Raw genomic sequence first — 115,343 nt, forward strand, 5'->3', positions numbered from 1 at the left:
TCTTCTTCTCAAATTCGTCGTTTCGGATTGAGAAATGGGGACAAAGTAGCTGGCAAGGCGCGTCCGCCAAAGGAATCAGAACGTTACTATGGACTCATGCATGTTGAAAGTGTCAATGGGAAAGATCCTGAAGAAGCGAAAGAGCGGCCACATTTTCCAGCGCTAACACCGTTGTATCCTGAAAAACAATTAACGTTAGAAACAACGGCTGGCAGATTATCAACACGAATGATTGATGTATTTGCCCCAATTGGTTTTGGGCAACGTGGTTTAATTGTAGCGCCGCCAAAAGCGGGAAAAACAAGTGTTTTAAAGGAAATTGCTAATGGGATTACAGAAAATCATCCTGATGTGGAATTGATTCTGTTGTTAATTGACGAGCGCCCTGAAGAAGTGACTGATTTAGAGCGAAGCGTTAAAGGCGATGTGGTTTCTTCAACTTTTGATCAACAACCACAAAATCATACGCGAGTTGCTGAATTGGTTCTGGATCGAGCAATGCGCTTAGTTGAAGACAAACGGGACGTAGTTATTTTAATGGACAGCATCACTCGTTTAGCAAGGGCCTATAATTTAGTGGTCCCGCCTAGTGGTCGAACCTTAAGTGGCGGAATAGATCCAGCTGCGTTTTTCAAACCTAAACGATTTTTTGGTGCTGCCAGAAATATCGAAGAAGGGGGCAGTCTGACTATTTTAGCCACGGCATTGGTGGATACAGGTAGCCGAATGGATGATGTCATCTATGAAGAATTCAAAGGTACAGGCAACATGGAGCTCCATTTATCTCGTGAATTAGCAGAACGCCGTATTTTCCCAGCAATTGATATTAAAAAATCAAGTACGCGAAAAGAAGAGTTGCTAATGACACCAGAACAACTAGAAGAAACGTGGAAATTGAGAAATAATATGTCAGGAGACTCGCTGGAATATACGGATCAATTCATAAAAATGTTGAAACGGACCCAAAATAATCAACAATTATTTGAAGTTTTCCATGATGTTTCGTTTGGCAAACAAATTAAAAGAAATCCAAAAAGATAATTGCATACCAACTGAAAACATGGTAAGATAGCATTGTTGTATACCGACAAAATAACTCTGATACAGCAAATGGATCAGGGCAAAGGAGCGAAAAAACGTATGAAACAAGATATCCATCCAAATTACCAACCAGTAGTATTCATGGATTCAACAACAGGTTTCAAATTCCTTTCAGGTTCAACTAAAGGATCTTCAGAAACTGTTGAATGGGAAGATGGCAACACTTATCCATTATTACGTGTTGAGGTTACTTCAGACTCACACCCATTCTACACTGGTCGTCAAAAATTCACACAAGCCGACGGACGTGTGGACCGTTTCAACAAAAAATACGGTCTCAAAGACGAAAACGCAAATCCAGACGCATAGTCTTTCAAAACATTGTTATGACAAGGTTTATAGAGGTTTTCCACTGTGGTGGGAAACCTCTTTTTTTGTTGGATAGGCAGTTTTAAATTCAGAGAAATTATTTAAATATTATTTTATTTAACTGAAAGTATAGCTAGTCCGTATACCGTATAATTTAAATTATTTGGATAGTATACATATTGTAAAGTGCAATTGTCTTTTTAGAATCTTTAAGGTATAATTTGTTTTAATGAGTTTATATGTAAGCTTTTTCTTTTTAAAGACTTTGATCATATCTTTTTTATAAGAAAACTATTGTTTGTGAAAGGATATAAAAGTGCTAAAACAATTGTACTTAACAGTATTAAGATGGAGACCGTACAAGCATAAAAAAGTAAAAATTGTGTACATAATGAGTTTCCCAAGAAATGATGGACATTTAATTGAACAATTAGAACAACACTATCACGGAATGATAATAGTACTTTATACAAAAAATTGTCAATCATACGCAGCATCCTTAAATCAAAAAGGCATAAAGACGATACTTTTTGATAAGAAAACTTTGTTGATTACAACGGCGATTTCATACTTGAAGTCAGCGCCGTTAATTTTTGTAGATAATTATTTTCCAGAATTGGCAATTTTAAAAAAAAAGCAAGTAGTTATCCAATTATGGCATGCTAATGGGGCTTTAAAACAGTTTGGCTGGGGTGCTTATCACACGAAACATAGAAGTAGCAAGGATCAAATCAGGTTTCAAAAAGTTTACGATAAAATGAATTATTTTATCGTTAATTCACTAAAAATGGAAGCAATTTTTAGAAACAATTATCGTCTCGAGAATGCTCAATTTTGTCATTTTGGTTCGCCGCGTCTTGCTTATCTTGAAAAATTAGAGGTAGGAGAAACAAATCAGAATAATAAAGTTTTATATGCACCAACTTACCGAGAGGGAATGAATGAAATGATGCTTGTGATAAATCAAGCAATAAAGGCTTTTTCTGCTATGCCAAATTTTCATTTTTATATGAAATTACATCCATCCATCCAGTTAGATGCCATTGAACTACCGAGAAATGTTTCTATTTGGGAAAAGCATATTTTTGAAAGCTTTAGTGAAATAGGCTACTTGATTACTGATTATTCGAGTGTGGTCTTTGAATACATGCATGTTAAAGAGCAACCGAACATTTTATTTTTTTGTCCAGATTTAGAAAAATACGCATTAAATCCTGGAATTGAGCCTGATTTTTTTGAATATTTACCAGGACCGTTAGTTGAAAATGAAAAACAGTTGATTGTGGCATTGTCAAATTTTTCAATAAATAGTTATAAAGATAATATTACTAGAATTAACGAAGAATGGAATCAATATCAGTCAAAAGAGACCATTAATAAAATAGTAGAGTTGGTAGAGAGAATCTTGGGGGGATTTTGTGAAAAGTAAGGTACGCACTGAATATATTGGGGGATTACCAGTTGACGTATTAACACATCAAGAAATTATGGATGACTTAGAAAGTTATCTCAAAGCTAAAGAGAAAATGATTGTAACTAGCGTTAATCCGCAGATTTCATTGTTAGCATTTGAACATCCAGAAGTTAAGTTATATTTGAAAAGAGCAACTCATCGGATTGCAGATGGGATAGGTGTGGTCAAGGCATCGAAGCTAATGGGTGGGTCTATTCGTGAAAGAGTTACAGGAATTGATGTCATGGATAATTTTTTAGAGTATGCAAATCAACATAAGGAACGAATCTTCTTGTATGGTGCAAAGCAAGAAGTAGTTGAAGCAGCAGCTAAAAATATTCAACGACAATATCCAGGGATTGTTATTAGCGGTATTTTACATGGCTATACAAAGAAAAAACAGCAAGAAATTGTGGAACAAATTAACAAAGCTGAACCAAGGTTTGTCTTTGTAGCATTAGGTTCACCGAAACAAGAGATTTTTTTGGAACAAACAATTGATCACCTGACAGCTAATGTATTTTTAGACGTAGGCGGTACTTTTGACGTATTAGCTGGATCAGTAAAAAGAGCGCCAGAATTTTATATAAATCACAATTTGGAATGGTTATATCGTTGTTTGACAATGAAGAGATACGATCGGTTAATGCAAATTCCTAAATATATTTATTTGACTATTAAGTATCGGAACAACAAGTCTAGGGGGCAGTAAATGATTATTTTGTTTATTTGGGAAAATGACTTAGACACAACTTTTTATATCGTGAAAATAGAGAAAGATGAGAAGTTCATTTTACGAGTACCACCTATTCACAAACTAAGTAAATTTGTTCAAAATAATCAATGGAATAGTTTGATAGAAGAATTAAGAAAATTGTCTTCATATGAAGTAACTGAGTACATAATTATAAAAAAAGCAATGCTTTTTTCGTATCTTTTTGAAGACGATAAAGAAATTGTTATTTCAAATCAAAGTGAGCGGCATCTAATAGATCAAAATGGCAAAGAATGGTTTTTACCAAAAGGAAAAGTTGCTGTAAATCAAGAGGTGCTTTCAGAATATCTTCGTTTTAGTCATTCAGATGCTGAACGTTCATTTGAGCATCAGGAACACATTTTTCGTTTAACGAAAATTAAATTATTAAAAGATAAAAATCCGTTAAAATTGCAAAAGCAGTTAAAGCAATTAAAAAAAGCTACAACAACGTCTTTCTCTATAAAATCTCTGAGTAAGTTATTACTAATTTATACTGCTACAGAAAATAAAAAATTTGATCGAAAAACCATCAAAGTCAATCAAGAGTAGCCTTTTTTCTATTCATAAAAATTGATAATTAACGAAGAAATATCAAAGTACAAATGGAGGTTTTTATGAAAAAAATACTTACTTACGGCACATTTGACCTCCTACACTATGGTCATATTAATTTGTTGAAAAAAGCGAAACAACAAGGGGACTACCTGATTGTTGGACTTTCAACAGATGCTTTTAATTTAGAAAAAAAGAAACAAAGTTATTTTTCATATGAAAAACGTAAACAATTATTAGAGGCAATTCGTTATGTTGATTTAGTTATTCCTGAAACTAGTTGGAAACAAAAAGTTTCCGATATTGCTGAATTTAAAATTGATACTTTAGTCATGGGCGATGATTGGCAAGGGGCTTTTGATTTTCTAGAAGTTGAAACAACCGCAAAGGTTCTTTATTTGCCACGAACGCCAGAAGTATCAACCACACAGATAAAAAAAGAATTATATTATAGTGAATAATAAAAAGTCTCCTTGGTATTTTTCAAGGAGACTTTTTTCAAGATTATCCTTCCCAAAAGTCAAAGATTGATCAGCATTGTTTCGCTGATTTGTTAGACTAGTAGGTACATTCAGCTTTATAAAGGAGATCTTGAAGAAATGAGTAGAAAAAAAGTCGGTGTTTTCTGTCTATTTCTGTTTTTCACATTTTTTATTATTGTTCCAAAAGTAGAAGCTACAGAAGAAATGAAGACTAAATTTACAGTAACGCCTGTTTTACCAGAAAATCAAGTGTCAGGAACATCTAGTTATTATGATTTAATTCTGGCACCAAAGCAATCTTCCACTATTGTCTTAGACATAAAAAATAAGACAGACGAAAAATTGTCCATCGTATTGACTCTAGCAAATGCATCAACAAATGATAATGGTTTGATTGTGTACAATGATTTTGATAAACCACTTGATTCATCGTTAAAGGTTCCGCTGACAGACTTGGTTACTTTAGAAAATGAGGAAGTGAGTGTGCCGCCTCATCAAACAGTATCAGCAAAGATGAAGGTGAAGGGACTTGATCAGCCTATCAAAGGAGTTGTTTTGGGCGGGGTTTATGCGCATCTCAAAGATGAAAAAACAGAGGAAGAGAACCAAACAACGGGATTAACCAGTCGCTACGGGTTTAATGTTGCGATTGCCATGAGGAGTGCTGCGAATGTTCCTTTAACAGAGGTGAACCAACTGAAATTAGCGAAAGTAACACCTACAATTGCTTTAGGAGCCAAATCGCTAAAGGCGGTCATTCAAAATCCATATGCTGCTATTTTTCCAGAAGTTCGTTTAGAAGGTCAAGTGATAAAAAAAGGATCCTCTAAAAAAATTGCACAACGGACACTAAAAAATGTTCGCTTTGCCCCAAATAGTTCCATGAATTTTCATCTTGATTTGGGTAAACAACCGCTAGATGCTGGGACTTATATATTTACAGGACGTGCTATTTTACAACAAGATGAACAACAGTCTTGGCCTTTTCAACAAGAATTTACGATTAACACTCGTGAAGCAAAAAAATTGAATCAAGAAGCTACGGTCAAATGGGTCCTACCCACATGGTGGTTACCGACTTTCTACACGTTGTTAGTAATCACAATTGGGGCAATTTATAGTGTCATTTGGCGCAATAATTATCAAAAAACAAGCGAAAAGGAGAGTGAGAATAATGGCTAGTTGGTTTTGGTTGTCTGGCGGTTTAGCGGTCATTTGTTTTATGTTTTTCCTCTTTTCTTTGGTGACTAGTATGAGTTTTATTCAGCATGCAAAAGAGCCCAGAAGTATTCTAAAAGAAACGCTTTTAAGTTGGTTAATGCTTTTACTTAGTGGTGGCTGGATTGCAATCGGACTATTGTTATATTTTTCGCTAAAGAATCAATAAACAAAAACGAGCATTCATTGTTAGATAACCGTGAATGCTCGTTTTTTTGTTTTAGGAAAATGCTCTTTAGCAACTTGCCAGATTTCATTGGGCAACCTGACTGAAATTGTTAAATTGTTCTGTCGAAACGACAAAAAAGTGGTAAACTAAACGTGTATGTTAGTTATTTAATCAAAAGTAATGTATCCGCTTACTTATAAAATGGAAACGAAGGAGCATATTGCAATGACAGAAAAACTTTTAGGAAGTATCGAAGCCGGTGGCACAAAATTTGTATGTGGCGTTGGGACAGATGATTTGACCATCGTAGAACGTGTCAGTTTTCCCACAACAACCCCAGAAGAAACAATGAAAAAAGTAATAGAATTTTTCCAACAATATCCTTTAAAAGCGATTGGGATTGGTTCATTTGGTCCGATTGATATTCACGTTGATTCTCCTACGTATGGTTATATCACTTCTACACCAAAATTAGCTTGGCGTAACTTTGACTTGTTAGGAACTATGAAACAACATTTTGATGTGCCAATGGCTTGGACAACGGATGTGAATGCTGCGGCATATGGTGAGTATGTTGCTGGAAATGGGCAACATACATCTAGTTGTGTATATTATACAATTGGAACTGGTGTTGGCGCTGGAGCGATTCAAAACGGTGAGTTTATTGAAGGCTTTAGCCACCCAGAAATGGGGCATGCGTTAGTTCGTCGTCATCCTGAAGATACGTATGCAGGAAATTGTCCTTATCATGGAGATTGTTTAGAAGGGATTGCAGCAGGACCAGCAGTTGAAGGTCGTTCTGGTAAAAAAGGACATTTATTGGAAGAGGATCATAAAACTTGGGAATTAGAAGCTTATTATTTAGCGCAAGCGGCGTACAATACGACTTTATTATTAGCGCCAGAAGTGATCATTTTAGGTGGCGGCGTCATGAAACAACGTCATTTGATGCCGAAAGTTCGTGAAAAATTTGCTGAATTAGTCAATGGATATGTGGAAACACCGCCTTTAGAAAAATACTTGGTGACGCCTCTTTTAGAAGATAATCCAGGAACAATCGGTTGCTTTGCCTTGGCAAAAAAAGCTTTAATGGCTCAAAAATAACCATTTATTCGTAGTTCATGCATTATATTTGAAGGAAATGGCTAAGAATGATACTCTTATTATGTAATTAATTATTTAGGAGGGATTAGCATGGCAGATTTAAAAGGACGTTTTGACGATGCAAAAGATAAAGTAGAAGGTACTGCAAAAGAAGCGCAAGGCAAAGTTACGGATGATAAAGGCAAAGAACTTGAAGGAAAAGCTCAATCAACCTTTGCTGACGTAAAAGACAAAGCACGTGATGCCGGCGACGACCTTAAAGAAGGCGCTGAAAAATTAACTGATAAAGTTAAAGAAGGCTTTGAAGACTTAAAAGACAAATTTAGTAAAGATAAATAAAAATTAACAAAAGAGCGTGGGCTTACGTTGAAATAACGTAAGCCCACGCTCTTTTGTTTAGACATCAAATCCTTGTTTTTGCAAGAAAATTTTTACTTCTGGGCGACGATTATAAGAAAAATAGGACAAAGATTTCTGTGACCAATCCGCTGTTTGGGCGTTACTTGAGCGGCTGGCATAATAATCTTTTAATAATTCATCATATGTGTGCATATCTGTCAATTTGTCTGATTGGTAGTGATTTTCACTTAAAATATTTTCAAAAGGCATCCGTGGTTTTACACCATTTAACGTTTCTGGTACACCGATTGTTAATCCGAAAAGTGGTACAGTTAATTCAGGCAAAGATAAGCGTTTGGCTACTGTGTCTAAGTCATTTCGAATGCCGCCAATATAACAAATCCCTAAATCCATAGATTCAGCCGCAATGGCCATGTTTTGCGCAGCAATCGTTGTATCAACGGCAGCTACTAATAATGATTCTGGTGTCTTTAAGGGTTCCAATGATTGCCCCTCTTTTGACAAAATCGTTGCATGACGATACAAATCAGCAACAAAAACATAGAACACACCAGTGTTAACGACATAGTCTTCACAATTCGCTAAACGTCCCAATTCTCTGCGTAGCTCAGGATCTTTGATTTCTATAATTGTATAAGCTTGTAAAAAATTGGAGCTTGATCCTGCTTGAGCTGCAGTAATTAACTGTTGTTTCTGCTTGTCCGTTAACGCTTGCTTTTTAAAATGACGAACGGAACGGTGACTTAGTAATTGTTCGATTGTTTGATTCATAAAAAACCTCCGTTTAAATTAAGAAAGAGAACAGAAAAACCCACAGCTTAATAGTGGGTTTCTCTGTCGTTAATTGCTAAAGATTACAGAATACGTTCAAATGGATCTAAACTAATTCCTTGGTCTAAGACGATTTTTGCGTATTCTTTCGCTGCAAATAAAGAATGATCTTTGTAGTTTCCGCACTCTTTTGCAGAGACTGCTGGAACAACTTCTGTATTGATTACTTTGTTTAAAACGTTGACTAATGCATCACGGATTTCTTGTGGTGAATGTTGATCCCACATAATCATATAAAAACCAGTGCGGCAACCCATTGGCGAAATGTCAATGATTCCTTTTAATTCATCACGCATGTTAACTGCTAATAAATGTTCCAACGTGTGTAATGCGCCTGTTGGTAGGGCATCTTTGTTTGGTTGTAAGAAACGTAAGTCATATTTTTCGACTAACGCATCACCATTTTGTTCTGTGCCAGCAAGGCGAACATATGGTGCTTTTACTGTGTTGTGATCTAATTCAAAACTTTCTACGCGTGCCATGAAATTTCGCTCCCTTTATAATTAAATTCGTTTTAACTATAACAAATTTAAGTCAAAAGTCAATGGATAGTCCTTTGATGGGTAATAGTTTTAAAATATCATGGGAAAATAAAAAAATCATTTTTTTGACTATGTAGGTTTTTTCAATACTATGGTAAAATAGGACAAGTAGCTTTTACAAGAAGGTAAGAGGGGAGTATGAAAATATGGGAAAAGAATATCATGTTGCCGTGGTAGGAGCAACAGGTGCTGTCGGGACAAGAATGATTGAATTGTTAGCAGAAACAAGTTTGCCAATTGCCAGTGTGAGGTTATTGGCGTCTAAGCGTTCTGCTGGACAAGAGATTCAGTTTAAAGGGCAACCTCTTATCGTGGAAGAATTAGTCCCGGAATCATTTGAAGGAATCGATTTAGCATTATTTAGTGCTGGTGGGAGTATTTCCGAAAAGTTTGCACCAGAAGCAGTTAAGCGCGGAGCTGTCGTTGTTGACAACACTAGCCATTTTAGAATGGCAAAAGATGTTCCTTTAGTTGTTCCGGAAGTGAACCCGGAAGCCTTGAAAAATCATCAGGGAATCATCGCAAATCCCAATTGTTCTACGATTCAAATGATGGTGGCCTTAGAACCAATTCGGCAAGCGTTTGGCTTAGAACGAATCATCGTTTCAACGTATCAAGCTGTGAGTGGCGCAGGTATCCGTGCAATTAATGAGCTAAAAGAACAAGCCGAAGATTTTTTAGAGGGAAAACCTGTCAGCGAATGGTCAGCTGAAATTTTACCAGCTGGCAGTGACGAAAAACATTATCCAATTGCTTTTAATGCGTTGCCTCAAATTGATGTTTTTTCAGAAGCAGGGTATACCTACGAAGAATGGAAAATGATGAATGAAACAAAAAAAATCATGGGAGACAACAAGCTAAAAGTCGTTGCCACCTGTGTCCGTATTCCGGTAATTTCAGGACATTCTGAATCTGTTTATATAGAAGTGAAACAAGCAGATGCATCGGTCTCAGCCATCCAAGAATTAATGGCGCAAGCTCCAGGTGTAATTTTGCAAGATGAGCCAAGTGAACAACTATATCCACAAGCGCTAAATAGCGTCAACCAGAAAGAAACATTTGTCGGCCGTATTCGTCAAGACGTTGACGTGAAGAACGGTTTCCATTTATGGATTGTGTCAGACAACCTATTAAAAGGAGCTGCTTGGAACTCGGTCCAAATTGCTGAAACGCTACACGAAATGAATTTGCTTCGTGTACCTGAAAACGACTAGAAGGTTTGTATTGTATACTCGGGAGGGAATAGGATGGATTTAACGAATGCAACAATTATTACGGCAATGGTTACGCCGTTTCAAGAATCGGGAGAAATAGATTTTGATAAACTACCGCAATTGGTAGACTATTTATTGGCCAATCATACAGAAGGCGTTATTTTAGCAGGAACAACTGGTGAATCACCCACGTTAACTCATGAAGAAGAATTACAATTATTCCAGCGAATTATTGAACTGATCGATGGACGTATTCCGATTATTTGTGGTGTAGGTACGAATGATACACGTGACTCAGTCGCTTTTGTGAAAGAGTTAGCGACAATCGCTGGTATCGATGCTGTTTTGGCGGTTGTTCCTTATTATAATAAACCAAATCAAGAAGGTATGTATCAACATTTTAAAACCATCGCAGAAGCAAGTGAACTGCCAATTATTTTGTACAATGTTCCTGGTAGAACGGCTGCATGTCTAGAAGTGGAAACTACTTTGCGCTTAGCACAATTGGAAAAAATTGTGGCAATTAAAGAATGTGCAGGGTTAGATGCAATTACTGAGTTGATTGAAAGAGCGCCAAAAGACTTTCTAGTGTATACTGGAGAAGACGGGTTGGCTTTTGCCACCAAGGCACTTGGCGGACAAGGGGTTATTTCGGTAGCCAGTCATGTCTTCGGTTCGTCAATGTATGAGATGTATCAAGCGCTGGAGCAGGGAAACTTGCCGGAAGCGGCTAAAATTCAACGACAGTTATTACCAAAAATGAACGCATTGTTTTCAGTGCCTTCGCCGGCACCCGTGAAAGCGGCCTTAAATCATTTAGGTATTCCTGTTGGAAATTTACGTTTACCTCTAGTTGCTTGTACACCAGAAGAAGAGCAAAGAATTATTCGCACGTTAGAGATTTAAAGAACGTGTAATCATAGAGAGGTGAAAAGAGTGAGTACAATAAAAATCGTTCCATTAGGCGGCGTTCGTGAAAATGGAAAAAATATGTACGTTGCTGAAGTGGAAGATGAAATTTTTGTACTGGATTGTGGATTACAATATCCAGAGAACGAACTTTTAGGAATTGACGTCGTCATTCCGGATTTTACGTATTTAGAAGAAAATAGTGAACGAATTGCAGGGGTCTTTTTAACACATGGCCATGCTGATGCAATTGGGGCCTTACCGTATTTGCTTTCAAAAATTCAAGTGCCTGTTTTTGGGACAGAATTAACGATTGAACTAGCAAAACTAAGTGTCAACAGTCATGCGGAAACGAAGAAATTTAAAGATTTCCATGTGATTGACCCGCATACAGAAATTGATTTTGGTCAAGCAACGGTGAGCTTCTTTAAAACAACGCACACCATTCCAGATTCGATTGGCGTTAGCATCAAAACAAAAGAAGGCAACATTGTTTATACTGGTGATTTTAAATTTGATCAAAGTGCGATTGAGATGTATCAAACCGATTATGGCCGCTTGGCTGAAATTGGGAAAGAAGGCGTCTTGGCGCTACTTAGTGATTCATCAAATGCTGAAAACCCAGCCCAAGTTGCATCGGAAGCCCAAATCGCTGATGAAGTGTTCGACACGATTCGCTATTGGGAAGGACGAATCATCGTGGCATGTGTGGCAAGTAATTTGCAACGGGTCCAACAAGTATTGAATGCAGCGGATCGTTCTGGTCGTAAAGTCGTTTTGACAGGCCAAGATTTTGAACGGATTATTCGGACGGCGATGAAATTGGAAAAATTACAATTGCCAAGTGAAGATCTATTAGTGAAACCAAAAGAAATGAAAAAATATGCACCCGAACAGTTATTAATTTTAGAAACAGGCCGGATGGGAGAACCTATTAAGTCACTTCAAAAAATGGCTAATAATACACATGGTGTCGTTCGAATTGAAGAAGGCGATTTAGTTTATATTACGACAACGCCGACAACGGCCATGGAAACAACGGTTGCCAAAACAGAGGATATTGTCTATCGGGCCGGTGCTACGGTGAAGCAAATTTCCGACAATTTACGTGTGTCTGGTCACGCTAATCCGAATGACTTGCAATTGATGCTGAACTTAATGAAACCAAAATATTTCATTCCTGTCCAAGGTGAATACCGCCAGTTAGCTGCGCATGCGGACTTAGCACACGAAATTGGCATGCCTTATAAAGATATCTTTATTACAGGTCGTGGGGACATTCTAGAGTATACAAAAGGTAGAATGTCGGTAGCTGGCAGCACAACGGCCGAAAATATTATGATTGACGGGATTGGTGTCGGCGATATTGGTAATATCGTTTTACGGGATCGTCGTATTCTTTCCGAAGATGGTATTTTTGTGGCTGTTGTGACAATTAATCGTCGAGAAAAACGAATTGTTTCACCAGCTAAAATTACTTCTAGAGGTTTTGTTTACGTTAAAACAAGTAAAGACCTAATGAAAGAAAGTAGCAATATTGTTACAGAAATTGTTGAAAAGCATTTAGAAAGTGACGATTTCGAATGGAGCAAACTGAAACAAGAAATCCGCGAAAACTTAAGCCGTTATTTATTTGAACAAACCAAACGTCGTCCTGTGATCTTACCAGTTATCATGGAAGCGACGCAACGCAAGCGTCCCAAAAATAACGCATAGTTCGTCCTGATAAAAGCAGGTGATTTTAGGAGAAATTCTTCTAAAGTCATCTGTTCTTTTTTGTAACTTTCTTCTATAAATATGGTACTATTAATCAGAGCGCTGAATAAAGGAGGCGATTTTAGTGGAAGAGATTGTGTTGTTCCATACCAATGATCTTCATTCTCACTTTGAAAATTGGCCCAAAATACGGCGTCTGGTTAAAGCCAAACGTTCGCTGTACCAAAAAGAGGGCAAAACAGTCGTAACCATTGATTTAGGTGACTTTTCAGATCGGTGTCATCCTTTGACCGAAGCAACAGATGGTCGAGCAAATGTAGCTATAATGAATACATTAGCGTATGACCTGGTTACAATTGGAAATAATGAAGGAATCGGCAATTCAAAGAAACAATTAGAGCATTTATATGATCAGGCAACATTTGAAGTGGTCTTAGCTAATTTAGAAGAACCAAAAACCCAAACGTTACCAGATTTTTGTCAAGCATATAAAATTATGACAACTAAAGAAGGCACAAAGTTAGGGTTTATTGGCTTAACCGCACCATTTCCTTTAACGTATAATCCCAATGGCTGGACAATCAAACAAGTGGAAGCAGTCCTTCCTCAACTGATTACAGAAGTTGCGCCTCAATGTGATGTTCTCATTTTGCTTAGTCACTTGGGGATAGATACTGATTTTATGATTGCGGCGAATTATCCTGAAATTCAAGTGATTTTAGGTTCCCATACACATCATTTATTTAAAGATGGTGAAAAAATTAATCATGTGCAACTAGCAGCTGCTGGCAAATATGGACAGTATATTGGTGAAGTGCATCTGTTTGTGGATGCCGACACGAAGCAAGTCACAAGTTATGCGAAAACCATTGAAACAGCAAGTTTAGAAGAGCAAGCAACGGATGCCAAGGAAATTGCGGGTTACTTAACGGAAGGTCATCGACTATTGCAAGCGCAGCAAATTGCACAAATCCCTGAAACCTTGTCAACGGACTTACGGCAACCGCATGCCTTTATAACTGTTGCCTTGAAGGCGTTAAAAGAAGCGGGGCAGACCGAAGCGGCTGTGTTGAACAACGGGTTATTTTTAGCAGATTTACCAGAAGGAATAATCAATGCAGACCAATTACATGAGGCCTTGCCTCATCCAATGCATTTAATCAAGGTTACCTTGAAAGGGTCAGACATGAGCCGTTTGATTCGTGAAATGGAAAAAAGTCGTCAATTTCTGCGGAAATTTCCGATTCGCGGGATGGGCTTCCGCGGGAAAATTTTTGGCGAATTATGTTATGATGGGATTCGTTTTGAGCGAAATAGCCAGACCGTTTTTTGGCAAGGGAAACCTATTCAGCCAGAGCAGAAGTATACGCTGACAACAGTGGATCACTTTCAATTTGTTCCGTTTTTCCCAACGATTGAGTTAGTTGGAGAAGTCGAATTTTTATTTCCAGACGTTTTAAGAACTGTCGTGGCGAACTATCTGCATGCCCACTATCCAATCAAATAAAAACAAGGTATAATAAAAACTAGGTGGTGAAAAAATGACAGACAAAAAGACAACCGAAAAAAAAGAAACAGAAACTGCTGCAACCTTTACAGAAGAACTAACAGCAGTTCTTGAAGAAATAAAAGAAGAACCTGTAAAAGAAAAGAAAAAAGGGGAAATTGTCACCATTGTGAATGAAACAGATATTCAAATTGGTGAAAGAGAGTACCGAATTGTTAAAAATCATCGTGATGCCTTTGATCCTGAACGCTTAGGTGAACGGTTTAGTGAAGTATTAGCTCGTTATGATTATATCGTAGGAGACTGGGGCTATGAACAGTTACGCTTGCGTGGCTTTTTTGATACTTCTAATCGTCGGGCAGCGCCGGATCAACGCATTGATACACTAGAAGACTATTTGTATGAATATTGTAATTTTGGCTGTGCCTATTTTGTAATTGAACGAACAGGGGAACGTAAAGAAAAAACAACGCATCGTCGTCGTCGCCATAAAAAAAATAATCGTTCTAACGCGTTTGTCGAGGAAAAGAGTGCGCCCGCTAATAAAAATAGCAAGCCAGTGATTCGTACGAGAAAAGAAGAAAATAAAAAAACGACTACACCCAAACAGCCTAGTCCCAAAAAATCTGGCAAAGGCTTTACGATTCGTCAACGTGAGGAGTAAACAGAGTGAAAAAAGACTATCAAGGATATTTAATTGATTTAGATGGAACGATTTATTTAGGAAAAGAACCAATTCCAGCCGGAAAACGTTTTGTCGAGCGGTTACAGGAAAAAGATTTGCCTTTTTTATTTGTAACGAATAATACCACTAAATCTCCTGAAACAGTGGCACAACGTTTAGCAAATGAATTTGATATTCATGTCCCAGCATCCCTTGTTTATACAGCGACTTTAGCGACGATTGATTACATGAAAGAAGCCAATCGGGGCAAGAAAGTCTTTGTCATCGGCGAGGCTGGTTTAATTGACTTAATTTTAGAAGCAGGTTTTGAATGGGATGAAACAAATCCTGATTATGTTGTCGTGGGACTTGATACAGAATTATCTTACGAAAAAGTGGTTTTAGCTACCTTAGCCATTCAAAAAGGGGCGTTGTTTATTGGGACCAATCCAGATAAGAACATTCCGACAGAAAGAGGCTTATTACCTGGTGCAGGTTCAGTTGTGACGTTTGTGGAGACAGCTACTCAAACAAAACCAGTTTATATTGGCAAACCAAAAGCGATTATCATGGAACGAGCCATTGCGCATTTAGGCGTGGAAAAAGAGCAAGTGATTATGGTTGGAGATAATTATGAAACCGATATTCAATCAGGGATTCAAAATGGTATTGATAGCTTGTTAGTTACATCAGGTTTTACCCCTAAGTCAGCTGTTCCAACTTTGCCAACGCCACCAACCTATGTTGTTGATTCCTTAGATGAATGGACTTTTTGAGTATGATGAGGTCGAAATTGCGTTTAAGGGAAACACTTGGACTCATTTGTTTGTTTTTAACGATTGTGGCTTTAAGTATCGCGATCACGATTAATTTTCGTCCATTGTATCTTTTTGATATCCAACACTTAAATATTTTAAAAGACGTAGAGGTTGATCGTGTGACCTTGATTAAAAATTACGATCATTTAATGATGTACTTAAACAATCCTTTTGAAAAAACATTAGTATTTCCTGACTTTCCAATGTCTGATAGCGCGGCTTTTCATTTTTATGAAGTGAAAAAATTATTTTTATTGTGCTATGGCGTATTACTAGTTACGTTGTTGCCTAGTGTCCTTTATTTAAAATATTTGGTGAAAAATCAGCGTTTATGGACATTGATACGGCCATTTCAGTGGGGAATGTTTTTGCCTGTGCTTTTTGGCTTTTTCATGCTGATTGGCTTTGATCAATTTTTTATTGCGTTTCATGGATTATTTTTTAACAACGATGCTTGGTTATTTAATCCGCTGACTGATCCGATTATCAATGCCTTACCTGAAGCCTACTTTATGCATTGTTTTATCTTGTTTTTTATTTTATTAGAAGGCCTGTTTTTGATAGGTATTTTAATCGGAAAACGTTCTTTAAAAAAATAAAGAGAGAAAAGTGAACAATTCCAAAATTGCTCGCTTTTCTTTTTTATTCAATCTAGTTTTAAAAACTAGATTGAATAATTGTCAAAAGTATGATATTCTTTTTTAGAAATGGTTAGGAGGGTTTTTATGGACGAGATAGAAAAATCACTACAAAATTGGGGCCAACAATTGGAAAACGTTCATTTGCCAAGATGGCATGAGTTACCAGATATTGAATTATATATGGATCAAGTGATTACTCTGATAGAAAAATACTTATCCCCATTGATTACACTGGAAAAACATACTTTGTTAACGTCCTCAATGGTTAATAATTATGTCAAACACGGGTTAATCCCGGCCCCAGTGAAAAAGCGCTACAATCAAAAGCATTTAGCGTTTTTAATTGCGATTACGTTGTTGAAACAAGTGTTAACATTGCCAGAAATTAAGCAAGGCATTTTATTCCAAGGAGCTACGGTTGGTATTCGTGAAGCGTACAATTTATTTTGTCAAGAACAGGAACGAGCGATTTATGTGATTGCTGCTCAAGCGCAAGAAAAAGAAGTTCAGGCCAAATCACAAGAACCTATGGGGATTGAATATTTGGCTGTAAAAGCAGCGACAATGTCTTTTGCTACTAAAATGTTTAGTGAAAAAGTGATTGAATTGGAACAAGAATACTTAAAAGAAATGGATGAGATGACACATGAATAAAGAAAAAATCGCACTACTAGTTGATTCTGGGACAGATGTTCCAGAGGCATTAGTCAAACAATACGGCATGTATGTCTTGCCCTTACAGATTATTTATCCTGAAAAAACCTATACAGATAAGGTAGATATTACACCAGAAGAAGTGTATCAACGTTTAGAGAAAGAAATCCCTAGTACTTCATTACCTGATGGTGCAACAATCCAAGCTATTTTTGACAAAATTAAAGAAGCGGGTTACGAAAAAGTCTTAGCGGTGACCATTTCTAGTGGTTTAAGTGGAACGTATAATGTAGTTCGCTTGCTTGGAGAACAAACCGAAGGACTAGATGTATTTGTTTTAGATACAAAGAACATTGGTATCGGGGCTGGCATTCAGGCGATACGAGCAGCAGAATTAATTGAAACAGGATTAGGATGGCAAGAATTACAACAAAAATTAACAGAAGAAGTAGCCAACGCAAAAGTATTTTTTAATGTAGCCACTTTAGAATATCTACAAAAAGGTGGACGAATTGGTTTAGTCACTTCTATTTTAGGGAATGCGCTAAAATTAAACCCCATTATTTCTTGTAATGAAGAAGGCATTTACTATACGGTGGCTAAGTCTCGCGGCCGTAAAAAAAGTCTTGATAAAACGTTTGAGTTGGTGACGAACTTTATAGGTGAGGCACCCCGTTTCCGTTTGGCAGTCGCTCACGGTGCGGCAGAGGAAGAAGCAAAAGCAATGATGGAACGCTTGAAAGCAGCTTTTCCACAAGCAGAAGAAATTTACTTTGGAACAATTAGTCCGGCATTAGTTGTTCATACAGGACCAGGACTTTTAGGTGTTGGCATACAGTTATTAAATGATTAATTAAATGAAAAATCCCCTCAAATTTTTTTGAGGGGATTTTTCATTTAAGATTTCTCTTTTTCATAGAAATATCATTTAGCTGGAAAAACAACGAAAATTATATTGAAAATTTCACGAATGTGTTACAATTCATCTACAAAGGGGGAATTTTTTGTGAAAAAAGCAATAGCAGAATGTTTAGGAACATTTATTCTTGTCTTTTTTGGGACAGGAACAGCCGTTCTAGGAAATGGTATGGAAGGGATTGGAACAACGGGGATTGCCTTAGCATTTGGGTTAACAATCGTTGCTGCTGCCTATAGTATTGGCACAATTTCAGGTGCACATCTAAACCCAGCTGTTTCTATAGGAATGTGGCTTAATAAACGAATGACAACAATGGAACTAATCTACTATGTAGTGGGACAAATTGTTGGTGGCTTGATTGCCTCATTTGCTTTATTAAGCATTCTAAAAGGTGCTGGTAAAAGTATTGAGAACTTAGGTCAAAATGGCGTAGGGGAATTAAGTGTTGCTGGTGCATTGACAGTCGAAATTATTTTAACATTTATTTTTGTTTTAGTTGTCATGACAGTTACAAGTGCTAAGAAAGGCAATGCTTCATTAGCAGGAATCGTAATTGGGTTAACACTAACAATGATTCACTTAGTCGGCATTCCTTTGACAGGAACTTCTGTCAACCCAGCTCGTAGCATCGCGCCAGCCGTTTTTGCGGGTGGTTCAGCGTTATCTGAGTTGTGGATTTTTATCGTTGCGCCATTAATTGGTGGATTATTAGCCGCTCTTGTAGCAAAATTCGTCTTAGATACGGAAGAATAGATTAGCGAAAGAAGAATCTTTGATAACAAGCGTCAATTGTTGTCAGAGATTCTTTTTTTGTTATACTAGGAGAACCTAAAGGCGCATTTTTAACCAAAGATGAAAACATCATCAAAATAAGGTATAATAGGAAAGTATCAAATAAGATTAGAAGGAAAAAGAGGTGTCTCTTTGTGAAGAAAATTTTAGTAGTTGATGACGAGAAGCCAATTTCAGAGATCGTTAAATATAATTTGGTTAAAGAAGGATATGAAGTATTTACTGCTTATGATGGAGAAGAAGCACTTGAAAAAGTGGAAGAAGTGGAACCAGACTTAATTATTTTAGACTTAATGCTCCCTAAAATGGATGGCTTAGAAGTCGCGCGAGAAGTGCGCAAAACACATGATATGCCAATCATTATGGTGACTGCCAAAGATTCTGAAATTGATAAGGTTTTAGGATTGGAATTAGGAGCCGATGACTATGTAACGAAACCATTTTCAAATCGTGAATTAGTTGCTCGTGTAAAAGCCAATTTACGGCGAGGTGCAACCAATGCGAAAGAAGCCGAGGTGACAACACAATCTGAATTAACGATTGGTGATTTAACCATTCATCCTGATGCATACATGGTCTCAAAACGGGGTGAAAAAATTGAATTAACCCACCGTGAATTTGAGTTACTTTATTACTTAGCAAAACATATCGGACAAGTGATGACTCGTGAACATTTATTACAAACCGTTTGGGGTTATGATTATTTTGGGGATGTGCGGACAGTGGACGTAACCGTACGTCGTTTAAGAGAAAAAATTGAAGATAGTCCAAGTCATCCAACGTATTTAGTTACTCGTCGTGGGGTTGGTTATTATCTAAGAAATCCTGAACAGGAGTAATCAGGTATGAAGAAAAAAGTTCACTTTTTTCAATCTGTTAATTTTAAGATTGCTTTATCATTTATTCTGCTGTTACTGATTGCGATTCAAATCATTGGTGGCTATTTCATTCGTGAATTGGAAGCCACTACAATTTCCGATTTTAAAAAAAATATGGATTCCCAAGTTGTCCAATTGTCAAACACGTTAAGTACGCAGATGAGCAACAAAGATCTCGAACGTAGTGACGTTGATGCAAATTTAAAAAAAGCGTTATCTGATTTTTCAAATGCAGATATTTCTGAAGCGAGAATTGTCGATGATAAAGGGATTATTCGGGCAACCAATGATTTAAATCAACAAAATATTATTGGGAAAAAGAATGATTATCGTGATTTAAATGACTTTACGAGTAAAAAATATCAAGCTTTAGATAATGATAAACGCGTGTATGTGAATGTCCAGCCGATTCAATCGCCTACTGGAGAAACAGTGATTGGCGTCCTTTATGTGAAAAGTAATTTAGAAAATAAATACCAAGAAATTACCAACACAGCAAGTATCTTTTTCACTGCTTCTATTATTGCCGCAGCAATCTCGATTATTGTGACTTTACTGATTGCACGATCAATCACGAAGCCGATTGGTGAAATGCGCGAGCAAGCCATTCGAATCGCTCGTGGTGATTACGCTGGAAAAGTAGAAGTCCATGGAAAAGATGAATTAGGCCAATTAGCAGAAACATTTAATCAATTATCAGAACGGATTGAAGAAGCACAAGAAACAATGGAAGCAGAAAGAAATCGTTTAGATAGTGTCTTAACGCATATGACAGATGGTGTCATTGCGACGGATCGCCGCGGAAAGGTGATTACGATTAATGAAATGGCCCTTTCATTATTAAATGTAAAAAATGAAAATGTGATTGGGACCTCGTTATTAGAGTTGTTAGATATTGAAGAAGATTACACATTGCGGAAGCTGTTAGAAGAGCCAGATGAACTGCTGATTGATCGCTCAACGTCTGATCGTGAAGAAGACCAAATGATTATCCGGGTAGACTTTACAATGATTCGTCGGGAATCAGGATTTATTACTGGCTTAGTTTGCGTACTTCATGACGTCACAGAACAGGAAAAAAACGAACGGGAAAGACGGGAATTTGTTTCCAATGTTTCTCATGAGTTGCGAACGCCTTTAACAAGTATGCGTAGTTATATAGAGGCTTTGAGTGAAGGAGCTTGGGAAAACCCTGAGATTGCGCCGAATTTCTTAAAAGTCACGTTAGAAGAAACCGACCGGATGATTCGTATGATTAATGATTTGTTAAATTTATCTCGGATGGACTCTGGGAATACACATCTTCAATTAGAGTATGTGAATTTTAACGAATTGATTAATTTTGTCTTGGATCGCTTTGATATGATGATTGAAAATGAGCAAAAAAATTACAAAATTTGCCGTGAATTTACTAAACGCGATTTATGGGTAGAATTAGATACAGACAAAGTAATTCAGGTTTTAGACAACATTTTGAACAATGCGATTAAGTATTCGCCAGATGGCGGCGTCATTACCTGCCGACTAGTTGAAACACATAATAATGTCGTCTTTAGTATCTCGGACCAAGGTTTGGGCATCCCTAAAAAAGATCTCGGGAAAGTCTTCGAGCGTTTTTATCGTGTGGATAAAGCACGTGCGCGAGCACAAGGTGGGACTGGTTTAGGTTTAGCAATTTCTAAAGAAGTAATTCGGGCCCATAACGGGAGTATTTGGGTGGAAAGTACAGAAGGTGAAGGATCGACTTTCTATATTTCACTACCATATGAACCTTATGAAGAGGATTGGTGGGAATGATGAAATTATCAGAATGGATTACAAGAATTGGCTTGATTTTGATGGTCATTTTAAGTATATATTTTTCAGTCAATATCTGGCTGAATTCTGCCAAAAAAATACCAGAAATGAAGTCGGGAAGCCAAGTCACAACAGCTGTCAATGAAAAAGCCATTGGCGATGTCTATTTACCTTTGCAATTGATTCGAATAACTGATGGAAAAGCGATGCAAAGTAATCGTGAAACATTAATTAGTAATGTTCAAAATGATATTAAAATGGCTACGTTTGGTAAATTGACACAAGTTGTGACAAAAAATGCAGAGCAACTTAAGCGCTACAACCAAATGGAACAAGGCATTGAACTTCTTTATCAAGGTCCCTTTTTAATCTCGGACTATGCTTCGATTTATAATCTATCCATTAATTTTACTAACTTTAATGAGTTGACGGACCAGTATTTTACGAAAATTCAATTGGATTTTAACGAAAATAAGATACGTTTTTTAGATTATGATCAAGCCAACGTCTATGAAGCGCCCATGACTGTCAATAAGGCGCGCTTAATGGGAATTATCAATAAAGAGGGATTACAATATCAAGACGTTTCCGAAAATACGCTAACCAAACAAGGGCAATGTTATTTAACCAATGATATGAAGTTGAAAAAGTACAGTTATATCTTAGCTTCGCAACCAGTTACTCGTTTTAGGAATGCTTTTTTCAATGAAACGGAAGATATCCAAACCAATGAAGACAGTCAAGACTTAACCTACACGAGTAAAGAAGAACGATTGTTTGCAGAAGAAAAACTGGGAAAAATTGATTTTAAAGGGACCTTGCCAGAAGAGAATAAACGGGACTCAATCTATAATCAAAGCTTTTCTTATGTAAAACGTTTAGGAACCAATATGGGGAATTTGCGTTACTTTGATCGAACGAAAGATAGTGTCAATTATCGGACTTTTGTGGAAGGTTTCCCAGTGTTCAGTAATGATTTAAAAGGCCAAGTGGATATTCGCATCACGAACAACGATGGTGCTGCACCAAGCGTAACCATTAACACAAGTGTGAATACGATCCAAGTGCCGATTCCTTCAGAAGAAGAAGTGACGCTGGAAAGCACGGAAAAATTGATTAAGCGTTTAGAAACGGCTGGTGCTAAAAAGGAAAAAATTCAATCGGCTGTTATCGGTTATACGTGGCAGACAATTGAAGAAGTCAAACAAGTCGTTGATTTAAGTCCGGAATGGTATGTCCTTTATAACAACAATTGGTACACTGCAACGGACTTGGTAAAACAATTACCAAGCTTGGAGGTGGGCTAATGGATTTTAAACGAATTGAGTGGATTTTCTTCTTAGCATTTTTAGGATTAAATATCTTTTTATTTGGAATTTATCGGGAAGGTCAACAAGAGGAGAGCAACGTCTCTTCTTCCAGCCAAACAGAATCGATTGAAAGTCGGTTGGAAAAAGATAACATCTCGTATAAAGGGACACTTTCTTCAGAACGATTGGAAGGTTATTATTTAAGTGGCGAACAAACCAATTTTTCTGCTGCTTTAAAAATCCAACGTGAAAAGAATAAAAATTTTTTGAGAAATGGGCTGCAAATTGCGGATAATACTTTAACGAGTGTACCTAGTAAAAACTATTTTATTGATCCTAAGAAAATTGATAAAGATTTAAGTACCTTTTTAAATGAAAAAAATGCTTTATTATTCGGAGACGAATATCAATACTTACCAGAATTTTCTCATTTAAAAGAGCCGACGGCAGAAATTGTGGCTGCACAATCGTATAAAGGAATTCCTTTTAGAGACGACACGGCAAAATTAAGTATTTTAGCAGATACGTCAGGTGAATTATGGAAAATTAGTAAATATTCGCAAACGCACATTGAAAATATTGAAGAGTTACGAGACAAAACGGATTTATATTCCAATCGTGATGCGATAGACACGCTCTATATGAATAACCGGATTCCTAGTAATTCCAAAATAACATTCATTAAATTGGCCTATTCAAGAATTTATAAAATTCGTGAGAAAAATGTATACGTTCCAGTCTGGTTTGTAGGAATTTCTACTGGTGAAGATTCAGTTGAAATTGAACAGGTGAATGCCGTAAGTAATACCATCATCACAAATAATACTGTGCCAAAGGTGGAAAAACATTAAGGTCCGTTGTATAATGAAACACGTTAATGTTGTAATGTAGAAGGGAAGAGTTTTAAATGGATTCAGAGTTTGCTTTTAATATCAGTGTTCTTGCCAGTGGCAGTACAGGCAATTCCCTTTTTATTGAAACCAACCAAAAGAAAGTATTAGTAGATGCGGGTTTAAGTGGCAAAAAAATCACTTCACTGTTAGCAGAAGTCAATCGCAAACCAGAAGATTTAGATGCGATTTTAGTTACACATGAACATCGGGATCACATTCACGGCGTTGGCGTGTTAGCGCGAAAATATAAGTTAGATGTCTATGCCAATGAAAAAACGTGGCAAGCGATGGATCCCATGATTGGCAAAGTCGATGTCGCTCAAAAACATATTTTTGAAATGGGCAAAGTTTTGACCTTGGGAGATATGGACATTGAAAGTTTTGGTGTCTCACATGATGCGATTGCGCCTCAATTTTATCGTTTTCATCGCAATAATCGTTCCTTTGTTGTTCTAACGGATACAGGTTATTGTAGCGATCATATTCGTGGTACGATTGAAAATGCAGATGCTTATTTAGTCGAAAGCAATCATGAAATTGAAATTTTGCGAGCAGGACCTTATCCATGGAGTCTTAAACAACGGATTTTAGGAGATAAAGGCCATTTATCCAATGATGATGGTGCTCTTGTGATGGCGGATGTGTTAGGTGATAAAACAAAACGCATTTATTTAGGTCATCTTAGCAAAGAAAATAATACGAAACTTCATGCGCGAATGGCAATGGAGTCTACTTTGAAGCAAAAGGATTTAGGCGTCGGTGAAGCATTTAAGGTATATGATACAGACCCCGATTCAGCCTCAGAGTTATTTCAAATTTAGAATAATGGTGGTTTATCAGTTTTTGAGCGTGGAGCAAAAATCCAAAGTGATTTTTGTCCCATGCTCATTTTTTGTTCTTTTATCTAGCTGGTTTGACAGAGACATCGGTGATAATACTTTTAAACTCTTAGTTAATTTTTTGACAAATACTTGTGTTTGTCTGGTGTTAGGAGTATAGTTAACTAGATTTTTACTAGTGGGAGGTCTATGATGTTTCAATTTTTACCAAACTCTGTTTTACAGATGAGCACTATTTTTCTTTCGATTATTATCGAAGCATTGCCTTTTGTCATGTTAGGTTGCTTGATTTCAGGCGCTTTACATGTTTTTTTAACACCAGAACGAGTAAAAAAAGTGTTACCTAAAAATAAATTTTTATCAATTTGTGTAGGGAGTTTCCTAGGGTTTTTCTTCCCTTCTTGTGAATGTGGGATTGTACCAATTGTGCATCAATTTGTTAAAAAAGATGTACCAACACATACCGCTTTTGCTTTTATGTTAACGGCACCAATCATTAATCCAATTGTGCTATTCTCAACATACGTAGCCTTTAGTGGCGCAACAAAATTTGTGATTTGGCGAGTTTTAGGTAGTATGATTGTCGCGTGGGTTATCGGCATTTGGTTAGCTTATTTTCGAAAAGAATCAATTTTAACAGAAAAAGAGTTGGCGCAGATTAAAGAAGAGCAGGTTGCTCATACGCATGAACACGTTGATGAAGCTCGTTCATTTTGGAAAAACGGCTGGTCAGCGTTAACCCATAGTATTGATGAATTTTTTGATACGGGTCGTTATTTAATTTTTGGTTCCTTGTTGGCAGCAATCATGCAAACCTATATTCCAACTGGTGCACTTATGCAACTGGGCCATTCAAAGATTTTAGCGATTCTAGTCATGCTAGTCATCGCTGCTACTTTATCACTTTGTTCAGAAGCAGATGCATTTATTGGTTCTTCTCTTTTGAGTTTGTTTGGAACAGGACCAATTGTCGCCTTCCTAGTTTTTGGTCCAATGGTAGATATTAAAAATTTATTGATGATGAAACGTTATTTTAAAATGTCATTCATTGTACAATTTGTTTTGATAGTGGCGCTTGTCGTAACTATTTATGCGGCAGTAGTTTAGAAAGGAGGCCTACAATCGATGATACGATTTATTATTTTAATTGGATATATGGGTTTGATGATGTATCTTCAAATTTCAGGTGAACTGAACCAATATATCAATATTCATTATAATTACTTAGCTGTTTTATCAATGGTTTTAGCTTTTATTATGGCGATTGTCCAATTGATTTTGTGGAACCAAGCAGATCCATCAATGCAAAAAAAACATGAAGACATGCACCATCATGGGGGACATGAACATCATGGCCATCAGCATAATTTGGAAAAACCCAGCCAAAGAGGGCTTGCCTATTTACTACTTTCTTTACCGTTGATTGTTGGCTTATTATTTCCGACAGTTAGTTTAGATACAACAATTGTTGAAGCAAAAGGCTTTAACTTTCCAGTAAGTAAAGAATCAGTAGGGGATCCTGATATGCAAACGCAATATTTGAAACCTGATACAAGTATGTATTTCAATAAGACGGATTATGACAAGCAGATGGCAAAAGCCATGAAACAATATGATGGACAATCTGTGATTTCAATTACGGATGAAAACTATTTGGAAATTATGGAACTAATCTATAATTATCCAAGTCAATTTGCAGGAAAAAGGATTTCTTATAAAGGCTTTGTGTATAATTCAAAACGAGAAGAAAGTGTTGACCAATTTGTTTTCCGTTTTGGGATTATTCATTGTGTCGCTGATTCTGGTGTTTTTGGCTTGTTGGTTCATTTTCCTGAACATACTCAATTTCAAAACAATGATTGGGTAACGATTACCGGAACCGTTGAGTTGTCCTATTATCCACCATTTAAACGACAAATACCAACTGTGCAAGTGGAGAAAGTCAAAGCAGATCAAGCACCAAAAAATCAATATGTCTATCGTTCCTTTTAAAAAAAGTTGGTTGCTTCCTTATCAAATGGAAGCAACCAACTTTTTTGCTGTCTATTTTTTAATTTTGTTGCGCTTACGACGAATAAAACCCAAAGATTCTCTTTTTTCCCGAAAGCTGCGGATATTCTGATTGAAAACCTCAGAAACGACTAAGCCTAACGCAATTGCCCCAGCAATCATTACAGCTTGCACGGTAAAATAGGCACCTTTTTCATAATTACCAATTACGATATTCCGAACAGCTTGATAAGCTAAGCCACCAGGTACCAATGGAACAATACCAGGAATATTAAAAATCGTGACAGGCATTTTCAATATTTTTGAGAATAGGTAGCTTACTGCCGCAACACCGACAGCACCGATGAGGGAACCTAATGCCGCATTTCCACTAAAAACTTCAACGATTACCCAATAAAGCATCCAGCTTACACTACCAGTTAGACCACAAGCCACCAGTGATCGTCGAGGAACATTAATAATAATCGCAAACGCCGCAGAAGCTAAAAAACTAAAGATAAATTGTACCAAAACGATTCCTAGCAAGTAAGTCACTCCTTTTAATAGAAAAGTTGAAAGACAAAAGCAATACCAAAACCAATCATTCCTGAAGTCATTAATGCTTCAGTCCCACGAGAAACACCCGATAAGTAGTGTCCGGCTAGCAAGTCGCGAAGAGCATTGGTAATTTGCACACCAGGCACTAAAGGCATGACACAACCAATGATGATTAAATCTTGTGATTGTCCGAGTCCCAATTTGACTGAAAGAATAGCGGCTGCACCAATAAACAGCGAAGCTAAAAATTCAGATAAAAATTTAATCTTGAGAAACTTTAAACTAAAATAATAAAGACTATAGCCGCAACCACCAATCAGAAAAGTCAAGAACAAATCGGACCAGACACCACCAAAAAGAATCATAATTGTAGCGCTGACAACGGCCGCACTAACAATGCGTGCGCTAATTGGAAAATGTCGGTGTTCACTATCTATCACTTTTAGTTTATTCAGTAATTCCTCTAAAGAAAAATCACCAGCCACATAAGCACGAGACAGCTGATTCACACGAGAGATTTTTTCTAAATCAATGCCACGTTTCATTACTTGAACCATACGAATCGTGGAGGTTCCATCTATGCCAACAAATAACCCGGTTTGTGTCACATAGCTAACCATTCGATAGTTGCCAGAAGCAAGCGCAATTCGGCTCATTGTATCTTCAACACGGTACATTTCTGCATCGCTTTCTATCATAATTTTACCAGCTAACAAACAGGTTTCTAAAAGTAAATCCAAATGAGCAGGAGTCATTGAGCAAGCCTCACTTTATGTATTTTCTTCTAGTGTACTACAAACGAACCAAAAAGAGGAAATAAATAACAGCTGCAATCAAAAATTTACATCGTAAACAGATTGTTAGCGAATTGTAACATTAAAAGGCTGATATTATTTAATCATAGATATTTAAAAGTTTTCAAAAGAAAAACGTCGATTTTTTCGCAAAATGAATTGGAGGGAAAGGTGATATTCTGGCGATTTAGCAGAGCTTTATTCTTGTTTTATAAAGTTGTGTATTTGTTTTTATAATTTTAAAATTATCGATGGCTGTCATTTTTTTACGAAGCCTTTATTAATAAAAGACTAAGAAATAACAAAAAAGAGAGAAGGAGAAGAAATTTTGTTTGTAGTTTCGGTTCTTTTCTAGTAAAATGAAATTGTATAAAAGTAGAAGTGAGGTGTAGTAAAATGGGTTTTACAGACGAAACAGTACGCTTTGATTTTGATGATAATCGAAAAAAAGCAATCAGTGAAACGTTAGAAACCGTATATCGGGCATTAGAAGAAAAGGGATACAATCCTATTAACCAAATAGTAGGGTATTTACTTTCTGGGGACCCGGCTTACATTCCTCGTTATCAAGATGCTCGAAACTTAATTCGTCGTCATGAACGTGATGAAATCATGGAAGAATTAACCAAATATTACTTAGCGAACCACGGAATCGATATCAAATGAGGATCATGGGGCTAGATGTAGGTTCACGGACAGTCGGTGTGGCTGTTAGTGATTTATTAGGTTGGACAGCACAAGGCATCGAAATTATTCGCATCAATGAAGAGGAAGAGAACTTCGGTTTTGAGCGATTAGGTGAATTGGTGAAAGAATACGAAGTCACAAAATTTGTCGTAGGTTTACCGAAAAACATGAATAATTCCATCGGTCCTAGAGCTGAAGCATCCATGGCATATGGTGATAAGATTCAAGAATTATTTCAATTACCTGTTGACTATCAAGATGAACGATTAACAACTGTCCAAGCAGAGCGTTTCTTGGTGGAGCAAGCAGATGCTTCAAGAGCCAAAAGAAAAAAAGTGATTGATAAACTAGCGGCAGTAATGATTCTACAAAATTATTTAGATGCACATAGCCGATAATTATCGAGCTTTGAATACATCAAGGGAGAGAAGAAGAATGACAGAACACAACCACGATCATGATCACGAAGGACATGAACACATTACTTTAGTAGACGAACAAGGAAATGAAACATTATACGAGATCCTACTAACTGTTGACGGTCAAGAAGAATTCGGTAAAAATTATGTTTTATTATATCCAGCAGGAATTCCTGAGGATGAAGATGTTGAATTGCAAGCTTACTCATATGTGGAAAACGCAGAAGGTACAGAAGGCGATTTACAGCAAATTGAAACAGACGCTGAATGGGATATGATTGAAGAAGTTTTCAATACATTCATGGCTGAAGAAGAAGAGTAAAACTGTAACGAGAGAAGCGCTACTTCTCCTATTGAGAAGTAGCTTTCTTAATAATAATTGTTATAATGTACATGTTGTTTCTATCATAAGATACTATCACTATCATTGAGTGTGGTGGATAAAGAAGGACAGCATTGTCTAGTTTTACAAGATGTTGTAAAAACGTAACATCCTTGTAATGACGTTAATTTGGCAACTATCTAGCATAATTTATAATTTGTGTTATACTAAGTGTGAGGTTTTAGAAATACTGTTAATTTTATAATATTAAATAAAAAAATGGCTCCACCTACTGGCATAGGTAGAGCCGTCAGAAATTCAGTTAAACAAACACGTAATTATTGGTGTGGTGCATTGCCACGAACTGAAATTCCAGTTAATAAAGCAAGTAAATCAAACATATATTTCACCTCCTTTATTATGATAGCTTCATTATAACATTATCTGTAAAATGATGGTATGTTTAATACAAAAAAAATAGAAAGATTGGAGTTTTGACTGTGAGAGTAGCGGGAGAAAAAATCAAAACAGCGCGTAAAAAGAAAAAATTATCGCAAGCTGAATTGGCAAAAGGAATTTGTACACAAGCAACAATTAGTAACATTGAAAACAAAAATGTGTGTGACAGTTTAGACATTTTCTCATCTGTATGTCTACGTTTAGACTTACAAGTAGAAGAATGTATCGAAGGTTCTAGTGAGAAAAAACTCGAAAGCTTATTAAATAAAGTAGAAGAATTATGCTTTTACTTTAAGCACGATGAAGCCTATGATTTGTTGAAAGACTATCCAGATGATATCGAAAGTTCAAACAGAATTTTAGAAACAAAATTTTTCTATTATAAAGGAATTACGAGTTTATTAGGTAAGAAAAATAATAGCGAAGCATTGTTCTATTTACATCGTGGTTCTGAAATTAGTCGTGATATTAATATTTATAATATTTTGAGCATGAATGCGATTGGTATTTTATATGAATTAGAAGATGATATTGAAAAAGCAAAAGTTTATTACGATAAATCTTTACAATTGCTAAGCGAATTCAAATTAGATTATCCATTAGAGCAATGCCGTATTTATTATAATACCGCAAAATTCTATTCATTAATTAAAGACTATGCAAAGAGTATTGAATTAAGTGATAAAGGAATCGAAATTAATCGGACGCACAGTTCTATTTACTCTTTAGATTGCTTATTATACGAAAAAGCGTTTAATAAACAAATGCTAGGACTAGATGCTGTTGAAGATTATCGTATTGCGTACTACTTTACACGTTTCTTTGAAAATAAAAAATTACTTGCTTATATTGAAAAAGATATGCAAGAGTTTAACATCAGTTTTAAATAATAGATTAGCGTTTCAGATTTTAAAAAGGAACAACTTAACTCAAGAGGAGTTAGGTTGTTCCTTTTTTCTCTTTTTAATTTGTTTCTTTGACAGCGTTACGGACGCTTTCGGCGACGACTTTTGCGACTCCTTCTTGGAATGGATCGGGAATAATATTGGTCGGCGTGAGTTCGTTATCGGGAATCAATTTTGCAATACCTTTGGCAGCGGCAATTTGCATTTCAATCGTAATCTTTTTCGCCCGAGCATCTAAGGCACCGCGGAAGATACCAGGGAAGGCTAACACATTATTAATTTGATTCGGAAAGTCACTACGACCAGTTCCGACAATATAAGCGCCTGCCGCTAAAGCTTCATCAGGAAAAATTTCAGGAACCGGGTTAGCCATTGCAAAAATAACTGGCTGCTCATTCATCTGTTGAATCCACTGGGGTTTTAAAACACCTGGTGCTGAAACACCAACAAAGACATCAGCGCCTTCAAGAGCAGTAGCTAAATCACCAGTACGATGTTCCCGATTGGTTAGCTTCGCAATTTCTGCGTGGTGTGGTGGCAGAGCTGTATCTGTTTCGCTCAGAATCCCTGCACGGTCAACAATGATAATATGTTTTACACCAGCAGCTAAAAATTTTCTTGTGATCGAAAGACCAGCGGAGCCACCGCCGTTGATTACCACATGAATGTCCTCTATTTTCTTGTTAATTAATTTTAAGCTGTTGTACAAAGCCGCTAGAACAACAATCGCTGTCCCGTGTTGATCATCATGGAAAACGGGAATATCTAGTTCATCGATTAAACGCTGTTCAATTTCAAAACAACGAGGAGCGCTGATATCTTCCAAGTTAATCCCCCCAAAGGTTGGAGCCAAAAATTTCACCGTTTGAATAATTTCTTCAGTATCTTGTGTATCTAAAACAAGGGGAATCGAATCCACACCAGCAAAGCGTTTAAACAACGCAGCTTTTCCTTCCATGACAGGCATCGCTGCTTCAGGACCAATGTTACCTAAACCTAAAACTGCTGAACCATCACTGATAACGGCGACGGTGTTTTTCTTTGTTGTTAATTCGTAAGCGCGTTCTTTTTTTTCATGTATGGCAGAAGAAACAGCCGCAACACCTGGTGTGTAGGCAATTCCTAAATCTGCTTTTGTTTCAATCGGAACTTTAGGGCAGACTTCTAATTTCCCCCCAAATTTTTTTGCTTGCTCAATCGCTAATTCTTTTACATCTTTTGTTGACATATCATTTTCCTCCTAAATAATTCACTTATAGTTAAAAAAGCATTCTAAAAATAGCAGTCATTGTTATTACTGTAATGGCACCGCCTAAACGTGTCGCAACTTGTGCAAACGGCATTAAGTTCATTCGATTGGCTGTACTTAAAATAGCCACATCGCCAGTCCCACCCATACCACTCTGACAAGCGGAGACAATGGCAGCCTCAACGGGATTCATATTCATGAAGCGTGAAACGAAAAATCCTGTAGCAATAACAGTGAAAACGATACTAATTACCACAACAAAATATTGCCAGCTAAGCATTCCTACGACATCTTTTAAAGGAATATATAACATACCTAAGCCGACCATTAACGGGAACGTAAAATTGCCAGAGATAAATTTATAAAGCTGTTTTGATCCGCGTTGGGTTTCTTTCGGTACTACGTTTAAGTATTTTAAAAAGGCTGCGACAACAATCATCAAAACAGGACCAGGAAAGCCTGTTAAGTGTTGTAATAAACCGCCTGTAATAAATAAGGTACACGCAATTAAAACACCAGCACCCATTAATTTTACATCAATTGGTGCTTTGTCTTCTTCTAAAGCATCACTTAAATCATCTGAATTGGTAATTTTAATCAACTGACCTTGTCCAGAAAGTTCAGGGCGTTTTTCTCCTAAACGACTAAGTAAACCTGAACACATGATAGCAAAAAAATTACCAATAATGGTTGCGGGAATTAATTGCCCCACTAATTGTTCACTTGGCAACCCAGTAATGGCACTATAACCAAGGGATAAAGGAAGAATACCTTCACCGATTCCACCAGCTAAAACAGGAGTGACGATATAGAAAAGGCTATGTTTCCAACCGAGACCTAACAGTGTTCCAACAAGGGTCCCAACGCCCATTGCTAAAATCATTCCTAATGCCATCGGGACAATCATGCGCATTAAACCTTGGACTAAAATTTTGCGGTTCATTCCAAGGATACTTCCACAAACTAAACAAGCAATATAGAAATAGAGAAAGTTTGCTTGTTTCATTAAAATATCTGTTGAGTCTAAGACATTTTGGTTGAGTAAATTGAAAAAGACCATAATTGATGGTACTAATAAAGATAAAATTGCGGGACCGCCAAAATGTTTCAAAATAGGAATATTTCCACCAATTGTTCCAAGTAACCAACCCATTGTTAAAATTACGGCAAAACCACCTAACATATTGACTGGTAGTTGTTCTAATAGAGCCGTAACAAGAATAATGCTAGCTGTTACAAGATAAACAGGTAACGTAACCGAACCAATCCTCGTTTTGGTTAATTTGTTGCGCCAATCTGTTTCATTAGCAGCTGTTGCGTGCAATTTCTTTTCCATGCTATTTCCTCCTATAACTTTAATCTATATTCATCGTAATGTAAACGTTTTCTGTAGAGTAGATTATTTAATTAATTTAACTAAAGAAAAGTTTTTTAACCAAATCTTCCTATGCTATACTTTATTTGAAGAGAAAAGAGGGATGGAATGAAGCGTGGCGGGAAATTATGGTGCTTCTTATCAGTGATTTTTATTGCAACATTAATTATTATGATTACTTTCTTTTACGGAGTAACGACGGTCCAAACAATTAAAGAAGTTCGTAAAAACCAAGAGCAAGCACTTTTAGCCGTCGGGGAACAGTTGGCTATTGAACCGAATGTTATTGAAGCCTTAAAGAATGATCACTATTCAGATGAATTGGAAGCGTATACGGTTCGTTTAGGTGAAATCCATCAGTTGGATTTTATCGTGATTATGAATATGCAGGGGATTCGTTTAACACATCCTGATCGCCAAAAAATAGGTAAGCATTTTGAAGGTGGCGATGAAGTGCGAGCATTAAAAGGGGAGGAACATTTGTCTGTTAGTCAAGGGAGTTTAGGAGAATCATTACGAGGTTTTGTCCCAGTCTATGATCAAGGAAAACAAATTGGGGTTGTGGCAATGGGCATTAAAATGACCTCGCTTTCACAATTGATTGAACGAACAAAAAATGATTACACAGTGGGTGTCCTTTTAAGTGTTGGTTTTGGCTTTATATTAGCCATCGTGGTTTCTTATTATTTAAAAAAACAACTTCACGATTTAGAGCCAAGAGAAATTGCTCGTCTATTAGAAGAGCGAAACGCCATGCTTGAGGAAACGAAAGATGCAATCCTTGTGATTGATACCGATCAAAATATTTTATTAGCAAATATTGAAGCAACTAAAATGTATCATAATATAACAAATAGTGAAGAAAATTTACTAGGAAAGAAACTTTCAGCATTGGTTTTATCTCCTGAAAAATTAGTCGTACATTCAAAAACAGAGCAATTCTATCGTCAAAATGGCCAGGATTATTTCGTCTCAATCGCCCCGATTAATGTCCGTAAAAAAACAATTGGGCATGTTATCTTTCTGAAAAATGCGACGGAAACGTTTATTGTCGCAGAACAGCTTGTCAGCACAACGACATATGCTTCGGCATTACAAAGTCAATCACACGAATTTATGAATAAGATGCATGTCATTTATGGTTTAGTCGATTTAGAAGATTATGAGGCGCTAAAACATTATCTAGCCGATTTATTGAAACCAGAAAAGGAATTTGCACAGCGCTTAGCTATTTTGGTTAGGAATCCTATTTTAGCAGGTTTTTTAAGTGGGGAAAGAATCAAGTTTGCAGAAATTAAAACACAATTAGCTATTGAAATTTATCCAGAAATTCCACCAAATAAACGAGATGAAGATACGCAAAATTTGATTGCTATCTACCGTTATATTCATCGTTTCCTGATGGAACAACCGTTACCAGAAGAGATCATTGAAACCATTGATTATCAGCCAGGAAGTTTGACGACGACTTATTCGTTTGCTTATCCAAAAGAACAACTGGAACGCTTTGAACAAGAGTTTTTCACTTCTTATTTGGCAAGATTATTAGAGAATGGGGAAGCGACATTGACTTGGGAAAACCAACAAAACAATTGGCTTGTCCTTCGCATAAATGTTCATTACGAAGGAGCAGAGGAAAATGAACCTATTGATTATTGAAGACGATCCTATGGTTGCATATATACATCAAAAATATCTTGAAAAATTAATTCACCAACCGACTATTTTTACGGCGGCAACAATTGCTGAAGGTCTACAATTAACGAAAGAAAAACAACCAGCACTTGTTTTATTAGATGTTCATTTAAAAGATGGCAATGGCTTGACCTATCTGGCAACAATTAGAGATGAAAAAATTGATACAGAAGTTATCCTGATTACGGCTGCCAACGAGTTGGAAAATGTTAAACGAAGCTTACATTTAGGCGTTTTAGACTATTTAGTTAAACCCTTTTCTTTTGAGCGATTTCAACAAAGTATCGAAAACTATCAGAAAAAAACTGCTCAATTCACGCTGGAAACGAAGGAGCTTTCGCAAACAAAAGTGGACCAATTATTTCATTATTCACAGACAAACGCACGTAAAAATGAACAAGCTCTTCAAAACATGTCCTTAGAAAAAGGACTAACACAAGCAACATTACAATTATTGTTAAAAAAAATAGACGAATTTACCGACTATTTTACGATTCAAGAATTATCAGAAGCGAGTCAGCTTTCACATGTTTCTGTTCGCAAATATGTGTTGTTTCTAGAAAAAAATAACCTTTTAGAAAGTAAAAATAGCTATTTAAAAGTGGGGCGTCCCTATCAATCGTATCGGAGAATTTAGTATTTTTTATTTTTTAGTAAATAAAAAAAGTAATTGAAAAGTGGCGAAATACAGAGGATACTCCTTTTTATTCTCATTTAAAGCACTTAATTGAGAATGGAAAAGAGGATATTATTTGTTATTTTTTGAGAATATATGATATTCTTTATTATGTAAGAAATAATATTATATGGGAGGAACGAGCGATGAAAGTTATTGTTTTAGGATCATCACATGGAGGTTATGAAGCGGTAGAGGAATTACTAAATCTTCATCCTGATGCAGAAATTCAATGGTATGAGAAAGGTGATTTTATCTCATTCTTGTCTTGTGGCATGCAGTTGTACCTAGAAGGAAAAGTGAAAGATGTTAATTCTGTTCGCTATATGACTGGCGAAAAAATGGAGAGCCGTGGTGTAAATGTCTTTTCTAATACTGAAATTACAGCGATTCAACCAAAAGAACATCAAGTGACAGTGAAAGATTTAGTGTCAGGTGAAGAACGTGTTGAAAATTATGATAAATTAATCATCAGTCCCGGAGCTGTCCCATTTGAATTAGATATTCCAGGTAAAGATTTGGATAATATTTACTTGATGCGTGGTCGTCAATGGGCCATTAAATTAAAACAAAAAACAGTAGATCCAGAAGTCAATAATGTGGTTGTGATTGGTAGTGGTTATATTGGGATTGAAGCTGCCGAAGCATTTGCAAAAGCCGGCAAAAAGGTTACTGTTATTGACATTTTAGATCGTCCATTAGGGGTATATCTAGATAAAGAATTTACAGATGTTTTAACAGAAGAGATGGAAGCTAATAATATTACCATTGCAACTGGTGAAACAGTTGAACGTTACGAAGGCGACGGTCGTGTGCAAAAAATCGTTACAGATAAAAATGCGTACGATGCTGATTTGGTCGTTGTAGCGGTTGGTGTCCGTCCAAACACTGCTTGGTTAAAAGGTACCTTGGAATTACATCCGAATGGCCTAATCAAGACGGATGAATACATGCGGACAAGTGAGCCGGATGTATTTGCAGTAGGGGATGCTACGTTAATTAAATACAATCCTGCAGACACAGAAGTAAATATTGCCTTAGCAACGAATGCTCGTAAACAAGGTCGCTTTGCTGTGAAAAACCTAGAGGAACCAGTTAAACCTTTCCCTGGTGTTCAAGGATCTTCTGGCTTGGCCGTCTTTGATTATAAATTTGCTTCAACAGGGATTAACGAAGTCATGGCTCAAAAATTAGGAAAAGAAACAAAAGCGGTGACAGTAGTAGAAGACTACTTGATGGACTTTAATCCAGACAAACAAAAAGCTTGGTTTAAATTAGTGTATGATCCTGAAACAACACAAATTTTAGGCGCTCAATTAATGTCGAAAGCAGATTTAACTGCAAACATTAATGCTATTTCATTAGCGATTCAAGCCAAAATGACGATTGAAGACTTAGCCTATGCGGACTTCTTCTTCCAACCAGCGTTTGACAAACCTTGGAATATTATTAATACAGCGGCTTTAGAAGCGGTGAAACAAGAACGTTAATAGAAGAGAAAATAAAACCCATGAGTATTTATAGTACTCGTGGGTTTTATTTTTATTTTGTATTCAATTGATTTTTCAACTCTTGTTGGACACGAGTTAATTCTTGTTCATCCACACGTTGATAGGAAACACCATCTTGCATAAAACCAGTACCTTGAAGTTGGTCTTGTTTCACTTTACCAAAGGCACTGCGATAATCTAAGGCAATTTTTTTCATGTCATCAAAACTTAAATCTGTCTTCATATTATCAGAAACAGCTGTTAAAATTTCTTGATAGTTGCTTACGCTGTTAAGACTTAAGACTTTTTGGACGATGCCTTCAATCACTTTTCTTTGACGTTCTTGGCGGCCGTAGTCACCATTAGGGTCTTCGTAACGCATTCTTGAATAGGAGAGTGCTTGTTCACCATCCAATGAAATTTTACCAATCGTAAAATCATATCCGTCTTGAGAAAAAGTCAGATTATTGTTCACTTCGATTCCGCCAACCGCGTTGACTAATTCTTTTAAACCAGCCATATTAATTGAAACATAATGATTAATAGGTATGTTTAAATAGTTTTCAACTGTGTCCATTGCTAAAGATGCGCCACCAAAAGCATAGGCGTGATTCAATTTATCTTGTTTTCCTTGACCTGGAATATCAACATAGGTATCGCGAGCAAGACTGACTAAGGTTGTTTGCTTGTCACGAGGATTAACTGTTGCAACAATTGTTGTATCCGAACGACCTTGCTCGACACGCCCATCATCGCCTGTATCAATCCCTAATAATAAAACAGAAAAAGGCTCCTTATTGTTTAAATTGACCTGACTTTTTTTAGATCGTTCTACTGTTTCATAGGTTTTATCCATTGATTTAGAAACATCCCAATAAAGTTTTGCTCCCATTCCAACAACTGCAAGAAATAGAACCAAGATAATTCCAAAGATAATGGCAAAAATTTTCTTCCCTTTTGACATATTTTTCCTCCAATAATTTATCACAGGTTGTGATTTTTTTCTTATAGGTTAATCTTACTAATTTTTAGTGAAGAAGTATATAATAATTGTTGAAAGACTATAAAACTTTAAGGTATTTTGCATTATTTTTGCTTAATCTTTTGAAATATCTCAATTCTATTAAAATATGCGAATTAGTATATTACACGTTTCCAATGTGTTTCATTGTTGATTAATTAGAATTTTAGTGGTATTTTTGTATTTGTAATTAGTACAGATTTTAATTGGAGGTATAACAGTGAGTAAAAAAGGATCAGATATCATAGTAGAAAGTTTAATCAATCACGAAGTGCCCTATATTTTTGGGATTCCCGGTGCAAAAATTGATGGGGTTTTTGATGCATTAGTTGACAAAGGTCCAGAATTAATTTTAGCTCGACATGAACAAAACGCTGCCTTTATGGCACAAGGGATTGGTCGTTTGACGGGAGAGCCTGGCTTAGTTATTGCAACTAGTGGACCTGGTGCCAGCAATTTAGCAACTGGGTTAGTAACTGCGACTGCAGAAGGGGACCCTGTTTTAGCATTGGCTGGACAGGTGAAACGGTCCGATTTGTCAAAATTAACTCACCAAAGCATGAATAATGCTGCATTATTTAGTCCAATAACAAAATTCAGTACAGAAATTCAAGATCCAGAAACATTATCTGAAAATATTGCCAATGCTTACCGTATCGCCAAAACAGCGAAAAAAGGCGCAACATTCTTATCGATCCCACAAGATGTCACAGATAGTCCGGTGACAGGCGAAGCAATTAAGCCTTTGTCGGCTCCGAAACTGGGCCATGCATCAGCAGGAACAATCGCAGCTTTAGCTGAACGAATCAAGCAAGCGAAATTACCTGTTTTACTTTTAGGAATGCGGGCCTCTGCACGAAAAGTTACCGCAGCCATTCGTGAATTGGTTGCTATAACTGGTTTGCCAGTCGTGGAAACGTTCCAAGGAGCAGGCATTATTTCAAAAGAATTAGAAGAACATTTCTTTGGGCGTGTTGGTTTATTTCGAAACCAACCTGGGGACCGTTTGTTAAAAAGAAGTGATTTAGTGATTGCGATTGGTTATGACCCAATTGAATATGAGGCACGTAATTGGAACGCAGAAAAAGATGCGCGCGTTATTGTTATTGATGAAGTTCAAATGGAAATTGATCAATATATGCAACCGGAAGAAGAGCTAATTGGTGATATGTCTAAAAATATTTTGAAATTATCAGAAGCATTTAGTGAACCAATATTAACAGAAGATGCGCAAGATTATTTAGAAACGCTTCAAGAAAAATTAACGATTAAAGAAGTAAAAACAAGTACAATTGAAAATCGATTACATCCATTAGAAATTGTTCAAACGCTTCAAGAAAAAACCACGAATGAAATGACAGTTACTGTTGACGTAGGGAGTCACTACATTTGGATGGCTCGCCACTTTAGAAGTTATGAACCGCGTCATTTATTATTTAGTAACGGCATGCAAACATTAGGTGTCGCTTTGCCTTGGGCAATCTCAGCTGCACTAGTTCGTCCAAATACACAAATTATCTCTGTTTCTGGGGACGGCGGTTTCCTATTTTCGGCGCAAGAATTAGAAACAGCGGTTCGTTTAAAGCAAAATATCGTGCATATTATTTGGAATGATGGTAGTTATGATATGGTTAAATTCCAAGAAGAAATGAAATATAATCGATCCTCTGGCGTAGATTTTGGTCCAGTTGATTTTGTGAAGTATGCTGAAGCTTTTGGAGCCAAAGGGGTTCGAGTTCATTCACAAGCAGAATTTGCCGCAGCTTTAGAAGAAGGAATGCAAACAGAAGGCCCAGTGATTATTGATGTTCCTGTGGATTATTCAGATAATCAAGAATTAGGTAAAACATTGTTACCAGATCAACTTTATTAGGAGATGGAAAAATGAGCGAACAATATGTTTATCAACATGGTACGCTAGGCGGTTTAATGGAAAGTTTGATGGCAGGAACGGCAGAAATTGGTACGTTACTCACGCAAGGTGATTTTGGAATTGGGACATTAGAAGGCTCAAATGGCGAAATTATTTTATTGGACGGTACATTGTATCATGCAAATCAAACTGGCGAAATTACTATTCTAGAAGGCGAAGAATTAACGCCATATGCCGCAGTTACTCGTTTTCAAGAAGATGGCGCATTCCCTGTATCAACGGAAACCGATGAAAATATTAAAGCACAAATTTTAGAAAAAATTAGTCCTAATTTTTTTGCGGCAATTAAAATTAGCGGTCTTTTTGCGAAGATGCATGTCCGTGTGGCACCTAAACAAGAAAAACCGTATCCACCATTTGTAGAAGCAGCACGCAATCAACCTGAATTTACAGCGGAGAATATTCAGGGAACAGTTGTAGGGTTCTTTACACCTAAATTATTTCATGGTGCCTCTGCCGCAGGGTTTCATTTGCACTTTATCAGTGAGGATCACCAATTTGGTGGGCACATTCTTGATTTTGGCATTAAACAAGGGACTGTTTCGTGGATGGAAACAGCAGAATTGCGACAGCATTTTCCAGTTCATGATGCTGATTATCGGAATAAAGAAATTGATATTGCAAAAGCTTTGTCCGCAATTGAAGAAGCGGAATAACTGAATAACAAGGCACATTTCTCCACGCCCATTCAAGTTGACTAACTAGGTCAACTTGAATGGGCTTATTGCTGTTCGTCGCTTTTTGTTGTTATTTTTCAAAAAAAAATAGTATCCTTTTTATAATAAGCAAATAACAATTGGAAAGGATGGCGTAATGGACACACTTTATAGAAGTTGGCAATTGTCTGGTTGGCTCTATCATGATATTTTTGTTATCATTGTAGCAATTATTTTTATAGTAATTAGTGGTATTTTGGTTATTTCCTTAATAAGAAGGCGGAGTACAAGGAGACTGGTTCCCTATGCGTTAATTTTATTGGTTTATCTTGCAGTGGTACATTTTGCTGGTTTAATCTTTTTCGGAATGTTTCGTTCAGTAACGATTGAAGAGAAAAGTGCGACGTTTTATTCTGAAAAAACAAAAGGCTTAACTTCAATCGAGCGAATGATTATTCCAAATGGACGAACGAATGGCATTAGCACCAGTAACTCATTGTTCCAAGTGATTTCTGTTAATAGTCAGACGGGCGAACGAATGTGGAGTAAACGTTTAGGTTGGCGTGATTATTTAATTGGTCAAACAGATCAATATGTGGTTTTGAATAATGCTGATAACGAGGCCATTTACTTACTAGATACAAAAACAGGGAAAAAACAGTTTTCTGAAGCAGATTTAGTGAAGAAATTCCCTGAATTAAAAGACTATTTAAGCTCTGATTTCGTTGATTATCGTTTTATGGATAATCGCTATCTCTATATTTATGGATTAAACAATCGATATTATCAATTAGATTTGAAAAATTGGCAGTTAAAACAAGACCCAACTTTCAAAGAAGTCTTTCAAACACAAGAAGCGCCTAAATGGACGGTAGATTCAAATGAGAGTCAAATTGGTCAAGAGCTGTCATCGGAAGAGCGTACAACAGTGCAAGGAAAACTAGAAGAGCAACTAATAGCACCAGTTTTATTAGGCAAGAAAGATGAAGCAAATTATTATGTTCTGTCATACAAGAAAAGACAAAGTAATCAAGCGATAGTTGGCTTATACAATTGGCAGAAAAAAACATACGAGTGGCAAACACCGTTGCTTTTAACTAAAGAAAATGTACCTATTGAAGCTTTTCAAGTAGAGGATGCGTTATTCATTAAAGTCCCGCGTTATTTATACAAAATTAACCTGAATAATGGTAATCAAGAGTATCAGTTTGATTACCGTTGGGGCCAAGTGATTCGTTAAACGAAAAGTGGTAAAGCATGCTTAGACAAATAGAAGGAGCAAATAGTCCTTATGATATAAAAAAACGCTTAGAAGAGTAGTGATTCCGCTAGTTTTCTAAGCGTTTTTTTATTTTATGCAGGTCCAGAGATTAAATTCCAGATAATCGAACCTGTATATGCGCCAGGAAATAATTGTGAAACAGGGGTTTGGATTGCAAGAGAAATATCGGTCATGCGGCCGCTCCACATTCCTTGTCCTTTTCTATCACCAGCGTTACTCATTAAAGTCGCACCGTTACCGATAATAATTGGGTTGGTCGGGAAGTCGGGTGCAGCAGGATCTTCTGAAAAATCCAGTCCATACATTGTATTTGTCATAAAGAAACGCCTTAACGTTTTGTCATAGCGAGCATAGCTGCCTGTTAATTGAAACGTAATGATGCCTAGTAAAGAATGAGCTTCGTTTCGCATGTGTGGGATTTCAGCAGTGACATGCCAACCAGTTAAGGCTCCGCGAACATCCCCCATCCCGAAGTGTCTCATTGTATGAGTATTGCCTTCAGAAGGTCGTATAGGAACTGCCGTTAAATCACCAGAAATCGCTTGGGTTTCAAAAGTAAATTCTTTCGGAATAAAGAGCAAGTCAAAACTAGTGTTAGGATTTTCTAAATCAGGATCAATGGCATCGTCAACCGATTCATCACCAGGCAGCCCTCCAATTTCTAGTTCAACTGAAACAGGCGTTTTTCCAGAACGGGTGGCAAAAGAAACCGATGGGTCAAAACTAAAGAGACTGAATACTAGCAACAAGGCTACAAGTGATTGATAAGTGAGTAGATTTTTTTGCTTCAAGAAAGTTCCTCCTTTAGGTGCTGATAATATAAGTATACGCAAAAGGAGCTGTTTTTATTTATCAGTAATTTACAGGAAATTCGAAAATATTGAGACAGATGGTTTTTAATATTAGTTGAGAAAGGTGAGTCGACAATTTTTACTTGTTGATTCTGTCTTTTTTGAGCACCATTCGTTATATCAAGCATGCTAAAATATAAAAGAAATCATCAGGTATCACTAATGAAAAGGGAGAGGAGGAGAAAACTTTGAGTAAGTGTTTCGGGTTGTTGGTGATTTTATTTGTATTAACTGGCTGTTCAGGAAGTAGGAATTCGCAACAGGAAGTCGTTATAGAAAAGTCTGCTAATAATGACAAAGCAAGACAATTTGTTGATCAAAAAAATCCGCATTTAGGAACGCAATTAGAAGCAGAATCTTATACTAAACAGGAAGCGATTGAATTTTTACAAAATGGTTTAGGGATACCAACAAATGACTCGGCGTTTCATTATACGTTTAAGCAGTCAAATAAAGGAAGTTATGTTGTTCAAATTAGATCTGAAAAGAATAGTGTCTCAAAAGAGAATGAATTGTTCGGATATTATCAGGTGTATCAAGATGGTATTATAGTGAAAATGATGGAAAAGGATCAAACGTTCCAAGAAAATTAAGTGATAAATAAAAAAGTTGACAAAAAACACAAACAGTCTTGTTTGTGTTTTTTTGTTTAATGTTCGTGTTTTATTTTTTAATAACCTTTTTCGAAAAAATATACGAACGTTCGGGTTTAAAAACGAACAAAAAGATGAAAATGTGTTGAAATATACGTTTTCCTTGCGTATACTGATGAAGTGAAAAAACGAACGAGGAGTGTACGAATGAACAAGAAAGTTCCTTATTTAATTGTGGCACCGGGGCTAGTACTATTATTATTTTTCTTAATGATTCCATTAATTACTAGCATTTTGCCAACCATTTTTACTGATCATGGCTTGACACTAAATCAGTATGTTACTTTTTTTAAAGATGACTATAATGTTTCAATTTTCTGGCGAACGATAAGAGTTTCGTTAATTGTGACGGGTATTTCAATCGTGTTGGGCATTCCAACGGCATACTTTATTGCTGGAGTTTCCAAAAAATGGCGTGGCTTTTTAATGGCTATGACCTTGTTTCCATTATTAACCAATTCAGTTATTCGAAGTTTTGCTTGGATTAACATTTTAGGAAAAAACGGTGTAGTGAATACGTTGTTATTAAAAACAGGCTTAATTGAGCAACCGCTGAATTTATTGTATACAGAATTTGCAATTATTATCGGTTCAGTGTATTTATTTTTACCAACAATGATTATGACCTTAGTTGGGGTTATGGAAAACATTGAAGGAGAAATGCTAGAAGCGGCTGAGACGCTAGGCGCCAATCCAATGACGGCTTTTCGGAAAATTGTTTTACCTTTATCAATTCCAGGCACCATTGTAGGAAGTATATTAGTGTTTACAGGAACTTTAACGGCTTATACGACGCCACAGCTGTTAGGTGGTAACCAAAAAATGATGATGTCGACCTTCTTATATCAAAAGGCTAATACTTTAGGTGATTGGCAATCGGCGAGTGTTCTTGCATTTATTATGATTTTAACGACATTAATTGTGATGAAAGGCCTAGACATGGTCGCTAAGAAAGTAGATCGGAGAGAAGCAAATCATGCGTAAGCAAAAAGGACTATCTGTTATTGCAATTCTAGTTTTTCTGTTTTTATTTTTACCGTTATGTTTGATTGTGGTGACTTCTTTTGGAACAGCCGCAGCGATTCAATTTCCGATTAAAGGATTTACTTTAGATTGGTACGCCAAAGCATTACAATCGGAAACGTTTATGGACAGTTTTAAGTTAAGCTTGTTGATTGGGGTATTAGCGACTGTTTTAGCATTAATAGTAGGGATTCCGGCTTCCTATGCGCTGGCACGTTATTCCGTTCGCGGGCGCAACTTTATTAAAAGCTTTTTCTTATCCCCAACTGTGATTCCAGGAATTGTGGTCGGGTATACGTTATTTCAATATATTGTTATTAAATTAGGTTTGCCTGTCTTTCAAGGATTATTAATGGGGCATTTTTTAATTAGTTTGCCTTATATTACTCGAGTGGTTGGGTCAAGTATGGAACAACTAGATTATTCAATGGAAGAAGTAGCTTGGACATTAGGTTGTACAAGATTGCGAGCTTTTATTCAAATTGTTTTACCCAATGTGTCTTCAGGAATTTTTGCAGCCTTTATGTTAGCATTTGTCAATTCGTTTAACAATGTTCCTGTATCGATGTTTTTATCAGGTCCCGGTGTGACGATGCTGCCTACTTCTTTATTAAGTTATATGGAATACAATTATGATCCAACTGTTTCAGCAATTTCTGTATTGTTGATGCTACTAACAATGGGCTTAATGTTTTTAATTGAAAAAACGTTGGGACTAGCTTCCATTGCCTAAAACATGGAAGAAGCACGAGATAGAAAGAGGAGAAAATTTTGACTTTTGTGGATTTAAAAGATATTCGCGTCAGCTATGACGGAAAACAAGATATTTTAAAAGATTTAAATATTTCAATGGAAAAAGGAGAATTAGTTTCTTTATTAGGACCGAGTGGTTGTGGTAAAACGACTACGCTAAGAGTGATTGCTGGATTAATTAAGCCAAACGACGGACAGTTTTTCGTTGACCAAGAAGAACTAACAAAGGTTCCTGTCCATAAAAGAAACTTCGGGATGGTTTTTCAAAGCTATGCGTTATTTCCCCATTTAACGATTGCAGAAAATGTCGCTTTTGGGCTGAAATTACGCAAAGAAAACAAACAAACCATGGACCAAAAAGTCACGGAAATGCTAAAAGTATGTGGTTTAGAAAGCTTGGGCGACCGTTATCCAAAACAATTATCTGGTGGTCAAAGACAGCGGGTTGCGCTAGCACGTGCTCTGATTATCGAACCTAAACTATTACTACTAGATGAACCGTTGAGTAATTTAGATGCAAAATTGCGAGTGGCAATGCGGATTGAAATCAAACGGATTCAACAACAATTAGGCATTACGACAGTTTTTGTCACACATGACCAAGAAGAATGTTTTTCTATTTCAGATAAAGTGGCCATTATGAATAATGGCGTGATTGAACAATATGATTCACCAGAAACGATTTATCGTTTGCCTCGTACTAAGTTTGTTGCAGAATTTATCGGTTTTGAAAACTTTTTCTCTGTCGAAAAAATGGAAGCCGGTCATTATCGGACACAAACAAATCAAATAGTGAAAACGACTAATCCTGAACCAAATGTTACAACGACGGTGGCAACGATTCGTCCAGAGGACATTGAGATTGTTTCAGAAGCTGCTACTAATACTGTCGCAGGTACTGTCGCTGTCCGAACATTTTTAGGGAAAAGCTATCAATATGAAGTGGAAACAGCGTTAGGTACATTGCTGGTTAATGGAACAAGTGAACAGTTATATGAAACAAACGAAACCATTCACTTGGCTTTTCCAGCTGAGAAATTAGTTATTTTAGAAAAATAAAAACCATTTTGGAGGAAGATTTAAAAATGAAAAAACGCGTAATTTTAGGGACATTAGTCGCTGCAACGTTATTAATGACTGCTTGTGGAAACAGCGAAGCAACTACGAAAAGCGAGAGCAAAGGTGGAAGTAATGCTTTAGTCGTTTCAACTTTCGGATTAAGTGAAGATATTGTCAAAAAAGACATTATCGCTCCATTTGAAAAAGAGAATGAAGCGAAAGTTACCTTAGAAGTAGGCAATAGCGCAGACCGCTTTACGAAATTAAAAAATAATCCCAATGCGGGAATTGATGTCATTGAATTAGCACAAGCAAATGCAGCACAAGGTGGAAAAGATGGGTTATTTGAAAAAATTACAGAAAAAGAAGTACCTAATTTAAGTCAGTTAACGCCGGGAGCAAAAGAGGTTTTTGAAAGTGGTGCTGGCGTACCAATCGCTGTAAACAGTATCGGGATTGTTTACAACAAAGAAAAATTAGGCAAAGAAATTAAAAACTGGGATGACTTATGGTCAGCTGATTTGAAAGGTAAAATTTCTGTTCCAGACGTTGCCACGACGGCAGGTCCTTTAATGTTATACGTTGCTAGTGAACATGCTGGTCAAGATATTACAAAAGATAACGGGAAGGCCGCTTTTGAAGCGATGAAAGAATTAAAACCAAACGTTGTTAAAACGTATTCAAAATCGTCAGACTTAGCTAATATGTTCCAATCTGGTGAAATTGAAGCAGCTGTGGTTGCTGATTTTGCGGTTGATATTATTCAAGGCGCAGCAGAAAACGTGACGTATATCGTTCCAGAAAGCGGCACGTATGCCAACTATAATACAGTCAATATTCCTAAAAAAGCACAAAACAAAGAAACCGCCTTTAAATTTGTTAACGCACGGATTAGTGAAGAATCACAAAAGGCCAAAGCGATTTCGTTAAATGAAGGACCTACAAATCAACAAGTAACGTTAAGCGAAAAAGAAGCGAAAAATAAAACATATGGTGCCATTGCCGAACGTGCCAAAACAGTCGATTTTAATTTTATTAATAGTCAACTAGCGGATTGGATTGATCAATGGAATCGGACGATGAATCAATAGTTTTAGAAAAGAGGGACAAAATGAACGTCGATGTATTACTAAAAAATGTGTGGCTGTATCAAACAGTCACTCAAACATTCGTTCAACGAAATGTTGCGATTAAAAATGATAAATTTTATTACATTTATGAAGAAGAGAACGTCAATTTGCAGCCCCAAAAAACAATTAATGCCGAGAATCAATGGATGATTCCCGGCTTAATTGATGCACACATGCATATTGAAAGTTCCATGACGACACCTACTATTTTTTCCAAAGCAGTAGTGCGTTACGGTGTGACAACGGTGATTGCCGATGCCCATGAAATGGCTAATGTATTTGGCTTAGAAGGCTTAAAAGCTTTTATGGCCGCTGAAACAGAACTAGATATCTTTCACGCAATTCCTTCCTCGGTTCCTTCGACCACTCCCGAATTAGAAACAACTGGTGGGATTATCGGCTTAGCAGAAGTAGCAGAATTACTCAAAGAGCCAAAAGTGATTTGTTTGGGGGAAGCCATGAATTTTAAAGGGATTTCCTATGAGCCAGATTCTTTAATTCGTCAAATTATCGATTTGTGTCAAAAACAACGACCAACCATGCCTTTAGAAGGCCACTGTCCTAAAATCGAAGATCAAGAGTTAGCAGATTTTCTATATAGTGGTATCACTTCAGATCATACCCATCAATTTCCTAAAACGTTAAAAGAAAAAATTGAAGCGGGCGTCTTTATTCAATTTCAAAATAAATCAATCACTCCTGAAAACATTCAGGTGATAGTAGACAATGACTTCTACAATTATGCAAGTATTATCACGGATGACGTGATGGCTGATGATTTGCTAAAAGGTCATCTAAATGAAAATGTCAAAAAAGCCGTTCATGCAGGATTGCCTATCGAAAAAGCCATTTATATGGCAACTTATACGCCGGCCAAACGAATGGGTCTCCATGATCGTGGCGAAATTGCACCTGGTAAAAAAGCTGACTTTTTGTTATTAAATGACTTAGAAAGTTTTGATATTACTACGGTTTATAAATCTGGAAAGGTTGTTTTTGAAAAAGGCGAGCCCTTCCATTATCCAGAAAAAATCGAAGAGTTTCCAGCCGCGTACCAACAAACCATCCAATGTAAAAAGTTAACAGAAGAAGATTTACTTTTAAAGGTGGCTACAACAAAAGAAACAGTTCGTTGTAATGTGATTCAAAAACAAGAAATTGGTACATTTACAGAGCGAATTACAAAAGAAATTCCTGTTGAAAATGGATTGTTGCAATGGCAAAAAGCCAACTGTGCCTTATTAATTGTGATGGAACGTTACGGAAAAAATGGTAATATTTCTTTTTCTTTAATGGATCAACCCCTTTCCGAGAAAGGAGCCATTGCGACAACCTGGGCCCATGATCATCATAATTTAATGGTGATGGGTAATACGATTGAGGATATTCTGTTAGCGCAGAATGAATTATTAGCGATGCAAGGCGGCTATTTGGTTGCTTCGGATCAGCAAGTGATGGCAACTTGTCCTTTACCAATTGGTGGGATTTTATCGCAAGCACCGATTGAACAATTAGGCGCTTCTTTACAAAAAGTTCGACAAGCTATGCAAGCGTTAGGCTATCAAAATATGAATGAAATCATGTCCTTTTCCACACTATCATTGCCTGTCTCGCCAGCCATTAAAGTGACAGATTTTGGGATGATGGATACGAAGTCACAACGTTTCTATCCATTAGTTTATCCAGAGGATGGAGTTCTTTTGCATGAAAACACTCATTAAAAATGTGCATATACTAACAATGGATGAGCAATTTTCAGAAATCAAAGCCGGCTATTTAGTGATTGAAGAAGACACAATTGTGGAATTAGCACCAATGACCACACTTGATGAAAAGCGAATGGCTGCAAATCAAGTAATCGATGGTCAAAATGGAATTTTAATGCCTGGGATGATTAACACCCATACCCATGTAGGCATGATTCCGTTTCGTTCGTTAGGAGACGATGTGCCAGATCGACTCCGGCGTTTTCTTTTTCCATTAGAACAATTCATGACAAAAGAATTAGTAGGATGCAGTAGTGATTATGCAATTGCTGAAATGTTACTGAGTGGTATTACGAGCTTCTGTGATATGTATTATTTTGAAGATGAAATTGCTAAAAGTTGTAAAAAAATGAGTGTTCGTGCTTTGCTCGGAGAGACGATCATTGATATGCCCACTTGTGATAGTCCGGAACCTTCAGGCGGTCTTTTTTACGCGGAAACCTTTATTCGCAACTGGCAAGGACATCCGCTGATTACGCCTATGCTTGCGCCGCATGCACCGAATACCAACTCACCAGAAGTGTTGGCAAAAATTATTGAACTTAGTCGGCGATACCAAGTTCCTGTGACCATGCACGTTGCTGAAATGACTTATGAAATGGCTGAGTTTGAAAAAGCCTATCAAAAAACACCAATTGCTTTCTTAGAAGAACTGGGTTATTTGAGCGAGCCGTTTATTTTAGCGCATTGTATTTTGGCAACAGATGAAGATCTTGCGAGTTTAGCTGCTACTAATGGAAAAGCGCGTGTCGCTCATTGTATCGGTGCGAATACTAAATCAGCCAAAGGCGTAGCGCCGATTAAGCAAATGCTTGATCAAGGGATTATTGTCGGTTTAGGCACGGATGGACCTAGTAGTGGGAATACATTAGATTTATTCACCCAAATGCGTATGGTTGCGAATTTTCATAAGACAGCACACCAAGATCGCTCCTTGTTTCCTGCGAAAGAAATTGTTTATCTGGCAACGATGGGGGGCGCTAAAACGTTAGGCTTGGCGGAGCAAGTCGGCTCATTGGAAGTGGGCAAAAAAGCGGATATAGCATTAATTGAAACGCAATCAGTTAATATGTTTCCGATTTTTGATGCCTATTCAGCATTGGTTTATTCAGCAAATGCTAGCAATGTTGAAGCCGTTTGGGTGAACGGTCAACAGTTAGTTGCCAATAAAGAATTACAACAAGCTAATCTCAAAGAAATCAAGGAAAAATTATATCAGGCCATGAATACGTTTGTGAAAGAAGCTAAAAAGAGAGCTGCTCTCTAAACAGAGCAAGTAGGACGTATCGGATTGATTAAATAACGCTGGATTGACGTTTAGTGATTCAGGTTCTAATAGAGCGCAGACAAACTTTTAATGAAAGAGTTGTCTGTGTTCTTTTTTGTTATAAACATTTTTCTTTTTCTATATATATTTTTAAGGTAAGTTGTATTATAGTAAGTTTGAGAAGATGAGAATGAGAGGAAAAGCAATGAATATACAACGGTTTATAGAAAAACGCAAAGCACGTGGTTTGTCGCAAAGTGAATTAGCTAAAGGGATTTGTACGCAAGTTACGGTTAGTCGCTTTGAAAAGAATGGTCAAGTCCCAACTTTAAAAATATTGATTCAACTATGTAATCGTTTAGAGCTACCTTTGGGGGAACTCTTCCCGCGCGTAGGGATTAAACAACCTGAAATTCTTGAAAAAATGGAAGAAGCAGAATTCTTCTTGATTACCAGCGAACATGACCAATTGCAAACAATTTTAAAAAATATTCCTTTTGATGAAATCAAAGATTCCCAACTGTTATTAGAATATTATTATTTACAAGGCTTTGTCATGATTTTTCAAAATGCTTCGTTGATGGATTGCTTATTTACCTTTGAAAAACTTCTGTTTGAAGAGCAAAAATACACGAGCGATATTTACCGTTTGTTAGCTTTTACTGGAATTGGCATGGCCTATGCCAAAGAAGGCGAAATTGAGAAAGCGGAATTTTATTTCAATAAGGTCTTCAAGGAAATTTATCTCTATACTATTCAATCAATGGAAGATACTTGGCGAGTATTAAATGTTGTCTTTCACTGTGGTGTTTTTTATGCAGAAAAAGGCGATTTAGAAACAAGTGATGCTTTGTTAGAGTATGCGATTTCCATCTGTTCTGATAATCACGTCACATATTATTTGGCAAGAGCAGCTTTCCAACTTGCGAAAAATGCCTTAGCTGAAGAAAAGCCGCAAGAGCAAATTTTAGAACTACTACAAGATGCCCGCGCGTATGCAAAAATCAATAAAAACCGCATCTTGTTGGAAGCAATTCAAACATTGAAAGAAACAATTTTATCTAAGGGGAATTAGTTTATATAGAAAATTATATATTTATTTTCAAAATATAATAAAAAAAGCGTTTTTTAAAAGAGTTCAAGACGCGTTACGACCTTAAATGAAAATTTTAAGGTCGTTATTTTATATAAAAAAATATATAAACGACTTGACTGACATCAAATAAAGGCGTATGATTCATTTGTGAATAAATGTGAAACAAAACACAATCTTTCGTGGAGAGGAAGTCTTGAGGTGCAACAAAGTCAAACTATTTATTTGATGGGCACAGTAATAGATGTATTTGTAGACCATGAAGAACCTGAAAAAATTCTAGAAGAAGTGCACCAACGATTGATCACTTATGAACAACGTTTTAGTGCAAATGATTCCACTTCGGAACTGATGGCTGTCAATCAACAAGCTGGGCAAAAACCAGTCAGCGTTCATCCAGAGTTGTATCAATTAATTACATTAGGGAAAAAACATAGTTGTGATCCAGCTAGTCATTTGAATGTTACCATTGGCCCGTTAGTTCAAACGTGGCGAATTGGTTTTAAAGATGCCCGTGTCCCGTCAGAAAAGGAGATTAAAGCCTGTTTGAAAAAAATTAATCCAGAAAAGATTCACTTAAATCCCTTAAAACAAACGGTTTTTTTGGAAGAAGAAGGAATGAAATTAGATCTGGGGGCTTTAGCAAAAGGCTATATCGCTGATTTACTAATTGCCTATTTGAAAGAAGTCCATGTGACGTCTGCTTTGATTAATCTGGGCGGCAATATTGTGACGTTGGGGCCCTCTATGCATCAAAACAAAAAATGGCGAATTGGTATTCGCAATCCGCAAGAATCCAGAGAAACAATCAGCTTACTTGTCGAAGTGGCTAATCAATCGGTTGTGACGTCGGGCATTTATGAAAGAAGTTTAACCGAAGCTGGGCGAGTCTATCACCATCTGTTGGATCCGACAACCGGTTACCCATTGGAAACTGAAATGGCCAGCATCACAATTATCTCGGATGCTTCAGTGGATGGTGAGATTTGGACAACGCGTTTATTTGGTTATCCAATTCCAGAAGCGCTTGAAATCCTCAATCAACTAGATGGGATTGAAGGAGTCATCATTACACAAGACCAGCAAATTTTATATAGCAGTGGGTTAGCAGATACTCTTCACATTATCCATTCATAGAACCGAAAAAGAAAGGACAGCTCATTATGAAAAAAATTATCGGCTTAGTAGGAACGAACTCAGAGCAATCAACCAATCGTCAACTTTTGCAATTTATGCAACACTATTTTGCGCAGGAGGCTGACATTGAACTAGTTGAAATTGTTGACTTTCCTATGTTTAACAAGCCTGAAGACAAAGTTTTGCCAGAAATAGTTAAAACGGTTGCTGAGAAAATTGAAGCAGCAGATGGCGTCATTATCAGTACGCCTGAATATGACCATGCGGTGCCGGCTTCTTTGATGAATGCCCTAAGTTGGTTATCTTACGGGATTTTTCCGTTTGTTGATAAACCAGTTATGATTACTGGTGCATCCTATGGCACGTTAGGTTCCTCTAGAGCACAAGCGCATCTGCGTCAAATTTTAGATGCTCCTGAATTGAAAGCACGAATTATGCCAAGCTCTGAATTTCTATTAGCGCATTCCTTACAAGCTTTTGATGAAAACAATGCGTTAAAAGATTCAGAACAAATAGATAAACTAGCTGGTTTGTTTGCAGATTTTTGTGTATTTATTGAAATTACAGAACAGCTGAAACATGCGCATGCGCAAAATAAAAAAGAAGCAGAAAATTTCTCATGGGAAACGATTTAACGAAATGGAGTGAATAAAATGAAATTAATTGGGATCGTCGGATCAAACGCTGATTCTTCTTATAATCGGTTACTACTGCAATATATTGGCAAAGAGTTTTATAAAATGTTCGACTTGGAAATTTTAGAAATTAAAGATATTCCAATGTTTAATCAAAGTAAGGATCAAACGAACAGTGTCTTGATTCAGAATATGAATCGCAAAATTTTACAAGCAGACGGCGTAATTATTGCGACGCCCGAACATAACCATACCATTCCTGCCGGTTTGAAAAGTGTGTTAGAATGGTTATCTTTCAAAATTCATCCGCTGGAAAATAAACCAGTAATGATTGTTGGTTGCTCTTATTATGATCAAGGAACCTCGCGTGCGCAATTACATCTCCGTCAAATTCTTGATGCACCTGGTGTCAATGCAATCGTGATGCCTGGAAACGAGTTTTTATTAGGAAAAGCGAAAGAAGCATTTGATGAAAACGGCAACTTAATTGCGGAGGGAACACGTCAATTTTTAGAAAGCACATTACAAAAATTCGTGGAATTCATTGATGTGATTTCAAAATTAGAAGGGGCTAAGCCAAAAGACTTACCTGAAGATTTACATGCAAAAGGAACCATTGAAACAACGATCGAAGAGGTTGATATGGCAGCAGATGATTGGGTAGAACAAGCAGCAGAAGCGGTTCAGGCTGTGGAAGGCGACACATATGTAAAATTAGATCGAGGCATTTTAACCGTAGATCAGCTAAATTATTTCTTAAAATCAATGCCAATGGAATTGACTTACGCAGACAGTAACAATCAATTTTTATATTACAATAAAAAAATGGCTGCTGAAGAAATGTTTGCTAAACGGCAACCAGGACAAGTTGGTAATCCATTAGCGAATTGCCATCCGCCAAAAGCATTGAAAAATGTAGAATGGGTGATTCAACAATTACGGTCAGGAAAAACAGATGCTATTCGCGTTCATGTTCCAATGCACGGACCAGATACCTATGTAGTGCATAACTATCAAGCGATGTATGATGATAATGGAAATTACGCGGGAATTAATGAGTATATTTTAGACTTTAAACCAATTGTTGATTGGTATTTAAAACAAACTGGGCAAGAATTAGTCGGTGGAAAAAACGTCGATGCAGTCAGTGGTGCCTCCAAAAAAGAAGCGCCAGAAACGGCAGATAGTGTCTCAAGTGCATCAGTCCATGAAGAAGAGTCAGCGACCGAAAAGCCAACAGTTGACAGCGTTTCTAGCGCTTCAATTAAAGAGTAAAATAACAGCAAAAAATAGCGGCAACAAGTAGTCATACTGTATTCAGATTAGCAATGCCAAATGAGGACTTTTATTGACAGAAGCTGATACTTAAAAGAGTAAGAACTTTATAGGAAGATAGTATAGAAGACGAACCAAAAGTTTCAATCATTTTTGACGAATAGGCTAGAAAAGAAACAGAAAATTAGTCAAACAAATCAGCTTTTCTTTAAATTTAAAGTAAAAAAATAACAAAAAAAGCCTCCTTGGTGACGCAAGGGGGCTTTTTTTTGTTAAAATAATACTTTTCTATGAAGATTCCTAAATATTGAAAGAATCATTTTTAAATTTGTGGAAAAAATAAGCAAGATTGACACTCACGTCTTGTTAAAAAAATAGATACTTAAGGCGTGATAGTTTGGAGTTGAAAATGTGACTACTTTGTTAGATGAATTATTAGACCAAGAATTCCGAGATAAATTACTTATTTATCAAACTTTTATGAATAGTGAAGGTCCATTATTAAAAGAAGAATTTTATGGATATTTTGATTTATCCACTCAAAAGTTAGAATCGTTGTGCCGTCAAATAAATTATGAATGTACACAGATTTCTTCAAGGAGTCAAATTCTTTTTCCAGCTAAAGGACTGATTAGTGCGCAAAAATTATCGCAAATTGATTATCAAGCCTTAAGAAAATATTATTTTGATCAATCACTAATGGCCAAGTTGCTTCTTGATGTGGGCCTCTATCAAAAGCACACGATTCAAGAATTTTCTCAAATTCATTTTATGAGCAAAAGCAAAATTTATGCCTTCTCGTATAAACTAAATCTGATTTTAGCTAATTGGCATATTAAATTAAAGTCAACAGGCTTGGTTGGAGAAGAGAAAAATATCCGAAGTTTTTGTTTTCAATGCTTGTATTATTTTTATGGAAGTAATCAAGAAAGGCTGCCTAACATTTTGCTGGAAAATAGTCCTGGCATTAAACGATTTATAAACGATTTACAACTGATGTATCAAAGAACGTTTAGTCTTAATCAAAGCGCACAACTATTTATTCTTTTAACGATCCAACGTTTTCGTGTATTTTCTGATCATGTAGTGGACTCTTTTACGGAAGTTCATGTGCCTAGCTGTTTACAGCATGCGTTTGAAAAAATTTATACAAGCGAAACCCCTCTTTTTAAAGAGGATTTTGGCAAAGAGACTTCATATATTTTTCTTTTTTTAAGTTTAAATGAATACATTGATAGTCCGATTGTTTTTCCAGATAAGTTAACCATGTTAGACGAATTTATTGATCATATGAATAGTGTTATTCCTTTCTTTGAAAAGCGAATTACGGTGGAAACAAAAGAAAAATTAAAGTTGATTTGTTATCGCTGGGACCGCCTATACTTTTCGGTGGCTGCATTTATTCCCGCCAAGCAGAGCAGTTTCTTTGAAGAGCGGTTTCCTCAAATTCATCGCGCCTTAGATGGTTTTATACAAAAGACAGAGTCGCTGTATCAAAAACGATTTTTAATGTATGAACGCGTGCATCTATACTATGATTTTATGTTTTGTTTGTTAAATGATCGTTCTTTTTGCGCAATTGAAAAAACGATTCATGTATTTGTTGATTTTTCTGGTGGGGAGGATTATAACCGCTTTATTGCAAAAATTATTGCTTCTTTCAATTATATGGATGTTATGATTGATCACAAATTAACCTTAGAAACCGATTTGTATTTGTCCGATTTTTATAGTTCGAAAGTACGGTGTCGTCAATTGACATGGCGTCATTTGCCGGAAACAAAAGATTGGCAAGTATTTGCTGAGGTAGTCAGAGAACTAAGAAAGGGAGAGACTCAGAAAAATGAGCACTATGAGAGAGACCCAATCGAGATGTGGCGAGAACAAGAATACGAAGGATAGTCAATTGAGACAAGCAGTTAACTATAAAGACTTAACTGGTCAAAAGTTTGGTGAGTTGACAGTAGTAGCACCAACGGCAAAAAGAAAAGAAGGGCTGATTGTTTGGGCCTGTCGCTGTTCTTGTGGGAGCTATGCAGAAGCTTCAAGAAGACAACTAATTCGTGGGTATCGAACGAAATGTGCTCACCATCGCTATCAAACAATGTTGAAAAAAAACTATCATGAATTAGTCGTGGTACGGATTGAAAGTATTCAACAGACAATGAAAGCGTATTGTCTGTGTTCGTGCGGACAATCTTGCTGGGTTCGCTGTGAAAATTTGTTGAATGGCCATACCAAAAGTTGCGGTCATCGTAAAAAGAAGGATTACCGACAAAGAGTTGCTGGCGTAATTCCAGGGAAGTTACAAAGTAAACGCCCCAAAAATAATAGCAGTGGACACAAAGGAGTGAGCCAGACCGCTTCTGGGAAATGGCTGGCTTATATCTCTTTGAAAGGCAAGCGCCATAACTTAGGTATCTTTACGAAAAAAAGTGAAGCAATTTTAGCAAGAAAATTAGCAGAACGTCGTCTATTTCAACCAATTTTACAACAAGAAATAGTGACTACAAATAAGGAAGTTTAGCGACAGAGAGGATGCGAAAGATGTTAGCAGGCTTATTTTCAGTAACTGGAATGATTTTATTGGGGATTTTATTTTGCTTAATTGGTTATCAAACGTTTCGAAAACATCATCATTAAGAGAAGAATGTTCTAGCTAGATAATTTCATCGACAGATGAAATTATCTAGCTTTTTTTATAAAAAAGCTAAGAAAAGGATAAGAGATTGTGGAAATTCTTTAGGTTGTTTAACAAAGCCTTAATTTCCTTTGTTTTAGATTGTGGTTAAGAAGATTTTTCTCTATACTAAGTCTTCGGAAATCAAAGAAAAGAAAGGAGCGAGTGATGTGGTTAAAAAAATTGGTTTAAGTATAATGCTCTTATTTTTTTTCTTAATTATCTCACTCCCAATCTATGCGTGGAAGATTGAGCCGAATTTAGTTCACGTTAATCAGGTGACTTTGGGAAAGAAAAATCAACGAGAACCATTGAATGTTGTGCAACTTTCGGATATACAAGTTTCAGAATTTTATGAGACGAAGCGGTTAGATAAAGTCATAAAAAAAGTCAATCGTGAAAAACCAGATATTATCGTTTTTACAGGTGATTTATTTGACAATTATGCCAAAAATCCGCAACAAAAAGAACCGATGATTGAAAAGTTAAAACAGTTACAAGCGACAATTGGAAAATATGCAGTTTGGGGAAATCATGATTATGGTGGCGGTGCTTCTGCGGTGTATGATGAAGTCATGGAGGCCAGTGGCTTTACCGTTATGAAAAACCAAGGAGAAACAGTAACCTTAGCAGATGGACGCCGTCTTTTTATTGGTGGTTTAGATGACTCGTTATTGGGAAATCCTTCCGTTTCAGAAACATTATCCTATCGAGAAACGTATGACTATGCGTTATTAATGACCCATGAACCAGATGTCGCGGATGCATTTGTTGGTACGGGTACACAGTTAGTTTTAGCAGGACATAGCCATGGCGGACAAATTTGGATTCCTTTTTATCCAATCACAAATGTTTTAGCAGAAAAGTATACCAGAGGATTGTATCAGTTGGACCAAGAAACGCAACTATATGTTAATACAGGCTTAGGAACGACCGCCATTCATGCCCGTTTTGGGGTGATCCCTGAAATTACACATTTTACTATCTATATTTAAAAAGTCTGGTCGGATTGACCAGACTTTTTTCTGTTATTTAACAGAATTATTTTTAAGAAAAAGATGTTCATATTTTGGTGAAACGTTTCTATAAAATGCTTTAAAATATCTAGAAAAGAGTATTTTTATGGAAAAAGAAGCAGGGGAAATAATTTCTTTATAAATGGTCTATAGCGCTTTTTAATGCTGTTATTTTTAAATAAAACCATAATGTAAGGGTTTACAACTGTTTGAAGTGAATGTATAATCTGTTTGTAGAAACGTTTCACTAAAAAGAAAGGAACCCTGCTTATGAAAAAACTAAAAAAGTTTTATGATCAGCGGCAATTGCATTGGATGGTACTTCCGGGTGTAGCATTCATGATTGTCTTTAACTACATTCCAATTTATGGAATTATCATTGCTTTTAAAAATTATACGATTGTTGACACGGTTTCTTCTGCACCATGGGTTGGACTTGAAAATTTTCGAATCATTATGGAAGATAGTTTTTTTTGGGAAGCAGTTCGTAATACCTTAGCGATTAGTTTAATGAAACTTTTTTTAGGATTCGCTATTCCGATTATCTTAGCGGTAATGATTTTTGAAATGAGAGATGGACATTTAAAAAAAGTGATTCAGACAATTTCTTATATTCCGCACTTTTTTTCTTGGATCGTTTTAGGCGGGATGTTGATTTCGTGGCTTTCAACAAATGGCTTTATCAACCAAGTCATGATGTCGTTAGGCTTAATGAATCAGGGCGTCAATCATTTGTTAGATCCTGATAAGTATTGGTGGATTGCTGTTCTTTCTGATTTGTGGAAAGAAGTAGGTTGGGGCACGATTCTCTATCTTGCTGGTATGTCTCGCATTGATCCAACGTTTTATGAAGCCGCGAGAATTGATGGTGCTTCAAAATTAACACAAATCCGAACGATTACTTTGCCCTTATTAGCGCCGATTATTTCGTTGAACTTAATTCTAAATGTTAGCGGTTTATTGGGATCGAACTTAGATCAAACGTTGGTTTTAATGAATGCTCAAAACCAAAACAAATCAGAAGTAATTAATTCATTTGTTTATCGTATGGGGCTAACGCAAGGGGACTTTTCTTATGCGACGGCAGTTGGTTTAGGGATTTCTGTTATTTCAATTGTTTTATTAGTCATTACAGATCGCATTACTAGAAAAATGAACAATGGTCGGTCGGTTATTTTATAAAGGAGGCAACAGCTGTGATTAAAAGAAAATCAAAAGAAAACAAATGGTTTTACTTTTTCAATACGTTAATTCTTGTGTTGTTTTCTTTATTAATTATCGTGCCAATTTGGAATATTTTAGTTTCCTCAGTTTCGTCAAGTTCGGGTTTAGCCGGTAAAGGCTTGGTTTTATGGCCGAAAGGATTTACGCTAGAAAATTATCGGAAAGTTTTTTCGGATAGTAGCATTCCGCGAGCGTTTTTGATTTCTGTTTTAAAAACAGTTATTGGTGCGTCGACGCATACACTGTTCTGTGCGATTGTCGCCTATGGACTTAGTAAATCTAGACTAGTCGGGCGTAACATTTATACAACGATGGGTGTCATTACAATGTACTTTGGTGGGGGCATGATTCCCACGTATCTTTTGATTAAGTCATTAGGACTCTTAGATACCTTCTGGGTATATATCATTCCAGCTTTATTTAGCTATTATGATGTAGTTATCTTAATGAACTTTTTCCGAGAAATTCCACCATCTTTAGAAGAATCCGCCAAAATAGACGGCGCCAGTGAGTTTCAAATTTTTTATAAAATCTTTTTACCTTTAACAAAACCGGCATTAGCCACCATCATTTTATTTAATGGGGTTGGTCAATGGAATGACTTTATGACCACAAAATTATATATTACCAAAGAATATCTGTATCCATTGCAGATGAAAATTTATGAAATTATTGTTCAATCAAACTTGAGTACCATGACAGAGAGCGGCAGTACAGATATGGTGGTGCAGGCAACGACACGTGGTGTTCAGCTGGCAACAATTGTCATTACAACGATACCAATTTTAATCATTTATCCATTACTACAAAAACACTTTATCGGCGGTATGATGGCCGGTGCAGTAAAAGAATAAAGAAAGTAGGGAACAATATGAAAAAAGTTTTAGGCGGTTTATTGGTGGCAACGGCGGTCGTTAGTTTAGCGGCCTGTAGCGGTGGGGAAAAGAAAGCTAGCTCAGATGTCTCAATTAAGGATCGGTATGAATTAGATGAAAAGACGCCTGCTTGGAAGTTAGATAAGAAGAAAGAACCGACCAAGATTAAATGGTATATTAACTCAGATTGGACGGCGCTGCCTTTTGGAAAAGACGTGACCACTGCGCAGATTAAAAAAGACTTAAATGTGGATATTGAATTTATTTCCGGCGATGATTCAAAATTAAATGCCATGATTTCAAGTGGAGATATGCCTGATATCGTGACATTAACTGAAAAAACTGGACAAGCAGCATTGAAAGCAGATTCTTGGGCCTATTCTTTAAACGATTTAGCTAAAAAATATGACCCCTATTTAATGAAAGTTGTTAACCAAGATACGTTTAAATGGTATGCCTTAGAGGATGGAAAAACATATGGTTACCCTAATTACTCTAATACAAAAGCGGATTATGAAAGTGGAAATATCCCAGTAAATGATAATTTTGTTATTCGTGAAGATGTCTATAATGCATTAGGCAAGCCAGACGTTTCAACACCAGAAAATTTTGAAAAAGTCATGCAACAGATTAAAGAAAAATATCCTGAGATGACCCCAATGGGCTTCACCACAGTGGGCGATGGTGCAGGACCATTTTTAGACAAATTACAAGACTTCTTAGGTGTTCCTTTAGAGGATAAAAATGGTAAATACTATGATCGAAATTTAGATAAAGAATATTTAGAATGGTTAAAAACATTTAATGATGTTTACCGAGCAGGAAATATTAGTGATGATAGCTTCACAGATGATGGGGCAACGTTTGATGAAAAAGTGAAACAAGGAAATTATGCAACCATGCTCGTTGCTGGAACCAGCGGTCAAGGTGGGAACTTTACAGAATTTATGAAAAAATCTGGCACACGTTATATAGCCATTGATGGACCAAGTAGCACTTCTGGCCGAAAACCAACATTAAATCAAACCGGCATTTCAGGTTGGTTAAGTAATTACATTACGAAAGATGCGAAAGATCCAGCGAAAGTCACTCAACTATTCACATATTTAATTGATGAACCAGGACAAATTTTAACAAAATATGGCGTTGAAGGAGTTACTTATGCGTACAATGATCAAGGGAAAATTGATTATTTACCAGAAGTGAAAAAATTAGAACAAACAGACAATGATGCCTATAACAAAAAATATGGCATTAGTCGTTTCCTATACTTTAACAACGACCGTGTCAATAAACTAAAAGTACCAATGGAAAGTGCTTTAACGCAAATGCAAGAATGGGGCAAAGGAAAATTAGTCCCACATTTCGTAATTGAAAATATTAATCCAGATGCAGGAACGCCGGAAGCTCGGGCGAATGAAGCGATTGAAACCAAACTAAATACAACCGTTATTTCAATGATTCGTGCGAAAGATGATAAAGCCTTTGACAAATCTTTAGAAGACTACAAAGCATTCTTAAAATCAAATAAATGGGATGCAATTGAAAAAATAAAATCTGAGAAAATGGCGGAAAACAGAGACAAACTTAAGTAAGAGAGGAGGAGAGAAAAGCGGATAAAGCAACGAGAAATCCGCTTTTCTCTTTTAATATGAATAAGCTATTTGCATATGAAGGTTGGTATTATCGGATTTTTTCTTTTATTGCCAACTTGATCATTATTAATTTTCTCTTTTTAATTACCTGTATAACAGGCATCTTTAGCGGTGTCGGCTTAATTGCGTTGTATCGAACGATCTATCGTTTGTATCGTGAAAAAGATATTCCTGTTTTGCGAACGTTTTGGACAGCATTAAAAAATAATATCATGCGAGGTTTTATTTTAACAGGTGTCTTGTTCGTTGCTTTTTTACTGGGCGGTATTGTCGTAACAAGTTTATTTAAAATAGCCACTAGTTTAGGTTTCTTAGCTATTTTTCTATTAAGTTTTGTTGCATTATTTTTGACGAGTTTTCTTTTTCTCTTTTCCGTTTTTAATTGGTCCGTTAAAAAGACACTAGGTGAGACGGTTTATGTGGTCTTAAGTAATAGTGCAAATGCGATTATTTTGTTTATTTTACCTCTTTTAACGTTTGTTTTTTTCTATAAGCTTAATTTGTTTTTATATATTGCGTTAGGATTCGGGACAACGGCTTTTCTTCAAGTTGCGTTTTTTCAGAAAGTGTTAGGTGTGGAACATGAATGAGTATTTTGAGTTTTGGGAAAAGACAAAGGAAGAACTTCAAAAAATACCGCTAGATATCCATCGGCGGGTCATTGACTATCCATTGGAAAATGTTCAAGTGGAACAGGTCGACTTTTTAAGTTTCCTAGGTGAGCGCATCTTTGGCTATTTGTTACTTCCTAAAACGGCGGGGAAACAGCCAATAGTGATTGACTGTTTAGGCTATATGAATCATATTCAAGAACCTTGGCAATTTGCTCATTGGACACAAATTGGTTGTGCTTGTTTTGTCATTGATAATCGAGGTCAAGGGGGATTAACCAAAGATCGCGTGCCATATCAAACAATTTGGCATGAAGCACCAATGGGACGAGGATTTCTAGACAAAGAAGATTGGTACCAACGCCGCTTGTTTGCCGACCATTTACGTAGCGTAGAAGTGGTGCGGACCTTTACTGAAATTAATCAGGACCAAATCATTCTTCGTGGTGGTTCCCAAGGGGGTGGCGTAGTGTTAATGGTGAACAGTTTAGTCGACTTCCCGATTTTAGCTACTTTTGCAGATGTTCCAAGTCATTCTTGTTTAGAAAATCGAGTAGCAGAAGGAACGGGTTCGTATCAAATTATTCATCAGTACTTACAAGAGCATCCTCAAGCGCATGAAAAAATTGCCGCGGCTCTTCCTTATTTTGATAGTCGCCACTTTGTTTCGCAAATTAAAAATCCAGTCTTTGCTTCTGTTGGGAGTCACGATCCGATATGTCCAATGAAAGATTTTTTCCCTTCTTATCATCAGATAAAGGCAAGAAAAGCAGTCAGAGTGTATTGGAAAAAAGGCCATGGTGGCGGTGAAACAACTCAGATCCGTCGTGAAATGCGTCAAATTCAACAACTATTGCAGGAGGTTAAAAATGAAAATAGCTACGTATAATGTCCGGGTAGATACAGAGTATGACCAAGATTGGCAATGGTCTTTTCGTAAAGAGGCTGTTTGTCAGTTAATCAATTTTCATGATTGGAGCCTTTGTTGTATTCAAGAAGTACGACCGAATCAAGTCAGGGATTTAAAGGCGTATACAACATTCACCTGTCTTTCTGCGGAAAGAGAAGGGGATGGTCAAGGAGAAGGACTAGCGATTCTCTATAACGAACAAAAAGTTCAGGCTATTGATACAGGGTATTTTTGGTTATCTGAAACACCTCAGCAGCCAAGTATCCATCCTGAAGCTGGCTGTCCAAGAATTGCTTTGTGGGGACTATTTAAGGAAACGACTCAAAATACGCCTTTTTTAGTCATCAATGTTCATTTGGATCATATTTCAGCTCATGCTCGTTTAGCAGGAATGACCGTTATCTTAGAGGAGTTACATGACAAAATTGCACAGTATCCAACTTTATTAATGGGCGATTTTAATGCAGAGTCGGGGGAAGAGGTTCATCAACTTGTTCAAAAAAAATTTCAAGATAGCAAAAATTTAGCTACTCATTATGGCCCAAGAGGAACATTTCAAAATTTTACTTACACAAAACCTTGGGCGGAATTAGAAGAAATTGATTATATTTATGTAAAAGGTTGGCAAGTACAGCAAACCGCAAGTTTAACAGATAGTATCGATGGACGTTTTCCCTCCGACCATTTTCCTTTAGAAGCAGAAGTATGTATTGAAGAAAGGTGAGAGTATGAAAGAAAATCAACTGATTCAATTAGTCGAAGAAATGACAATTGATGAGAAAATTAATCAATTATTACAATTAGCAGCAGCGTTTTATTCAGATAAAGCAGAAGAAAAGACCGGCCCTATGTCAGAGCTAGGACTAAGTCAAGAAACGATTGATACGGCGGGGACAACACTGGGTGTTTCCGGTGCAAACGAAGCAAAACGTGTTCAAAAAGAATATATGCAAAATCATCGATTAAATATTCCAACACTTTTAATGGCGGATATTATTCATGGTTTCAGAACCATCTTTCCGATTCCTTTGGCTTTAGGAAGCACTTGGGATGAAGCAGCGGTTGAAAAAATGGCGGAGATTTCAGCAAAAGAAGCTGCTGTTTCAGGATTACATGTAACCTTTTCACCAATGGTTGATTTAGTGCGCGATCCACGTTGGGGACGTGTCATGGAGTCAACAGGTGAAGATCCATTACTCAACAGCCGCTTAGCTGCTGCAATGGTTAGAGGTTACCAAGGAGAAAATTTAAAAGAAGACAATTGGCGAGTAGCCGCGTGCGTGAAGCACTTTGCGGCATATGGTGGTGCCTTAGCTGGTCGGGATTATAATACGGTAGATATGTCTGAACGGCAGCTAAGAGAAATGTATTTACCTGGCTATAAAGCTGGATTAGATGCGGGTGCAAAACTTGTCATGACGTCCTTCAATACAGTGGATGGGATTCCTGCTACAGGCAACCAATGGCTGTTTAGAGACGTATTACGAAATGAATTTGGATTTGAAGGGGTTGTGATTTCAGACTGGGGAGCGATTAAAGAATTAATTCCTCATGGCGTTGCCAAAGATGAAAAACAAGCGGCAGAATTGGCTATCAAAGCTGGTGTAGATATTGAAATGATGACCACGTGTTATCCAGATTATTTAAAAGAATTACTTGAAGAAGGCCGGATTGCTGAAACACTTATTGATGAAGCAGTTATGCGAATTTTAAAACTAAAAAATGAGCTAGGCTTATTTGAAAATCCCTATCGTGGTGCGGATGAACAAGCGGAAGCAGAAGTGATTTTAAGCAAAGAACATCGAGAAATAGCTAAAAAGATTGCTCAAAAATCAATGGTTCTTTTAAAAAATGAAAATATTTTGCCTTTTACACCGCAAGAAAAAATCGCGCTTGTCGGCCCAGGGGCCCAATCACAAGATATTTTAGGGGCTTGGTCATGGCAAGGAAAGAAAGAAGAAGCCATTTCCCTCGTGGCTGGGGCCCAAAAATTAACCACAAATCTTCTAGTTGCCCAAGAACCCTTTGATTACTTTGAACCGACCGCGGCGGCCATTGAAGAGGCTTTAACGTTAGCTAGTCAAGCAGATAAAGTAGTAGTGGCACTAGGCGAAACAGATTGGATGAGTGGGGAAGCTGCCAGTCGCAGTGATATTCGTCTACCCGAAAAACAATTAGCGGTAGTTGCACAAATTATTGAGAAAAATCCCAATGTTGTTGTCACGGTCTACAGTGGCCGGCCCTTAGATTTGCAAGGGATAGATGTTGCAAAAGGAATTGTGCAAGCTTGGCAACCTGGAACAGAAGGGGGCAATGCGCTAGCAGAAATTTTGTGGGGACAGTACAATCCAAGTGGTCGTTTAAGTATGTCGTTTCCAGAAACGGTTGGTCAAGTGCCAATTTTTTACAATGTCGACAATACTGGGCGTCCTTATGAGTCAGCACCAGAAGAAAAATATGTTTCTAAATATTTAGATGTCTCTAATTACGCTAAATATCCCTTTGGATTTGGCTTAAGTTATAGTCATTTCTCTTATCAACCAATTCAACTAAGTGCATTAACATTTACCAAAGAACAACCAGTCACGGTCTCTGTTTTAGTAAGAAATAACAGTCCAATCGCTGGAGAGGAAACCGTGCAATTTTATGTACGTGATTTGGTGGGACAAGTGGTTCGCCCAATTAAAGAGTTAAAAGATTTCCAAAAAGTTTGGCTGGAACCAAAGGAAGAAAAAGAAGTTCAGTTTCTTCTTTCAGAGGATATGGTGCGCTATGTTCATTCAGACAATCAGGTAACCAGTGATGCAGGTGAATTTATCGTAATGATTGGTGGAAATAGTCGCGATGTACAAACCGCAACAGTCACGTTAAATGAATAAGATGGGAAGGATAAGTTATGCAGATAAAGAAGCTTAAGCAAGCAGACACAGTTGCTACATTTCTAGAGACAGGTGATTTAAAAGAATTGAATAGCTGTGGCATGATGATTAATCAATTAGAAGGTAATCCTTTAGACGGCAGTATGAACCAACTCTATTTGCGGATAATTACAGGGGACACAATTAATTATCGACCAATGATTGGTTCCAACAGTCAAAGTGATTTTTATCTTTCAGATAATCAATTGACATGGCGGGGTGAATTTGAAGCGGTTCGTTACCAAGTTGACTTTCGTTTGGGGCCAAGCAATCAATGGTTCTGGCGGGTTAATGTCACTGGAACTGGCTTAGTAGATATTGTTTATGGTCAAGATATTGGCTTAGCGACCAAAGGAGCCGTTCAGTCAAATGAAGCGTATGTGTCGCAGTATCTTGATCATCACATTTGGCAAGAGGGCGAAGAGCTTGTTGTTTTATCAAGACAAAATCAACCGCAAAATGAGAAGTTTCCAGCCCTTATTCAAGGGAGTTTTCAAAAATTAGCAGGCTACTCAACGGACGGCTATCAATTTTTTGGACGTTCATTTAAACAAACAAACACACCAGAAGCATTGGGGAAAAGATATTTAGCAAATGAAGTCTATCAATATGAATTTGCTTACACCGCTTTACAAACGGAAGCCGTCCAATTAACGAATGAAAGTAAGGAATTTGTTTTTTATGGTGCGGTAACAGAAACGCATCCGCAAGCTTTAGCTGAACCTTTTTTATCGAAAGAAGCCTTACAAGCTATTTATGAAACTGTGACATTCGATTCATTAGAAGAAACAAAGGACTATCCTACGAAACTTTTAGGAGAACCTATCACAGGAAATCCATTAACAGAAGAAGAGTTGGCTGCACTTTATCCCATTCAGACACAAATTGAAAAAGTAGCAGGTCAGACGTATTCCTTTTTCACGGAAAATTACCATCACGTTGTTCTTCAAGAAAAAGAAATTGCCATGGAAAGAGCGCATGGCCACATTTTATTAAGTGGTAAAGGCTTAACGGTTGACGAACCTTTGCTTAGTACGACAGTGTATATGTATGGCATTTTCAATTCACAAGTAGTTTTAGGAAATACGACCATGAACAAATTAATGAGTAATAGCCGAAACGCTTTAAACGTTATGAAACGCTCTGGTCAACGAATCTACATTTTAGAGAATGGCTTATGGCGCTTACTAACAATGCCTTCTGCTTTTGAAATGGGGTTGAACTCTGCTACGTGGTATTATAAGTTGCCAAAGGATACAATTCGGGTACGCACCTTCACTTCGCCTGATTCAAGAGTGATTCAATTGGAAGTGACCAGTCAAAAGGATGCGTATATGTGGGCTGTTTCTAACCATTTGTTATTAGGACCTGAAGAAGTACCAACCTATCAATTAGAACAAACTGGCAAAACACTTCGAGTGACGGGAAATCATTCTGCTACAGAAAATTATTACCCAGAACTAACCTATGCATTGACAGTTGATAAATCATTTCAAGTAACCGATAGCACATTATTTGGTGGAGCTGAAGCGGACTTATTAGTCTTGGCAATCGAAAAGACCCAAAAATTTTCACTACTTATTACGAGCAGTATAGAGGACCAAGCATTAGTCAATACACCATTAGATTTTGAAAAAGCAGAAAGTCAATATTTAGCATTCATTAATGGCTTGTTACATCATTTTGAGTTAACACACACAGACTCAAGTGTGCAGCAAATGAATCAATTAACTCGTTGGTATACTCATAATATGCTCGTTCATTATTTGTCGCCACATGGCTTAGAACAGTATGGTGGAGCAGCTTGGGGCACACGAGATGTGTCGCAAGGACCGACAGAATTTTTCTTTGCGACGCAACAGCCTAAGATCGTGGCCTCCATTATTCAGCATCTATTTGAAAATCAATTTGAGGACGATGGCAACTGGCCGCAATGGTTTATGTTTGACCGATACGAAGAACAAAAAGCCAGTGAAAGCCATGGCGATATTATCGTCTGGCCATTGAAAGTAGTGACTGATTATTTGGAACAAACCGCAGATTATTCAATTTTAGCTACGGAAATCCCTTATACAAGTCGCAAAGATAATCACAAAACAAAAGAAACAGCATCTTTATTTGAACATTTGAAAAAAGAAATAAATTATATTGAACAACATTTTTTACCAGAAACTTTTCTATCCTGTTATGGTGACGGCGATTGGGATGACACGTTACAACCTTATGATAATCGTCTTAAAGAGCAAATGGCTAGTAGTTGGACCGTTGCCTTAACGTATCAAGTGTTGAAAAAATTTGCGGCTTTAATTACGAAAATCGATGCTACTTATAGTCAGCACTTAGCAATTTTAGTCGCAGGAATAAAGAACGATTTTCAAAAATATATGTTGGCGGATGAAACGATTCCAGGGTTTATTTATATGGAAACGCCAGAAACTTTTGAACAAATGATTCACCCAAATGATCAAAAAACAGGGATTCAATATCGATTATTGCCAATGACTCGTAGTATGTTAGCTGAATTATTAACACCGGAACAAGTAAGTCATCATTTAGAAATTATTAAAAAAGAATTAACGTTTCCTGATGGCGTGCGTTTAATGAACAAACCAGCGAACTATCGAGGCGGTGTGAGCACTAATTTTAAACGAGCAGAACAGGCGGCTAATTTTGGTCGCGAAATTGGCTTACAGTATGTTCATGCGCACATTCGCTATACAGAAGCGATGGCGAAAATTGGTCAGCGAGACAAAACCTGGCAAGCATTAATGCAAATCAATCCAGTTCAATTAAAAGAAGTGGTTCACAATGCAGAGTTACGCCAAGCCAATGCCTATTTTAGTAGTTCCGATGGCGATTTTAAAACAAGGTATGAATCACAAGAAAATTTTGGTAAACTAAAAGACGGAAGTATTGGGGTAAAAGGTGGTTGGCGAATTTATTCAAGCGGGCCGGGAATTTATTTAAATCAATTAATTACAGCTGTTTTAGGGATTCGGCAAAAGGCCCAAAGTGTGGTTTTCGACCCCATGTTACCAGAAAAATTGTCTGGTTTAACACTAACTTACCAATTGTTTGATAAACCTGTCACATATAAATTTTATCCAAATCAGTCAGCGAAAATAGTTATCGATGGTCAAGAAGTTCCGTTTAAGTTTGAAGAAAACCCTTATCGAGAAGGGGGAATGGAAGTTCAAAAAGACGAGGTACTTTCATTATTAAATGAAGCAAGTGTTATTGAAATTTACCATTAGAAAGGAGAGTAGTCCATGGTAGGAATTAAAGATATTGCAAAAAAAGCAGGCGTATCAATCTCGACCGTTTCTTACGCATTGAATGGTAGTTCAAAGGTAACTGAAGAAACACGAACGCGCATCCAAGCAATTGCTGAAGAGCTAAACTATGTTCCTAACATGGCCGCTCGCACATTAAAACGTCGTCAAACCAATATTATTGGTGTCTATTTGGCCGATTATGGCGGTAGTTTTTATGGTGAATTGTTGGAGGGGATTAAGAAAGGCTTAGCACTGTTTGATTATGAGATGATTGTCTGCAGCGGTAAAAAGTCACATCTTTTCATTCCTGAAAAAATGGTGGATGGGGCAATTATTTTAGATTGGACATTTCCAACAAAAGAAATTGAAAAGTTTGCTGAACGTGGTCATTCGATCGTTGTCCTTGATCGAACCACTGAGCATAGGAATATCCGGCAAGTTCTCTTGGATAATCGTGGCGGTGCCACGCAGGCAATTGAGCAATTTGTCAATGTGGGTTCAAAAAAGGTTCTTCTGCTTTCTGGACCAGAAAAAGGTTATGATAGCCAAGAACGATTGGCTGTTAGTACACGAGAATTAACTCGTTTTGGGATACCTTATGAAATTATCCAAGGCGATTTTACCGAACCTTCTGGCTATGCGGCTGCTAAAAAAATTTTGAGTCAACCACAGACAGAACCAGTCGATGTTTTTGCTTTTAATGATGAAATGGCGATCGGTGTCTATAAATATGTTGCAGAAACAAATTACCAAATGGGGAAAGACATTCGGATGATTGGTTTTGATAATTCTGAACTAGGTGCGTTTGTGCAACCGCGATTAGCAACAATTGCCTATTCTAAACATCGATGGGGCATGGTGGCTGCAGAGAAAATTATTCATTTAATGCGGGGAGAAGCTGCTGAGAGCGAACACATTTACACACGTTTTATAGAAGGAGAATCTTTTCCGTCTGAATAATAAATAAAAAGTTTGGTCCAATGCTAGCTAAGCTAGCGGACCAAACTTTTTTCTGTAATGGTAATTTCTTCTGATGCAATGGGTTCATCCAGACTGAGAAGGCGATCTCTAAATTTAAAATGGACCGGCTTATTCTCATTAATAAATTCATACGGGTAAGCACCTTGGATTGTTTCACCAGGATTGATTTCATCTGCTAAACGATCTAATTTGTCTTGGAAAGGTGAATCTGTTAAGACTGCATATTGTAAATTTTGGGCTTTTCCGTGGACAGTTTGACTAACTTCCATAAAACTTTGAATCATTAGCTGAATATTTTGTGTTTTTTCGGTTGTATTGGTTAATTCAAACAGGACATAAAACATTGGTTTGCCTTGATAATCTTTTCCTTTATGCAAGGCAGTTAAGGCTAAACGACCATCTGGAACCAACAGTGTTCGATTTTCATACGTCCCAATACTTGTCGCCAACACTTCATCAGGTGCGGGCGCACTTTGACTTGCTGGGCTGCCACTTACAGTTGAACAAGCACTTAATAAGGTACTTAGAACGAGTAAGCTCATTAAAATGTAGGGTTTCCTCATATAAAGTCCTCACTTTGGTTGATTGACTATGTAAAAAACAAATTGCTTGTATCTATATAAAAAAGAGTGCTACAAGCAATATTTTAATCGTAGTTCTAGTAAATAGCAATACTTTTATCAAAATTCATGTTTGGAAATATAATTTGAAAAATATTTTTAACTAACAGAAAAACATTTCTAACAAAAAGTATTAGCTCAAAGTAAAGAGATCATTTTGTTAGAAATGAGAAATGGCAACATAAAAGTTTTCTATTTTTCTGCAATTAAAACAGTTTCGAAGGTGAATTCACTAGGAATATGATTCGCAATTGAGTATTCAAAAATATGCCCATTGCCTAGGTAAGCAATTTGTTCTGCACGCATCAGAAAATCATTATCGGTTAAGTTTAAATATTTTTTTTCCAAAGCAGAAGGACGGATCCCAGAAATGCTGACCCGCGCACTTTGAATTTTTTGATGCAATTGTTCCGAAATATATTGATAAATGGAGACTTTCAATTCTTTCATTGTCAAGTTCGGAATTAAAGCAACGGGCATCCAAGTGTATTCAATAATTGAGGGCACATCTTCGATAATCCGTAAACGAATAATTTTGTAGACTAACTCTTCTTCTGTAATACTTAATTTTTCAGTCACCCAAGGCTCAGGTACTTCTGTTGCAAAGCCTAAAACCACGGATTCAACTTTTCCATCGTAGGTTGAGTAAGTGCCGGTTAACGGAGAAAATTTAGTAATGGTTCGATTTTGAAAGTCTTGAACAAAGCTGCCCGAGCCACGTCGTCTGACAACATAACCTTCTTGCACAAGCAAATGTAAGGCTTTTGTAATGGTTAGTTCGCTGACCTGATATTTTTCTGCAAGAAGACGACCTTGGGGTAACTTTTGATTAATTGGATAAACACCTGCTTCAATATCCTGTTTTATAGCTGCATAAATTTCTTTATAACGTGTATTTGTCCGCATCAGAGTCCTCCTTTATCACCAGTATTTCTCTCATTATACCATGAATTTAACGTGTTAAAACTATATATTTATTTTTACCGTAACCACTTAATAATCAAGTGCTTAAATAAAAGTAGTTGACTTATTCTTTTTAAAACTATATAGTTTTAAAAGTAAACAGAAGAACTTATTGATCTGATTGGTACTTTTTGTGAAAACCTTTTACAATAAAAGGGCAGCACAGAAAAGAGGGAGGAATGACAATGGAACATCACCAACTAAAAGCATTTCCGCAAGATTTTTTATGGGGCTCTGCTTCGGCAGCTTATCAAGTAGAAGGTGCTTGGAATGAAGACGGCAAAGGCGCATCTGTTTGGGATGAATTTGTTCGGCTACCAGGAAAAACGTTCAAAGAGACAACTGGTGATTTAGCCGTCGATCATTATCATCGTTTCAAAGAAGATGTGGCTTTAATGAAACAACAAGGTTTAAAAGCATATCGTTTCTCGATTGCATGGACACGAATTTTACCTGAAGGGCGTGGTCAAGTAAATCAAGCGGGACTGAAATTTTATTCAGATTTAATTGATGAGTTATTAGCGGCAGGAATTGAACCAATGGTAACTTTATATCATTGGGATTTGCCAGCTGTTTTGCAAAAAGAATATGGTGGCTGGGAATCAAGAAAAATTATTGCTGATTTTGTGGCCTATGCGAAAATTTTATTTGACGCTTTCCGTGGCAAAGTTCGCTATTGGATTAGTTTAAACGAACAAAATGTGTTTACTTCGTTAGGTTATCAATTAGCCGTGCATCCTCCCGGCGTAACAGATAATAAACGGATGTATGAGGCCAATCATATTGCTAATTTAGCCAATGCAGCAGTGATTAATGCGTTTCATGAATTAGAAATGCCTGGCAAAATTGGCCCTAGCTTTGCTTATACGCCTGTTTATGCCGTTGATGCGCATCCTGCCAATGTTTTGGCGGCAGAAAATGCAGAAGATTTGTTGTCGCATTTTTGGTTAGATGTCTATCTTTGGGGAGAATACCCAATTGCCGCATTAAATTACTTACAGGAGCAAGGTGTGGCCCCAACGATAAAAGAGGGCGATTTAGCGTTACTACGTTCAGCCAAACCTGATTTTCTAGGTATTAATTATTATCGGACGGATACGGTTGCTGCTAATCCATTAGATGGCGTCGGAATAGGGAAGATGAATACAACGGGTGAAAAGGGTTCTGAAACGGAATCTGGGGTACCGGGTTTATTTAAAAAAGTAAATAATCCATATGTTGAACGGACGAACTGGGATTGGGCCATTGACCCGCAAGGTTTGAGAATTGCCTTACGACGATTAGCTAGTCGCTATCAAGTCCCTATTTTAATTACTGAAAATGGGTTAGGCGAATATGATACCTTAACAGAAGATAAACAAATTCATGATACGTATCGCATTGATTATTTGCGAAGCCATATCCAAGCGATTCAAGAGGCGATTACGGATGGTGTTTCAGTTATTGGTTATTGTACATGGAGTTACACCGATTTACTGTCGTGGCTCAACGGCTATCAAAAGCGTTATGGTTTTGTCTATGTGGATCAAGATGAAACACAAAAAGGTTCCTTAGAAAGAATCCCGAAAGACAGTTATTATTGGTATCAAAAAGTCATTGAAACAAATGGACTTATCTAATTATAAGAAAAGAGTGTGGAAAATATGACAGTAAAAATGGGGTTTATTGGATTTGGTAAAAGTGCCAACCGCTACCATTTACCTTACGTAATGATTCGAGAAACACTAGAAGTGAAAACGATTTTCGATTTACATGTTAATGAAAAAGCAGCAGCGCCCTTTAAAGAAAAAGGCGTAAATTTTACCGCTGACCTTAATGAATTATTGACGGATCCAGAAATTGAATTGATCACAATCTGTACACCTGCGCATACACATTATGATTTAGCCAAACAAGCCATTTTAGCTGGTAAATCAGTGATTGTGGAAAAACCATTTTGTGATACGTTAGAACATGCAGAGGAATTATTTGCTTTAGGGCAAGAAAAAGGGGTAGTAGTGATGCCTTATCAAAATCGACGTTTCGACGGCGATTACCTAGCGATGAAGCAAGTAGTAGAGCAAGGCTTTTTAGGAGAAATCAATGAAGTGGAAACACATATTGATTATTATCGACCAGGAAGTATCACGGAACAAGGACCTAAAGAAAATGGTTCGTTTTACGGACTAGGCATTCATTTAATGGATCGCATGATTGCTCTTTTCGGGCGTCCAGATCAAGTCACTTATGATATTCGTAATAATGAAGTGAGCGAGGCAGTCGATAATTATTTTGACGTTGATTTACATTATGGTTCAAAATTAAAAGTAAAAGTTAAAACGAATCATTCTGTCGCTAGTCCGTATCCACGTTTTATTGTTCATGGCAGCAATGGCTCGTTCATCAAATATGGTGAAGATCAACAAGAAAATGATTTAAAAGCCGGAATCATGCCAGATGCACCAGGCTTTGGAGAAGATTCACCAATGTATTATGGAGAAGTGACCTACCGTAATGGCAATGGCGACTGGATTAAAAAACAAATTAAAACGCCTGTAGGTGATTACGGTCGTTATTATGATGCCGTTTATGAAACGTTGAAAAATGGTGCACCGCAACTAGTAACTAAAGAGCAAGCATTAACTAACATCGAAATTTTAGAAGCAGGTTTTCTTAACCCAAGTCCAAGTGTTTATCATTTGAAAGAAAACTAAAGCGTATTTAAATGACTTGAAAAGCGCCTGCCCTACAGTCCAGACAACTGTGGGGCAGGCGCTTTTATTTATAAAGAATTGTGAATTTTAATATAAGAAACGTATATTGTTAGTAAAAATAAAAAAAGGAAAGACATCTTAGTAGCACTACTTCCCCAAGAATTGCTACTAAAATGTCTTTTGTGATGCTCGCTCAATTGAAGAGCCTTAAATAGGATATCGAATATCCAGTATAAATGCAAGTAAACTACTTTATAGTTAATATTAGTATACTTCATAAAATAATTTTTCAAAGAGAAAAAGGCTTGTTATGAGAAAAAATTAATTTTTAACTCGTTTTTTCTAAGCAAGATTCGGGTGAAAAAGACAATAATTACTGAAGCTGAATGGTAATTAAAGAGGTTCTTTGCTAAAATAGGAAAGACAAGAAAGTTTGGTTAACGAAAGAACCAAATCAGAAAGGAGGACAACCAGTGGAGAGTTGGCTTTTTTTACTACTGATTGCCTTGATTGCGTTTGTTGCAAAAAATCAAAGTTTATTAATTGCGTCAGTTGTTGTGCTTGCTTTAAAAGCTTTACCAAATAGTGCGAAAATCATGTCGTGGTTGTCAGATAAAGGCATTAATTTAGGCGTCACAATTATTTCAATTACCATTTTAGTCCCGATTGCTACAGGACAAATTGGCTTAAAAGATTTAATCCAATCATTCAAAACACCGATGGGATGGCTGGGGATACTTTGTGGAATTCTGGTGGCTGTTTTATCCTCAAAAGGAGTAGGTTTAATTAATCAATCGCCTGAGATTACGGTGGCCTTAGTTTTTGGAACGATTCTTGGCGTCGTTTTTTTAAAAGGAATTGCAGCTGGTCCGATTATTGCATCGGGGATGATGTACGTAATCATTACTACCTTTCAAGCCTTTCAACACTAAAAAAGCAAACAAAACGCGTAAACGTTTTGTTTGCTTTTTTAGTGTTGATAAATGTCCACATTACTATCTAATATGCCACTTTCATTTTTTAAAGTAATGGTTCCCGCATTCGGATGAATCACTAGCTGTAAATGCCCTGTTAAAAACATTTGGTCATACGTCGAAGTATAGACGTGAAAAGAATCATTAGCAATTGTTTCGGTATAAGGCGCTTCTGCTTGATCAACAGGAACGATAATGAAACGATCGCCAATCATACAACAACCTTCTGCGGAAGAATAAGGATTAGAGCCGTCATTTGCTACCAACAAGAAGGTGTTCGTTTCAGTTAAGAAAGGGGCTAAACGTTGTTTTACTTCTTCAGAAATAGTCAGAGACATTTGCCTCACTCCTTTAAATAGTATGTAAAAGGAAGAGGGTAGCTTGTCGCTATGCCGCTCTTCAAAGGTTTTGTTATTTGCTTGTTTCTTTACTGCTTTTTTTGAAAAGAGCAATAGAAAAGGCGACAACTAAGACAACTGTTGCAGCTAAAACAAATGGATTTTTTGTTGCTGATGTGAACCCTAGGACTGTTGAACCAATCGCACCTACGTAAGATAAAATAATCGCTGCTTTCTTTGGTGTTGAAAGTTCTGTAAAGCTATCGCGGAAGGCGACACCTAAACCTAAAGCGCCAATAAAGGCAAACATCCCAAAAATAATGTGTAAAAAGACCATGAATTTCACCTCCAACAGTCAGTATAGAGAGAAATAGCTAGTTTGTAAACTAATTGAGCTTACTTGTGTTATTTATCACTTGATAAATGTCTTTGCCAATGCAAAAAAACAACGTACGATCAATCGGCAGTACGTTGTTTTTTAGTTTAATACAATTAGGAAGCAGAAGCCTTATTTTGCTGGATTTTTTTGATCGATTCTTCTGTTGGCGTCACATATAACGTTCGTTGGTTTTCATAAATCACATAACCTGGTTTTGCTCCATTGGGTTTATGCACATGTTTTACTTGGACATAGTCAACAGGCACTTGTGAAGAAAGTCGATATTTTGAAAAATAAGCTGCTAGAAGTGCGGCTTCAGTAAGGGTTTCTTCGCTAGGATGTGCGTCACGAATAATTACATGAGATCCAGGAATATCTTTGGCATGGAGCCAATAATCAGTTTTTTTAGCGGTTCGTAAAGTCAATTGATCATTTTGCAAATTGTTTTTTCCAACGAGAATAGGTGTGCCATCTGTGGCATAAAAAAGATCGGGTTGGCTTTTTTTCGGCTGTTTTTGTTTTTTATTTTTTTTACGTTTTAAATAGCCTTGTTCAATCAGTTCTTCACGAATCACTTCAATGTCCATTGGTGTCGCAATTTCAAGTTGTGCCACAACTGACTCTAAATAAGAAATTTCTTGTTGTGTTTGCTGAATTTGTGTTTTAACAACTCGGACAGCATTTTTCAATTTTTGGTATTTTTGAAAATATTTTTGTGCATTTTGATTAGGTGAAAGTGCAGGATTTAGCGAGATACGCAACGGTGCATTTTCTTCATAATAATTTGGTAATTCCACCTCGGTGGCTCCTTTTGGGACTTGTGCCATGAAGGTTGTTAATAGTTCTCCGTCGCGACGGTAATTTTCAGCGTTTTCTGTATCGGCTAAGGTTTGCTGTAATTTTTTAAGTTTCTTTTGATTTCTTTTTAGTTCATTTTCAATTTTGCGAATTAGTTCGCCGCCTTGTTGTTTGACACGGTCTTTCTCTGCTTTACCAGAATAAAAGGCATCTAGTAATTCACTGAGTGTCGCATACGTTGTTTGTTCACCAACTAATGATTGATAAGGAATGGGCGTAAAATATTCTTTTTTTTCAGTAACTGTTAATGTCGGTACAACAGCTTCAGTGACTGAGGACCAAAATTCCGTCCAGATGGCCATTTTTTCATTTGGTTGTGCAAGTAAACGGGCACTTAATTCGTCTGCTGTATCTTTGCCTAGACCTTGGAAATGTTGTTGTAAATAGCGTCCGTTTAATTCAGGAGCTGTAGAAAGAAGCGCAAAGACTTCTTCTTTTGAGGCCGTGAGCGGATTAAGTCCCATTGGTTTTGGCGGTTCAATATAAGTTGCTCCAGGAAGCAACGAACGATAACTATTTTGGCTCATTCCAATGTGTTTTATCGCATCTAAGATTTTTCCAGAAGATTGGTTAACTAAAACGATAGTACTGTGACGTCCCATTAATTCAACAATCAAAACAATATTTTGTAAGTCACCTAGTTCATCTCTTTTTGAAAAGGTGAAGTGAATCACGCGATCATTTTCTATTTGTTGAATCGTTTCTAAAATGGCACCGTCTAGAAATTTTCGTAACATCATCACAAAATTAGGAGGTGTTTCCGGATTGCTATAGGTAATTGTAGATAGTTGTATGCGCGCATAACTAGGATGTGCTGATAATAATAATTTATGGTTTTTACCTTTCGCACGAATGACTAAAACGACTTCGTTTTCATAAGGTTGATGGATTTTTGAAATCCGGCCACTTACGAGTGTTTCTGTCAACTCATGAACCATGCTATGAGTAAATACGCCATCAAATGACATAATAAATCCCTCGTTTCTTTCCGACTAATAGCTTTATTATAGCGGAGTTTTTGAATTTAAGAAAGAAGCTTGTTAAAAAGGAGTTGGGTTTTCCTTAGAAAGCTGGGGAAGTTTGCTGGTTTTTTTAGTAATTAAAGCGCAAGGGTAGGCAAGAAAGAAAATGATTAGTATAATAGATAAGAACTAAAAGCGAGGAGCGATTAGAAGTTGAATAATTTTATGGAAGAACTAAAAGAGGCACTTTATGAATTAAGACAAAGAAAACTGTTAATGATTACCGCTATTGTAGCATTAGTATTAATAATTGGCTCAATCATTTTTATTCCAACGATGCAAAAAAATATTCGAGCTGCTCAAGTTGAATCGTTAGTCGCAGGACCCATCAAATCAGAGAAAGTCAGTGTCTTAGATTACAAAACAGCAGACAAGAAAATCCAAGAAACAGGAGCCATGTCAGTCATGTTTGCTAAACCATCTGGCAAGCAATACGATCAAATGGTGAAGCTGTTTAATTCAGATAAAATGAATGAATTTCATCGTTCGCTGTATATCTATCCGTTAATTTATAATGCTGGCAAAGCACAAGAGCAATACAATGTTAGCGGCGATGAGATTACGCTTGTTTTCTTTGAAAACGGCAAAGAAAAGACACGGACGGTTGTCGAAAAATCTATGGATTTAAAAACACAATTAATACCAGAATTAAATCGATTACCAATGGCTGGCGTTTTGAAAGACCAGCAAAAAGCGGCGCAAGAAGCTGAAAAAGAAGCAGCAAAGACCGCGGAAACACAGACGACGACCAGCACGACTGGCGTTGCTCAATCTACTGAAACGACGACAGAAAGCACTGATACAGTACCAGAAACTGGTGAATAATAGCTAGCTATGTTAAACTTAGATTGTAGAAAGTTTTAAGGAATTAGAAAGAGGGGATTTTCGATGGCATTAGTAATTTCAATGACGATTTTAGTAAGTTTATGGCTGATTCAATCGCAAAAACAAGCAGTTAAAGTTCCCGTGAAAATTGAAAGAAACCGAAACAATTAAGTGGTAAATATGCTGAAATAAAGAAAAACGAGCCTCTCATAAGAGTGGCTCGTTTTTTAGAAGTAAAAGAAATGCAAGAAAATAAAAACTTTTTCTTGACGAACAAAATCAATATAGTGTAGACTACCTTTAACAACATAACTAGGAGGGAAAATACATGACACAATTATCTAACGTAAAAGAAATGCACCAATCATGGCAAAACTGGCGTAGATAGTTGTATGTATGATTCTTTCATAGATACAACTTTAGAAGACTTATTCTAAAAAGTGTATCTATGCTGGTTATATTCAAGAAGAAAAAACGACCACATAGAGGACCCATCTATGTGGTTTTTGTTTTGCATAAAAACAACGACCACTCCTAAACACTTAGGATAAGTCGTTGTTTTTTTGCTACGAATCACTACGATTGGCACGAAGTGACAGAGTAGATGATGAGTAGTACAAGGTGAGCGAAGAGAACGTTGTCCCATTCGTAGAAAAGTGCTCCTGCGATTCTCACCAAAGTTGCGATCCTCGTCGCAGTTAAATCCTGACAAGCACTACGATTGGCACGAAGTGACAGAGTAGATGCAGGCTGCGTATACTCGCCGCAGTTTGGCCTTCAAGAGTGATGAGTAGTACAAGGTGAACGAAGAGAACGTTGTCCCATTCGTAGAAAAAGTACTCCTGCGATTCTCACCAAAGTTGCAATCCTCGTCGCAGCTAAATCCTGACATTTGTAAAAAAGTGTTCCTTGGATTTTGACTAAGCAGAGGATTACGAATCTCAGTTTCACTTTCAACGGAAGAAACGCCCTATAGATAATGGTTTTATTATTAAAAAGAAAAAGTTGCCAAACAAAAGGGCAGTTAGGAGAATGCAAAATGAAAAATAAACGTTTAACGTTTGTCGTGTCTTTATTAGCTATTTATTTAATCGGTGCTTTTTTTGTGAATCAAAAAGTGACGAATTCAAAGAAAGAAACAGTTACTGTAGGGGTTTTGCAGTTTGTCAGTCACCCCGCATTGGACGAAATTTATAAAGGTGTCGAAGAAGGATTAAAGGAAAATGGCTATGACAAAGGCAAAAACTTAGAAATTATTTTTCAAAATGGTCAAGCCGACCAGAGTAAGTTAGCAATCATGAGTCAACAATTAGTACAAAAAAAGGCAGACGTTTTAATTGGCATCGCCACGCCAGCTGCGCAAGCGTTAGCCAACACTACCCAAGAAATCCCAATCATTTTAGGCGCCATTACGGACCCTGTTAGTGCAGGATTGGTGAAAGACAATCAAAAGCCAGGCGGTAATATCACGGGTGTTAGTGATCAATCTCCTTTGTCAGCCCAGATGGATTTACTAAAAGAATTGATACCAGCTGCCAAAAAAATAGGTATTCTCTATGCTTCCTCAGAAGAAAATTCTCGATACCAAGTAGCTGAAGCGCAGAAAGCGGCTGAAGCCAAAGGATTGACAGTGAAAACATATGCTGTGCCATCAAGTAATGAAATTGCACAAACGGTTCAAGTGATGACTAAGGAAACAGATGTGATTTATATACCAACTGATAATACGATTGCTAATGCCATGCAAACGGTAGTCGGAGAAGCAAATCGAACCAAGACGCCGATTATTCCTTCGGTGGATACAATGGTAGAACAAGGCGGTTTAGCAACTGTAGGGATTAATCAACATGCGTTGGGGGTACAAGCCGGCAAAATGGCAGCAGAGGTTCTGTCTGGAAAAAGTCAACCAGCAACTACACCCATTTATACCTTTAATACAGGCGACACAATTATCAATGAAAAACAAGCTCAAAAGTTAGGAATTACGATTCCCGCAGAGTTAGCAAAAAAATCGAAATTGATTAACTAATTATCAAAGAAAGTAGGAGAAGCGATGATTGTTTCAGCAATTGGACAAGGAATGTTATGGGCCTTGTTAGGACTAGGTATTTTTATGACTTATCGTATTTTAAATTTTCCAGATATGACCACAGAAGGTTCATTTCCGTTAGGGGGGGCGGTTTGTGTAACTGCCATTACAACAGGGGTTTCACCATTTATAGCGACTCTTTTAGGGGTCGGAGCAGGAATGCTTGCCGGTTTAGTGACTGGTTTACTGTTTACAAAAGGAAAAATTCCAATTATTTTAGCAGGAATTTTAGTGATGTCTGGTTTAAATTCCGTGATTTTATTTGTGATGAAGTCGCCAAATAAGTCTTTATTAAACCAACCGAAGATTCAAGATGTTTTTCAAAAAATGGCCTTACCCGATTATTATGATACTATTTTTTTAGGGATTAGTGTTTTGGCTGTGGTAATGATTTTACTGTTATTTTTCTTTAACACTAGTTTAGGACAAGCCTATATTGCGACAGGTGACAATGAAGAAATGGCTCGCTCGATTGGCATTCAAACGGATCGCATGAAAATTTTAGGATTGGTTTTATCGAATGGCTTGATTGGCTTATCTGGCGCTTTGATTGCCCAAAATGATGGATATGCGGATGTAAGTAAAGGAACCGGTGTCATTGTGATTGGCTTGGCTTCACTCATTATTGGTGAAGTACTGTTTGGAGAATTAACGTTTGGTGAACGGCTGATGGCGATTGTTGTAGGGAGTATTATTTATCAACTATTGATTTTATTAGTGATTAAATTAGGCTTTGATACGACGTATTTGAAAATCTTCTCAGCAGTGATTTTAGCAATCTGTTTAATGATCCCACAATTGAAAAAAGCATTACGACTACACGGCTTTTCTGATAAGGGGGAAACGAAATGAAACCAGTTGTTGAATTAAAAAATGCGACAAAAATCATTGATAATGGGATGAATGAAAAAAAAGTGATTTTGGATCATGTGAACTTAGCCATTTATCCTGGGGACTTCATTACTGTTTTAGGTGGAAATGGCGCAGGCAAGAGTACGCTATTCAATAGTTTAGCAGGAACTTTGACACTAACAGAAGGACAATTTTTAATTGAAGGAGTCAATCGCACCAATCTTTCTGAAGTCAAACGGGCCAAATCTCTAGCGCGTGTTTTTCAAGATCCTAAAATGGGGACAGCACCAAGAATGACTGTGGCAGAAAATTTATTGCTTGCCATGAAACGCGGACAAAAACGTCCCTTAACATTACGGAAGATAAATGAGCAACGCGCCTTGTTTACAAAAATCTGCCAAGAAGTTGGCAATGGCTTGGAAAATCATCTGGATACACCGACAGGTAACCTTTCTGGCGGTCAACGCCAAGCCTTAAGTTTATTAATGGCCACTATCACAAAACCAGAATTATTACTTTTAGATGAGCATACTGCTGCCTTAGATCCCAAAACATCCAAGCAGTTGATGCACTTAACGGAACAACGGATTGAAGAAGGGAACTTAACTTGTTTAATGATTACCCATCGAATGGAAGATGCTTTACGATATGGCAATCGTTTAATTGTTTTACAAAAAGGTAAAATTGTTCAAGATTTAAACGCTGCTGAAAAAGCACAATTAACGCTACAAGATTTGTTGCTGTTCTTTGAAGAAGTAGAATAAAAAAACAAGCTCAGAAAATGAGCTTGTTTTTTTATTTTTTGACCAATCGGAAGAGTCGCTTGGGGAAAAAACGTTTGACAATTCGTTCCAGTAGCGAGGTCACCATAAAGCCCGCTGCGATGGCTGCAGCAGTAAAGACAACTTTTAAAATCAACTGCAAACCGTCATCAATATTTCCTAACAAAATGCTCCGAACTGCTTGATAGGCAGGGCCTCCTGGCACTAAAGGAACCAAACTCGGAATATAAAAAATAATCATCGGCATTTTTTTGTAACGGGAAAAAAAGATACTAGCGATTCCTAACCCGACCGTTCCTAAAAAGTTTGCAAAGGTTTGACTAGCATCAAAAGTTTGCGTTAAGACATAATAAATCATCCAGCCTGTCATGCCAGTAATGCCACAAGCCACCAGTGCTTTACGAGGAATGTTCGTAATAATACCAAACGTCACAGTCGCTAAAAAACTAAAGAGAAGATGAAAAATTAGTTCCATTTGAACACTCCTTACATAAATAATTTAAAAATCAAGGCAATTCCCAGGCCAACAGACCCAGCAATAAAAATAGCTTCTGTCCCTCGCGCCGTCCCGCTGATGAGGTGGCCCGCTAAAATGTCGCGAAAAGAGTTCGTAATCGCCACACCTGGAACTAACGGCATTACCGCACCAATAATGATATTATCGATGTTGACCGCTAAGTGAAAATGCACAGCCAAATAGGCCAACAAACCAATGACAAAAGCGGCTGCGAATGAATCGAGGTAAGGAACTTGGAATAACTTTTGGGTAAAAAGATAACTGGCATACCCAATCACGCCAACAAAAAAAGTTGCAATAAAATCTTGCCAAGTGCCACCAAAAATGTACATTAACGTACAACTAACAATCCCGGCTGCTAACAAGCGTAACGAAATTGAAAAAGTGGGGGTATCTGTTTCTAATAGAGTTAAGCGCTGATAAAGCTCTGGTAAAGTAATCTCTTTTTGCGCAAATTCTCTTGATAACTGATTGACAAGGCTAACTTTTTCCAAATTAATCGAGCGCTGGGGGATGTTTTCTAATTGCGTATAATTACTGGAACGAAAGCCCACGAAAATCCCTGTAGCCGTCGTGTAACAAACGCTCTCTGGCTCGCCAGCATTTGCTGCAATCCGAGTAATTGTATCTTCGGTTCTATATACTTCAGATCCGCTTTCCAGCATAATTTTTCCAGCTAAAATGCATGTATCAATAATTAATTGTTTTCTTTTTTCGCTATTAACCAAAGGAATGGCTCCTTTCATTTCGAGTTCACTTTTAGTGTATCATTTTTTTTAAGAACTGTACGCAATTTAAAACAGAGATAGAAAAAAAGTGTGATTTTTTACAAAAATGAAATGAATCTTAAGAATAAATGAAAACAAATAAGGAATTAGTAAAAATTATGGGTTAGTTGTAAGAATCTAGGATCTTTCCTTGCATTTTAGTAGGAAACATCCTATCCTAAACATAGAAAAACAAAGGGGTCAATAAAAATGGACAACCAATGGTTACTCTACGGAATTAGCAGTGTTGTATTAATTATTTTAATCAGAAGAACAATCCTATCAGGAAACATCGTATTAAGTTGTTTGTTGGGAGCGATTTTGCTGATTCAAGTAGTGGGAGTAGCTCTCTGTGCACAGCAGAAAAAGAAAAATGAACATACAAAAGAACTACCTTCTTCTAAAGTACATCAATAGAAGAAGGTAGTTTTCTCTTATAGTAAATCAAATTTTTTCAAGCCATTAACAATGCCATTCTCAGTATTTTTAGTTGAAATAAAGGTGGCTTTTTCTTTTAGTTCTTCTCGCGCATTACCCATGGCAATTCCATAATCACAGGCCTCAAACAGCGCCAAATCATTGATGCCATCACCAAAGGCATAAGTCGGAATGCCGTTTAATCCCAAGGTGTTAAAAAGATTTTTGACACCAGAGCCTTTAGAGACCCCTTTACGAACAATATCTATTGAAAAAGGACCATTGCGATAAAAGGTCAATTCAGGAAACCGCTCATAGTAATATTCATCATCATCGCCATGTTGACTTAAGACCAACATCATGTTGACGGCATCATTCTCATAACCTGTGGGATCAATTTCTGGAACAGCTGAATGAATATAATCATAGGCTTGTTTCACTGTGCCAGTATGCCCTGTACAAAAAATACGGCGCTCATTGTAAAAAGCCAATTCATGACCACGCTGTTTGACATGTTCATGCAGTGAAACACATTCCTCTGTTGTAAATTCATCTGAATAAATCGTTTTTCCTTCATAATGAATAAATTGCCCGTTCATTACAATCGCAGAATCAATGCCACTGGCTTTCATAATTGGCTGAATCTCACACAAGGTCCGTCCTGTCGCAATTAAAGGTAAAATTTGATTGTCTTTCAAGGCCGCCACTGCTGCGGTAATCTCAGGAGTTATTTGCGATGTTCCATCTAACAAAGTTCCATCTAAATCAAAAAAAGTAATAGCTTTCATTTTATCCATACCCTAACATCCTCTCTACGCTTGTTATTTTAACAAACTTTTCTGAAAAGACAATGGGTTCCTTTCGTTTTCTTTAAAAGAGCAGGAAAAAAAGTGATTTTTGATGGTTCTGTAAAGGATTTTTGAAGAAATATAGAATCGGTTGGTACAAATTCAATTTTAGAGTATACTACAATAGAGCAGTTTTATGAAAAGTGAATAAGGAGTGAATGAAATGAATATATTAATGATTGAAGACAATGAATCCGTCTCAGAAATGATGCAAATGTTTTTCTTAAATGAAGGGTGGGAAGCTACCTTTAAAGATGATGGTAAAGAAGGATTGGCGACTTTTCTTGCTTCGCCAGAAAAATGGGACATGATTACGTTAGACTTAAACTTACCTAGTATGGATGGAATGGCTGTTTGTCGTGAAATTCGCAAAGTTTCAGCCAATGTTCCCATTATTATGTTGACCGCTCGTGATTCTGAAAGTGACCAAGTAATTGGCCTTGAAATGGGTGCGGATGATTATGTGACAAAACCATTTAGTCCATTAACTTTGATTGCACGGATGAAAGCTCTACATCGTCGTGCCGAGGTGGCAGAGGCTGCGCATGATACGTCTGAGAATACAGATGAAACATTTGACGTGATTACGGATCATTTTAAAATGAATACGAAAACACGAGAAACATATTTAGATAATCAATTAATTGAAGGCTTAACACCTAAAGAATTTGATTTGCTATACACTTTAGCAAAAAAACCACGCCAAGTCTTTTCACGCGAACAACTACTAGAATTGGTTTGGGACTATCAATACTTTGGCGATGAACGGACAGTTGATGCCCATATCAAAAAATTACGACAAAAAATTGAAAAAGTGGGTCCTCAAGTCATCCAAACGGTTTGGGGCGTAGGGTATAAATTCGACGATTCAGGTGTTGCTTAATGAAGTATTTGTATCAACAATTACTTGCTTTTATAGGTGTGATCGCTCTGATTATTCTCATTGTCGGAACGTCTTTCACACAATTGACCAAGCGCACAATGCAAGAAAATAACTATGAACAGCTGTATGGTTATGCAGAATCGGCTTTAGAAACACGTGACTTTTTTATTAATGTCGCAGGCGTTTCAGATCGAGATGTTTTATCCTATTCATTTCAGTTGACTGAGCGCGTACTCCAGAAGCAAGATGTGCAATTTGTGTTTATTAACAAGGACCGCGAAGTGCAGTACCCACCAGTTGATAGCACAAAAAAATTAGACTTTTCCTTAATCGATAAAAATTGGGATCAAATCATGAAAGGCAATCGTGTTTATGCAACAGAAAACATTGATATTTACGGGGCCCGAAATACTTCGTCCTATGTAATGTTACCGGTGTATGCATCAAATCAGTCTTCTGATAAAAAAGTGATTATTGGTTCACTAGTTATTACACAACCTGCCAAAAACGTTGACCGAAGTGTTCAGTCCGTGACACAAAACTTGATTAAAGGCTTTATTTTTTCTGGTGTGATTGCCTTGTTACTAAGCTATCTATTTGCGACTTTCCAAGTGAAACGAATAAATCGGATGCGTAAAGCCACCAAAGAAATTACTAGTGGAAATTTTGATATTCAATTACCGGTTCATGACAAAGATGAATTTGATGACCTAGCAGAAGATTTTAATAAAATGGCCGCGTCTTTAAAAGAATCACAAGAAGAAATCAATCGGCAAGAAGAGCGCCGTCGTCAATTTATGGCGGATGCCTCTCATGAAATGCGGACGCCTTTAACAACTATTAATGGCTTGTTAGAGGGATTGCAGTATAATGCTATTCCTGAAAATCAAAAAGAGAATGCGATTAAACTGATGCAAAATGAGACCGCTCGCTTGATTCGCTTAGTCAATGAAAATCTTGATTATGAAAAAATTCGGACCAACCAGATTCAAATTGTTGTGAAGAAGTTCAACGGAACAGAAGCTTTAGAAAATATTGTGACTCAACTAACGGCCAAAGCTGAAGCCGCCGGTAATCAATTGTATTTAGACACCACCGAACCAATTGATGTGTATGCCGATTATGATCGTTTCGTTCAAGTGGTTGTCAATATTGTTCAAAATGCGATCCAATTTACTGAAAATGGCGAAATTCATATTGCTTTAGAAAAAGGCTATTTAGAAACCATTGTCCGTATTTCTGATACAGGAATCGGCATGACGGAAGAGCAAATTCTGAATATCTGGGATCGTTATTACAAAGTAGATCCATCCCGTAAAAATACGAAATATGGAGAATCAGGATTAGGCTTACCAATCGTTCAACAATTGGTCCGTTTGCATAAAGGAAAAATTAATGTTGAGAGTGAACTTGGTAAAGGCACCACGTTTATTATTTCATTTCCTGATGTTGAAATTACTGAAAACTAAAGAAAACGTCTGGTCACAATCAGTGCCAGACGTTTTCTTTAGTTTAATAACGCATGTAGAGACAGGGGGTGCACATAGGGACTATCAATAATTTGTGGATCTTTTGTCAGAAATAGCAAGCGCTTGTTTCTTTTTTGAACTGCTATTTTTAATTGAGGTAAAATTTCTTGACGTTGTCCAATCGTTAATGAAGAAAAGATGTCATCAATCACTAACGTACTTGTTTTTGAAAGCAAAAGTTGTATTATGCGCATTTTAATTTTTTCAAAAGTCGTAAAAGAAGTAAAGGAACGACCAAGTAAGGCAGGTTCTAATTGGAACACCTGGAAAGCTTCGGCTAGAACTACTTTTCGATCCCGTTCTTTGATCGTACTAGCGATAAATAAATTTTCTTCTAATGGCAAGTAGGGCAAAAAGGTTTCACTAGAAGAAAGCCTAGTAATGGTTAATTGGTTTGTTTGGAAAAAATCGGCCAATGCGAGTTCTTGTTCTGGAGCAGAATAAATGATTCCATAAACTTCTCGCAAAGCTAACGCGTCGAATGAGGATTTTTTTTCGGTTATTTTTTTGAATGATGGTGTGACATTCATAGAAAATCCCTCCCTTATTTCTTATGTGTACGTAAATAAATCAACGTGAAAGGAGTCCCGCAAACAAGAGGAATGCCAAGCAAGATTAAGCAGTTAACAAAGCAATTACGGATTGTATAAAGTGACTGCATACTTTTAAAATCAAAAGAAAACGCTTGGATCGTTTGAATCCCTAAATGCTGGATATTTGTAATCGTGACATCCTGGTCGGTACTTTTAGCTAAAAATGCTGGAGTTTCCAAATGAGACCACTGTAAAATAGCATCACGAGCAGCCCAAAGAACAGTATTATACGTTTCTTGAAACATTAAAGTGAAAAGTAAAAAACTGAAAATTCCTAATAGAGCCGGTAAACATAACTCTAGTAAGAGCTGTTTGGTGACATACATATTTGAAAAGTGCATGTGATACCATGTATGTATTTCTTCCTTTTTTATGCGTAATGTCACATACATCAACAGAAGAAAAGTAACACCAAAGAAAATGACACTACCTAGATAGAGGTGCCAATAGTATTGGATCAGTTGGTAATGGTAACTAGTTTGTTTTTCAATATCGACAAAGTCTGGCATCGTTCGTAAAAACTCTTTTTCAAAATCAATTAAGTTAAACAGCCCAGTCAATAAGAAAGAGAACAGGAAGAAGAAGAGTGCGGTGATTAACGTGATTTTTTTATGATAAAAACTACTAGCTGTAGCGTAACGGACACTTCTCATCAACTTTCACCTCTCTAAACTATCTTTAGTATAGTGAAATAATATGAATTAATTATGAAAAAGTAGCAAAAAAGCTTGAGCAAATTGCTCAAGCTTTTTGAAGATTTATTTACCCGTTTTTTGATAGCCTTGATAACTGTCAGTGTGATATTCATCAACGGTTGATTTATTATTGTTTTTACTGTAAACACTCGTTGATTTTTCACCTTTTTCTTTTTCAATTGCTTCCAGTTGTTGCAATTGGTTCTTGTAATCATAGTCTTCTGGGTTAACTGGTTTTAAGCCGCTATTGGTATAGAAACGAAGCAAGTCACCGTTAGTAATTTGGTCAGACGTTTCTAATTGTTTCGTCGCTTTGGCTTTTAAATCAGCGACTTCTTTCTTAACTTCTTCGGTTGGCTCTGTAATTAAAGTGCCTGTTTTAGTATCGTAAATGCTAGAACCTAAAATAGTATATTTAGGTGTTACAACATTGCCGTTGCGGAAAGCAACGATTTGATTGTGTTGTTTAGAGAATAAATCTTGGCCTAACTGAATGTAGTTTTTCGTATCGACACCAAGCAAGTGTAGAAGGGTTGGTAAGGCATCAACTTGGCCGCCATACGTATGGTTCACACCGCCATTTTCTTGACCAGGAACGTGAATCATATAAGGAACACGTTGCATATTGGCGTTGTCAAAATCGTTCCAATCTGCTTTGGTTTTACCTACTAACTCTGCTAAGTTTTGGTTTCTTGAATTAGAAACCCCATAGTGATCGCCATAAAGAACAATGACTGAGTTTTCATAGAGACCTGAAGATTTCAAGTAGTTAAAGAATTCTTCGACCGCTTTATCTAAATAATTCGCTGTTGCAAAGTAACCATTAATTGTTTCGTCAGAGGTTTTTGCAATTGGGAATCCTGCTTCATCGTTTGTAAATTGAGAATAAGGATAATGATTGGACACAGCAATAAATTTAGAATAGAACGGTTGTTGTAAATGTTCTAAATATTGAACGGATTGATTAAAGAATGGTTTATCGTGTAACCCATATTGGAATGAGTTATCTGAATTAACATCATAATAACTAGCATCAAAGAAATAGTCATAGCCTAAACGTTTATAGGTTTCATTTCGATTCCAGAAGTTACCGGCATTTCCGTGGAAAGCAGCGCTAGTGTAACCTTGCGTTTGTTTTAAAATATCGGGTGCTGCTTCAAACGTATTTTTGCCACCAACTTGTGTAAAGAGTGAACCTTGGTCTAAACCAAATAGTGAATTTTCAAGTAACGTTTCGGCATCACTTGTTTTTCCTTGACCAACTTGGTGGAAGAAGTTATCAAAGCTAAAGGTACTTTTACTATTGTAAAGACTATTGATAAATGGTGTGACTTCGTGTTCTACGCCATTTTCATCTTTTAATTTGTAATTAACTAAAAATTGTTGGAAACTTTCTAAATGGATATAAATTACATTTTTGCCTTTTGCAATACCAAACTTACTATCATCGGGTGCCGCATATTGTTGTTTCACGTAATCTTCAACTTGTTTCATATCGTTAGCACTGGCTTCGGCACGGACTTGGTTTGTTTGGTAAGTCGTAATGCCATCGTACACGGTAAAGGCATTTAAGCCTAAGAATTTCACGATATAGTCACGAGAGAATTGACGTCCTAATAATTGGGGACGTTCTGTTTCAGCCATAAATAGATTGAATAAGAAAAAGACAACAGAAAGGAGTGTGACAGAGACTGCTACACGTGCGCGGACTGGACGCGCATCTGTTTTAATTTTTTTCGTTAATAATAATACGCCAATAATAATGAAGTCTAAGAAATAAATGACGTCATAAGGTCTAAAGAGACGTAAGGCACTTTCGCCAAGACCGCTAGCTACTTTGCCAGCACCAAGCATCGTATTAACTGTGATGAAGTCAGTAAATTCTCGATAATACACGACATTTGAGAAGAGCAGTAAACTCATCAAGAAGTAAATAATCATCATTGTAATATAAGAAGCTTTTTTACGGCGAACATACAAAGCGATGGCTAATAAAAAGACCGTTGTGGCAATTGGATTAATTAAGAGTATGAAGTACTCGTTAATATTTTCCAAACGTAAATGGAAATCAACGGCGTACGCAAAGAGGTTTTTTAGCCACAGTAAGATGGCGATTAGCGAGAATAACCCCAGTCGCGTGTTCAAAATATTTGTTTTAAATAATTTTTTCAAAATAAACGTCCTTTCTAAACGATGATTCTATAAAAGTAAAATTAGGTAAATTTCGTATTTTACAATATCGCTTTAATTTTACTCTTTCACAAATTTTATGTCAATTCTTACCGAAGTGAGGAATGGTGATGTTAAAGAAAACTTACTATTTCCTTAAACTTTTTAGTTCGTTAAATGACGTGAAGCTTGAATCCTTTAAAGACAGATGGGCCTTTTTTTGCTATACTAGATAGGACTTTGAAAAGTAGGTGTACAGAATGAAACTTCAAGTAACTAAAAAAGCAGAACATAAATTTAAAAAAGGATATCCTTTAATTCAGAAAGAAGATTTGCAACAAGTGCCAGCGCCGTTGCCAACAGATTGGCTTACTTTGATTGATAGTAAAGGCCAGCGTTTAGCCGAAGGATATTTAGGCGAACAAAATAAAGGAATTGGTTGGTTGCTGTCATGGCATGGACCAATTAATCAATCTTTTTTTCAACAACTCTTTGAAATAAGTCGTGAGAAGCGGACGTCTTTTGAAAAGGATTCGCTAACAACCGCGTATCGATTATTTAATGGAGAAGGGGATGGCATTGGGGGACTAATCATCGATCGCTATGCAGATTACGCCGTTTTTTCATGGTATAATGAAACCCTTTATCAGAAAAAAGCCGAACTTTTGACGGCGTTTCGCACAGTTTACCCTGACATTATTGGTGCCTACGAAAAGATTCGCTTTTCCACAAAAGATTTACCAGAATCACAGTTTTTGTATGGCGAACAAGCACCCGAGCCATTACTTGTCACTGAAAATGGCGTTCAATTTGCTACCTATTTAAACGAAGGATTAATGACAGGCATCTTTTTAGATCAAAAAGAAGTTCGTGGTCGATTAGTAGATGGTTTTGCAGTAGGTAAAACAGTCTTAAATATGTTTAGTTATACAGGTGCTTTTTCAGTAGCTGCCGCTATGGGGGGTGCCGTGGCCACCACTAGTGTGGATTTAGCTAAACGAAGCTTACCGAAAACGACTGAGCAATTTGAAGTCAATCATTTAAATCTTGCCCCGCAAAAGATTATTGTTATGGATGTTTTTGACTACTTTAAATATGCTTCGCGTAAAGGCTTGAGTTATGACATGATCATTTTGGATCCGCCGAGTTTTGCTCGCAACAAAAAGAAAGTTTTTTCCGTTGCTAAAAATTATGGGGAGCTAGTGAAAGATTCTATTGATATTTTAACGGATAAGGGAACGCTTATTGCCTCAACCAATGCGGCAAATTTATCCTTAGCCAAATATCAAAAAATGGTGATTACTGCCTTGCAAGAGAAAAATGTCCGTTACAAGATTACGGACACGTATCAATTACCGGCAGACTTTCAAGTGAATCCTAATTTTCCAGAAGGTAATTACTTAAAAGTCCTATTTATCGAAATTGAAAAATAATTTTTTACACCAAGCAAAAGTCCCAGCGCCGCTAATCGGCATTGGGACTTTTGCTTGGTGTTTATTTTATAGTAACTTTTGGGCTTTTTGGGTGTTTGCAAAATGCAGCTTCGCGTAGTTCGCTAATAAGTCTAGGCCGCCTTTTTTCAAAATACGGGCGGCTACTTGGTCTGATTTGCTGCCAGCACCAGAGGGCACAGAGAAACCCAATTCTGCAGATTCTTTGTCTAACTCTTCTAAAAAAGCAGCGCGGCTAATAATAGAGGCGGCAGCAACGGCAACATGATACTGCTCTCCTTTAGTGACGAAGAACAATTTTTCAGTGACTTGATTTTTTTCATTACGAACATATTTCCGATAATTATTTTCAGGGGTGAACTGATCAATTAAAATCCCTTCTGGCTTTGTGGGAGCCAATTCTTGTAGCAACAGATAAATCGCTTGGTTATGCAAAGCGACTTTCATGTGTACAGCATTGTAGTTTGGTTGGATCTCATTGTATTTTTTGGGTTCAACGATTAATAACTTGTAAGGAATCAGTTCTTTAATGACATGTGACAATTGAATAATTTGTGGGTCGGTTAATTCTTTGGAATCACGAACACCTAATGATTTTAGTTTGCTAATCATGCTTTTGTCAACATAGGCAGCACAGACAGTTACTGGACCAAAATAGCTACCATTACCGACTTCATCGGAACCTATCACAGACCAGTTGCCAAAATCAGCAGGCAGTGTAGTAGTCTGGGGAGAAACTTTTTTCTTTGGTGTGGTACTCGTTCCTTCCCAACGAGCGGCCTCTTTTTCAGCTTGAGGTCCCTGAAACATGACTTTACCTGATTGATAAGCGGTGATAGTAGTGGTGCCAACCTTGGCCACAAAGACAGTATAAGGGACCGTTTTATTTAAACGATTGGGTTGATAAACAGTGGTCATCTCTGCTAATGTTTTTTTACTAACTTTAATTACGTGATTCTGTGCCATCAATTGTTCCTCATTTCTTGATATTTCTTCTTTACTATAGTAAAGGAAATACAAGTAAATGAAAAGGTTTTGCGTTAGCTTGTTCCTGAAAATGACAATGTTTAGGAAATGTATAATTTTTTTCTATAGTTGGACGCTAGTTGTTATCTAAATTTTTATTCAGTGCTATACTGTGGGAGAGAAGGAGACGATGAAAGAGTCGACTAGAACAAGGGGTGATGTGTTTGAGAAGAAAAAAAGAAATGCAAGAAAATGAACCAATAGCAGTGACTGCTAACGCAGAACGCTATTATCCAGAAGATAAACAAGGCTTGACGGCCGCACAAGTTGAAGAAAGACAGCGAAAAGGCTTAGTCAATGCCGCCGTCGATACAGAGTTTATCACAACGAAACAGATTGTTATTAATAACGTATTTACGTATTTCAACTTAATTTTTGTGGTACTAGGTGTGTTATTAATGCTGGTACAATCTTATAAAAATATGACCTTTTTGCCAGTAGTAATCATTAATACGGTCATTGGAATTTACCAAGAAATTAAGTCGAAGAAAGTATTAGATAGCTTAAATATTCTAAATGCTACAAAAGTAACCGTTGTGAGGGATGGCCAAGAACAAGAAATTTCGCCAGATGAACTGGTTTTGGACGATGTGGTGCTCTTTAAATCGGGTGAACAGATTTCTGGGGATGCAATTGTCTTATCTGGTGAAGTCCGTGTGAATGAATCCTTGTTAACCGGGGAATCTGATGAGATTACCAAAGTAGCAGATAGCCAACTTTTGTCAGGTAGCTTTATTGTGTCAGGTTCTTGTTATGCAAGAATTGATAAAATTGGCGCTGAGGCCTATGTTCATCAATTAACGCTTGAAGCGAAATCAATTAAAAAAGGGGAACAATCAGAGATGGTCGGTTCCATTAACCGTTTGGTGAAATGGGTAGGGATTATTATTATTCCAATCGGCTGTGTTCTATTTTTCCAAAGTTATTTCATCAACCATCAAGGGCTTCATGACAGCATTGTCTCCATGGAAGCTGCCTTGATTGGGATGATTCCGGAAGGGTTGTACCTTTTAACAACCGTTGCATTAGCTGCCAGCACAATGCGCTTAGCGAAGCGCGGCGTTTTATTGCACAACATGAAAAGTATCGAATCCTTAGCACGTGTCGATGTGTTATGTGTAGATAAAACAGGAACAATTACTGAAAACACGATGGAAGTCCAAGAGTTGGTTCCTGTGGTGAGTACCGAAAATGATGGTACAGACTTAACCAATGTCGAAAAATTAATTGGCGATTTTTGCCGAACAATGTCAGCTGACAACGATACGATGAAAGCGATGAAAGAATTTTTTGTTACTAATAATCAGAGGGAAGCCGTTAGTTATACCTCGTTTTCGTCTGTCGAAAAATTTAGTAGCGTGACTTTCCCGGAAGCGACGTATATTCTTGGGGCGCCAGAGATGATTTTGAGAGACAATTATGAAATGTATCAATCTGAAGTGGAACATTATACAAGTCAAGGCTATCGCTTATTGGTGTTCGGAAAGTATTTAGGAGAATTTCAGGAAACGTTGGCAGCAGAGGTTCAACCTCTAGGCTACATTCTTCTTTGGAATCCGATTCGTAAAGAAGCCAAAGCAACTTTTGAATATTTCGCTGAACAAAATGTGGCTATTAAGGTCATTTCTGGCGATAATCCTTTAACAGTATCCAATGTAGCACAAGCGGCAGGCATTATTGGTGCTGAAAATTATGTGGACGCGCGAACATTAACTACAATGGAAGCCCAGACAGAAGCTTTAGAAAAATACACCGTTTTTGGTCGTGTCACGCCAGAACAAAAGAAACAATTTGTATTATTGTTGAAAAAATTAGATCATACAGTGGCGATGACAGGGGATGGAGTCAATGATATTTTAGCCATGAAAGAAGCAGATTGTAGTATTGCCATGGCTTCAGGAAATCAAGCTACAGCACAAGCCTCGCAAGTTGTGTTGTTGGATTCTGATTTTTCAACGATGCCGGAGGTTGTCTTTGAAGGCCGCCAAGTAGTTAATAACATTGAACGCTCTTCAAGTTTATTCCTTGTAAAAAATATTTTCTCCTTGCTGATGTCTGTCTTTGCTATGATTTTTGCCGTGACATATCCTTTACAACCGACACAAGTCACATTGATTAGTTTATTTACAATTGGGATTCCTTCGACATTTCTAGCTTTGGAACCAAATCATCGTCGCATTGAAGGGAAATTTCTTTTCAATGTGTTATCAAAAGCAATTCCTGGTGGGTTAACGGATATGTTAGTAGTCGGTGCCTTACTAATTTGTGGTGATATTCTTGCACTTCAAAAAACGGACATTTCAACGACTGCAACATTGTTGCTAGTTTCAGTCGGCTTTATGGTTCTTTATAAAATTAGTTCACCAATGAATCGTTACCGCAAGCGCGTAATGATTGGCTGTTTAATCGGAATGGTTATTACAAGTATTTCCATGAAAAACTTGTTCTCGTTAACTTCGGTATCGCCAACAGCCTTGTTACTTTTAGCCATTCTTTTCTTTGCAGCAGACTCAACTTTCCAACATTTATCAACCATTTCTGAAAAAGTTCAATTATGGTTTTATAAGAAAAGACATTAGGAGCAAAACACCGAGCCAAAATTATTTTGGTTCGGTGTTTTTTGTTTTTTATCGTTGGGAAAAATAAAAACACTTGCACCTAGTTAATCCTTGATAGTATAAACCTAACCAATTATTTTAGATAGGAAGGATTGAATAAAAATGAAAAAAAGAAGTTTTGTCTATTGGGGAATGTTTTTCATTCTTTTGTCGACGCTGATAACGCCTTTTCTGAAACTTGAAACAGGATATGCGCAAACGGAACCAACTAGTACCAGTGAAACCAATCAAATTTCTGCTACGCCAAATGTAGTGCCGCGTAAACAAGTGGGCAACATTGTGACAGCGATTCAACTAACGGACAAAGAGGGAAACCCACTTGGGACCATTAATCAATATACAGACATCTACCTCCGAATTGAGTTCAACTTACCGGATAATACCGTTAATAGTGGGGATACGAGTGTGATTACTTTACCCGAAGAGCTACGTCTCGAGAAAAATATGACCTTTAATGTAGTAGATGATACAGGTGCTGTGGTTGCAATCGCACAGACCGATGTAGCAAATAAAACGGTCACGTTAACGTATACAGATTACGTAGAAAACCATGCCAATATTAGTGGGTCTTTATATTTTACAAGTTTGATTGATTTCGAAAATGTCGAAAATGAATCCAAGATTCCTATTTACGTCACGGTTGAAGGGGAAAAAATATTTGCTGGCGATCTTGATTACCAAGGTGAAGGCGATGATGTTAACGAAAAATTTAGCAAGTATTCGTGGTTTATCGAAGACGATCCAACCGAAATTTACAATGTACTACGGATTAATCCAACAGGGCAAACGTATACTGATTTAGAAGTGGAAGATGTGCTAAAAACAGAAAGTTTAAGTTATATGAAAGACACTATGAAAATTGAACGAGGACAATGGACACTGGATGGAAATGCTATTTGGCAATTCACGCCAGAGGAAGATATAACTGGTCAGTTGGCTGTCCAGTATGGTCCTGATGACCGTAATTTTTCGGTGCATTTTGGCAATATTGGGACTAACGAATATCGTATCACCTATAAAACCAAAATCGATCATCTTCCCGAAAAAGGTGAAACCTTCACAAATTATGCAAAGTTAACAGAAAATCAAACGGTGGTGGAAGAAGTCGAAGTGAGTCGTGTCTCACAAACAGGTGGTGGAGAAGCTAATGGTGAACAATATGTTGTTGAAATTCATAAAGAAGATGAAGCAGGCCAGCGTTTAGCAGGTGCAGAATTTGAACTCATTCGAAACTCAACCAATCAAACAGTGGCTAAAATCACAACAGATCAAAACGGAACAGCGATTGTTAAAGGCTTGTTAAAAGATAACTATACTTTAGTAGAAACCAAAGCACCTACCGGTTACCAACTTTCGCAAAACAAGATTCCAATAACACCTGAAGACTTTGGTAAAAACTTAGTTGCACTGAAAACTGTTGTGAATCATAAGATTTCATATCAACCAGTCGCTGCTTCATTTTTAGCTGGAAAAGTTCTTTTAGGAAAACCACTGAAGGATGCTGAATTTCAATTTGAATTGTTAGATGAGAAAGGCACAGTACTAGAAACGGTTAGTAACGATACTTTAGGGAAAATTCAATTTTCACCATTAACCTTTGAAACTCCTGGAAACTATCAATACACCATTCGGGAAGTAAACACGCAACAGACAGGTGTTTCCTACGATACGCACAACCTTCAAGTTCAAGTAACCGTCGAGGCGCTTTTAGGAAATCTTGTAGCAACTACTCAGTATGATGGAGGTCAAGTATTTACTAATCACTATACGCCAGAAAAACCTATAGAAAGTACCACACCACCAACGAGTGGGACAACAGATACTACCACGAATTCAACCACAGAAACTACTTCAATAACCATTGAAAAACAGGCGATTCGTAATAAGGAATTGCCAAAAACAGGAGAAACAAAAGAAAACGCGTTTCTTTTCTTAGGTAGCCTTCTTTTGATTCAAGGATTATTTATCTATTTTAAAACGAAAAAATAATCGCTTAGATAGTTTCAGTAATCGAGACAAAATGTGCAAATTTCGAGAGATTTAGCTTGTTCATTTGAGTTTGGAGTGGTTCTGTGCTATACTATCTTTAGCGTAATGATACTAGTTGGGAGTGAGCGGATTTCTGCTCACTCTTTTTGATGGAAAAGTCATCAGGACACGGTTCGTTACATCAATCTCGAAGGAGGCGAAAATTTTGAGTAGTGCTGTGGAAACTGTAACAAAGTTAGTCACACCAATCTTAGAAGAACAAAATTTTGAACTTGTGGAAGTAGAGTTTGTTAAGGAAGGAAAAAATTGGTTTTTACGAGTATTTATCGATAAAGAAGGTGGCATTGATATTGAGGAATGTGCCTTTGTCAGCGAAAAATTAAGTGAAAAACTAGATGCAATGGATCCAGATCCAATTCCGCAAGCGTACTTTCTGGAAGTTTCTTCTCCGGGAGCAGAACGTCCGTTAAAGAAAGAAAGCGATTATGAACAAGCGGTAGGTAAGTACATTCATATTTCTCTTTATCAAGCAGTTGATGGAGAAAAACAGATTGAGGGTACCTTAGTCCATCTTGATTCAGAACAATTAACATTAAGTGTAAAAATTAAAACCAGAGTGAAGGAAATGACTTTTGAACGTAAAAATATCGCAAAAGCTCGTTTAGCCATTCAATTTTAATCAACAGACTCGAATGTAAAAAAGGGTCCACTAAAAGTTTTACTTTTAGCTAGGCCTGTGACAAGTTTTAACGAGAAGTTTTTCCCTTGGAAGAAGAACCACTCGTTCAGCTTTAACGAATCCATAGGAGGAAAAGAAAAACAATGAGCAAAGAAATGTTAAATGCATTAGACGTATTAGAAGCTGAAAAAGGGATTCCTAAAGATACGGTGATTGAAGCGTTACAAGCAGCTTTAGTTTCTGCATATAAAAGACATTATGGACAAGCAAGCAACGTCGAAGTTGAATTTGAACCAAAAAAAGGCAATATTCATGTGTATGCTGTCAAAGAAGTAACAGAAGAAGTATTTGATTCACAATTGGAAGTTTCATTAAAAGATGCCGTTGCATTAAATGGTGCATATGAAATCGGCGACAAAATTCGTTTTGAAGTTACGCCAAAAGACTTTGGCCGCATTGCTGCCCAAACAGCAAAGCAAGTAATTTTACAACGTGTCCGTGAAGCAGAAAGAACAATTATTTATAATGAATTTAGCGAATATGAAAATGACATCATGCAAGGAATTGTTGAACGTCAAGATCGTCGTTATATTTATGTAAACTTAGGTAAAATCGAAGCAGTCTTATCAAAACAAGATCAAATGCCAAATGAATTTTACCAACCGCATGATCGGATTAAAGTTTACGTATCACGTGTTGAAAACACATCAAAAGGCCCACAAGTTTTTGTAAGCCGTAGTCATCCAGATTTACTAAAACGTCTTTTTGAACAAGAAATTCCAGAAGTTTATGATGGAATTGTTGAAATCGTAAGCGTCGCTCGTGAAGCTGGCGATCGTTCAAAAGTAGCCGTTCGTTCAACAGATCCTAATATTGACCCAGTGGGTACCTGTGTTGGTCCAAAAGGCCAACGTGTCCAAGCGATTGTGAATGAATTAAAAGGCGAAAATATGGATATTGTGGAATGGAACGAAGATCCAGCTATTTATATTAGTAATGCCTTGAATCCAGCTCAAGTATTAGATGTTATTTTTGATCCAGAAAATAGCAAAGCATGTACAGTTGTTGTACCTGATTATCAATTGTCATTAGCAATTGGTAAACGTGGTCAAAATGCGCGCTTAGCTGCTAAATTAACGGGCCATAAAATTGATATCAAATCAGAATCTGATATGGCTGAATTTTATGAACAACAAGCCAATCAAGAAGTTGCCGAAGTGGCAGAAGAAATGGATGAAGCAATTATCCATTCAGATATGACGGCAGATGATTACGAAAACTTGGCTGCTGAAGAAGCAGTTGTTGAAGCAGAAATTACAGAAGAATTACCTGAACAAGAATAACGTTTTTGGAGGGTGAAAAAATGAAAAAGAGAAAAATTCCAATGCGTAAATCGGTTGTTTCAGGCGAAATGAAACCGAAAAAAGAATTAGTCAGAATTACTCGCTCCAAAGAAGGCGAGGTGGCCTTAGATCCAACTGGTAAATTACCTGGACGTGGCGCTTACGTTGATTTGGATCCTGCGGAAGTCCAAAAAGCTTGGGATAAAAAAATTCTTGATCGTGTCTTAGAAACAAAATTAAGTGATGAATTTTATCAAGAACTATTGGATTATGTAACACATCAAAAAGCCCGCAAAGAGTTGTTTGGCGATGGAAAATAAAACCAAAATTTTGAACCTTTTAGGTTTAGCAATGCGCGCCGGTAAATTAGTCACAGGCGAGGAATTAACCCTTAAAGATATTCGTGCAAACAAAGCGAAATTTGTGTTTGTTGCGCAAGATGCCAGTGAGAATACTAGAAAGAAAATCAAGGACAAAAGTTCTTATTATAATGTTCCTGTTAGCGAACTGTTCAGTCAATTCGAGCTCAGCCAAGCGATTGGGCGACCACGAATGGTTATCGGAGTAACTGATGCAGGATTTGCCACCAAAATCAAGGAATTACTAAAAGGTTAGGAAGGTGATTGCATGGGAAAAAAAAGAATTTATGAACTAGCAAAAGAAATGAATAAAGCAAGCAAAGACGTTGTCGATAAAGCGCATCAATTAGGTATGGATGTTAAAAACCATATGGGCGCAATTAGTTCCGAGCAAGAAACAAAGCTTCGTCAAGCATTCGGAGGAGGAAGTACCGTAAATACTCAATCAAAAGCAACAAACAACCAAAAGCAACAAACAACACAAAATAAACCAGCCAATAAGAAACCAATGAACAATAAACCTGGTGAACAAAGAAATAACCAAAATCGTCCAAACAATCAATCAACGAATGGACAACAAAGAAACAACAACAACCAAAATCGTCACGGCCAAAGCAACACACAAAACCGTAGCAATCAAACAAATACAAACAATCAAAACCGCAATACCCAAAACAATAACGGTTCTACAACGAATCAAAATCGGACCAGCCAAAATAACAATGGCGGGAACAACCAAAACCGTGGCGGCCAAAACCGTAACAACAATTTTGGTGGCGGTCAAAATCGTAATAACCGGAATAACTTTAATAACCAAAACCGCAATCGTTTCAACAAAAAAGGGAAAAAAGGCAAACATCAACAAGAATCAGCGAAGCCAGCAGTACCAGCACGTAAATTCCGTGAATTACCAGATGTTTTAGAATATACAGAAGGTATGAACGTGGCGGATATTGCGAAAAAAATCCACCGCGAACCAGCGGAAATCATCAAAAAATTATTTATGATGGGTGTCATGGTTAACCAAAACCAAGCCTTAGATAAAGATACAATTGAATTATTAGCTGTGGACTATGGCATGGAACCGCAAGAAAAAGTTCAAGTTGATATTGCGGACATTGATAAATTCTTCGAACCAGAAGCAGTTGTTGAAGAAAACTTAACTACACGTCCCCCTGTTGTCACAATCATGGGACACGTAGACCACGGGAAAACAACATTATTAGATACATTGCGCCATTCTCGTGTGACTTCAGGTGAAGCAGGCGGTATCACGCAGCATATTGGTGCCTATCAGTTAGATATTGATGGCAAACCAATTACGTTCTTAGATACACCAGGACATGCGGCCTTTACAAGTATGCGCGCGCGTGGTGCCAGCATCACTGATATTACCATCTTAGTTGTTGCAGCGGACGATGGAGTAATGCCACAAACAATCGAGGCGATTAACCATGCCAAAGCGGCAAAAGTGCCGATTATTGTAGCAGTTAACAAAATTGATAAGCCTGGTGCAAATCCTGATCATGTGAAACAAGAATTAAGTGAACATGAATTAATTCCTGAAGAATGGGGCGGAGATACGATTTTCGTCAATATTTCAGCGAAATTCAATCAAAACATTGATGAGCTATTGGAAAATATTTTATTGATTGCTGAAGTAGAAGACTTAAAAGCTGATCCAACGCAAAAAGCAATTGGAACAGTGATTGAAGCGCGCTTAGATAAAGGTAAAGGTCCGGTTGCGACATTACTCGTTCAACAAGGAACTTTACATGTTGGTGATCCAATCGTTGTTGGTAATACTTACGGACGTGTTCGTGTGATGACCAATGACATGGGCCGCCGTGATAAAGAAGCAGGACCCGCAACTCCTGTAGAAATTACCGGATTAAATGATGTTCCTCAAGCGGGTGATCGTTTTGTGGTCTTTGAAGATGAAAAAACAGCACGTCAAGCAGGGGAAGAACGGGCTAAACGTGCGTTGCTTGAACAACGTTCAGCAAGTAGCCGTGTGACATTGGATAACTTATTTGAAAGTCTAAAAGAAGGCGAATTAAAAGAAGTTAATATCATTGTCAAAGCAGACGTACAAGGATCTGCCGAAGCCGTTTCAGCAAGTTTACAAAAAATTGATGTAGAAGGCGTTCGTGTGAAAATTGTTCACGCGGCAGTTGGGGCCATCAATGAAAGCGACGTAACTTTAGCCGCAGCAAGTAATGCGATTATTATCGGCTTTAACGTTCGCCCAACACCACAAGCGAAACAACAAGCAGAACAAGAAGAAGTTGATATTCGTTTACACCGTATTATCTATAAAGCCCTAGAAGAAATCGAAACAGCGATGAAAGGGTTATTAGATCCAGAATTTGAAGAAAAAATTACGGGTCAAATGACGGTTCGTGAATTGTACAAAGTATCTAAAGTTGGCACAATCGCTGGCTGTTATGTTACAGAAGGCTTTATTCGCCGCGATAGTGGCGTGCGTGTCATTCGTGATGGTATTGTTATTTATGAAGGTAAATTAGCAAGCTTGAAACGCTTTAAAGATGACGTGAAAGAAGTCAAACTTGGTTTTGAATGTGGCGCTATGATTGAAAACTTCAATGATTTACGTGTAGATGATGCGATTGAAGGCTTCATTATGGAAGAAATCAAACAATAATTTTAGTAATTGGAGGAAGACACTATGGCAAATTATCGTGACCGTCGTGTAGGTCAAGAAATCATGCGTGAAGTGAATGATATCTTGAACAAACGCATCAGAGATCCACGCGTCCAAGGCATCACTATTACAGATGTTCGTGTGACCGGTGATTTACAACAAGCAACGATTTATTACAGCTTGTTATCTGATTTAGCTTCCGAACAACAAAAAGCTCAACAAGGCTTAGACAAAGCCAAAGGACTGATTCGTAAAGAATTAGGACAACGGTTAACCTTGTATAAAACACCAGAGTTGATTTTTGAAAGAGACGAATCTGTCCAATACGGAAATCACATTGATGAGTTGATTCGTAAGTTGAATCAAGGTGAATAATTAAAAAGAAAAAGCACACCAGACGAATGGTGTGCTTTTTCTTTTCATGATTTCTTGATAAAATAGTCATGGAGGTGCAAAGATGAAAAGAATTGTTGTTTTCTATAAAAATGGAGATCGTTATTTAAAAGAAATGGGTTCAGGCAAGAGTTCCCTGTACTTTTTTCTTTTCTTCTTTGTACTACATAGTATGCGGGAACATATTATTCAGTTCATCGGATTTTGGCCGTCATTTATATTCGTCCTTATACTTGTCCCCAATCTTATGCTTGGCGTTGGACATATTAACCATTGGTACAAAAAACGCTCTTGAATTTTCCAGAATACTTTTAAGCATGGAACAAAATCCTTATTGATTTTGTTCCATGCTTTTTAAGTTAACCCAGTATTTAATACCATCACAGAATAATCCCTAAATTCAAAAATCCGTCCTTTATAAAGATAAGTGGCGCCATACTTTTGTCGATAGTACGTAATCACATTTTTTAATGTTTCAACATCGATTTCCAAAAATTCAGCACAAGAATAATGGTTACTTAAGCCAGCTTCAGAGCAACGAATTAAATCGTCTAATGTAACTAATTGCTCTAAGGCCACATTGCGAGCTTTCAACTCTTGCTTCCGATTTTCTGTACAATTTTGATTTAAAATAGTGCCAACGGATGTTTGATAATGCCCGTATTCCTCGGCTAAAATATTCTTCTTTTGACGGGTACTCAATGTTTTTTCAATATAAATTTTGCCATTTCGATACAACCCATAACAACCTGTTTGATTGTATAAATCAATTTCTAAAACCGTCACATCCTTTTGAATGGAACTGACGAGTTTTTCATAATCATTCACTTTACCATTCACCTGCCATTACTTAATAAAAAGAGTAGATGGGAAGTTAATCCTCTTTTTTGTCAGAAGAAATCGATTGTTGATATTTGGCATCAATTTCATCCAAGTAATCGTGAATTTTCTCGATCTCTTCTTTTGAAAATATCTTTTCTGGATCCCCAGCGTGGGCAGCCAGTGTCATTTCGTCACGGCGAGGGAATGAGAGAATTTCTGCTTGCGTTTGTTGTTCGTGTAATTGTTGTTCGGCAAATTGATAAACGATGGCTTGTCGTTGGGGTTCTAATTTTTTATAAATGCGGTCGATAGTTGAGGCATTTTTTTCCATGGGAACTTCTTGTCCCATCAACCAGGCCTCATTAATGTCTAATGCATCTGCAATGCGATAAACTTTGTCTTGTTTTGCTTCGTAACGACCAGCTAGCCAATCGCTGATCGAAGATTTACCGATGCCAGTTTTTTTCGCTAAATCACTAGGTTTGATGTTCTTGGCTGTTAAAGCCTCTTTTAAACGGACAGCAAAAATGTTCATATTTCCGAACCTCCTATTGCCTCAAAGTATACTATACCTGTTTAGAGAAGGCAAGTAACAATCGCAATTAAATTTAGAAGTTCATAAAACCGAACTTATGAGTTGACAGTGAAAATATTTGATGCTAAGATAGAGCCATTCAAATGTTCGGTTAACTGAACTAATTTTTTTGAACACTTTGTTCGGGAAACCGTATTTTGGTGGGAAGGGTGAAGAAATGAGTCGGAATTATAAAAAAACGTTGTCGGATATGTTACTTTTAGCAATTATTTTATTAATAAGCAGTGTCTCAATAAAAATTGGGGCCATCGTGATTGGTATGATTGGCCTCATGGAATTACTAACAGAGTAACAATAATTTAGTCAAAAGGAGAGAAGCGGATTGGCAGAACGACGCATGTTTGCAAAAACGATTATTGATAGTGATGCGTTTTTAGATATGCCCTTATCAAGTCAGGCTCTGTATTTTCATTTAGCGATGCGTGCCGATGATGATGGATTTATCAATAATCCCAAAAAATTGCAGCGAATGGTCGGTTGTGGGGAAGACGATCTAAAATTGTTGATGGTTAAAAAATTTATTCTAGTATTTGAAAGTGGTGTGATCGTTATCAAACATTGGAAAATTCATAATTATATTCGCAGTGATCGTTACAAACCAACCTTGTATCAAGAAGAGAAAAATCAGATTGTTGAAAAAAATAGCAAAGCTTATACGTTTAAAGCAGAATCGTCTGTCGGTGGTCAACCAGCTGACTACCAACGGTTACCACAGGAAAGCATAGTCCAGTCTAAGTTAGGTCAGAGTCAAGGCAGTAGTTCAGAAAACGATTGTTTAAAGATGATTTATCATTTTTATGAGGAAAACGGCTTTGGTACACTGGCCTCAAAAACAAGCCAAGATTTTAAGTATTGGTTGCAAGATTTTATACAAAAAGGGGCTAGCCAAGAGGAAGCATGCCAATTAATCTTGCATGCTTTAGGAATTGCCGTCGATCGAAATAAACGGAATTACGGCTATGTAAATGCTATTTTGAAAAGTTGGGAGCAACAAAATTATTTATCCGTACATGAAGTTCTGGTAAATGATAAAAAACAAGTGTTGGAGCATGCGCCGCAAATGACAGAAGAATATCAAGAGTTAGGTTTTTAAAGAAAGGAGGAAATCAGTATGCATGCGACAGATCAAACTTTTCAAATACTATTGAGTCAATTGTTAGAAAAAGTTGAAGACCGTTGTCCTGAATGTGGCAGTGAACAATATGTTTGGCAACAAAAAAATAAAGATGGCACAGAACGTTGTGCCCCAACTTGTTGGTCGTGTGGGTATAAAATGCTAAAAAAACATGAACAACAAGCCAATCAACAACGTTCTCAAGAGAGTTTTATGGCACGTACACAAAAATTTTTTCATCAAGGGTCCTTAATTGCTGATGATGCGCTACGGCAATGTCGTTTAACCAATTACCAAACCACTGAATTAGAAACAAGACAAGCAAAAGAACGGGCCTTAGCAGCAGTTTCAGCGATTGTTGAAGGAAAGCCAATCCACGTTATTTTTTCAGGGAAACCTGGTGTCGGTAAAAGTCATTTGGCTATCAGTATTTTAGTTGAAGTCTTAGAACGCTCTGCATATCAAAAGTATTGTTTATTTGTCAGCTACTCTGAGTTATTAGAAAAACTAAAAATGTCCATGAATGAATCGGCCAAAAGCCAAGCAAAGGCTCAAGCGTATATTACTAGAATGAAAAAAGCAGACGTTTTGGTTTTAGATGATTTAGGTGCTGAATTAGGAATTAAAAATAAAGTTAGTACGGATTTTAATAATGACATCTTAAACCGAATTTTAGAAGCTAGACAGAATAAAGCAACTATTTTTACTACTAATTTTTCTGGAAAACAACTGGTGGAGGCCTATGGAACACGCATTATTTCTCGTCTAATGAAGCACGCCAGTGGCTATGTTTTCCAATATAAAGACACAACAGACAAACGAATGAGGAGTGTGAAATAAATATGTTAACAATTATTATTGGGTTTATCTTTTGGACAATGACACTAATGTTAGGTTATCTAATTGGTGAAAGAGAAGGCCGTAAACATGAGTAATTTAACAAAACGTAAAAAAGATTTATTTGAAATGAAAAGCGTTGTATTTAAAGATATTTCAAAGCAACAAAGCGAAAAAGCACAAAAAAGAAAACGACTCTTACAACTAATGAATCAATATCCCGATTGGGCAAGTCAAAAAAATAAACTTATTATGCAGGAAATTCAAGAATTAGGACAAGCAATCGGTAATTGGTCGATGGATCAATCAAGACCCATCCAATCCATCAAGGCCGCATCGTTTACAAAAAGCGAGTATCTCTATTTAATTTGGCTCGGTTATTCAGATGAAGCGATTCGTCACGGCTTAGACATGTCGAAAGAGTGTTATTTTATTTATCGATTAACACTTTTAAATGAATAAAAGTAAAGGAGATTAACCAATGCGTACGTCAACATTTAATTATATCAAAGATATTTTAGCAGACTTTTATAAAACAGAAGAGTATATCCGTCAACGGGAAGAAGAATTACGGCACCCTTATCAAGAAGCAGATTTAAATGCTGGTATTAGAGGACAAGGACTTCACTCTGTAGTGACCGAACGAATGGCGATTACGATAGCTATGGATCGTCGTCTGTGGAACTTAGAGAGAAATCGAGACATTATCAAAAATTGTTTAGCCGAAGCGGATGAACAAACGCGCGTGATTATTGAAGAACTATATATGAAAAAACGGCCCTCTTTAACATTAATTGGACTTGCCCAGCAATTATTTATTAGTAAAAGCCAAGCCTATAAATTAAGAAATCATTTCTTTGAAGCGGTGGCGGATGAACTAGGGATGTAAACATGGAAAAAGCGTGGAATTTTTTCAGGTGTCAACATGGTAAATTAATAGTGTCGAAAGAGATAGATAAACGTGAGGCAACCAAAAAAATGAAGACACGGAATTCTATGATTTTGACTGCTTTCTTGTGTCAGCTATGAAGGAGCAGAAAATGCCGGCTACTTTCAAGATCCTTCATTTTGACTAGAAGAGAGCCAATTTGTTAACCAATCCTGAATTTTTTGAATGGAAAGGTGGCGCTAAAAATGAATGAAGCGGAACAAGAGTTATATGAAGCCCTTGTTGCAATCTGCCAGACGTCAGGATTTTTGTTGCTAGAGGAACTGCCGACAGATTTACCAGATCAGCCATTTGTTTACTTAGGTGATAGTAAAGAATTACCTAAGCCAACTAAATCAGCTATTTTGGGAGAGATTGAATTAATAATGCATGTTTATGGTGCGTTATCTGAACGACAACAAATTTCTACAATTAAAGGAACGATTTTACGGCAGGCAACCAGTAACTTAAAACGAACGGCTCATTTTAATTGGGGTATCAAACATCAAGAAGTCAAAGCACAAATGGTAAAAGATACCAAACAAATGAAAAAAACAATTTGGCATGCTGTACTACCATTACACATGCAATTTTACTAGGAGGAATTATCAATGGGAGAAGTTATGCAAGGAAAAGACCGTATTTTATTAGTTCGTCGCTTGGATGAAGCAGCGACAAAGAAAGCAATGAAACCCTTATTTCAAATTGAACATGAATGGGAATTCTCACGTGAATCGAGCGGTACGCAAACAAAAGATGGCGTCGCGAATGCTGTTTCTGGTTTAGAAGTTACGTTATCGTTAAGCGGTTTAGCCTCTCGAGATGATGAAAATTTATACATGAAAGACGCAGTCGAAGATGGCATCTTAATGGAATTTTGGGATGTTGATTTAAAAGGTGAAAAAAATGCGGAAGGTAAATATCCAGCAATTTATGCCCAAGGTTATGTAAATTCATGGAGTTTACCAGCCAATGTAGAAGAATTAGTAGAAATCGAAACAGAAGCCTCTATTAATGGCAAGCCACAAGATGGCTTTGCAACAGTAGAAGCAGATATTATTGCAGAAGCACAATATGCGTTCCAAGATACCGTTCCAGATAAAGCACCACAACCTGGCGAATAATCAAAAAGTGTTGAATTTTAGGAGGATAAAAAATGAATTTAGAGATTAACGGAAAAACAATTGAAGTGAAATTTACGATTGGCGCGATTCGCGAATTAGATAAACGTTACCAAATTGAAAATGGCGCTGCCAAATTCGGCATGGGCATCAGTTCAGCAATGATTTATTTACGCCAATACAATCCAGTAATCTTAGTTGACATCATGGAAGCTTTACAAAGTGGGCAATTAAAAATAGGTAAGTCGGAAATTGAAGCATGGTTAATGACCCAAGATGTCAAAAAACTTTCAGATGATTTGCTTAAAGAAATGGGAAAGCAACCTCTTACAAAACCAATGATCGATCAGTTCAGCAAAGAAGCGAAGAAAGCAGAAGCGCAAGCGACCAACTAATTAAAACGAGCGATGACGTGTATCACGACATCGCTCTTTCTGCTTTTCGCTACTTAGGCTGTCGTTCATTTGAAGAAGTGGATCAGATGACCATGTCTGAATTTGAATTACGAATGATTGCTTTTAATTTAGCAGAAGTAGATGAAGAGCGGAAAAGGCACGAGCTTGCCTACTTAAATGTTAAAGCGCAAGCGACAAACAAAAAAGGAAAACCCGTTTTTGAAAGCTTTAAAAGTTTTTATGATTATGAAAAACGAGTTGCTGAAGTTCTGGCAGCTAACCAGCCACAACGAACAAAATTAAATGAGCGGAAAAAAACGCAACTTGCCACTGTGGCAGAGCGTCTACGCCGCTATCGAGAAGGGAGGAGAGTAGATGGAGAATGACAAAGAAAAAACGCCGTTATCGGAGGCAAAGAAAAGCCTTGCAGGCGTCCAACAAGCATTAAAAAGTATGAGCGGTGAGTATGCCTTATTAAGTGGATATTTAGGGAAAATTAGTGCGGGTGTCAATCAGTCAGCCACGGTCATGAACACATTTAAAACCGTCATGCAACAATCTGGAGAAACAGTGAAAAAAACAGGAGACGAAACAGCAAAGGCAGCAGATCAAATGAACACAGCGTTAACAGATTCTGCTGAACAAGCCGGTGAAGCAGCTAAAAAAGCGGGGAAAGAAACCTCTGATGGCTTTACTAATGCACAAAATAATATGCTGAGCTTTGGGACGGCCATGACTAGTGCCGTTTCCTTACCTATGCTGAACGTTTTAAAAACAGCTATGGGCGTCGGTGCTGGGGTCAGTGGCGAATTTCAAGGAATGCAAGGACTGATTATGGCCAGTGCAGGAGGGATTTCTGATTCATTGCAAGGCGAGTTGCAAGGGGCATTGACTCAGATGAATCAATCATTTGAAGTGGCGGCACAAGTGATTCAAAGCGTGATGGCTCCAGGAATGGAAATTTTGGTTCAAGTGGTTATTACAGTCGTCAAAGGCATTACAGCTTTGGTTAATTTATTTATCAAATTACCAAAACCCGTCCAAGTTTTTATTGTTGCCATTATGGGCATTTTAGCCGCCATTGGGCCCATGTTGATTATGGTAACGATGGCTCAGCTAAAATTTCAACAGTTTAGTGCTGGTTTGGCTCTTGTACAAGGAAACATTGGGAAGTTAGGTGGTGGCTTATCAAAACTAAGTGCTAGTTTTAGTGCCTTAGGTGGAGGACCATTAATTTTAATTGTAGCAGCCGTTTTAGCAGCGGTAGCAGCGTTTATTTATTTCTATAAAACCAATGAAACATTTAGAAATAGTATCAATAGCTTAGCTAGTGCCATTCAAGGAGCTGTTTCAGCGGCGTTTGGCAAATTGGTAGGATTGCTACAACAGATCCAGCCGGCCTTTCAGCAAGTAATGGCAGTTTTTAAACAATTTTTTGCAGTAGGCTTAGAGAAAATGGCGACTATTTTTTCAACAATTGGTCGTGTGCTAGCAGGCGTTTTTGCCAGCGGTTTGCAATTAGGTAGTAACTTATTAGGGCAATTTGGTGGCACCTTTGACAAAGCTGGTTTAGCGGTTGGTCTTTTGGTAAAAGTTCTGACAAAGGTTGCACTGGCTGCATTAGGAATTTCTGGGCCGTTTGGTCTAATTATTTCCTTGATTGTTTCATTCGTGACGGCCTGGATGAAAACCGGTGATTTGAGTGCGGGTGGTATTACCCAAGTCTTTGATAATTTAGGTAACACGATTACATCGGTTACAACAATGCTGGCAACTAATCTACCGAAAGTTATACAACTTTTTACAACAGTCTTAACCAGTATTCTCGGGAAAATAACAGAAGCTATTCCAAGCATCGTAACCGCGTTATCTAGTTTAATTACGTTAATTGTTGGTGCGATCGTTGCCAATTTGCCAGTCTTAATTGAAGCGGCAACACAAATTATTACTACGTTGATTCAGGGGATTACAACAGTCTTACCAATGTTGATAGAAGTTGGTTTGAGCTTATTAATGACTTTAGTTAATGCGATTGTCACCGCCTTGCCAACAATTACAACTGCAGCGATTAATATCATCACTACATTAGTGACAGCTTTTGTCACAGCGTTACCAATGCTAGTTACAGCAGGTGTTTCAATTATCACGGCCTTAGTCAATGCATTTGTTACTATGTTACCGTTGATTTTGACTGCTGGTTTACAAATTTTGCTGGCATTAATCACTGGGATTATGACGATTTTACCTCAGTTAATTCAATCAGCGCTGACGATTATTCTAGCGTTAGTGACAGCGTTGATAGGTGCCTTACCACAGATTATCAGCGCAGGTGTCAAATTGTTAATGGCGTTAATTCAAGGAATTATTTCGATTTTACCAACCTTAGTTGCGGCAGCTATTACCTTAATTTTGACATTGGTAAATGCCTTAATTGGTGCCTTGCCACAAATCATCAGCGCAGGCGTCAAATTGCTAATGGCTTTGATCCAAGGGATTATTTCAATTTTACCGCAACTGGTTACTGCAGCAATTACGCTAATTACCGCTTTAATGGGTGCGTTAATCAATGCGTTGCCACAGTTGTTAAGTGCTGGGATTCAACTGATTCAAGCCTTAATTAATGGTGTACTCAGTCTATTGGGTGCCTTGCTGTCCGCAGCAGGAACATTAATCTCACAAATGATCACGAAGATTGGTTCTTATTTTGGTCAACTGTTAGCTTCGGGCGGACAGTTAGTTGAAAATATCAAAAATGGGGTTACCAATGCAGCCAATCAGGTAAAAAATGCCATTGGTTCTGTAATTGAAGGTGCTTGGCAAGCAATCCAAGGTTGGTTTTCAAAATTCACCGATGCCGGTGCGAATATTGTCGGCATGATTGCTGATGGAATTACAGGCGCAATTGGAAAAGCCAAAGAAGCAATCGATGGAGTTGTCAGTAAAATTCGTAACTTTTTACCATTTTCACCAGCAAAAGAAGGTCCCTTATCTGATTTGCATAAATTGAATTTCGGCGGCACGATTGCCACGGGGATTTATGCAGGCGAAACAGCCGTTAGTAGAGCAATGGCTTCTATTTTAGATTTACCGCTGTTAAATGATTTTGCCTTGGACTTAGCTGGTCGAGGAAACTTCACGGCAACGATTGACCATCGTTTAGAAAATGATGCATACAATCGACCATTATTTGTGACAGTAGAGTCAACGTTAGATGGAAAAGTTGTCGCAGCAACTACGGCGCCTTATTTAGCAACAGAGTTACAACGACAACAAGTGAAACAAAATAACCGCTTAGGAAGGAGAGGATAACATGTATAAATTTGTTGATACCAATCAAGCAACTCATTCAACGCCTCTTCCTTCAGAAGCGTTGAATTTTAACGGCCAATTTTTAGAAAAAGTCATCCCTGGCTATCAAACATTATCAGTTTCAGGACGAGAATTAGTTCCAAGCGAAATTGAAAGCTATCAATTAGGGATTCGTGATGGTAAACGTCACGTTTATGCGCGAATTCCAGAACGAGAATTAACAGTCAAATATCGCCTTTCAGCTGTGAATAATGAAGCATTTCGAGATGCACTTAATCATTTAAACGTTGCTTTGTTTACGGAAAAAGACGTTTCTATTTGGTTTAACGATGAACCGGAAATGCTGTGGTTTGGCAGTAAGTCTTCAGTGAGTGATGTACCCGAAGGTGTTAACCAAGTAACAGGCACCTTTACTTTATTGCTTTCTGATCCGTATAAATACACACGGAGTGATGCGACTAGTGTGATGTGGGGTTCGCCAACCATTACATTTCAAGCGAATTACTTAATGGGGAATACAGGCTCAGGTGCAGTTGATTTTCCAATTTTAATTGAAGGCGGGGCTTATTGGGGATCAACCATGATTACCTTTCAAAATCGGGCTTACACGATGGGGGATTTAGGCAAAGAAGTTCGGCCAATTGAAATTTATCCTACGGTTGAAGGATTAAAAGTCAAACCGACCATTATTTTAACAGGAACCGGACGTGGTGTTTGGATTAAAACACGGAACGATACAATTAACTTAGGAGACTTTGATCGTTCGGAAATTATTATCGATACTGAAAATTTTTATCTGACAAAAAATGGTGCACCGATGATTCGACCAATGAACGATTTTTATCTATATCCCAATGAACCGCTGTATATTCAAGCCAAAGATAGCGACTTCCGCTTGACGATTCGCTATCCTAACCGATTTGTGTAGGAGGGTGATTAAATGTTAATGGCGCTGGATTTGAAAAGAACATATACGGCAATCTTGGATAATGCCTATCAAGTCAGTTATGAAAAAATAGAGAACAAAATTGGCAGTTTAGATTTTACCATGCCACTAGATGATCCTAAAAATGAATTTATTGCAGAAATGCAATGGGTGGAACTGACCGACAATGAGAATGAATATATTGGTTTATATCGCGTGATGCCAACCACAATTAAGAAAGATGCGAACAATAATCAAATTCATTACTCTGCCACAGAAGCATTATGTACCTTAGGTGATACTGTCCTTTTTGGTTGTCACGAAATTAAAAACAAAACAACGAAAGAGGCCATTCAATTTTTATTGAATAAACAAAAAACAAAGCATTGGGTCCTAAAAAAATGTGATTTTTCAAGGAAATTAACCTATAAATGGGAAAATGAAAATGGGTTAGTTGAGCCTTTATTTAGCATCCCAGCCGATTTCGAAGAGGAATATCTTTGGCAATGGAATACAGAGGTCTATCCTTTTGAACTTTCATTAGTCAAACCGCCAACAGAACCAGTTGCGCGAATTCAAGAAGGTTACAACATGCAAGGATTTGAAATAGAACGTAATCCCAAGATGCTAATCAATCGGATTTATCCATTAGGTTCAGGCGAAGGTGTTAACAAAGTCAATATTCGCTCGGTCAATCAAGGGGTTCCGTATTTAGAGAACAAGGCCGCAATTGACCGCTATGGTTTATTGGAGTCAATTTGGGTGGAACAGCGTTTTTCTGATCCCAAGGCATTAAAGGAAAATGCTTTGCGAATGTTAGAAGAATGGACCAAGCCACAAGTTTCTTGGGTAGTGACTGCAGCTGATTTAATTAAATTAACAGATCAACCTTTGGCAATCGATCGTTTGCGGTTGGGCACGGTTATCATGATTAATACGAATGAATTTGGGAGTGTCAACCTTCGTATTAAAAAAGAAAGCAAAAAAGATGTCTTTGGTGCCCCCCAAGACATTCAGCTAGAGTTGGGAAACCTGCAAGAAACAATTCATAGTACCATGACAGCTTTCAGTCGGAAACAAGAGATTAACGAAACTTACGCACAAGGGGCGACGACACTTTTAAATCGTTCAATACAAGGAGAACTTAGCAAGACACAGCCAGTGGAGCTGAATTTATACTTTGACGAGGACATTCTTTATATAAACACCGCAGAATTAACGTTCAAGGCAACTGC

The 115,343-nt window shown here is 37.2% G+C and carries 114 protein-coding genes (2 of these 114 cut by a window edge); 92 read left to right on the forward strand and 22 right to left on the reverse strand.

The genetic code is table 11. The features are described 5' to 3' along the window. The 10 genes from rho to IGL32_RS04605 form a co-directional block, all read left to right on the forward strand. Window positions 1–1,041, forward strand: partial view of a transcription termination factor Rho gene (gene rho / locus IGL32_RS04560; protein ID WP_002357968.1) — the 3' portion only. The gene continues 252 nt to the left of window position 1, outside the view; 1,041 of the gene's 1,293 nt are visible here — the last part of the coding sequence; the start codon falls outside the window, past its left edge; the stop codon is at window positions 1,039–1,041. Window positions 1,042–1,140: 99 nt separating this feature from the next. Then, window positions 1,141–1,410 carry a type B 50S ribosomal protein L31 gene (locus IGL32_RS04565; protein WP_002357967.1) on the forward strand — a complete coding sequence of 90 codons (270 nt, stop codon included), beginning with the start codon at window positions 1,141–1,143 and terminating at the stop codon, window positions 1,408–1,410. Window positions 1,411–1,726: 316 nt separating this feature from the next. Then, on the forward strand, window positions 1,727–2,839 hold the full coding sequence (gene tagB / locus IGL32_RS04570) for a teichoic acid biosynthesis protein TagB (protein WP_002363731.1): 1,113 nt from the start codon (window positions 1,727–1,729) through the stop codon (window positions 2,837–2,839). Then, window positions 2,829–3,575, forward strand: coding sequence for a WecB/TagA/CpsF family glycosyltransferase (locus IGL32_RS04575; protein ID WP_002360559.1), 747 nt, complete (start codon window positions 2,829–2,831; stop codon window positions 3,573–3,575). Before tagB ends, IGL32_RS04575 begins: the two co-directional genes overlap by 11 nt. Then, the gene (locus IGL32_RS04580) at window positions 3,576–4,169 is read left to right on the forward strand and encodes a hypothetical protein (RefSeq protein WP_002363732.1); all 594 of its coding nucleotides are present in this window, start codon (window positions 3,576–3,578) and stop codon (window positions 4,167–4,169) included. 53 nt (window positions 4,170–4,222) lie between these two features. Then, a complete protein-coding gene (gene tagD, locus IGL32_RS04585; protein WP_002384695.1) occupies window positions 4,223–4,633 on the forward strand; it encodes a glycerol-3-phosphate cytidylyltransferase in 411 nt (136 codons plus the stop codon). Window positions 4,634–4,771: 138 nt separating this feature from the next. Continuing rightward, the gene (locus IGL32_RS04590) at window positions 4,772–5,836 is read left to right on the forward strand and encodes a DUF916 and DUF3324 domain-containing protein (protein WP_002363734.1); all 1,065 of its coding nucleotides are present in this window, start codon (window positions 4,772–4,774) and stop codon (window positions 5,834–5,836) included. Beyond that, on the forward strand, window positions 5,829–6,041 hold the full coding sequence (locus IGL32_RS04595; protein WP_002379337.1) for a hypothetical protein: 213 nt from the start codon (window positions 5,829–5,831) through the stop codon (window positions 6,039–6,041). Before IGL32_RS04590 ends, IGL32_RS04595 begins: the two co-directional genes overlap by 8 nt. Before the next feature lie 225 nt (window positions 6,042–6,266). Next, a complete protein-coding gene (gene scrK / locus IGL32_RS04600; protein WP_002361643.1) occupies window positions 6,267–7,145 on the forward strand; it encodes a fructokinase ScrK in 879 nt (292 codons plus the stop codon). Window positions 7,146–7,235: 90 nt separating this feature from the next. Then, window positions 7,236–7,484, forward strand: a complete 249-nt coding sequence (locus tag IGL32_RS04605) for a YtxH domain-containing protein (protein ID WP_002357962.1) — start codon at window positions 7,236–7,238, stop codon at window positions 7,482–7,484. Window positions 7,485–7,541: 57 nt separating this feature from the next. Here the strand turns inward: IGL32_RS04605 and nfsA are convergent, their stop codons facing one another. After that, complete coding sequence (gene nfsA, locus IGL32_RS04610) at window positions 7,542–8,276, reverse strand: oxygen-insensitive NADPH nitroreductase (RefSeq protein WP_002360554.1); 735 nt, start codon at window positions 8,274–8,276, stop codon at window positions 7,542–7,544. An 83-nt stretch (window positions 8,277–8,359) separates the two neighbouring features. Continuing rightward, a complete protein-coding gene (locus tag IGL32_RS04615) occupies window positions 8,360–8,818 on the reverse strand; it encodes an S-ribosylhomocysteine lyase (RefSeq protein ID WP_002357960.1) in 459 nt (152 codons plus the stop codon). Window positions 8,819–9,024: 206 nt separating this feature from the next. On the opposite strand from IGL32_RS04615, the gene IGL32_RS04620 reads away from it, so the two are divergent. The 17 genes from IGL32_RS04620 to IGL32_RS04700 all read left to right on the forward strand — a co-directional run bounded on the left by IGL32_RS04620 (window position 9,025) and on the right by IGL32_RS04700 (window position 26,421). Further along, window positions 9,025–10,092: an aspartate-semialdehyde dehydrogenase gene (locus IGL32_RS04620; protein ID WP_002381968.1), complete on the forward strand. Its 1,068-nt coding sequence runs from the start codon at window positions 9,025–9,027 to the stop codon at window positions 10,090–10,092. 33 nt (window positions 10,093–10,125) lie between these two features. Continuing rightward, entirely contained in the window at window positions 10,126–10,998 is an 873-nt protein-coding gene (gene dapA, locus IGL32_RS04625) for a 4-hydroxy-tetrahydrodipicolinate synthase (RefSeq protein ID WP_002361644.1), read from the forward strand. Between the two features lie 30 nt (window positions 10,999–11,028). Continuing rightward, window positions 11,029–12,717 carry a ribonuclease J gene (locus IGL32_RS04630; RefSeq protein ID WP_002357956.1) on the forward strand — a complete coding sequence of 563 codons (1,689 nt, stop codon included), beginning with the start codon at window positions 11,029–11,031 and terminating at the stop codon, window positions 12,715–12,717. A gap of 124 nt (window positions 12,718–12,841) precedes the next feature. After that, window positions 12,842–14,224: a bifunctional metallophosphatase/5'-nucleotidase gene (locus IGL32_RS04635; RefSeq protein ID WP_002365512.1), complete on the forward strand. Its 1,383-nt coding sequence runs from the start codon at window positions 12,842–12,844 to the stop codon at window positions 14,222–14,224. Between the two features lie 34 nt (window positions 14,225–14,258). Next, window positions 14,259–14,888 carry a YutD family protein gene (locus IGL32_RS04640; RefSeq protein ID WP_002357954.1) on the forward strand — a complete coding sequence of 210 codons (630 nt, stop codon included), beginning with the start codon at window positions 14,259–14,261 and terminating at the stop codon, window positions 14,886–14,888. Between the two features lie 5 nt (window positions 14,889–14,893). Then, entirely contained in the window at window positions 14,894–15,664 is a 771-nt protein-coding gene (locus IGL32_RS04645; RefSeq protein ID WP_002380180.1) for a TIGR01457 family HAD-type hydrolase, read from the forward strand. Then, on the forward strand, window positions 15,652–16,305 hold the full coding sequence (locus IGL32_RS04650) for a TIGR01906 family membrane protein (RefSeq protein ID WP_002386635.1): 654 nt from the start codon (window positions 15,652–15,654) through the stop codon (window positions 16,303–16,305). The genes IGL32_RS04645 and IGL32_RS04650 overlap by 13 nt, the downstream gene beginning before the upstream one ends. A gap of 126 nt (window positions 16,306–16,431) precedes the next feature. Then, window positions 16,432–17,001, forward strand: coding sequence for a DUF1836 domain-containing protein (locus IGL32_RS04655; protein ID WP_002357951.1), 570 nt, complete (start codon window positions 16,432–16,434; stop codon window positions 16,999–17,001). Next, a complete protein-coding gene (locus tag IGL32_RS04660; protein ID WP_002357950.1) occupies window positions 16,994–17,854 on the forward strand; it encodes a DegV family protein in 861 nt (286 codons plus the stop codon). Before IGL32_RS04655 ends, IGL32_RS04660 begins: the two co-directional genes overlap by 8 nt. Window positions 17,855–17,971: 117 nt before the next feature. Further along, window positions 17,972–18,673, forward strand: a complete 702-nt coding sequence (locus IGL32_RS04665) for an MIP/aquaporin family protein (protein WP_002399963.1) — start codon at window positions 17,972–17,974, stop codon at window positions 18,671–18,673. A 173-nt stretch (window positions 18,674–18,846) separates the two neighbouring features. Further along, window positions 18,847–19,551, forward strand: coding sequence for a response regulator YycF (yycF, locus tag IGL32_RS04670; RefSeq protein WP_002357947.1), 705 nt, complete (start codon window positions 18,847–18,849; stop codon window positions 19,549–19,551). Window positions 19,552–19,557: 6 nt separating this feature from the next. Then, on the forward strand, window positions 19,558–21,387 hold the full coding sequence (walK, locus tag IGL32_RS04675) for a cell wall metabolism sensor histidine kinase WalK (RefSeq protein ID WP_002379340.1): 1,830 nt from the start codon (window positions 19,558–19,560) through the stop codon (window positions 21,385–21,387). After that, window positions 21,384–22,694, forward strand: coding sequence for a YycH family regulatory protein (locus IGL32_RS04680; RefSeq protein WP_002385989.1), 1,311 nt, complete (start codon window positions 21,384–21,386; stop codon window positions 22,692–22,694). The genes walK and IGL32_RS04680 overlap by 4 nt, the downstream gene beginning before the upstream one ends. Continuing rightward, on the forward strand, window positions 22,694–23,548 hold the full coding sequence (locus tag IGL32_RS04685) for a two-component system regulatory protein YycI (RefSeq protein ID WP_002365516.1): 855 nt from the start codon (window positions 22,694–22,696) through the stop codon (window positions 23,546–23,548). The genes IGL32_RS04680 and IGL32_RS04685 overlap by 1 nt, the downstream gene beginning before the upstream one ends. Window positions 23,549–23,604: 56 nt before the next feature. Further along, window positions 23,605–24,411 carry an MBL fold metallo-hydrolase gene (locus IGL32_RS04690; protein ID WP_002357943.1) on the forward strand — a complete coding sequence of 269 codons (807 nt, stop codon included), beginning with the start codon at window positions 23,605–23,607 and terminating at the stop codon, window positions 24,409–24,411. Between the two features lie 210 nt (window positions 24,412–24,621). Further along, entirely contained in the window at window positions 24,622–25,536 is a 915-nt protein-coding gene (locus tag IGL32_RS04695; protein WP_002357942.1) for a permease, read from the forward strand. An 18-nt stretch (window positions 25,537–25,554) separates the two neighbouring features. Beyond that, window positions 25,555–26,421 carry a TIGR03943 family putative permease subunit gene (locus tag IGL32_RS04700; protein ID WP_002382171.1) on the forward strand — a complete coding sequence of 289 codons (867 nt, stop codon included), beginning with the start codon at window positions 25,555–25,557 and terminating at the stop codon, window positions 26,419–26,421. A 51-nt stretch (window positions 26,422–26,472) separates the two neighbouring features. Here the strand turns inward: IGL32_RS04700 and IGL32_RS04705 are convergent, their stop codons facing one another. Beyond that, on the reverse strand, window positions 26,473–26,973 hold the full coding sequence (locus tag IGL32_RS04705) for a threonine/serine exporter family protein (RefSeq protein ID WP_025188862.1): 501 nt from the start codon (window positions 26,971–26,973) through the stop codon (window positions 26,473–26,475). A 5-nt stretch (window positions 26,974–26,978) separates the two neighbouring features. Beyond that, entirely contained in the window at window positions 26,979–27,731 is a 753-nt protein-coding gene (locus IGL32_RS04710; protein ID WP_002357938.1) for a threonine/serine exporter family protein, read from the reverse strand. Between the two features lie 435 nt (window positions 27,732–28,166). Here IGL32_RS04710 and ireB point away from each other — a divergent pair, with 435 nt between their 5' ends. The 4 genes from ireB (at window position 28,167) to IGL32_RS04730 (ending at window position 30,547) form a co-directional block, all read left to right on the forward strand. Next, the gene (gene ireB / locus IGL32_RS04715; RefSeq protein WP_002357937.1) at window positions 28,167–28,436 is read left to right on the forward strand and encodes a regulatory phosphoprotein IreB; all 270 of its coding nucleotides are present in this window, start codon (window positions 28,167–28,169) and stop codon (window positions 28,434–28,436) included. Then, a complete protein-coding gene (gene ruvX, locus IGL32_RS04720; RefSeq protein ID WP_002357936.1) occupies window positions 28,433–28,855 on the forward strand; it encodes a Holliday junction resolvase RuvX in 423 nt (140 codons plus the stop codon). The genes ireB and ruvX overlap by 4 nt, the downstream gene beginning before the upstream one ends. A gap of 37 nt (window positions 28,856–28,892) precedes the next feature. Next, complete coding sequence (locus IGL32_RS04725; protein WP_002357933.1) at window positions 28,893–29,198, forward strand: DUF1292 domain-containing protein; 306 nt, start codon at window positions 28,893–28,895, stop codon at window positions 29,196–29,198. 500 nt (window positions 29,199–29,698) lie between these two features. Next, window positions 29,699–30,547: a helix-turn-helix domain-containing protein gene (locus IGL32_RS04730; RefSeq protein WP_002382173.1), complete on the forward strand. Its 849-nt coding sequence runs from the start codon at window positions 29,699–29,701 to the stop codon at window positions 30,545–30,547. Window positions 30,548–30,620: 73 nt separating this feature from the next. Here the strand turns inward: IGL32_RS04730 and IGL32_RS04735 are convergent, their stop codons facing one another. Then, window positions 30,621–31,790, reverse strand: coding sequence for an NAD(P)-dependent malic enzyme (locus IGL32_RS04735; RefSeq protein ID WP_033921766.1), 1,170 nt, complete (start codon window positions 31,788–31,790; stop codon window positions 30,621–30,623). A 31-nt stretch (window positions 31,791–31,821) separates the two neighbouring features. Beyond that, window positions 31,822–33,147, reverse strand: coding sequence for a 2-hydroxycarboxylate transporter family protein (locus IGL32_RS04740; protein ID WP_430600095.1), 1,326 nt, complete (start codon window positions 33,145–33,147; stop codon window positions 31,822–31,824). A 147-nt stretch (window positions 33,148–33,294) separates the two neighbouring features. Here IGL32_RS04740 and IGL32_RS04745 point away from each other — a divergent pair, with 147 nt between their 5' ends. The 3 genes from IGL32_RS04745 to IGL32_RS04755 all read left to right on the forward strand — a co-directional run bounded on the left by IGL32_RS04745 (window position 33,295) and on the right by IGL32_RS04755 (window position 37,047). Then, window positions 33,295–34,845, forward strand: coding sequence for a Spo0B domain-containing protein (locus IGL32_RS04745; protein ID WP_156210061.1), 1,551 nt, complete (start codon window positions 33,295–33,297; stop codon window positions 34,843–34,845). Next, window positions 34,826–35,518 (forward strand): response regulator, encoded by a 693-nt coding sequence (locus IGL32_RS04750; protein ID WP_156210060.1) that lies wholly within the window; start codon window positions 34,826–34,828, stop codon window positions 35,516–35,518. Before IGL32_RS04745 ends, IGL32_RS04750 begins: the two co-directional genes overlap by 20 nt. Before the next feature lie 185 nt (window positions 35,519–35,703). Continuing rightward, a complete protein-coding gene (locus IGL32_RS04755; RefSeq protein WP_002379347.1) occupies window positions 35,704–37,047 on the forward strand; it encodes an NADH peroxidase in 1,344 nt (447 codons plus the stop codon). A 52-nt stretch (window positions 37,048–37,099) separates the two neighbouring features. Here IGL32_RS04755 and IGL32_RS04760 read toward each other — a convergent pair whose 3' ends face one another. Next, entirely contained in the window at window positions 37,100–38,011 is a 912-nt protein-coding gene (locus IGL32_RS04760) for an LCP family protein (RefSeq protein WP_002385983.1), read from the reverse strand. A 277-nt stretch (window positions 38,012–38,288) separates the two neighbouring features. Here IGL32_RS04760 and alsS point away from each other — a divergent pair, with 277 nt between their 5' ends. The 3 genes from alsS (at window position 38,289) to IGL32_RS04775 (ending at window position 41,897) form a co-directional block, all read left to right on the forward strand. Then, complete coding sequence (alsS, locus tag IGL32_RS04765) at window positions 38,289–39,941, forward strand: acetolactate synthase AlsS (protein WP_002379348.1); 1,653 nt, start codon at window positions 38,289–38,291, stop codon at window positions 39,939–39,941. 11 nt (window positions 39,942–39,952) lie between these two features. Next, complete coding sequence (gene budA, locus IGL32_RS04770; RefSeq protein ID WP_002357922.1) at window positions 39,953–40,657, forward strand: acetolactate decarboxylase; 705 nt, start codon at window positions 39,953–39,955, stop codon at window positions 40,655–40,657. Window positions 40,658–40,814: 157 nt separating this feature from the next. Next, a complete protein-coding gene (locus IGL32_RS04775; protein ID WP_002357921.1) occupies window positions 40,815–41,897 on the forward strand; it encodes a PA2928 family protein in 1,083 nt (360 codons plus the stop codon). A 113-nt stretch (window positions 41,898–42,010) separates the two neighbouring features. Here IGL32_RS04775 and IGL32_RS04780 read toward each other — a convergent pair whose 3' ends face one another. Further along, a complete protein-coding gene (locus IGL32_RS04780; protein WP_002379349.1) occupies window positions 42,011–42,772 on the reverse strand; it encodes a WxL domain-containing protein in 762 nt (253 codons plus the stop codon). Between the two features lie 206 nt (window positions 42,773–42,978). Between IGL32_RS04780 and IGL32_RS04785 the strand changes: the two genes are divergently transcribed. From IGL32_RS04785 to IGL32_RS04895, 23 genes are all read left to right on the forward strand, one after another. Continuing rightward, window positions 42,979–43,383: a lipoprotein gene (locus IGL32_RS04785; protein ID WP_002379350.1), complete on the forward strand. Its 405-nt coding sequence runs from the start codon at window positions 42,979–42,981 to the stop codon at window positions 43,381–43,383. 207 nt (window positions 43,384–43,590) lie between these two features. Then, window positions 43,591–44,427 (forward strand): ABC transporter permease, encoded by an 837-nt coding sequence (locus tag IGL32_RS04790; protein WP_002382189.1) that lies wholly within the window; start codon window positions 43,591–43,593, stop codon window positions 44,425–44,427. Beyond that, window positions 44,420–45,199: an ABC transporter permease gene (locus IGL32_RS04795; protein WP_002379351.1), complete on the forward strand. Its 780-nt coding sequence runs from the start codon at window positions 44,420–44,422 to the stop codon at window positions 45,197–45,199. The genes IGL32_RS04790 and IGL32_RS04795 overlap by 8 nt, the downstream gene beginning before the upstream one ends. 38 nt (window positions 45,200–45,237) lie before the next feature. Next, window positions 45,238–46,278: an ABC transporter ATP-binding protein gene (locus IGL32_RS04800; protein ID WP_002413403.1), complete on the forward strand. Its 1,041-nt coding sequence runs from the start codon at window positions 45,238–45,240 to the stop codon at window positions 46,276–46,278. Window positions 46,279–46,304: 26 nt separating this feature from the next. After that, complete coding sequence (locus tag IGL32_RS04805; protein WP_002379352.1) at window positions 46,305–47,369, forward strand: ABC transporter substrate-binding protein; 1,065 nt, start codon at window positions 46,305–46,307, stop codon at window positions 47,367–47,369. Continuing rightward, the gene (locus IGL32_RS04810; RefSeq protein WP_016633882.1) at window positions 47,345–49,129 is read left to right on the forward strand and encodes an adenine deaminase; all 1,785 of its coding nucleotides are present in this window, start codon (window positions 47,345–47,347) and stop codon (window positions 49,127–49,129) included. The genes IGL32_RS04805 and IGL32_RS04810 overlap by 25 nt, the downstream gene beginning before the upstream one ends. Next, on the forward strand, window positions 49,113–50,441 hold the full coding sequence (locus IGL32_RS04815; RefSeq protein WP_010713492.1) for an amidohydrolase: 1,329 nt from the start codon (window positions 49,113–49,115) through the stop codon (window positions 50,439–50,441). Before IGL32_RS04810 ends, IGL32_RS04815 begins: the two co-directional genes overlap by 17 nt. A 184-nt stretch (window positions 50,442–50,625) precedes the next feature. Then, a complete protein-coding gene (locus IGL32_RS04820; protein ID WP_002399965.1) occupies window positions 50,626–51,516 on the forward strand; it encodes a helix-turn-helix domain-containing protein in 891 nt (296 codons plus the stop codon). Window positions 51,517–51,735: 219 nt separating this feature from the next. After that, window positions 51,736–52,671, forward strand: a complete 936-nt coding sequence (locus IGL32_RS04825) for an FAD:protein FMN transferase (RefSeq protein WP_033624238.1) — start codon at window positions 51,736–51,738, stop codon at window positions 52,669–52,671. Window positions 52,672–52,697: 26 nt separating this feature from the next. Further along, window positions 52,698–53,306, forward strand: coding sequence for an NADPH-dependent FMN reductase (locus IGL32_RS04830; RefSeq protein ID WP_002357907.1), 609 nt, complete (start codon window positions 52,698–52,700; stop codon window positions 53,304–53,306). Window positions 53,307–53,324: 18 nt separating this feature from the next. Continuing rightward, window positions 53,325–54,581 (forward strand): NADPH-dependent oxidoreductase, encoded by a 1,257-nt coding sequence (locus IGL32_RS04835; RefSeq protein ID WP_156210059.1) that lies wholly within the window; start codon window positions 53,325–53,327, stop codon window positions 54,579–54,581. Between the two features lie 411 nt (window positions 54,582–54,992). Continuing rightward, the gene (locus IGL32_RS04840) at window positions 54,993–56,483 is read left to right on the forward strand and encodes a helix-turn-helix domain-containing protein (protein ID WP_002379356.1); all 1,491 of its coding nucleotides are present in this window, start codon (window positions 54,993–54,995) and stop codon (window positions 56,481–56,483) included. Beyond that, window positions 56,434–57,108 carry an AP2 domain-containing protein gene (locus IGL32_RS04845; protein ID WP_002397195.1) on the forward strand — a complete coding sequence of 225 codons (675 nt, stop codon included), beginning with the start codon at window positions 56,434–56,436 and terminating at the stop codon, window positions 57,106–57,108. The genes IGL32_RS04840 and IGL32_RS04845 overlap by 50 nt, the downstream gene beginning before the upstream one ends. A 257-nt stretch (window positions 57,109–57,365) precedes the next feature. Beyond that, window positions 57,366–58,256 (forward strand): metallophosphoesterase, encoded by an 891-nt coding sequence (locus tag IGL32_RS04850; RefSeq protein WP_016633884.1) that lies wholly within the window; start codon window positions 57,366–57,368, stop codon window positions 58,254–58,256. Between the two features lie 291 nt (window positions 58,257–58,547). After that, a complete protein-coding gene (locus IGL32_RS04855; protein WP_002382199.1) occupies window positions 58,548–59,459 on the forward strand; it encodes an ABC transporter permease in 912 nt (303 codons plus the stop codon). Window positions 59,460–59,473: 14 nt separating this feature from the next. Then, complete coding sequence (locus tag IGL32_RS04860; RefSeq protein ID WP_002357901.1) at window positions 59,474–60,355, forward strand: carbohydrate ABC transporter permease; 882 nt, start codon at window positions 59,474–59,476, stop codon at window positions 60,353–60,355. Window positions 60,356–60,372: 17 nt separating this feature from the next. Continuing rightward, window positions 60,373–61,971 carry an ABC transporter substrate-binding protein gene (locus IGL32_RS04865; RefSeq protein WP_002357899.1) on the forward strand — a complete coding sequence of 533 codons (1,599 nt, stop codon included), beginning with the start codon at window positions 60,373–60,375 and terminating at the stop codon, window positions 61,969–61,971. A gap of 56 nt (window positions 61,972–62,027) precedes the next feature. Beyond that, window positions 62,028–62,621, forward strand: coding sequence for a DUF624 domain-containing protein (locus tag IGL32_RS04870; protein ID WP_002357898.1), 594 nt, complete (start codon window positions 62,028–62,030; stop codon window positions 62,619–62,621). Beyond that, window positions 62,614–63,531 (forward strand): acetylxylan esterase, encoded by a 918-nt coding sequence (locus tag IGL32_RS04875; protein ID WP_430600098.1) that lies wholly within the window; start codon window positions 62,614–62,616, stop codon window positions 63,529–63,531. The genes IGL32_RS04870 and IGL32_RS04875 overlap by 8 nt, the downstream gene beginning before the upstream one ends. Then, window positions 63,512–64,276 (forward strand): endonuclease/exonuclease/phosphatase family protein, encoded by a 765-nt coding sequence (locus IGL32_RS04880; protein WP_002365532.1) that lies wholly within the window; start codon window positions 63,512–63,514, stop codon window positions 64,274–64,276. The genes IGL32_RS04875 and IGL32_RS04880 overlap by 20 nt, the downstream gene beginning before the upstream one ends. A gap of 4 nt (window positions 64,277–64,280) precedes the next feature. Continuing rightward, window positions 64,281–66,431, forward strand: coding sequence for a glycoside hydrolase family 3 N-terminal domain-containing protein (locus IGL32_RS04885; RefSeq protein WP_002391620.1), 2,151 nt, complete (start codon window positions 64,281–64,283; stop codon window positions 66,429–66,431). Window positions 66,432–66,448: 17 nt separating this feature from the next. Further along, complete coding sequence (locus IGL32_RS04890) at window positions 66,449–69,724, forward strand: GH36-type glycosyl hydrolase domain-containing protein (protein ID WP_156210058.1); 3,276 nt, start codon at window positions 66,449–66,451, stop codon at window positions 69,722–69,724. 15 nt (window positions 69,725–69,739) lie between these two features. Then, window positions 69,740–70,705 (forward strand): LacI family DNA-binding transcriptional regulator, encoded by a 966-nt coding sequence (locus IGL32_RS04895; protein WP_002382203.1) that lies wholly within the window; start codon window positions 69,740–69,742, stop codon window positions 70,703–70,705. A gap of 32 nt (window positions 70,706–70,737) precedes the next feature. Here the strand turns inward: IGL32_RS04895 and IGL32_RS04900 are convergent, their stop codons facing one another. Both IGL32_RS04900 and IGL32_RS04905 read right to left on the reverse strand, forming a co-directional pair. Beyond that, window positions 70,738–71,268: a DUF5067 domain-containing protein gene (locus IGL32_RS04900; RefSeq protein ID WP_002384665.1), complete on the reverse strand. Its 531-nt coding sequence runs from the start codon at window positions 71,266–71,268 to the stop codon at window positions 70,738–70,740. A gap of 270 nt (window positions 71,269–71,538) precedes the next feature. After that, window positions 71,539–72,252, reverse strand: coding sequence for a GntR family transcriptional regulator (locus tag IGL32_RS04905; protein WP_002366529.1), 714 nt, complete (start codon window positions 72,250–72,252; stop codon window positions 71,539–71,541). Between the two features lie 242 nt (window positions 72,253–72,494). Between IGL32_RS04905 and IGL32_RS04910 the strand changes: the two genes are divergently transcribed. The 3 genes from IGL32_RS04910 to IGL32_RS04920 all read left to right on the forward strand — a co-directional run bounded on the left by IGL32_RS04910 (window position 72,495) and on the right by IGL32_RS04920 (window position 75,934). Continuing rightward, window positions 72,495–73,928, forward strand: coding sequence for a glycoside hydrolase family 1 protein (locus IGL32_RS04910; protein WP_002375063.1), 1,434 nt, complete (start codon window positions 72,495–72,497; stop codon window positions 73,926–73,928). Window positions 73,929–73,952: 24 nt separating this feature from the next. Further along, window positions 73,953–75,002 (forward strand): oxidoreductase, encoded by a 1,050-nt coding sequence (locus IGL32_RS04915; protein ID WP_002386658.1) that lies wholly within the window; start codon window positions 73,953–73,955, stop codon window positions 75,000–75,002. Window positions 75,003–75,475: 473 nt separating this feature from the next. After that, the gene (locus IGL32_RS04920) at window positions 75,476–75,934 is read left to right on the forward strand and encodes a DUF441 domain-containing protein (protein WP_002357887.1); all 459 of its coding nucleotides are present in this window, start codon (window positions 75,476–75,478) and stop codon (window positions 75,932–75,934) included. Window positions 75,935–75,972: 38 nt separating this feature from the next. On the opposite strand, the gene IGL32_RS04925 is transcribed toward IGL32_RS04920, so the two are convergent. The 3 genes from IGL32_RS04925 to efbA form a co-directional block, all read right to left on the reverse strand. Continuing rightward, entirely contained in the window at window positions 75,973–76,314 is a 342-nt protein-coding gene (locus IGL32_RS04925) for an iron-sulfur cluster biosynthesis family protein (RefSeq protein WP_002391631.1), read from the reverse strand. Between the two features lie 73 nt (window positions 76,315–76,387). Next, on the reverse strand, window positions 76,388–76,651 hold the full coding sequence (locus IGL32_RS04930) for a hypothetical protein (protein WP_002381957.1): 264 nt from the start codon (window positions 76,649–76,651) through the stop codon (window positions 76,388–76,390). 155 nt (window positions 76,652–76,806) lie between these two features. Further along, window positions 76,807–78,519 (reverse strand): fibronectin-binding protein EfbA, encoded by a 1,713-nt coding sequence (efbA, locus tag IGL32_RS04935; RefSeq protein WP_002379361.1) that lies wholly within the window; start codon window positions 78,517–78,519, stop codon window positions 76,807–76,809. A 219-nt stretch (window positions 78,520–78,738) separates the two neighbouring features. Here efbA and IGL32_RS04940 point away from each other — a divergent pair, with 219 nt between their 5' ends. The 4 genes from IGL32_RS04940 (at window position 78,739) to IGL32_RS04955 (ending at window position 83,103) form a co-directional block, all read left to right on the forward strand. Then, window positions 78,739–79,398 carry a hypothetical protein gene (locus IGL32_RS04940; protein ID WP_002386659.1) on the forward strand — a complete coding sequence of 220 codons (660 nt, stop codon included), beginning with the start codon at window positions 78,739–78,741 and terminating at the stop codon, window positions 79,396–79,398. Between the two features lie 1,039 nt (window positions 79,399–80,437). Next, the gene (trpX, locus tag IGL32_RS04945; RefSeq protein ID WP_002391629.1) at window positions 80,438–81,427 is read left to right on the forward strand and encodes a tryptophan ABC transporter substrate-binding protein; all 990 of its coding nucleotides are present in this window, start codon (window positions 80,438–80,440) and stop codon (window positions 81,425–81,427) included. Between the two features lie 24 nt (window positions 81,428–81,451). Beyond that, on the forward strand, window positions 81,452–82,339 hold the full coding sequence (locus tag IGL32_RS04950) for an ABC transporter permease (protein WP_002371274.1): 888 nt from the start codon (window positions 81,452–81,454) through the stop codon (window positions 82,337–82,339). Continuing rightward, entirely contained in the window at window positions 82,336–83,103 is a 768-nt protein-coding gene (locus tag IGL32_RS04955) for an ABC transporter ATP-binding protein (RefSeq protein WP_002357878.1), read from the forward strand. Before IGL32_RS04950 ends, IGL32_RS04955 begins: the two co-directional genes overlap by 4 nt. Before the next feature lie 31 nt (window positions 83,104–83,134). On the opposite strand, the gene IGL32_RS04960 is transcribed toward IGL32_RS04955, so the two are convergent. Both IGL32_RS04960 and IGL32_RS04965 read right to left on the reverse strand, forming a co-directional pair. Next, window positions 83,135–83,596, reverse strand: coding sequence for a threonine/serine exporter family protein (locus tag IGL32_RS04960; RefSeq protein WP_002357877.1), 462 nt, complete (start codon window positions 83,594–83,596; stop codon window positions 83,135–83,137). A gap of 11 nt (window positions 83,597–83,607) precedes the next feature. Next, complete coding sequence (locus tag IGL32_RS04965) at window positions 83,608–84,384, reverse strand: threonine/serine exporter family protein (RefSeq protein ID WP_002378231.1); 777 nt, start codon at window positions 84,382–84,384, stop codon at window positions 83,608–83,610. A gap of 231 nt (window positions 84,385–84,615) precedes the next feature. Here IGL32_RS04965 and IGL32_RS04970 point away from each other — a divergent pair, with 231 nt between their 5' ends. Further along, on the forward strand, window positions 84,616–84,822 hold the full coding sequence (locus IGL32_RS04970) for a hypothetical protein (protein ID WP_002357875.1): 207 nt from the start codon (window positions 84,616–84,618) through the stop codon (window positions 84,820–84,822). A 17-nt stretch (window positions 84,823–84,839) separates the two neighbouring features. Here IGL32_RS04970 and IGL32_RS04975 read toward each other — a convergent pair whose 3' ends face one another. After that, window positions 84,840–85,619, reverse strand: coding sequence for a Cof-type HAD-IIB family hydrolase (locus tag IGL32_RS04975; protein ID WP_002363786.1), 780 nt, complete (start codon window positions 85,617–85,619; stop codon window positions 84,840–84,842). Window positions 85,620–85,833: 214 nt separating this feature from the next. On the opposite strand from IGL32_RS04975, the gene IGL32_RS04980 reads away from it, so the two are divergent. Next, window positions 85,834–86,553, forward strand: coding sequence for a response regulator transcription factor (locus IGL32_RS04980; RefSeq protein ID WP_002381953.1), 720 nt, complete (start codon window positions 85,834–85,836; stop codon window positions 86,551–86,553). Next, a complete protein-coding gene (locus IGL32_RS04985) occupies window positions 86,553–88,022 on the forward strand; it encodes a sensor histidine kinase (protein WP_002357872.1) in 1,470 nt (489 codons plus the stop codon). The genes IGL32_RS04980 and IGL32_RS04985 overlap by 1 nt, the downstream gene beginning before the upstream one ends. A 38-nt stretch (window positions 88,023–88,060) precedes the next feature. Here the strand turns inward: IGL32_RS04985 and IGL32_RS04990 are convergent, their stop codons facing one another. The 3 genes from IGL32_RS04990 to IGL32_RS05000 all read right to left on the reverse strand — a co-directional run bounded on the left by IGL32_RS04990 (window position 88,061) and on the right by IGL32_RS05000 (window position 91,542). Further along, window positions 88,061–88,612 (reverse strand): hypothetical protein, encoded by a 552-nt coding sequence (locus IGL32_RS04990; RefSeq protein ID WP_002361678.1) that lies wholly within the window; start codon window positions 88,610–88,612, stop codon window positions 88,061–88,063. 14 nt (window positions 88,613–88,626) lie between these two features. After that, window positions 88,627–89,328, reverse strand: coding sequence for a hypothetical protein (locus IGL32_RS04995; protein ID WP_002360505.1), 702 nt, complete (start codon window positions 89,326–89,328; stop codon window positions 88,627–88,629). A 105-nt stretch (window positions 89,329–89,433) separates the two neighbouring features. Further along, window positions 89,434–91,542, reverse strand: a complete 2,109-nt coding sequence (locus tag IGL32_RS05000) for an LTA synthase family protein (protein ID WP_002357869.1) — start codon at window positions 91,540–91,542, stop codon at window positions 89,434–89,436. Window positions 91,543–91,799: 257 nt separating this feature from the next. Between IGL32_RS05000 and IGL32_RS05005 the strand changes: the two genes are divergently transcribed. Then, complete coding sequence (locus IGL32_RS05005; RefSeq protein ID WP_002379363.1) at window positions 91,800–92,972, forward strand: class I SAM-dependent rRNA methyltransferase; 1,173 nt, start codon at window positions 91,800–91,802, stop codon at window positions 92,970–92,972. Between the two features lie 66 nt (window positions 92,973–93,038). On the opposite strand, the gene rnhC is transcribed toward IGL32_RS05005, so the two are convergent. Then, window positions 93,039–93,956, reverse strand: coding sequence for a ribonuclease HIII (gene rnhC / locus IGL32_RS05010; protein WP_002386662.1), 918 nt, complete (start codon window positions 93,954–93,956; stop codon window positions 93,039–93,041). A 218-nt stretch (window positions 93,957–94,174) separates the two neighbouring features. On the opposite strand from rnhC, the gene IGL32_RS05015 reads away from it, so the two are divergent. From IGL32_RS05015 to IGL32_RS05055, 9 genes are all read left to right on the forward strand, one after another. Next, complete coding sequence (locus IGL32_RS05015) at window positions 94,175–96,595, forward strand: cation-translocating P-type ATPase (RefSeq protein WP_156210057.1); 2,421 nt, start codon at window positions 94,175–94,177, stop codon at window positions 96,593–96,595. Between the two features lie 141 nt (window positions 96,596–96,736). Continuing rightward, entirely contained in the window at window positions 96,737–98,623 is a 1,887-nt protein-coding gene (locus IGL32_RS05020; RefSeq protein ID WP_002379365.1) for an Ig-like domain-containing protein, read from the forward strand. Window positions 98,624–98,828: 205 nt separating this feature from the next. Further along, a complete protein-coding gene (gene rimP, locus IGL32_RS05025) occupies window positions 98,829–99,302 on the forward strand; it encodes a ribosome maturation factor RimP (RefSeq protein WP_002357863.1) in 474 nt (157 codons plus the stop codon). 143 nt (window positions 99,303–99,445) lie between these two features. Next, a complete protein-coding gene (nusA, locus tag IGL32_RS05030) occupies window positions 99,446–100,645 on the forward strand; it encodes a transcription termination factor NusA (RefSeq protein ID WP_002357862.1) in 1,200 nt (399 codons plus the stop codon). 20 nt (window positions 100,646–100,665) lie between these two features. Then, a complete protein-coding gene (gene rnpM, locus IGL32_RS05035) occupies window positions 100,666–100,965 on the forward strand; it encodes an RNase P modulator RnpM (RefSeq protein WP_002363794.1) in 300 nt (99 codons plus the stop codon). Then, window positions 100,955–101,260 (forward strand): YlxQ-related RNA-binding protein, encoded by a 306-nt coding sequence (locus IGL32_RS05040; RefSeq protein ID WP_002357860.1) that lies wholly within the window; start codon window positions 100,955–100,957, stop codon window positions 101,258–101,260. Before rnpM ends, IGL32_RS05040 begins: the two co-directional genes overlap by 11 nt. Window positions 101,261–101,272: 12 nt before the next feature. After that, on the forward strand, window positions 101,273–103,669 hold the full coding sequence (gene infB / locus IGL32_RS05045; RefSeq protein WP_002357859.1) for a translation initiation factor IF-2: 2,397 nt from the start codon (window positions 101,273–101,275) through the stop codon (window positions 103,667–103,669). Window positions 103,670–103,693: 24 nt separating this feature from the next. After that, window positions 103,694–104,044, forward strand: a complete 351-nt coding sequence (rbfA, locus tag IGL32_RS05050) for a 30S ribosome-binding factor RbfA (protein ID WP_002360497.1) — start codon at window positions 103,694–103,696, stop codon at window positions 104,042–104,044. Between the two features lie 82 nt (window positions 104,045–104,126). Next, complete coding sequence (locus tag IGL32_RS05055) at window positions 104,127–104,357, forward strand: hypothetical protein (RefSeq protein ID WP_002382231.1); 231 nt, start codon at window positions 104,127–104,129, stop codon at window positions 104,355–104,357. Between the two features lie 59 nt (window positions 104,358–104,416). On the opposite strand, the gene IGL32_RS05060 is transcribed toward IGL32_RS05055, so the two are convergent. Both IGL32_RS05060 and IGL32_RS05065 read right to left on the reverse strand, forming a co-directional pair. Next, window positions 104,417–104,902 (reverse strand): toxin, encoded by a 486-nt coding sequence (locus IGL32_RS05060; RefSeq protein ID WP_002382232.1) that lies wholly within the window; start codon window positions 104,900–104,902, stop codon window positions 104,417–104,419. Window positions 104,903–104,936: 34 nt separating this feature from the next. Then, on the reverse strand, window positions 104,937–105,419 hold the full coding sequence (locus IGL32_RS05065; RefSeq protein WP_002360496.1) for a helix-turn-helix domain-containing protein: 483 nt from the start codon (window positions 105,417–105,419) through the stop codon (window positions 104,937–104,939). 169 nt (window positions 105,420–105,588) lie between these two features. On the opposite strand from IGL32_RS05065, the gene IGL32_RS05070 reads away from it, so the two are divergent. The 12 genes from IGL32_RS05070 to IGL32_RS05125 form a co-directional block, all read left to right on the forward strand. Then, window positions 105,589–105,771 carry a hypothetical protein gene (locus IGL32_RS05070; RefSeq protein ID WP_002379367.1) on the forward strand — a complete coding sequence of 61 codons (183 nt, stop codon included), beginning with the start codon at window positions 105,589–105,591 and terminating at the stop codon, window positions 105,769–105,771. Between the two features lie 45 nt (window positions 105,772–105,816). After that, window positions 105,817–106,572: a DnaD domain protein gene (locus IGL32_RS05075; RefSeq protein ID WP_002382234.1), complete on the forward strand. Its 756-nt coding sequence runs from the start codon at window positions 105,817–105,819 to the stop codon at window positions 106,570–106,572. Between the two features lie 18 nt (window positions 106,573–106,590). Then, entirely contained in the window at window positions 106,591–107,433 is an 843-nt protein-coding gene (locus IGL32_RS05080) for an ATP-binding protein (protein ID WP_002379370.1), read from the forward strand. Between the two features lie 66 nt (window positions 107,434–107,499). Next, window positions 107,500–107,892, forward strand: a complete 393-nt coding sequence (locus tag IGL32_RS05085) for a hypothetical protein (RefSeq protein ID WP_002360492.1) — start codon at window positions 107,500–107,502, stop codon at window positions 107,890–107,892. A 19-nt stretch (window positions 107,893–107,911) separates the two neighbouring features. Beyond that, on the forward strand, window positions 107,912–108,319 hold the full coding sequence (locus IGL32_RS05090) for a RinA family phage transcriptional activator (protein WP_002379371.1): 408 nt from the start codon (window positions 107,912–107,914) through the stop codon (window positions 108,317–108,319). Window positions 108,320–108,540: 221 nt separating this feature from the next. Then, entirely contained in the window at window positions 108,541–108,957 is a 417-nt protein-coding gene (locus IGL32_RS05095; RefSeq protein ID WP_002382237.1) for a hypothetical protein, read from the forward strand. Window positions 108,958–108,969: 12 nt separating this feature from the next. Further along, the gene (locus tag IGL32_RS05100; protein ID WP_002365550.1) at window positions 108,970–109,482 is read left to right on the forward strand and encodes a phage major tail protein, TP901-1 family; all 513 of its coding nucleotides are present in this window, start codon (window positions 108,970–108,972) and stop codon (window positions 109,480–109,482) included. Window positions 109,483–109,514: 32 nt separating this feature from the next. Then, the gene (locus IGL32_RS05105; RefSeq protein WP_002357848.1) at window positions 109,515–109,874 is read left to right on the forward strand and encodes a tail assembly chaperone; all 360 of its coding nucleotides are present in this window, start codon (window positions 109,515–109,517) and stop codon (window positions 109,872–109,874) included. Window positions 109,875–109,891: 17 nt separating this feature from the next. Then, complete coding sequence (locus IGL32_RS05110) at window positions 109,892–110,260, forward strand: hypothetical protein (RefSeq protein WP_002360486.1); 369 nt, start codon at window positions 109,892–109,894, stop codon at window positions 110,258–110,260. Then, window positions 110,250–113,183: a phage tail protein gene (locus IGL32_RS05115; RefSeq protein WP_430600101.1), complete on the forward strand. Its 2,934-nt coding sequence runs from the start codon at window positions 110,250–110,252 to the stop codon at window positions 113,181–113,183. The genes IGL32_RS05110 and IGL32_RS05115 overlap by 11 nt, the downstream gene beginning before the upstream one ends. A 1-nt stretch (window position 113,184) precedes the next feature. Continuing rightward, window positions 113,185–114,111 carry a distal tail protein Dit gene (locus IGL32_RS05120; protein ID WP_430600102.1) on the forward strand — a complete coding sequence of 309 codons (927 nt, stop codon included), beginning with the start codon at window positions 113,185–113,187 and terminating at the stop codon, window positions 114,109–114,111. A gap of 12 nt (window positions 114,112–114,123) precedes the next feature. Next, window positions 114,124–115,343: the 5' portion of a phage tail protein gene (locus IGL32_RS05125; RefSeq protein ID WP_002379375.1), read on the forward strand. 238 nt of this gene lie beyond the right edge of the window; 1,220 of the gene's 1,458 nt are visible here — the first part of the coding sequence; its start codon is at window positions 114,124–114,126; its stop codon lies off the right edge, out of view.

Source organism: Enterococcus sp. AZ035, assembly GCF_050548325.1.
Taxonomy (GTDB): domain Bacteria; phylum Bacillota; class Bacilli; order Lactobacillales; family Enterococcaceae; genus Enterococcus; species Enterococcus faecalis.

Coding starts and splice junctions, on each gene's coding strand:
- IGL32_RS04885 (WP_002391620.1), top strand. CDS start 64,281: ATGAAAGAAAATCAACTGATTCAATTAGTCGAAGAAATGACAATTGAT.
- ireB (WP_002357937.1), top strand. CDS start 28,167: ATGGGTTTTACAGACGAAACAGTACGCTTTGATTTTGATGATAATCGA.
- rnhC (WP_002386662.1), bottom strand. CDS start 93,956: ATGGCACAGAATCACGTAATTAAAGTTAGTAAAAAAACATTAGCAGAG.
- dapA (WP_002361644.1), top strand. CDS start 10,126: ATGGATTTAACGAATGCAACAATTATTACGGCAATGGTTACGCCGTTT.
- IGL32_RS04995 (WP_002360505.1), bottom strand. CDS start 89,328: ATGAGAAGTGTCCGTTACGCTACAGCTAGTAGTTTTTATCATAAAAAA.
- IGL32_RS04815 (WP_010713492.1), top strand. CDS start 49,113: ATGAAAACACTCATTAAAAATGTGCATATACTAACAATGGATGAGCAA.
- IGL32_RS04835 (WP_156210059.1), top strand. CDS start 53,325: ATGAAATTAATTGGGATCGTCGGATCAAACGCTGATTCTTCTTATAAT.
- IGL32_RS04615 (WP_002357960.1), bottom strand. CDS start 8,818: ATGGCACGCGTAGAAAGTTTTGAATTAGATCACAACACAGTAAAAGCA.
- IGL32_RS05065 (WP_002360496.1), bottom strand. CDS start 105,419: ATGAACATTTTTGCTGTCCGTTTAAAAGAGGCTTTAACAGCCAAGAAC.
- IGL32_RS04990 (WP_002361678.1), bottom strand. CDS start 88,612: ATGAATGTCACACCATCATTCAAAAAAATAACCGAAAAAAAATCCTCA.
- IGL32_RS04845 (WP_002397195.1), top strand. CDS start 56,434: ATGAGAGAGACCCAATCGAGATGTGGCGAGAACAAGAATACGAAGGAT.
- IGL32_RS04805 (WP_002379352.1), top strand. CDS start 46,305: ATGAAAAAACGCGTAATTTTAGGGACATTAGTCGCTGCAACGTTATTA.
- IGL32_RS05115 (WP_430600101.1), top strand. CDS start 110,250: ATGGAGAATGACAAAGAAAAAACGCCGTTATCGGAGGCAAAGAAAAGC.
- IGL32_RS04930 (WP_002381957.1), bottom strand. CDS start 76,651: ATGGTCTTTTTACACATTATTTTTGGGATGTTTGCCTTTATTGGCGCT.
- IGL32_RS04985 (WP_002357872.1), top strand. CDS start 86,553: ATGAAGTATTTGTATCAACAATTACTTGCTTTTATAGGTGTGATCGCT.
- rbfA (WP_002360497.1), top strand. CDS start 103,694: ATGGCAAATTATCGTGACCGTCGTGTAGGTCAAGAAATCATGCGTGAA.
- IGL32_RS04880 (WP_002365532.1), top strand. CDS start 63,512: ATGAAAATAGCTACGTATAATGTCCGGGTAGATACAGAGTATGACCAA.
- IGL32_RS04980 (WP_002381953.1), top strand. CDS start 85,834: ATGAATATATTAATGATTGAAGACAATGAATCCGTCTCAGAAATGATG.
- tagD (WP_002384695.1), top strand. CDS start 4,223: ATGGAGGTTTTTATGAAAAAAATACTTACTTACGGCACATTTGACCTC.
- IGL32_RS04565 (WP_002357967.1), top strand. CDS start 1,141: ATGAAACAAGATATCCATCCAAATTACCAACCAGTAGTATTCATGGAT.
- IGL32_RS04915 (WP_002386658.1), top strand. CDS start 73,953: ATGACAGTAAAAATGGGGTTTATTGGATTTGGTAAAAGTGCCAACCGC.
- IGL32_RS04710 (WP_002357938.1), bottom strand. CDS start 27,731: ATGACTCCTGCTCATTTGGATTTACTTTTAGAAACCTGTTTGTTAGCT.
- IGL32_RS05080 (WP_002379370.1), top strand. CDS start 106,591: ATGCATGCGACAGATCAAACTTTTCAAATACTATTGAGTCAATTGTTA.
- IGL32_RS04660 (WP_002357950.1), top strand. CDS start 16,994: ATGAATAAAGAAAAAATCGCACTACTAGTTGATTCTGGGACAGATGTT.
- infB (WP_002357859.1), top strand. CDS start 101,273: ATGGGAAAAAAAAGAATTTATGAACTAGCAAAAGAAATGAATAAAGCA.
- IGL32_RS04925 (WP_002391631.1), bottom strand. CDS start 76,314: ATGTCTCTGACTATTTCTGAAGAAGTAAAACAACGTTTAGCCCCTTTC.
- IGL32_RS04690 (WP_002357943.1), top strand. CDS start 23,605: ATGGATTCAGAGTTTGCTTTTAATATCAGTGTTCTTGCCAGTGGCAGT.
- budA (WP_002357922.1), top strand. CDS start 39,953: ATGAGCGAACAATATGTTTATCAACATGGTACGCTAGGCGGTTTAATG.
- IGL32_RS04795 (WP_002379351.1), top strand. CDS start 44,420: ATGCGTAAGCAAAAAGGACTATCTGTTATTGCAATTCTAGTTTTTCTG.
- IGL32_RS04745 (WP_156210061.1), top strand. CDS start 33,295: ATGAAGCGTGGCGGGAAATTATGGTGCTTCTTATCAGTGATTTTTATT.
- IGL32_RS04870 (WP_002357898.1), top strand. CDS start 62,028: ATGAATAAGCTATTTGCATATGAAGGTTGGTATTATCGGATTTTTTCT.
- IGL32_RS04760 (WP_002385983.1), bottom strand. CDS start 38,011: ATGTCAAAAGGGAAGAAAATTTTTGCCATTATCTTTGGAATTATCTTG.
- IGL32_RS04810 (WP_016633882.1), top strand. CDS start 47,345: ATGGAATCGGACGATGAATCAATAGTTTTAGAAAAGAGGGACAAAATG.
- IGL32_RS05040 (WP_002357860.1), top strand. CDS start 100,955: ATGGAAAATAAAACCAAAATTTTGAACCTTTTAGGTTTAGCAATGCGC.
- IGL32_RS04655 (WP_002357951.1), top strand. CDS start 16,432: ATGGACGAGATAGAAAAATCACTACAAAATTGGGGCCAACAATTGGAA.
- IGL32_RS04970 (WP_002357875.1), top strand. CDS start 84,616: ATGGACAACCAATGGTTACTCTACGGAATTAGCAGTGTTGTATTAATT.
- IGL32_RS04735 (WP_033921766.1), bottom strand. CDS start 31,790: ATGTCAACAAAAGATGTAAAAGAATTAGCGATTGAGCAAGCAAAAAAA.
- IGL32_RS04950 (WP_002371274.1), top strand. CDS start 81,452: ATGATTGTTTCAGCAATTGGACAAGGAATGTTATGGGCCTTGTTAGGA.
- IGL32_RS05120 (WP_430600102.1), top strand. CDS start 113,185: ATGTATAAATTTGTTGATACCAATCAAGCAACTCATTCAACGCCTCTT.
- nfsA (WP_002360554.1), bottom strand. CDS start 8,276: ATGAATCAAACAATCGAACAATTACTAAGTCACCGTTCCGTTCGTCAT.
- IGL32_RS04895 (WP_002382203.1), top strand. CDS start 69,740: ATGGTAGGAATTAAAGATATTGCAAAAAAAGCAGGCGTATCAATCTCG.
- IGL32_RS04900 (WP_002384665.1), bottom strand. CDS start 71,268: ATGAGCTTACTCGTTCTAAGTACCTTATTAAGTGCTTGTTCAACTGTA.
- IGL32_RS04685 (WP_002365516.1), top strand. CDS start 22,694: ATGGATTTTAAACGAATTGAGTGGATTTTCTTCTTAGCATTTTTAGGA.
- IGL32_RS04790 (WP_002382189.1), top strand. CDS start 43,591: ATGAACAAGAAAGTTCCTTATTTAATTGTGGCACCGGGGCTAGTACTA.
- IGL32_RS04890 (WP_156210058.1), top strand. CDS start 66,449: ATGCAGATAAAGAAGCTTAAGCAAGCAGACACAGTTGCTACATTTCTA.
- IGL32_RS04975 (WP_002363786.1), bottom strand. CDS start 85,619: ATGGATAAAATGAAAGCTATTACTTTTTTTGATTTAGATGGAACTTTG.
- IGL32_RS05105 (WP_002357848.1), top strand. CDS start 109,515: ATGAATTTAGAGATTAACGGAAAAACAATTGAAGTGAAATTTACGATT.
- IGL32_RS05005 (WP_002379363.1), top strand. CDS start 91,800: ATGAAACTTCAAGTAACTAAAAAAGCAGAACATAAATTTAAAAAAGGA.
- IGL32_RS04695 (WP_002357942.1), top strand. CDS start 24,622: ATGTTTCAATTTTTACCAAACTCTGTTTTACAGATGAGCACTATTTTT.
- IGL32_RS04965 (WP_002378231.1), bottom strand. CDS start 84,384: ATGAAAGGAGCCATTCCTTTGGTTAATAGCGAAAAAAGAAAACAATTA.
- IGL32_RS04700 (WP_002382171.1), top strand. CDS start 25,555: ATGATACGATTTATTATTTTAATTGGATATATGGGTTTGATGATGTAT.
- IGL32_RS04725 (WP_002357933.1), top strand. CDS start 28,893: ATGACAGAACACAACCACGATCATGATCACGAAGGACATGAACACATT.
- IGL32_RS04820 (WP_002399965.1), top strand. CDS start 50,626: ATGAGAATGAGAGGAAAAGCAATGAATATACAACGGTTTATAGAAAAA.
- IGL32_RS04775 (WP_002357921.1), top strand. CDS start 40,815: ATGGACACACTTTATAGAAGTTGGCAATTGTCTGGTTGGCTCTATCAT.
- IGL32_RS04875 (WP_430600098.1), top strand. CDS start 62,614: ATGAATGAGTATTTTGAGTTTTGGGAAAAGACAAAGGAAGAACTTCAA.
- IGL32_RS05090 (WP_002379371.1), top strand. CDS start 107,912: ATGCGTACGTCAACATTTAATTATATCAAAGATATTTTAGCAGACTTT.
- rnpM (WP_002363794.1), top strand. CDS start 100,666: ATGAAAAAGAGAAAAATTCCAATGCGTAAATCGGTTGTTTCAGGCGAA.
- IGL32_RS04910 (WP_002375063.1), top strand. CDS start 72,495: ATGGAACATCACCAACTAAAAGCATTTCCGCAAGATTTTTTATGGGGC.
- walK (WP_002379340.1), top strand. CDS start 19,558: ATGAAGAAAAAAGTTCACTTTTTTCAATCTGTTAATTTTAAGATTGCT.
- IGL32_RS04955 (WP_002357878.1), top strand. CDS start 82,336: ATGAAACCAGTTGTTGAATTAAAAAATGCGACAAAAATCATTGATAAT.
- IGL32_RS04755 (WP_002379347.1), top strand. CDS start 35,704: ATGAAAGTTATTGTTTTAGGATCATCACATGGAGGTTATGAAGCGGTA.
- IGL32_RS04940 (WP_002386659.1), top strand. CDS start 78,739: ATGGAAGAACTAAAAGAGGCACTTTATGAATTAAGACAAAGAAAACTG.
- nusA (WP_002357862.1), top strand. CDS start 99,446: ATGAGCAAAGAAATGTTAAATGCATTAGACGTATTAGAAGCTGAAAAA.
- IGL32_RS04905 (WP_002366529.1), bottom strand. CDS start 72,252: ATGCGGACAAATACACGTTATAAAGAAATTTATGCAGCTATAAAACAG.
- IGL32_RS04680 (WP_002385989.1), top strand. CDS start 21,384: ATGATGAAATTATCAGAATGGATTACAAGAATTGGCTTGATTTTGATG.
- scrK (WP_002361643.1), top strand. CDS start 6,267: ATGACAGAAAAACTTTTAGGAAGTATCGAAGCCGGTGGCACAAAATTT.
- IGL32_RS04750 (WP_156210060.1), top strand. CDS start 34,826: ATGAACCTATTGATTATTGAAGACGATCCTATGGTTGCATATATACAT.
- IGL32_RS04650 (WP_002386635.1), top strand. CDS start 15,652: ATGGACTTTTTGAGTATGATGAGGTCGAAATTGCGTTTAAGGGAAACA.
- trpX (WP_002391629.1), top strand. CDS start 80,438: ATGAAAAATAAACGTTTAACGTTTGTCGTGTCTTTATTAGCTATTTAT.
- IGL32_RS04865 (WP_002357899.1), top strand. CDS start 60,373: ATGAAAAAAGTTTTAGGCGGTTTATTGGTGGCAACGGCGGTCGTTAGT.
- IGL32_RS05075 (WP_002382234.1), top strand. CDS start 105,817: ATGTTTGCAAAAACGATTATTGATAGTGATGCGTTTTTAGATATGCCC.
- IGL32_RS05015 (WP_156210057.1), top strand. CDS start 94,175: ATGTGTTTGAGAAGAAAAAAAGAAATGCAAGAAAATGAACCAATAGCA.
- IGL32_RS04855 (WP_002382199.1), top strand. CDS start 58,548: ATGAAAAAACTAAAAAAGTTTTATGATCAGCGGCAATTGCATTGGATG.
- IGL32_RS04595 (WP_002379337.1), top strand. CDS start 5,829: ATGGCTAGTTGGTTTTGGTTGTCTGGCGGTTTAGCGGTCATTTGTTTT.
- IGL32_RS05100 (WP_002365550.1), top strand. CDS start 108,970: ATGGGAGAAGTTATGCAAGGAAAAGACCGTATTTTATTAGTTCGTCGC.
- IGL32_RS04665 (WP_002399963.1), top strand. CDS start 17,972: ATGTGTTACAATTCATCTACAAAGGGGGAATTTTTTGTGAAAAAAGCA.
- IGL32_RS04620 (WP_002381968.1), top strand. CDS start 9,025: ATGGGAAAAGAATATCATGTTGCCGTGGTAGGAGCAACAGGTGCTGTC.
- IGL32_RS04960 (WP_002357877.1), bottom strand. CDS start 83,596: ATGGAACTAATTTTTCATCTTCTCTTTAGTTTTTTAGCGACTGTGACG.
- IGL32_RS04740 (WP_430600095.1), bottom strand. CDS start 33,147: ATGGAAAAGAAATTGCACGCAACAGCTGCTAATGAAACAGATTGGCGC.
- IGL32_RS04605 (WP_002357962.1), top strand. CDS start 7,236: ATGGCAGATTTAAAAGGACGTTTTGACGATGCAAAAGATAAAGTAGAA.
- IGL32_RS05055 (WP_002382231.1), top strand. CDS start 104,127: ATGAAAAGAATTGTTGTTTTCTATAAAAATGGAGATCGTTATTTAAAA.
- ruvX (WP_002357936.1), top strand. CDS start 28,433: ATGAGGATCATGGGGCTAGATGTAGGTTCACGGACAGTCGGTGTGGCT.
- efbA (WP_002379361.1), bottom strand. CDS start 78,519: ATGTCATTTGATGGCGTATTTACTCATAGCATGGTTCATGAGTTGACA.
- IGL32_RS04640 (WP_002357954.1), top strand. CDS start 14,259: ATGACAGACAAAAAGACAACCGAAAAAAAAGAAACAGAAACTGCTGCA.
- IGL32_RS04830 (WP_002357907.1), top strand. CDS start 52,698: ATGAAAAAAATTATCGGCTTAGTAGGAACGAACTCAGAGCAATCAACC.
- IGL32_RS04580 (WP_002363732.1), top strand. CDS start 3,576: ATGATTATTTTGTTTATTTGGGAAAATGACTTAGACACAACTTTTTAT.
- IGL32_RS04590 (WP_002363734.1), top strand. CDS start 4,772: ATGAGTAGAAAAAAAGTCGGTGTTTTCTGTCTATTTCTGTTTTTCACA.
- IGL32_RS05020 (WP_002379365.1), top strand. CDS start 96,737: ATGAAAAAAAGAAGTTTTGTCTATTGGGGAATGTTTTTCATTCTTTTG.